Source organism: Mycobacterium sp. IDUB_37 (genome assembly GCF_055419245.1).
Window position 1 is genome coordinate 169,329 of record NZ_JBVAXG010000004.1, and the last position, 115,343, is coordinate 284,671.

Sequence of the window (115,343 nt, forward strand, 5' to 3'; positions counted from 1 at the left end):
AGTCACCGCAATGATCGACCAGGTCTGCGCGGTGGTGGGGCAGCGCCCGGCCGCGCTCGCCGTGCATCACGTCGTCAACCCCGACGGTGCGCGGGAGGTGGCGGCCGCCTTGGCCGAGCGGCTACCGGACTGTGAACCGGCGATCATCACGCCGTTGGGTCCGGTGCTGGCGTTGCACGTGGGTGCCGGAGCACTGGCGGTCTGCCTGCAGGTGGCGCCGTGATGCGTCAGACCTGATAGTCGAAGATCGTCGTGCCCACCGCGTCGTTGTTCCAGATGTAGATCGGTAGCTGGGCAAACGGGTAGTACCCGGTATTGAAGACGTAGATGTTGTTCGGTGTCGCGGACCCCACAACCAGCGGGGTGTCGGCCACGGTGACTGTCTGCGTGTAGAGCGGCACGCCGTTGATCGTGAACACGCTGATGACGGTTCCCGCAGGCAGATGATTCCCGACCGAAAGGCCCGGCACCAGTGATTGTGGGATGGCGCCGCCTGCCCCGCCGGAATCGATGAAAGCGCCTACGGTCTGGGGCAATTCGTTGTTGATCTGTACTTGCACGACGGTTCTCGGAGCTCCGTCCAGCTGGACGAGGGGCGGCAGTGGATTGGGCCCGAACTCCATCATGCCGCGCGGGAAATTGATCAGCACACCCTCATTCATGGTGCCCGGCAGCGCGGCGGTCACTGGGGTGCTGAACGGAAACCCGTCGTTGGGGCCGACACCGAGATAGGCCGGCAGCAGTGAGACATTGACCGGGTTGCTCGGCGAGTTCAGATAGGCCGAGGTGGCGACGCCGATCGTGGTTGGCGCGGTGGTTATTCCATTCCCGAAATTCAAGGGTGTCTGATACGTCTGATAACTGACGAAAAGGGCGCCGCCGTAACTGACGCTGCCCGACCCGGTCGGCGGACCGAAGGCCGCGAGGTCGACGTACTGCGGCGGGACGACCAGTCCGGTGGCGCCGGAGTCGACGATGACGGGCATGGTCGGCCCGCCGCCGACGGACACATTCAGGGTCGGGTTGCCGAACTGATCGGGGTAGATCAGCGTCTGGTTCGCCGCGAGTTGCGTACTGATCCCCGCGGTGCCGGGCAGTCCCAGCAGGCCACCGCGACCGCCCGCGCCGCCGATGCCGCCGGGTCCGCTGGCCCCGCCGGTACCGCCGATGCCGATCAGGCCCGCAGAGCCACCGGCGCCACCCGGCATGCCACCGTAAAGGCTGCCGCCACCGGTGCCGCCGTTGCCCAGCAGCAAACCGCCGGCGCCGCCCTGGCCGCCGGCTACCCCGAACCGGGTGCTGACGCCGCCGGTGCCGCCGTCGCCAAACAACCAGCCGCCGGCACCGCCGGGTGTGCCCACCCCTTGGGCGTTGGTGTAGCCCGAAGCACCGTCACCGAACAGGGGCCGTCCGGTAACCCGCACCAAGGGGTCATTGACGAGGTGGGAGGCGTCCGAGACGAGTTGCCGGCCGATCGCGATTTCGGCGGCGACATACGAACGCCCAGCTTCTCCCAACCTGAGCAGAAATTGTTCGTAGGACGTGGCGAACTGCTTGGCAGCTGCCTGATACTGCTGGCCGTGCTCGGCAAAAAGCGTCGCCACCGAAGTCGAGATCTCGTCGGCGCTGGCGGGAATCAAACTCCCGGTGGGCACCAGGGCAAGGTTGTTCCGCGAGTAGAGCGTCGCGCCGATCTGCTCCAAATCCGTTGTTGCCGAGAAGAACACCTCAGTTGACACGGTCACGAACGGCACGGGAGTTCCCTCCTTCGTCGAACGCAGCCGCCAACACGGATGTGGCAGTGCAGCCGAAGCCTACCGCCGAAGGGCCGTTCGGCGATATGGCGCTAGAGGCTCACGCCGTCGCTTGCGACCCCACCGGTCGCTTGGCATTGTCCCCGCGCGGATGCACGACTTGCGGCCACCAGAACCACCGTCCCAGCAGCGTCGCGATTGACGGCATCAACAACGTACGCACGATCAAGGTGTCGAGCAGCAGACCGATACACACGGTGGATCCGAACTGGCCCAGCACCGTCAGATCACTGCCCAGCATGGACGCCATGGTGAAGGCGAACACCAAGCCCGCGGACGTCACCACGCCGCCGGTGCCGGCCATCGATCGAATGATCCCCGTCTTGCGGCCGGCGTGGATTTCTTCCTTGAACCGCGAGACCAGCAACAGGTTGTAGTCCGAACCCACGGCCAACAGGATGATGACCGACAGCGCCATCACGATCCAGTGGATCCTGATGCCGAACAGGTCCTGCCAGATCAGCACGGACAACCCGAACGATGCGGCGATCGAGCTGGCCGCGGTCCCCACGATGACCAGTGCCGCGACCGCACTTCGGGTGAGCAGCAACATGATCATGAAGATCAGCGTCAGCGCCGATACCACCGCGATCATCAGGTCGTACTTGGCGCCGTCGTGCATGTCCTTGAAGGTTGCGGCGGTGCCACCGAGATACACCTTCGCGTCCGACAGCGACGACATCTTGAGGCCCTCCTGCGCGGCCGTCCGTTCCGACTCGACGCGCGAGATACCCTCCGGCGTCATCGGATCGCCCTGATGGGTGATGAAGAAGCGCGCCGACTTGCCGTCGGGAGACAGGAACATTCGCAGTCCGGTCTTGAAGTCCGGGTTGTCGAACGCTTCCGGTGGCAGGTAGAACATGTCGTCGTTCTTGGACTGATCGAAGCTCTGCCCCATCACGATGGCGGTGTTGCTCATCGCCTCCATCTGATTGATCATCGTCGAGAACGTCGAATACATCGTCAGCGTGAGGCCGTGCGTGATCTTGAGCGTGCTGATCATCTGCGGAAGCAACACCAGCATCTCGTGCGTAGCTGAAGCCGTGCGGGCGATGTCATCGCTGAGGATGTGGAACTGCCCGGCGAGCTGGTCGAACCCGTCCAGCGAGTCGAAAAGGGACCGTAGCGTCCAGCAGACCGGAACGTCGAAACAGTGCTTGTCCCAATAGAAGTAGGACCTGATCGGCCTGAAGAAATCGTCGAAGTCCGCGATGTGGTTTCGCAGCGAATCGGTGATGTCGCGGGTGTCGGCCGTGGTCTTAGCACTGTCGTCGGCAGCACTCGAAAGATGTTGGGTCACCTGGTACATGCGTTCGGTGGTTTCGATCATGAACTGCATGGCGTCGGCCATCTTGAGCATGTCGGCCATCCGGTCCTTCAGAAAGCTCATGTTCTGCATGGTCGTCTGACTCTGCACGCTGTTCTGAAATGGTATGGAGCTGTGCTGAATTGGAATACCCAGCGGCCTGGTGATGTCCTGCACCATCGCGATGCCCACTGTTCGCATCACGTTCTTGGCCACCCGGTCCAGCACCAGCATGTCGGCCGGATTTCGCATGTCGTGGTCGGCCTCGACCATCAACATGTCCGGGTTCATGCGTGCCTGCGAGAAATGCCGGTCCGCGGCCGCCTGACCGATGTTGGACGGCGCGGAGGTCGGCAGGTAGTAGCGGTCGTTGTAGCTCGTCTTGAAGCTCGGCAGCGCGACCATACCGACCAGGACGACGGCGCCACTGACGGCCAGAACCGGTGCGGGCCAACGCACCACCGCTGTGCCGACACGTCGCCACAGCCGGCCTTGCTTGCGTGCCCGCTTGGATTCGAAGAGGTGCATCTTGCTGCCCAGGAAGACCACCGCGGGTCCCAGGGTGAGCCCGGCCAACACCACGACCACCATGCCGATCGCGACCGGCGCGCCCATGGTGTTGAACCAGGGCAAGCGGGTGAAACTCAGGCAGTAGGTGGCGCCGGCGATCGTGAGACCGGATCCCAAGACGACCGGGGCCACCCCCCGAAATGTCGTGTAGTAAGCGGTTTCTCGATCCTCACCCGCCCGTAGCGCCTCTTGATATCGGCCGACCAGGAAGATTCCGTAGTCGGTTCCCGCGGCGATGGCCAGCATGGTGAGAATGTTGGCGGCGAATGTGGTGAGGCCGAATGCATTGTTATAGCCGAGAACCGCGACGATTCCGCGTGCTGATGCCAACGCGACGAAGGTCATGAACAGCTGCACCAACGTCGTGACGATGGAGCGGTAGACCAGTAGCAACATGATGGCGATCGCCCCGAGGGTGAACAAGGTGATCGTCGCCAAACTGGCGTTGCCGATGAGGTGCATGTCGTCGCTGAGCGCCGCGGGCCCGGTCACGTACGCCTTGACGCCCTGCGGCGCCTGGGTGTGATCGATCACCTTGCGGACGGCATCGACCGAATCGTTCGCCAGCGTCGTGCCCTGGTTGCCGGCCACGTTGAGCATCACGTAAGCGCCCTTGCCGTCGGCGCTCTGGGCTCCCGCCGCGGTCAGTCGGTCGCCCCAGAAGTTCTGGATGTGCTGGATGTGCTTGTGATCCTGCTCCAGTTGGCGGATCAGGCTGTCGTAGTACCGGTGGGCATCTTCGCCGAGGGGTTGCTGACCCTCCAGCACGATCATGACCGTGCTGTTGGAGTCGAACTCCCGGAAGTTGTGGCCCAGGCGCATCATCGCTTCCATCGACGGCGCGTCCAGCGGGGTCATCGGCGCGGAGTGCGCCTCGCCCACGACTTCGAGTGTGGGAACCAGGACGTTCACCAGGACGGTCAGGACCACCCAGGCCAGAATGATCGGCACCGCGAGGATGCGGATGGCGTGCGGGATGAACGGCCGGTGCGGGCGCGCGGTGGTCTCGCCACGGTCCACCTGGATTGGCGCCGTGTCATCGGCGTTTACGCGAGTGGTGTCGAGATCGCTCATGCGGACTTCACCAGGCAGAAGGTCTGGGGGTTGACGCCGTCAGATTTCTGTTCCTCGCGTACGACACCGTCGACGCTGATGCGGCAGCGGATGTTGCTGCCGTCGCTCTGCGCCACGATGTTGGCGCTCACCGAAGGCAATGTCGTCGAGATCGTGAATGACCAGGGCAGCGGGGCCGCGTTGACTTGGTGGGTGTTGGCATCGGCATCCCAGTAGTTGATGTTGGCGGTGTCCCCGGACGACCCGAAGATCTCATAGAGCACCACCTTCGGGTTGAACTGCACGATCTCGATTCCCTGACCGGCGTTGGCGTTGAGGTCCTCGGAGCCGAACACCTTGTGCAGGCGCCATACGACGAGTGCCGATACGCCCAGCACCACCACGAGCACCAGGGGGATCCACCCCATTTTGAGGGCGCGAGTAGCGCGACCCACGGTCGGACTAGACCCCATCGCCACCGCCTTCTACGAGTGTTCAGCTCCTGAACCCTGAGGGTTGTAACGCCACGATGCAGAGCTTGCTTCCCTCGGCGTCAAAATTAGCCGAAAAGAATCTTTGCTCGGCTAAGTACATTAGCGCTTAGTGCACGCGAGCGTTCCTCGGGGTGGCGGGCATGTGCGCAACGACACACAGCTACCGCGCCACCTTGCCGGTGACCGGCGGTAGGTCGGCCAGCGTCGCGATGCCGGGCCTGGCGGCTACCACCGCGGGGACCGCATTAGTGACCGGCAGGGCGGTGTAGATCATGCCTAGGCCCATGAATCCGGGCTCCTTCCAGTCCTTGGGCGGCAGACAGTGCAGCACGGTGCGCATGTTGGGCAGCCCGAACACCTGGATGACATGCCCATGCTCGAGCGGCTTCGGCGGCTTCACGTGATCGCCCATGGTCCAGTTGAAACCGACGCTGACGATATTGCGGTCGCCCTCCCAGCCGCGGTGATAGCCGTGCACGCCGCCGACCGTGCCGGCCGGGATCTGCATGAAGCCCAGGTCGGTGTCGCCGGTGGCGGCGGTGAACGTGACATCGAAGGTCATCCGGTCCAGCTTCGCGCCGATGGCGTCCGCCATCATGGCGGCTGATTCGGCGAACACCTCGCTCTCCCGTCGGACGTTCTCCGCCAGGCCCGGGGTGTCGGGGTCCTGCGAGAACCCCATCGCCGTCTGCGTTTCTGCCGACTCGTAGGTCGAGCAGTCGACGGATTCGGTGATCCGGATCTCGTCGACGCGCTCGCAGGAGCCACTGAGCACCATGGCGACCATGTTCGTCATCCCGGGGTGCGCGCCACTACCGAAGATGGTTGAGTTGCCGCGTTCGCAGGCCGCGATGATGCGCTCGCGGTCCTGCGGGGTCTGCTTGCCGCCGGTGATCCAGGCCGCACTGGAACACACGTTGACTCCCGATTCCAGCAGCCGGACCAGCTCATCGATGTTGGGCCACAACGGGTTATAGCAACATGCGTCCGCGCCGAGCGCGATCAGCGCGTCGATGTCGTTGGTGGCTTGCACGCCGGTCGGCACCGGCCAACCCGACAGGTCGGCGGCGTCGATACCGATCTTGTCGGCTCCGTGCGCGTACACGCCGACGAGTTCCATGTCGGGTCTGCCGATGATCGCGTGCAGGGAACGCCGCCCGATGTTTCCGGTGGTCCACTGGATCACGCGAAGGGGACGTGCTGTGCTCATCGGGTGCTCCTTCTTCGGTACGACTCGCTTCAGTCGCTGATGTGAAAACCGGCGATGACTTTGGTCGGCGACACCCGCACCACCACTTCGCCAGGAACAGCGTTGCGGCGGGCGAACTCGTCGGCGCGATCGGCGCCCATGTACCGCCCACCGGTGCGGGTGGCTATATCGAGCACGTCCTGAGGGTCATCGGAGACGGCCGCCAACCCCTGCACCTGTACGAAGGAGTAGGGCGGGTGCGGGTCGTCGACGCAGATGGCAACCCGAGGATCCCGTTGCACGGCACGGCCTTTCGGGGTGTGCAGTTCGGTGTTGAACGCGAGCTCGCCGCCGTCCACGACGAACCACACCGGCGTCACCAGGGGACGGCCGTCGGAGGCGACGAACGCCAGCATGCCCGTCCTGGTGCCCTCCGACAGGAAGGCGACTACCTTGTCCGACAGCTCGGCCACGCGATCAGATCTTGATCAGGTCGTAGTCGCCGATGTGGTCGATGAGAACCCGCAGCTGATCCTGAGCGGAACCCAGCGTGTGATCGATGGCGGTGAGCCGGGCGCTGTAGTGGCCGACCGGATATTCGGCCGTCATGCCGATGCCGCCGTGCAACTGGATCGCTTCCTGACTGATATGCCGGCCCGACCGTCCGATCTGCAGTTTCGTGCGGGCGGCGATCACCGGATCGAAATTGCCGTCGGCGATCGAGATCGCGGCGTAGAGGTTCATGCTGCGCGCCAATTCCAGCGACACATACATGTCGGCCGCACGCTGGGTGAGCGTCTGGAATTTATTGAGCGTGACACCGAACTGCTTGCGCGCCTTGAGATAATCGGTGGTCAGCCGCAGCGCTTCTTCCATGGCGCCGAGAGCCTCGGCGGCCAGCGACGATTGGATCCGCGTGATGGCGTTGCGGATGGCGTCCGAGGCGTCAGCGGCATCGCCCAGCGGTTCGGCGGCCGCGTCGTCGAGGTCGATCTGAGCGCCGCGCTGTCCGTCGAAGGTCGCGAAAGATTTGCGGCTGACGGCATCCGCATCGACCAGGAACAGTCCGGTGCCGCCGTCCGGTAAGGCGGCACTGACGATCAGCTTCTCGGCGCAGTCTCCGGCCAGCACCGGGTTCTTGCGTCCGCTGATGGTCCACGAATCACCTTGCTGCACAGCGCGAGTGGTGACGTCAGCGGTGGGGGTGCGGTGTCCCGGCTCGAGGTGGGCGAAGGCCAGCAGCAGCTGACCCGCGGCGACCTCGTCCAGCAATTCCTTCTGCGCGTCGGTGCCCAGTTCGGCGATCAGGGCGCCGGGTGCCAACGCGGCGTGCAGGATCGGCTCGGGCGCCAGCCGACGGCCGACTTCGGTGAGTACCACCATGATCTCGAGCTGCCCGGCTTCTTCCGGGTCGAACCCGAGGCCGAGAATCCCGATGTCGGCCAACTGGCTCCAGACGTCGCGACTCCAACCGAGCTCGGTGGCGATCACCTTGTTGCGGCTCTCGGTGTCGTAGGTGCGAGACAGCAGCTCGCGGGTGGTGTCGCGCAGCAGCGCCTGCTCTTCGCTCAACTGAAAGTCCATGACTGCCTCACAATCCCAGAATGGTGGACGAGATGATGTTGCGCTGAACTTCGTTGCTACCGCCGTAGATTGAGGTCTTGCGGTAATTGAGGTAATGCGGAGCGCTGCCCTGCGCCCACGACGGCGACGAAATGTCATCACCGTTGACCGGCAGCGCGTCGGGGCCGGCAACCTCGACGAGCAACTCGGTGGCGATCTGTTGCAGTTGGCTGCCACGCAGTTTGAGGACCGAGGAAGCCGGGTTGGGCTTGCCGCCCACCGAGCCCGAGACGACCCGGGCCTGCGTGAGCTCCAATGCCAGCACTTCGGTTTCGGCTTCGGCCAGCCGCGCGGCGAACAGCGGGTCTTCGAGTAATCCTGTCTCGGCGGCGTGCCGCTTCACTTCGGCGAGACGAACCTTGGTCCGGCCGACCTGGGCGATTCCGGTGCGCTCGTTGCCGAGTAGGAACTTTGCGTAGCTCCAGCCTTGATTCTCTTCTCCGACAAGCTGATTGGCGGGCACCCGGACATCGTCGAAGAACACTTCGTTGACTTCGACGCCACCGTCGATCAATTTGATCGGCCGCCAGGTGACGCCCGGGGTGTCCATTTCGAAAAGCAGGAACGAGATGCCGGCCTGACGCTTGGGCGCCTGCGGGTCGGTGCGCACCAGGCAAAAGATCCAGTCCGCATACTGGCCCAGCGTCGTCCACGTCTTCTGCCCGTTGACCACGTAGCTCTCGCCGTCGCGGACCGCGGTGGTGCGCAGCGAGGCAAGGTCTGAGCCGGCTTCGGGCTCAGAGAAGCCCTGGCACCACCAGATGTCCATGTTCGCCGTCGGGGGCAGGAAACGCTGCTTGATCTCTTGCGACCCGAACTCGGCGATCACCGGGCCCACCATCTTGGTGTTGAAGTTCAACGGCTCGGGAACACTGGCCAACTGCATCTCGTCGGTCCAGATTTGGAATTGAGTAGGCGTCCAATCCTTTCCGCCCCACTCGACCGGCCAGTTCGGCACCGCGAGTTCATGCTCGTGCAGCAGCTTGTGGTTGGCGACGACGTCGTCGCGGGTCAGGTGTTCGCCCTTCCGTACGCGGTCACGTATCTCGGCCGGGATCTTGGTGTTGTAAAACTCACGAAGCTCGTCGCGGAATGCGGCTTCGTCGGGTGTGAGCGCCAGCTTCATCGGCAGCCTCCTCTGTCCGGGGGGAACGCGGGGCTTGTTTGAAGACGAATTGTCCTGCCCTGATCGTTCCGCACTTCCATCTTTGCGCACGCGGTTGAGCGGCTGTGCACAGCCTCCGGTTAGTCCACAGGCGGTCGCTGCGCGCCCGTGTGTAGAGGTTCGCTTGGCGGTGGTCGCACCTACGGTCGGGCACATGCGCATAGAACTCCCTGCCGAGCGACTACACCGACGTCTCAATAGCGAGAGCCGCCTCGACAGCGAGGAAGGCGCCGACCTGTCCGCGAAAGTTGAACCCGCCACCGACGCCGATTCGGCCAAAGATCCCGACGAGGATCCGAATTCGCTGCTACCGCGCTGGGTGCCGGCCGATGCTGATGATCAAGGTTGGGTGGCGAAGCTGCGCGCCGACCCGGGGCGCGCCGGCGCCATCGCGTTGGCGGTGGTCGCCGCCCTTGCGGTCCTGATCACGGTATTCACGTTGGTACGCGACCGGCCTGCACCGGTTACCTCGGCCAAACTGCCTCCGGTAGAACGGGTTTCGTCGGCCAATCCGCGCTCGTCGGCCAGTGCCGGGCCGGCCGCCGGTGCAGACCGGCCGGTGGTCGTCAGCGTGGTTGGGCTGGTGCCCAAGCCCGGGTTGTTCACGTTGGCGCCGGGGGCACGGATTGCCGACGCACTGCAAGCAGCCGGCGGTCCGCTGGCAGGCGCGGACACCATGGGGCTCAACATGGCCCGCCCGGTGGGTGACGGTGAGCAGATTGTCGTCGGTTTAGCCCCTGCAGCGGGCAAGCCCACAGTGCTCGGCAGTTCCGTTGGCACGGGCGGTCCCGCGGCGCCGCCCGCCACTCCGACCACCTCGGTCAAGGCGAAGACCGCGCCACAACAGGGGCAGGTTCTCGACCTCAACACCGCGACCGTGGAGCAATTGGACGGCCTGCCTGGGGTGGGGCCGGTGACCGCCGCCGCGATCGTGGCTTGGCGCCAAGCCAACGGACGGTTCACCAATGTGGATCAGCTCGCCGATGTCGACGGCATTGGTCCGGCGCGGCTGGACAAGCTGCGTGCCCTGGTCCGTGTCTGACACCCATGGGCGGCGGCTCGAGCCGGGCTGTCGGTGGCCCGATGACGCCGATGGACGTGCGACTGGTGCCGGCCGCAATCACCAGCTGGATCGTGACGGCAGCCGGCGCAGTGTGGCAGGTCGGCGGCCTGCTGGCGGGATGCTCGCTGGTAATCGCCGTCGCCTCGGGCGCGCGGTTTTGGTGGGCGACCCGACGGCCCGGACCGACCGCGTTGGCCGGTATCAGCGCGGGACTGGTGGCGGTCGGTGTGGTGGGCGCGGGGTATGGGGTGGCGATCGCACTGCGCGCCAATGCGGTCGCTCACCACCCGATTACCGCGGCGTTCGGCACCGCTGTGCCGGTGACGGTGGTACCCAGCGAAAGCGCATTGGGCCTGGGCCGCGGCAGGTTGATGTTCCGGGCGACCCTACTGCGACTGGGTGACGACGAAATGTCCGGTCGCGTAGTGGTTTTCGCGCGGGAAGACGCGGAGGTCGAGCCGACAGTGGGACAGCCGGTGCAATTCACCGCGCGGATCAGCCGGCCGACCCGCCACGATCTGACCGTCGCGGTGCTCAACGTGTCCGGTCGGCCTGACGAGGGCCGTGCCGGCCCGCTGCAGCGGGCGGCGCACACCGTGCGGAGCCGATTCGCCACGACGGTGCGCACGGTGTTGCCCGCCGATCAGGCGGCGATGCTGCCGGCACTGGTGCTCGGGGACACCTCCTTGGTTGCCGCGGGCACCAGCGGGGAATTTCGCAGTGCGGGGATGACGCATCTGACTGCGGTCTCGGGGGCCAACGTCACGATCGTGTGCGCGGCCATGCTGCTGTCGGCACAGCTGATCGGCAGGCGAGCCGCAGTGGTGTCGGCCGGTGTGGCGCTGGTGGCGTTCGTCATCGTCGTGCAGCCGACGGCCAGCGTCTTGCGGGCGGCCGTGATGGGCGCGATCACGTTGTTGGCGATGTTGTCGTCGCGGCGTCGGCAAGCGATTCCGGCTCTGTCGACGACGGTATTGGTGTTGTTGGCCGCGGCACCGCACCTGGCCGTCGACCTGGGCTTCGCGCTGTCGGTGGTCGCGACAGCCGCGTTGGTGGTCATCGCGCCGGCGTGGTCCGGTCGCCTGGTCGGCCGAGGCTGGCCGAAACCTCTGGCGGACGCGGTCGCGATTGCCGGGGCCGCCCAACTGGTCACCGCGCCGTTGGTCGCTGCGATCTCTGGACGGTTCAGCCCGGTTTCCGTCGTCGCCAACCTGGTGGTTGCGCCCGTGATCGCGCCGATCACCGTACTGGGCAGCGCGGCTGCGGTCGTGGCGGTTTGCTGGCCGGCCGGCGCTGGGTTGCTGATCCGGTTCTGCGGGCCCGAGGTGTGGTGGGTGCTGCGCGTCGCACACTGGGCTGCCGGTGTGCCGGGAGCCAGCGTGTCAGTGCCGTCTGGGGTGCCGGGCCTGATCGTGGTCGGTTGCGCCACGTTGATGGGCGTCGCGCTGTGTCGATGGCGATCGTTTCGGGCGGTGCTGGCCTGGGCCGCCGCGGTCGCTGTTGTCTGCTTGCTCGCCTGGACCGTGTCCGGAGCGGTCGCAAGCGTCGTCGGAGCTTCGTGACACCATCTTGGGGTGAACGAGGTTTCGCCGTTGCACCTGGTGCTGGGGGAAGAAGATCTACTGATCGAGCGTGCCGTCCAGCAGGTGCTGCGGTCGGCCCGGCAGCAGGCGGGTGCGGGCCGATCCGCCGGAAACTCCGGCTCGGCAATAGCCGATGTGCCGGTGAATCGGTTGCGGGCGGGCGACGTCAGCACCTACGAACTCGCCGAACTGCTGAGCCCATCCCTATTCGCCGAGCAGCGGATCGTGGTGCTGGAGGCTGCCGGTGAGGCGGGCAAGGATGCGGCCGCGTTGGTCGCCTCGTCCGCCGCGGACTTGCCGTCGGGAACCATGCTGGTGGTCGTGCATTCCGGCGGGGGACGGGCCAAGGCACTGGCCGGCGAGTTGAAGTCTCTGGGTGCACAGGTGCATCCCTGCGCCCGGATCACCAAACCCGGTGAACGGGCCGATTTCGTCCGCGCCGAGTTTCGCTCACTGAAGGTCAAGGTGGGCGCGGACACGGTGACGGCCCTGCTCGACGCGGTGGGCTCCGACATCCGTGAGCTCGCGTCGGCCTGTTCCCAACTGGTCGCCGACACCGGCGGTGCCGTCGACGCCGACGCGGTCCGGCGCTATCACAGTGGCAAGGCAGATGTGAAGGGCTTCGACATCGCCGACAAGGCCGTGGCCGGCGACGTGGCGGGGGCAGCGGAAGCCCTGCGGTGGGCGATGATGCGCGGCGAGCCGCTGGTCGTGCTCGCCGATGCGCTGGCCGAAGCCATCCACGCGATCGGTCTGGTGATGTCGCAGTCCGGCGACCCGTACCGGCTGGCCGGGCAACTGAAGATGCAGCCGTGGCGGGTGCAGAAGGCGCAGAAACAGTCCCGGCGCTGGTCGCGCGACAGCTTGGCCACCGCAATGCGGTTGGTCGCCACGCTCAATGCGAATGTGAAAGGGGCCGCAGCGGACGCCGACTACGCGTTGGAATCCGCGGTGCGGCAGGTTGCAGAGTTGGCCGCAGACTGAGGGCGGACTGCAATCAGCGAAGGCGCTGAATCAGCCGAGCTTGTTGAGTGCGTGCGCCAAGGCCGACTTCTTGTTGGCGGCCTGGTTCTTGTGGATCACGCCCTTGCTGGCTGCCTTGTCCAGCTTGCGGTTGGTCGACGCCAGCAACTCGGTCGCCTTGTCCTTCTCGCCGGCGTGAGTGGCCTCGCGGAATGCGCGAATGGCCGTACGGAGCGAAGACTTCACCGACTTATTGCGCAGCCGGGCGCGCTCGTTGGTGAGGATGCGCTTCTGCTGCGACTTGATGTTGGCCACGCGTCAGTTCCTTATTTTCAGTAGTCGATGGGCTTTGCTCGGGCGTCCCTGCAACCCGTTAGCGAATCCTCAGGTTATCAGTGAGTTACGTTTTCGCCCAAAAGAGGAACTCTAGGTCTGCCAGTAACCGGGATTGGGGCAGCATGACACAGGTGAGTCTTCCGAACCAGATCGCAGCAACCAGGCACAGGCCGCGCAGATCCGAACGCATCTTCGAGGGCTACAACACGACCAACGACTATGGGTTGGCGTTCGACGAGATGTTCGATGCGCAGGGCAACGTGCGGGGCCCCTACAAGGGCATTTACGCCGAATTGGCCCCTGCGGACGCCTCAGATCTCAAGGCTCGCGCCGACGCGCTGGGGCGCGCATTCATCGACCAGGGCATCACGTTCTCCTTGTCTGGCCAGGAGCGTCCGTTCCCGTTGGACCTGGTGCCGCGAGTGATCTCGGCGGCCGAGTGGACCCGCTTGGAGCGGGGCATCATTCAGCGCGTCAAGGCCCTCGAGATGTACCTCGACGACATCTACGGCGACCAGGAGATTCTGCGCGACGGTGTCATCCCGCGCCGGCTGATCACCTCGTGTGAGCATTTTCACCGCGAGGCTGTCGGGATCGTGCCGCCGAATGGCGTCCGAATCCACGTCGCCGGCATCGACGTCATCCGCGACGAGCGCGGCGACTTCAGGGTGCTCGAGGATAACCTTCGCTCCCCTTCGGGTGTGTCCTACGTCGTGGAGAACCGGCGCACGATGGCGCGCGTCTTTCCGAACCTGTTCGCCACCCACCGGGTGCGTACGGTCGACGACTACTCCTCGCACCTGCTGCGGGCGCTACGCAACTCGGCGGCCACCAACGAAGCCGATCCCACCGTCGTGGTGCTGACACCCGGTGTCTACAACTCGGCCTACTTCGAACATTCGCTGCTCGCCCGGCAGATGGGTGTCGAGCTGGTCGAGGGCCGCGACCTGTTCTGCCGCGACAACCAGGTCTACATGCGCACCACTGAGGGGGAGCGCCAGGTCGACGTCATCTACCGGCGTATCGACGACACTTTCCTGGACCCATTGCAGTTCCGGGCCGACTCGGTGCTCGGGGTCGCCGGGCTGGTGAACGCGGCCCGCGCCGGCAACGTCGTCATCTCCAGCTCGATCGGCAACGGGGTCGGTGACGACAAGCTGGTGTACACCTACGTACCCACCATCATCGAGTACTACCTGCGGGAGAAGCCGCTGCTGGCCAACGTCGATACCTATCGGTGCTGGCTGGACGACGAACGGGAAGAGGTGCTGGACCGCGTTCGCGAGCTGGTGATCAAGCCGGTCGAGGGATCCGGCGGTTACGGCATCGTGTTCGGCCCGGAAGCGTCCGAGGAGGAGCTGGCGACTATCTGCAAGAAGATCCGCGACGATCCGCGTAGCTGGATTGCCCAGCCAATGATGGAGCTGTCGACCGTGCCGACCCGGATCGCCGGCAACTTGGCCCCGCGGTACGTCGACCTGCGACCTTTCGCAGTCAACGACGGCAACGACGTGTGGGTGCTGCCCGGTGGGCTGACCCGTACGGCGTTGGTCGAGGGATCCCGGGTGGTCAATTCCAGTCAGGGCGGCGGATCCAAGGACACCTGGGTGCTTGCGCCGCGCACTTCGACTGTCGACCGGGAGTTGGGTCGCGCCGAAGTAGTGCGGTCGCTGCCGCAGTCGGTGCCCGAGCAGAACTCCGACGATGCACCGCCGGCACCCGCGCAGCCGCCGCAACAGGTCCGCCCGTCCAAGAACGGCGAACAGAATCACCAGCAGGAGCAAGAACAGCAGCAACAGCAGCAGCGGGTGATCGACTGATGCTCGCCCGCAACGCTGAAGCGCTGTACTGGATCGGTCGCTACGTAGAGCGGGCCGATGACACGGCACGCATTCTGGACGTCGCCGTGCACCAGTTGCTGGAGGATTCCAGCGTCGACCCGGACCAGGCGTCGCGGGTTTTGCTACGGGTGTTGGGCATCGAGCCCCCGGAGCACCGACTCGACGTCTGGTCGTTGACCGACCTGGTCGCCTTCAACCCCGACACCGAAGGTGGCTGTTCGATCGTTGATTCGATCTCGGCGGCACGGGAAAACGCAAGGTCGGCAAGGGAAGTCACGTCCAGTGAGACCTGGGAGTGCATCAACACGACCTATCATGCGCTTCCCGAGCGTGAGCGGGCCGCGAAACGTCTTGGGCCGCATGAGTTCCTATCGTTCATCGAAGGTCGCGCGGCGATGTTCGCCGGTCTGGCCGACTCCACCCTGTCTCGTGATGACGGGTACCGCTTCATGGTGCTGGGTCGCGCGATCGAGCGGGTGGATATGACTGTGCGCCTGCTGCTTTCGCGGGTGGGGGACAGCGCATCATCGCCGGCGTGGGTCACGCTGCTGCGGTCGGCGGGCGCGCACGACACCTACCTGCGGACTTACCGGGGCGTGCTGGACGCGGCCCGGGTGGTCGAGTTCATGATGCTCGACCGGTTATTCCCACGGTCGGTCTACTACTCGCTGAGACTGGCCGAACATAATCTCGAAGAGTTGCTGCACAATCCGCACAGTCGCGTCGGTGCGACAACCGAAGCGCAGCGGCTACTCGGTCAGGCCCGCAGTGAACTCGAGTTCCTACAGCCTGGCGTTTTGCTCGAGTCGCTGGAGAGTCGACTCGCCGGCTTGCAGGCAACGTGCCGAGATGTAGGAGATGCGTTGTCGCTGCAGTACTTTCACGCAACACCGTGGGTGGCGTGGACGGATGCCCGGCAGCGCGAAATTCTGGCGGACAGTTTGGAAACTGTTGACAGTCAAGGAGAATCCTGATGTGGCGGATGCGGGTGGTGCACACCACCGGATATGCCTACCAGTCGCCGGTGACTGCGTCGTACAACGAAGCCCGGCTGACGCCGCGCTCCAACACCCGGCAGAACGTCGTGCTCAATCGCGTCGAGACCATCCCGGCAACCCGGTCTTACCGCTACATCGATTACTGGGGGACAGCGGTCACAGCATTCGACTTGCATGCCCCGCACGCCGAATTGACCGTCACGTCGTCGTCGGTGGTCGAGACCGAACTACCGGAGTCGCCCGCCACGAAAGCCAGTTGGAAAGAGCTGGAGTCGATGGCCGTGATCGATCGATTCGACGAGGTGTTGCGTCCCACCGGTTACACGCCGACCAGCGAACGTGTTGCCGCAGTGGGTAAGCGGATTATGAAGAACCACGACCCCACGGAGGCCGTCGTCGCGGCGGCCCGATGGGCGCGCAGCGAATTGGATTACCTGCCCGGCACCACCGGCGTGCAGTCGTCGGGGCTCGACGCGCTGGAACAAGGCAAAGGCGTGTGTCAGGATTTCGCGCACCTGACGTTGATTGTGTTGCGCAGCATGGGGATTCCAGGACGCTACGTTTCCGGCTATCTGTACCCCAAGCGCGACGGCAAGATCGGCAAAGCTGTCGAAGGCCGCAGTCACGCCTGGATTCAGGCCTGGACCGGCGGCTGGTTGAACTACGACCCGACCAATGACACCGACATCACCGAGCAGTACATCAGTGTGGGAGTCGGCCGGGACTACGCCGATGTGTCGCCGTTGAAGGGCATCTACTCCGGGTTGGGAGCGACCGACCTCGACGTGGACGTCGAAATCACAAGGCTGGCTTAGCCGTCCTTTCCGGGGCTGCCGGGCGGCGCCCAGTGCGCCTCCGGCGCCTCCGGCGCCGCCGTGGCCATCCGTGCCGGAACCAAAGCCGGTGCCGCCGGCCCCGCCGTCACCGCCGTTGCTGATGAAGCGGGCGTCGCCGCCTGCGCCGCCGGGACCGCCCGCTTTGCTTTCGATGTTGCCGACGCCGCTGGCCCCGCCGCTCCCGCCGCTCCCGATGATGAAGGCGCCGTCGCCGCCTTGGCCGCCGAAGCCGCCGCCGGACCCGCCGGCGCCGCCGCCGCCGCCGCCGCCGAAAAGATTGTGGCCGACGGCGTCGCCGCCGGCACCGCCAGCGCCGCCGTTGCCGTAGAGCCAGCCGCCCGCTCCGCCGGTACCGCCGGCTCCGGCCGCGGTGCCGAGTACGCCGCCGCCGTTGCCGCCCGCCCCGCCGCTACCCAGCAGACCGGCGGCTCCGCCGCTGCCGCCTGCGGCGCCGGCCAGTGTGCTGTCGCCGCCGCGCCGGAAGTGTTTGCGGAAGCGTCAACACGTGCCGGCTGCTAGTCGGGGCCGCGCGACACGGATGCGCTTCAGACGTCGAAATCGAGTGCCGCAGCTACTCCCGTTGCCGGTGGCAGCACTTAACGGAGGCATCAAATTGCCGAGAGGCCGTCGAGTCCTCGACTGCCAGCCTTGCCGAGGATGCCGCCCGCTGATCCACCTGGGCCGCCCACGCCGGCGCTAGCGCCGTCCGAACCCGTCGACGGTGCCGCCGCTGGCGCCGTCACCGATGAGTAAGCGGCCCAGCAGTCGGCGCGTGGGCGCTTTAATCACGTTGAGCGCATATTGAAGCGGTGCGGCCGCTGATGGTCGGCCTACCCAGCGATTGCGAGAGATGCTGGAGTGGATACGACCGGGATCTGGTGCCCTAAAAAGGACCTAAAATTGCAGTTATTCCATCGGGAATGTGGACGGACTAACCGTCAGGAGCCGTGACCCAGCAGGCCGCGCACCGGCGCATTGACCCCGGCCTGCAGAGCGGACGTGGCAGCCGACTCAGCGTTGGAGTACGCCGCTCCACCACCGAAGAGTGCCTGCACAAACTTGTCGTGGAACGATTCCATCTGGCTGCTGATGTCCAGGTAGCCCTGCGCGTGCTGGCCCCAGAAGGTTGCGACTGCTGCCGACACCTGGTCGGCCGCGGCGGCCGGCACGCTGGCGGTGTGTTCCGCCGCGCGGGAGTTGGACTCATTGATCGTGGAGCCGATGCCGGACAGGTTGTTCGCGGCAGCGGCAATCGCCTCTGGCCCTGCGACAAACCACGACATCCGGCACCTTCTTAGGAAGAACGGCAGGCACGAATCGTACCGCTAGTTCACTCTAGGTTACCCGGTTTCCGTCAGGTTGGTCGCATCTGTTTGTCGGCGCGTGCGGAGTCGTGCTTCTGACGTGCAGTTATTCGACACGTGGAGCATAACGGCCGCTACCCGCGTGGGTGGACCTCGACCCGGTGCAGGTCGTCGCCGAGTTCGATCTGGCCGCTGAACTCGGAGGCCGCCAAGGCCCGCCACTGCTCCTCTTGGCCGGGCACGAGGGCCGGAACATAGTGCGTGAGGATCAGCGTGGCGATGCCGGCGCGGGCAGCGGTCGCCGCCGCCTCCTGCACCGACGAGTGGTAGTCGCAGACGTCTCGAAAGCGCTGCAGCGGGGCATTTTCGATGATGTCCTTGCGGATCACCGTGTGAACCAATGCGTCTGCGCCGGAAGATAATTCGTCCAGGCTTAGGCAGGGCACCGTGTCACCGGCCAGCACCACCGCCGCGCCCTCGAACTCGACCCGGAACCCGATGGTCGGCGCGACCGGGCGGTGGTCGGTGGGGGCAACCCGGATCGTCACGCCGTCGCGGTCCCATACCGGGCCCTCGGTGTACTCGTGGACCTCGATCGGTGGCGGCGCGTTCAGGTCGTCGTGGTGAGCGATGCGGTAGCTGATGTCACGGCCGAAGGCCTTGAGCATCGCTTCGACCACCTCGGCGGTCCCCGGTGGCCCGATAATCTGCAGCGGTGGGGGATCGGGCGTGAATTTCGTTATCCAGCTAGTGATGATCACGTCGCCGAGTTCGGCGATGTGATCACTGTGCAGGTGAGTGAGCAGTAGGGCGGACAAGCCTGCCGCACCAACACCTACGGCCGCGGAGCGCTGCAGCACCCCACGCCCGCAGTCCACCAGGAACACCTGCCCACCCGCCCGTATCAGCGTGGCGGGGCCGGCGCGGTTCGGGTCGGGGACCGGACTTCCAGTTCCGAGCAGGGTGACCTCGATCATGGCCACATCCTTGCAAGTCGATTCGGTCGGTCGCGGCTTAACGGCGAAAGTCCATCGCCGAATCTTGCCCACGTGACGAACCTGTCGCGCTCCAGTGACGGTTCGGCCGCCACCTGACACGGGGTTCGGGGGGTGGCTTTCCTGCTCAGCGACTTGGCCGTAGCCTGGGTGTGAATCGGATCACAACCGGGCGGAGGGCTTGATGCGGATCGCGGACGTCTTGCGAAACAAGGGTGCGGCGGTGACGACGATCAACCCCGACGCGACGGTCCGGGAACTGCTCGCCGGCCTGGCTGAGCAGAACATCGGCGCCATGGTCGTGGTGGGTGATGAAGGTGTGGTCGGCATCGTTTCGGAGCGCGACGTCGTTCGTGAGCTGCACGTGCACGGGGCCAGCGTGCTGTCTCGCCCGATTTCCAAGATCATGACGAAAGCCGTCGCCACCTGCACGAAGACCGACACTGTCGACAGCATCAGCGTGTTGATGACCAAGAACCGAGTCCGTCACGTGCCGGTTCTCGACGGCAAGAAATTGATCGGCATCGTCAGCATCGGCGATGTGGTGAAGACGCGCATGGGCGAGCTCGAGGCCGAACAGGCGCAGCTGCAGTCCTACATCACGCAGGGTTGAATCGGGCTCGCAGACGAAAAGTTCTAACGCCAGGCGAAGTCTGAGCGCAGGCGGGCAGCCACCACTTCGAAGGTCTCGCGTTCCAGAATCGCGCCTTCGCGCCGGATGCCCTCTTCGGGTATGTCGAGCACACGATCCAGCCGCACCCAGCTTGGCCGGCCCTCGTAATCCCAATCGCCCGAACCGATTCCAACCCAATCCCGGTCGCCGGAGTGGCGCTCCTGGCTGGACAGCATGAGCCCCAGAAGGCCATTGCGTTCCCGTCCCACGACGAGCACGGGTCGGTCTTTGCCTTGCGACGGATTGTCCTCGTAGACCACCCACGTCCACACGATCTCGCCAGGGTCGGCCCGGCCATCGAGATCCGGTGCGTAAACCACTTTGCGGGCCCGCTGAGCGGTGGGGAAGCTCGTCTTCGTCACGGGCCGGCCGGTCTCGAGCTCGACCGGCGGTGCCGGTAGGCCCATCGCCACGACGTGCGCGGTGACCTTCACTGCCTGCTGGATGGTCCGCAGCGTCTCCTGCGTGTTCTGCAGACCCCGAACAACCTTCGGGGCCTCGTTGAACACGAGGTTGCCCGCGATGCGCTGAAACGTCTTCCACTGTGACGTGCCGGGCGACGTGTTGTCCGGTGCCATGTTCGCAGCATAGACGCGCGTCTGGCCGCGCATCGAACTCAGCAATTGTGTTCCGGCCGTTCTGCCCAGATACCCTGGGCATACTCGTTGACCGCCCAACCAGGAGATTCCCATCAGCAGTTTCGCCGACAAAACTTTCACGCCGCCGGCGCAGATTCGGAACTTCTGCATCATTGCCCACATCGACCACGGCAAGTCGACGCTGGCAGACCGCATGCTGCAGCTGACCGGGGTGGTCGCAGACCGCGACATGCGGGCCCAGTACCTGGACCGCATGGACATCGAGCGGGAGCGCGGAATCACCATCAAGGCGCAGAACGTGCGGCTGCCCTGGAAGTTGTCCAGCGGGGTGGACGCCGGAAAAGAATTTGTCCTGCACCTGATCGACACTCCGGGCCACGTCGACTTCACCTACGAGGTGTCACGCGCGCTGGAGGCCTGTGAGGGTGCCGTGCTGCTCGTTGACGCTGCACAGGGGATCGAGGCCCAGACACTGGCGAACCTGTACCTGGCACTCGACCGCGACCTGCACATCATCCCGGTCCTCAACAAGATCGATCTACCTGCCGCCGACCCGGACCGCTACGCGGGTGAGATCGCACACATCATCGGCTGCGAGCCCAGCGACGTGCTGCGGGTGTCCGGCAAGACCGGCGAAGGGGTGGGCGACCTCCTCGACCACGTGGTGCGGGAAGTGCCTGCGCCGCAGGGCGATGCCGACGGCCCCACGCGCGCAATGATCTTTGACTCCGTGTACGACATCTATCGCGGTGTGGTGACGTATATCCGAGTGATCGACGGCAAGATCACCCCGCGCGAGCGGATCGCGATGATGTCGACCGGCGCCACGCACGAGTTGCTCGAAGTCGGCATCGTCTCGCCCGACCCGAAGCCCAGCGTGGGCCTCGGCGTCGGCGAGGTGGGCTACCTGATCACCGGGGTGAAGGACGTCCGTCAGTCCAAGGTCGGTGACACCGTGACAACGGCCCGCCATGGCGCCAAAGAGGCGCTGACGGGCTATCGCGAACCCAGGCCGATGGTCTACTCAGGGCTTTATCCCGTCGACGGCTCCGACTACCCGAACCTGCGCGATGCGCTGGACAAGCTACAGCTCAACGATGCGGCCCTGACGTATGAGCCGGAGACGTCGGTGGCGCTGGGCTTCGGGTTCCGCTGCGGCTTCCTCGGCCTGCTGCACATGGAGATCACCCGTGAGCGGCTGGAGCGCGAGTTCGACCTGGACCTGATCTCCACCTCGCCCAACGTGGTCTACCGGGTCGAGAAGGTGGATAACACCGAGATCGTGGTGACCAACCCGTCGGACTGGCCGGAAGGCAAGGTCAACGCCGTCTTCGAGCCCATCGTCAAGACCACCATCATCACGCCGAGCGAATTCATCGGCACCATCATGGAACTGTGTCAGTCGCGGCGCGGCGAGTTGGGCGGCATGGATTACCTGTCGCCCGAGCGGGTGGAGATGCGCTACACAATGCCGTTGGGGGAGATCATCTTTGACTTCTTCGACTCGTTGAAATCGCGAACCCGCGGCTACGCCAGCCTCGACTACGAGGAGTCGGGCGAGCAGGAAGCCGAACTGGTCAAGGTCGACATTCTGTTGCAAGGCGAGGCCGTCGACGCGTTCAGCGCGATCGTGCACAAAGACGGGGCCGCGGCATACGGCAACAAGATGACCACCAAGCTCAAGGAACTGATCCCGCGCCAGCAGTTCGAAGTGCCGGTGCAGGCCGCGATCGGATCGAAAATCATTGCCCGCGAGAACATTCGAGCTATCCGCAAGGACGTGCTGTCCAAGTGCTACGGCGGTGACATCACCCGCAAGCGCAAGCTGCTGGAAAAGCAGAAGGAGGGCAAGAAGCGGATGAAGACCATCGGGCGGGTCGAGGTCCCGCAAGAAGCCTTTGTGGCGGCGTTGTCCTCCGATGCGGCGGGCGAAAAGGGCAAGAAGTAGGACAGCAACTAGCAATGGTTTGCCCGGGTCTGGCGCGCGCTGTCGCTGTGCTGGGCGTCGGGCTGTTGCTGAGTGGGTGCGTCGGCACCGTGGACGGTGCCGCCAGACCCGCATCGCCGAGCCTTGCCGCAACGACGACGTCTCTAGCGCTGGTCATGCCGAGCGATGAAGACATCCGCGCTGCGGTCGGCAACCAACTCGATCAGATTCCGCCGCCGCGGTTGGGCGGTATCGAACTGCTGCCGGACGGGATCCGTACCAACCGTGAGGCCGCACCGATCGATTGCCTCGGCGCCACCACGTCGCGGATGCACGTTGTGTACGAGCAGGAGCCAGTTCGCTCCGCAGCCGTGCAGGATTACTGGAACTACGGCCTCGATGTGGTGGCATCCAGCGCCGCGGTGGCGGCGATACGAGTGGCGTCGGCCGACGATGCGCAAAGTCTGTACAACTCATTCGTCCAGCAATGGCAGAGTTGCTCAGGCAAGACGGTCACCTTCTCCAACCTGGATTCCAGCAAGAACCTGTTGTATTCGCAGGTCACCGACGTCGGGGTGCATGGACCGATACTGGCGGCCACGGTAGTGCGCTGGGACAACCAGAACACTCCGCAGTTTCCGGTGGAACGAGCGGTAGGTGTGGAAGCCGATGTCGTCGCCGACGTCGAGGTCGCGATCCGGCCGCACGCGCAAACCGGCAGCAGGGCAATCGATCTCGTCAAGGCGATGCTGCGCAAAGTGGCGAGCACCAGCTGATTCGTCAATCGCTGAGCTCGGTGAAGACCGCAATCGCTACCGCGGCGCGGCGCGAACTCACACCGGCGCGTTGGCGGGCTGGAACGTCCCGGAACCGTCGGCTTCCTCCTCGGCCCTGATGACGTGGACCACCGCGTTGATCAGTGCCAGGTGGGTGAACGCCTGCGGGAAGTTGCCCAGGTGCCGCCCGGTCCGTGGCTCGATCTCCTCTGCGTAGAGGAGTAGTGGGCTGGCGTAGGCCAGCAGTCGCTCACACAGCCGCTTGGCCCGAGCCACCTCGCCGATCTCGACCAGACACGACACAAGCCAGAACGAGCAGATGGTGAAGGTGCCTTCCTCGCCGGACAGTCCGTCGTCGGTCTCTTCGACCCGGTACCGCAGCACCAGGCCTTCCTCGGTGAGTTCGTCGGCGATGGCCAGTACCGTCGCCCGCACCCGCGGGTCGCTGGGCGGCAGGAACCGGGTCAGCACAGCCAGCAGCAGCGAAGCGTCCAGCGCGTCGTCGCCGTAGCGCTGGGTGAACACGCCGCGTTTGTCCACGCCGTGCTCGAGGATGTCTGCCTTGATCTCCTCGGCGATCTTGCGCCACTGCTGGGCGTAGCTCGTCTCACCCTGCCGCTCGGCCAACTTGGCTCCGCGGTCCAGGGCCACCCAGCACATCACCTTCGACGAGGTGAAGTGCTGCGGCTCGCCACGCACCTCCCAGATTCCCCGGTCGGGGTCGCGCCAGTGCTTGACCGCCTCTTCCACCTGCTTCTTCAGCACCGGCCACAAGGTCTCGGGCACTTGTTCCCGGGACTTGGCGTGGAGATAGAAGGAGTCCAGGACCGAGCCCCAGATGTCGTGTTGAACCTGGTCGTAGGCCCCGTTGCCGATTCGCACCGGCCGCGCGTGGTCGTAGCCGGACAGATGGTTGAGCTCCTCTTCGACCAGGCTGCGCTCGCCGCCCACCCCGTACATCACCTGCAGGGGATGGCGTTCGTTGTTATTCGCGCCGGACACATCGGCGATGAACGCGAAGAAGTCGTCGGCTTCGCGATCCAGCCCGATGGTGTAGAGGCCCCACAACGCGAAGGTCGAGTCGCGGATCCAGGAGTAGCGGTAGTCCCAGTTGCGTTCACCCTGCGGCGTCTCCGGCAGCGACGTGGTGCTGGCCGCCAGCAGTGCGCCGGTGGGCGAATAGGTCAAGCCCTTCAGCGTGAGTGCGCTGCGCTGCAGGTGCGCCCGCCACGGGTGGTCCGGGAAATTGCCGATATTGATCCACTGCCGCCAACATTCGGTGGTCTGCCACATCTTGTCGGCGGCTTCTTCGTAGGTCTGCGGCGCCGGGTGCTTGGTCCAGCTCAGCGCGACGAATACGTCGTCGCCCTCTTTCATCCGGGTGCGGGCGCGCGCTTCGCGGCCCTCCAAGCCGATGTTGAGGTTGGTGGTCAGCCGCAGCGTGGGGTGCGCGTCCGGGTTCTTGTTGGCACGAGCGATCGCCTCGCCATATGCGTTGGCGGAGTATTCCCAGGTCGCGCCGGTGCGGTGGTAGTCGAAGGCAGGCTCGACGCTCATCATCAGCTCGACGGTGCCGCTGACACAGCGGACTGTCCGAAGCAAAATATGTTCAGCGTCCCAGTCCATCGGGGTACGACGGTGTGTCCGCGATCGGCGCTCGATGTCGTGCCACTTGCCCATCACCAGCGCATCGCGCACGATCAGCCATCCGGTGTGGGTCTGCCAAGTGGTCTCCATGATCAGACTGCCGGGCAGGTACCGCCGCGCCGAGGGCACCGACACGCCATAGGGGCCCAGCCGGAAGTGGCCGGCGCTGCGGTCCAGGATCGCGCCGAACACGCTCGGGGAGTCCGGACGCGGGACGCACAGCCACTCCACCGAACCGGCCGGCGAGATCAGGCACGTCGTCTCCCAGTCGGAGAGGAAGGCGTAATCGGCGATCGGCGGAAACGGATTTCGCGACGGCGAACTGGACACGTAGGGCGTCGCCGCCTCGAGTTCGACGGGTATCGCCACGGCGCCCTCGCGCGATTGAATCTCCTTGGTCTTGGGGACCTCGAGAGCCTCATCGTTCAGCGGGGTTAGTTGGTCGTTAGCTGAATCTGCGGAGTCGGCGTGCAGGACCATCCCGACATCATTGACTGTCGACCCGTTCTGCGTCTACCACCGAAACCGACGTGTTATGCCCAATCTGTTAACGCCCGCTTTACCTGCTGACGGCCCCGCGAATCCGGGCGCATTGGGTTCAGATGCCGGCGGCTAATAGGGTGGGCGAGGTGAACGGGTTCCTGAGTTGGTGGGACGGCGTGGAGCTATGGCTCTCCGGGCTGCCCTTCGTACTTCAGGCGCTGGCGGTGATTCCCATCGTGCTGGCTCTTGCCTACTTGGTGGCGACGTTGCTGGACAGGGGGCTCGGCCAGGGAATCGAGTTACTTCGCCGGGCTCGTCACTCCGACGAGGCGTCCGGCTAGCCGTAAATGCCACGTTCACACGTCACGCTGATCCTGGTCGCACTGGTTGCGCTGGTGATCGTTGCGTGGCTCGTGGCGCACTAGTTGCGATCGCAAGCGCGGCGACAGCCGGGCGCAGCGGGTCGCGACCATTCGGACTGACGGCGCTGGTGGCGGACTGATTTGCCCGCCAAATTGCTAGCTGTGAGAACTCTGTTAGGCTTCGCCACATGCACGCCGCAGCCGGATATTTCGAGCGCCTTGTTCTGGCGTTCGGCTGCGCTGAGTCCGCCGTGGTGGTTTGCGCCGCGGCCGACGTGCGCTGTTGTCGCTGACTCCTAACCCCATGCGCGGTCTGGTATGTGGAGTTCGTGAATTCTCTCGAACCTGAAGTTATCGCCCTTCCGCAGCTACGGGATTACTGCCCATAACTCCCGCACTGGAAGGCCATCAATGTCGCAGATGTACTCCTACATCAGGAGTGCGCCGCGCTGGCGATATCGTCTCGCGCTCGCACGCCGCATCGGGACTGTCGGCATCGGGCTTTTCAGCATTGTCGGCTTGACCGCCGCGTGCGCTGGCGGTCCCAGCGACGTGGTCGGCGGCGGCGGACTGGGCAACGCGAAATCGAGTATCACGTTGGTGGCGTATTCGGTCGCCGAACCCGGCTGGAGCAAGGTGATCCCCGCCTTCAACGCCTCCGAAGAAGGCAAGAGCGTTCAGGTCATCACCTCCTATGGCGCATCGGGCGACCAGTCGCGCGGTGTGGGCGAAGGCAAGCCGGCCGATGTGGTGAATTTCTCCGTCGAGCCGGACATTACTCGGTTGATCAAGAGCGGCAAGGTTTCCAAAGACTGGAATACCGATGCCACCAAGGGCATTCCGTTCGGTTCGCTGGTGACATTCGTTGTGCGCAAAGGGAATCCGAAGAACATCCACGACTGGGACGACCTGCTGCGATCCGGCGTGGAGGTGATTACCCCCAGCCCGCTGAGTTCAGGCTCGGCTAAGTGGAATCTGCTGGCTCCCTACGCAGTCAAGAGCGAAGGCGGCCGGAACGGCCAGGCGGGGATCGAGTATGTCAACCGATTGGTAAGGGAACACGTGAAATTGCGTCCAGGATCGGGGCGGGAAGCAACGGATGTCTTTGTCCAGGGCAGTGGCGATGTTCTGATCAGTTACGAGAACGAGGCGATCGCCGCCGAGCGGGCCGGCAAGCCGGTCGAGCATGTGACTCCGCCGCAGACGTTCAAGATCGAGAATCCGTTAGCGGTGATCACCACCAGCACGCACCTGCCTTCGGCGGTCGCGTTCAAGAACTTTCAGTACACCGCCCAGGGCCAGCGACTGTGGGCGCAGGCCGGCTACCGACCGGTCGATCCGTCCGTCGCGGCGGCGTTCCGGGATCAGTTTCCGGTGCCCTCGAAACTGTGGACCATTGCCGATCTAGGCGGCTGGGCCACGATTGATCCGCAACTGTTCGACAAGAACTCGGGCAGCATCACCAAGATCTACACGCAGGCGACCGGATGACCGTGACTGTAACCCCAGACCCCGAAGCGATCCGGCCGGAACTCGACGAAACCGACGGCGCGGCTTCCGATACCGCCCGTCCCGCCGGTCGGAGACGCACCACATCGCTGCGTCTCGGTGTAGCGACGTTGTGGCTCTCGGTGATCGTGCTCCTGCCGCTCGCCGCGATCGCCTGGCAGGCGGTCGGTGGCGGGTGGTCTTCCTTCTGGTTGGCCGTGACCTCCCACGCGGCGGTGGAATCGCTGCGCGTGACGCTCACCATCTCGGTCGGAGTGACACTGCTGAACACTGTGTTCGGCCTGCTCATTGCGTGGGTGCTGGTGCGCGACAACTTCTTCGGCAAGCGTCTCGTCGACGCGGTCATCGACCTGCCGTTCGCGTTGCCGACGATTGTCGCCAGCTTGGTGATGCTGGCGCTCTACGGCAACCACAGCCCGGTAGGTCTGCATTTGCAGCACACCGAATGGGGTGTCGGCGTGGCACTGGCTTTCGTCACACTGCCGTTCGTGGTGCGCGCCGTGCAACCGGTGCTACTCGAGATCGATCGGGAGACCGAAGAAGCGGCAGCATCATTGGGGGCCAGTGGGCCAAAGATATTCACTTCCGTTGTGCTGCCTGCGTTGCTGCCGTCCTTATTGTCCGGTGCCGGCTTGGCATTCTCGCGGGCTATCGGTGAATTCGGTTCGGTGGTGTTGATCGGTGGTGCGGTGCCCGGCAAGACCGAAGTGTCCTCGCAATGGATACGGACGTTGATCGAGAATGACGACCGTACCGGCGCGGCAGCGATATCCATTGTGCTGCTCTCGATCTCGTTCTTCTTGTTACTGATACTGCGTGTCATCGGCGGACGCGCGGCCAAGCGTCAGGAGTTGTCCCAGTGACTACGACGACTTCATCGCGGACGGTTCGCTACCTGCTTCGATACAGCGCGCTGGCGTATGTCGCTGTCCTGCTGATCATTCCGGTGATCCTGATTCTCTGGCGCACGTTCGAGCCCGGGTTGGGACAGTTCTGGGACTGGATCAGCACTCCCGCGGCGGTGTCCGCGCTGAACCTGTCGCTTCTGGTGGTGGCGATAGTGGTGCCGTTGAACGTGGTGTTCGGCATTCCGACGGCATTAGTGCTCGCCCGCAACCGGTTTCGCGGTAAGGGCGTCCTGCAGGCGGTGATCGATCTGCCGTTTGCGGTTTCGCCGGTGATCGTGGGCGTTTCGTTGATCTTGCTCTGGGGGGCCAGTGGCGCGCTGGGATTCGTCGAGCGCGACCTTGGGTTGAAGATCATCTTCGGCCTGCCGGGCATCGTGCTGGCCAGCATCTTCGTCACGCTGCCTTTCGTGGTGCGCGAAGTTGAACCGGTGCTGCACGAGATCGGGACCGACCAGGAGCAGGCCGCCGCCACCCTGGGTTCTGGCTGGTGGCAGACGTTTTGGCGGATCACCCTGCCGTCCATCCGCTGGGGCCTGACCTACGGCATCGTGCTGACGATTGCGCGCACACTCGGTGAGTACGGCGCAGTCATCATGGTGTCGTCGAACTTGCCGGGGGAGTCGCAGACACTGACTCTGCTGGTGTCGGACCGCTACAACCGTGGCGCAGAGTACGGCGCCTACGCGCTGTCGACATTGCTGATGGCGGTTGCCGTGATTGTGCTGATCGTTCAGGTGGTACTAGATGCCCGTCGGGCACGAGCAAGTAGATAGTACGGAGCAAGGAGACCCAAGATGACCGACGCCGGGACCAAGCAGGCCGACCACGCAATCGTCGTGAAGGACGCCTACAAGCATTACGGTGACTTTGTCGCCCTCGACCACGTGGACTTCGTGGTGCCCAACGGTTCGCTGACAGCACTGCTGGGCCCCAGTGGCTCGGGCAAGTCGACGCTGTTGCGCACCATCGCCGGCCTCGACCAACCCGACTCGGGGACGGTCATCATCAACGGCAAGGACGTCACCGGGGTGCCACCGCAGCGGCGCGGGATCGGGTTCGTCTTCCAGCACTATGCGGCTTTCAAGCATCTGACCGTGCGCAACAACGTGGCCTACGGGTTGAAGATCCGCAAGCGGCCCAAGGCGGAGATCGCCGAGAAGGTCGACCATCTGCTGGAGGTGGTGGGTCTGAACGGCTTTCAGAACCGCTATCCCAACCAGCTTTCCGGTGGTCAGCGTCAACGTATGGCGCTCGCTCGGGCACTCGCGGTCGACCCGGAAGTATTGCTGCTCGACGAGCCGTTCGGTGCTCTGGACGCCAAGGTGCGTGAGGACCTGCGCTCCTGGTTGCGCCGCCTGCACGACGAGGTCCATGTCACCACGGTGTTGGTGACCCACGACCAGGCCGAGGCGCTCGACGTGGCGGACCGGATCGCTGTGCTCAACAAGGGTCGCATCGAACAGGTCGGTTCCCCCACGGATGTGTACGACGCTCCTGAGAACGCATTCGTGATGTCCTTCCTGGGCGCGGTTTCCGCGCTCAACGGTGCCCTCGTCCGCCCGCACGACATCCGGGTTGGTCGCAACCCCGAAATGGCGATCGCCGGCGGTGACGGTTCGGCGGCCTCGATCGGCGTGGTGCGTGCGACGGTCGACCGGGTGGTGACGCTCGGCTTCGAGGTCCGAGTGGAATTGACCAGTTCGGCTAACGGGGCACCGTTCACGGCCCAGATCACCCGCGGCGACGCGGAAGCACTGGCGCTAAAGGATGGCGACACGGTGTACGTGCGAGCCACCCGGGTACCGCCGATTGCCAACGCCGTCGAGGACGAGGCGCTCACCTCGGCTTAAGCGAGGCTGCGCTTCGCCGCGACGCGCACGCGGGGGCCGATGGCGGCGACCCGCTGCGCCCGGCTTACGCCGCGCTTGCGATCGCCGGAGCCGATGGCGGCGACCCGCTGCGCCCGGCTTACGCCGCGCTTGCGATCGCCGGGGCCGATGGCGGCGACCCGCTGCGCCCGGCTTACGCCGCGCTTGCGATCGCGGGGGCCGATGGCGGCGACCCGCTGCGCCCGGCTTACGCCGCGCTTGCGATCGCCGCGGCGTGATCGAAGCGGTCCAGCACCGTCTCAGCAACGAGTCGGTGCGAACCCAGCGGGGCCGCCATTTCGATGCCCGCGCTCCGCGCGAATCGTTCGACCCGGTCAGGTATGCGGCCAGGTGCCAGAAACCATGGCGCGATGACGACCCGGCGTGCGCCCTTGCGGCGTAACCGGTCGACGGCTTCGTCCATCGGCAACTCCGGACGTGTCGCGAAAGCCGTTGCTACAGCAGCCCATCGGGTGCCGGCGGCGAGTTTGGGCGCCACTTCGGCGGTGCGCGCGTTCGCCGCCGGGTTCGACGAGCCGATCGCGACGACGAGGACGCCGAGGCGGTCGTCGAGCCGGGAAGTTCCCGACTCCGCAACCCGCTGACGCAGCACCGACACCAGTCGGTCGTCCTCGCCGAGTACCTCTGCTTGCAGCACGCGGTCAGCGGCACCGCAGCCGGCGATCTGATGGGGAATGTCGATACGCGCGTGGTAGGCGTCAGCCAACAGCAGGGGAGTCACGATTGTCTCGCCGGCGCAGCTGTTCAACACATCGACCAGGCTCGGGGAGTTGTGCTCGCAGAACGCAACTCGCACGTCGAGCCGGGGGCGCAGGCGCGCGATATGGCGCGCGACGGCCCGGGTGTTGTCCGCCGACCGGGTATCCGCACTGCCGTGCGCGGTCAGCACGAGAGAGCTCACGACGCGTGCAGGCCGCATTCGGTCTTGGCCCGGCCCTGCCAGCGCCCGCTGCGCGGGTCGGCACCCTCTTCCGGCTTAGCGGTGCACGGGAAGCAGCCGATCGACGGATAGCCTTCGTGGACAAGAGGATTGACCAGCACGTCGTGCTTGTCGATGTAGTTCTGCATGTCTTCGTCCGACCAGGCGGCCAACGGATTGATCTTCACCAGTTTGAAGGCCTCGTCGAAGCTCACCAGTGCGGCGTTGGCGCGGGTCGGCGCCTCGACTCTGCGAATACCGGTCACCCAGGCTGAATAGCCGCGCAGCGACTTGCCCAGCGGCACGACCTTGCGCAGCCGGCAGCACTCGCCGGGATCGCGGGCGAACAGATCCTTGCCCTGCAACTCGTCCTGCTCGGCGACGGTGTGCTCGGCAGTGACGTTGAGAACCCGGATGTCATAGACGGATTCGACCGCGTCGCGGGTGCCGATGGTCTCCACGAAGTGGTAACCGGTGTCCAGAAAGAGCACCGGGACTCCTGGGCGCACCCGGGCGGCAAGGTCCACCAGAACGGCGTCCTGCATGTTGGAGGCCACGACGTAGTTGCATGTCGCCCAGCCCCGCGGCCCGTTGATGTTGCCGAAGTTGTCCTCGGTCCACTGCAACAATTCGGTCGCGTTGGCGCCCTCGAGTTCGGCCGCGCCGCGCGCCGCCAACTCTCGCAGTTCGTCTTCGGTCAGCTTGGTCGCCTGGCTCATCGCAAGTCGTCCTCCTCTGCTCGAACGGCCCACTGCGCGAAGCGTTCCCCATCGGTGCGGTGCTTGAGGAAGTTGCGGGTCACCCGGTCGATGTAATCGCCCATCTCGTCACTGGTGACCTTGTGCTGACGCAGTTTCCGCCCGAACCCACTGTCCAAACCGAGGCCGCCTCCTAGGTGAACCTGAAAACCCTCGACCGAATTCCCATCGCCGTCGTCGACCATCTGGCCCTTGAACCCGATGTCGGCGATCTGGATTCGGGCACACGAGTTGGGGCAACCGTTGATGTTGATGGTGATGGGTACGTTCAGCTGGGAGTTGATGTCCTCGAGGCGGCTCTCCAGCTCGGGCGTCAGAGACTGCGCACGAACCCGGGTTTCGGCGAAGGACAACTTGCAGTACTCAATACCGGTGCAGGCCATCAGGTTTCGGCGCCAGTGGGATGGGCGGGTTTGCAGACCGAGCGCGTCTAGCCCGGCAATCAGCTCCTCGAGCTTGTCGTCGGGAATATCGAGGATGACCAGTTTCTGGTAGGGCGTGAACCGGATTCGGTCCGAACCGGCCTGCTCAGCCAGGTCGGCAACCGCCTTGAGGATGGTGCCTGACACCCGCCCCGCGATGGCCGACGCACCGACGGCGTTGAGGCCGTTCTTGAGTCGCTGCACGCCGACGTGGTCAATCGCATGCGGGACCTGCTCGGGCGCCGGGCCGTCGATCAGCGGACGCTTGAGGTACTCGGTTTCGAGGACATTCCTGAACTTCTCAACGCCCCAGTCCTTGACCAGGAACTTCAGCCGTGCCTTGGCCCGCAGTCGCCGATAGCCGTAATCGCGGAAGACCGATGTCACGGCTTCCCAGACCTCGGGTACCTCGTTCAGTGGGACCCAGACGCCGAGTCGCTGGGCCAGCATCGGGTTCGTCGACAACCCGCCACCGACCCACAAGTCCAGGCCAGGACCGTGCTCGGGGTGGTTGACTCCGATGAAGGCGATGTCATTGACCTCGTGCACGACGTCTTGCAGCCCTGAGATCGCGGTCTTGTACTTTCGCGGCAGGTCGGCGTACTCAGGCTTACCGATGTAGAGGCGGACGATCTCATCGATGGCCCAGGTCGGGTCGAGCACCTCGTCGAGCGACTCACCGGCCAGCGGTGAACCCAGCACAACACGCGGGCAGTCACCGCACGCCTCGGTGGTCTTGAGTCCGACCTCGTCGAGTCGCCGCCAGATTTCCGGAACATCCTCAACCCTGATCCAGTGGTACTGGATGTTCTGCCGGTCGGAAATGTCGGCGGTGTCGCGGGCGAACTCGATCGAAATCTGGCCCAGCGTGCGCAACGCGTTCGTCGAGAGGGCACCGCCGTCGCAACGCACCCGCATCATGAAGTACTTGGCCTCGAGCATGTCCATGTTGTCGTCGCCGGTGAACGAGCCGTCGTAACCCTGCTCGCGCTGGGTGTAGAGGCCCCACCAGCGGAAACGCCCACGCAGGTCGCCAATGTCGATGCTGTCGAAACCCTCTTTGGAGTAGATGTTCTCGATGCGTTCCCGCACGTCGAGCGGCGCGCCGGCCTTCTTCATCTCCTCGTTGGGATTGAGCGCCTCGCGATTACCCAGCGCCCACTGGCCCTCATTACGGGGAGCCTTGGCGGGACGTGCTGTGGTCATCAGGGATCTCCTTCGCGAACAACCTGGGCTGAATCCGCGCAGCTCACCGTGAGGTCCGGCGGCGCAGATCCGGCAGCCAGTGACGTACTAGATGGGCTGGGTCTACGACATCAAGGCAGACAGCAACAGCTGCAAACGCGCTTGAGGTCGATATGCCGCCGCGCCACCAGCGCTACACGCAGGTTCGAATTGGCGACGGTCACGCTGACATTCTGCCATGAATAGACACATGCCGTGTCACCAGGTCAAATTTCTTCTCATGGTGATTAAAACTGCCACGGAAATCTGGGTGATCGGGTAAACAAAACCGGGAAAGAGCTGGGAAAACTGTCCGATCGGGTCAGCCGTGCCAAGATTTGGCATGGCTTTACGTGAGGCGCCGGTGGATCTACCGGCCGTGCAGGCGACCCCGGGACACCCGTTCGGCCTGTATATCCACGTCCCGTTCTGCATAACGCGGTGTGGTTATTGCGATTTCAACACCTACACCCCAGCGGAGTTGGGCGGCGTCAACCCCGACGCCTGGCTGGAGGCGTTGCGGATTGAGCTCGAGTTGGCCGCCGCCCGCCTGGGCGGGCCAACGGTGGACACCGTGTTCGTCGGTGGCGGCACACCGTCCCTGTTGGGCGGCGCGCGCCTGACTGCCCTGCTCGGCATGGTGCGCGACAACTTCGTGCTGGCGGCGGACGCCGAGATCACCACCGAGGCCAACCCGGAGTCGAGCTGGCCGGAGTTCTTCGAGGCGATCCTGGAGGCGGGTTACACGCGGGTGTCGCTGGGCATGCAGTCGGTGATCCCTCATGTGTTGCGGGTGCTGGAGCGGGTGCACACGCCGAACCAGGCGGCACTCGCGGCCCGGCAGGCCTTGGAACAGGGCTTCGAGCACGTCAGCCTGGACCTCATTTACGGAACCCCTGGCGAATCCGACGACGACCTGTTGCGTTCGGTGGACGCGGCGATCGAGACCGGCGTCGATCATGTTTCCGCGTACGCACTGGTTGTCGAGGACGGCACCGCGATGGCCAGGCGGGTCCGTAGTGGCGAGCTGGCGGCTCCCGACGCCGATGTGCAGGCCCGCCGCTACGAGTTGATCGACGAACGCCTTTCGGCGGCCGGGTTGGATTGGTACGAGGTGTCCAACTGGTCCCGTGCCGGTGGGGAATGCCGGCACAACCTCGGCTACTGGGGCGGCGGCGAGTGGTGGGGTGCGGGACCCGGCGCACACGGCTTCGTGAACGCGACGCGGTGGTGGAATGTCAAGCATCCCAACGCTTATGCGGAGAGGTTAGATGGCGCGGCGCTACCAGTAGCCGGCTACGAGCAGCTCGGAGCGGAAGCCCTGCACACCGAGGAGGTGATGCTGGCGATCCGGTTGCGTCAGGGGCTGGCGGTGGATCGTCTGGACTCCGGGGAGCGGGAGCGCGCCGACACGGCGCTGGCCGACGGATTGCTGGTGTCCGAAGGCGACCGGTTGGTGCTCACCAATCGCGGCCGGCTACTCGCCGATGCGGTGGTGCGAAACCTGTTGGCGTGATTGCCAGAATCGGTGGTGCGCTTCGGTGAAGTCAGACCCCGAACAAATGCTCGAAGACGCGAGAGATCTCGATGTAGAGCGGAATTCCGATGGTCACGTTGTAGGAGAACGTCAGCGCCAGTGAGGCGGCCAGGGGCAACGTCGGACTCGCTTCGGGAATCGCCAGTCGTTGTACCGCGGGTACGGCGATGTAGGACGCCGCGCCGCACAAGACCGCGAACAGCACATAGGTTCCCGGCTTGAAGTCGCTGTTGGTCAGTGCTGCGTAGCTGCACGCGGCGATAATCCCCATCGTCGCAAAGATATTCGGCACCACCAGGCCGAAGACGATGAAACCGATGCCGGCCTGCCGCAAGTCTTTGAGCTTGCGTGCCGCCGTCATGCCCATTTCAAGCAGGAACAGGCAGAGCACGCCCTGGAAGGCCATAACAAAGAACTTGTCGTCGTCTGCAACGACTTTCTGGCCTTGCAGACCACTGATGAGACCGATGACGATGCCGCCGATCAGCAGCACGAGGCCGGGGTTGAGGAAGACCTCCTGAAAAAGCTCGCGAGAAAAAATCGGCATCCGCTTGGCTGGCGCCCGGGGTGGCAATTGGTCAGGCTCCCAGTTCGGATGCTCCAGTTTCTCCACGCCCTCCTGGTCGATCACGAGTTCGTGTTCGAGGTCGAGGGTCTTTCCTGGCGCGGGCTTTGCGGCGGCGCCGGGGCCAATGGCTGCTTTGACCGGCGCGGTGTATCCAGCCTCGTCGGGCATGTATCCCGCCGCATCCAGACCTCTATGCCGCAGTCGGGCAACGAGATACAGCGCGACCAGGCAGCCCGGGATCTCCATGACGGCGAGCATGACCGGCATGTACGCGTTGAACGCGATGTTGGCCGCGGCCAGGACTGCCAAACAGGTAGCGAAGGTCCCGGCCGAATCCGACCCGTAATAGCCTGCGACCGTTGCCATATCGACTCGTCGCATGGATTTGATTCGGCTGAGCAGTAGGTAGGCCAAACCTCCGATGGCGAAATTCAGCACGAAGCCGAGCACCATGAAGCCGATTATGACGCCGATTCCACTGTCGATCTTGGCGAGTTCTTCGCCGCCGTGCCAGCCGATGGCCAGCAGCAGGTACATGGTGAGGCCCTGATAGATCACGTAGGGAAACTCGAAGCGCACCTTCAGGATTGGGATCAGAAAGCCGAAGTAGAAGAACAACAGCAGTGGCTTGAACAAGTTGTGCGTGAAGTTGTCCCAGAACTCAGCCAGCATTGAGTACCTCCCGAGCGTCCTGTGGCAATTCGAAGGAAGTACTGACCGTCAAGGCTTTTCAAGGCGACCACGAACATCCCACGCAACGCAGCGAACTTAGCGCGGGCGGTTAGCGCTCGCCACTCACAATCGACGCCAAACAGCGTGGTGCCGCGGAGTTTTCCTGGCGGTATGACCACCGAAACATATACGTAACGACCGATATCGACATCGGTGCTGGCAGAGGGCTTTTCGGCACTGCCGGTATGGATCGGATACCAGTTACCTGTCAGTTTGCTGGGAGATTACGTGTCGGGTCAGGGCGCGCCCGGCTGGACCATTGCGGCGATCCGCGGCGCCCCGACTGCGCTCGCGGTGCGTCGCCGATCGCCACGGGAGGCGGGTGGTGGGTCGGCGGTCCTTGCGTCTGGTGATGCGTGGTTGCGGTCGGCCAGTGGTCAGCGGACAACCCCCGATCGCGGCGGGGATGGTGTGCTGATGCCCGGGGGCGATCCAGGTGGCTAAGTCGTCACGCCAGGAGCGCGGCGGTAGGTCGGTGCCGCGGGAGGGGGGCGCGCAGGGAAACGGCCGGGAACAATTTGGCGCCCGGTGTCCGCCGATACGCCGTCGGTTGCGGGCGCGCCGGACCCCGATTTGTCGGGAAAAGGCCTGGTAGGTGTCCTGACGCCGATGCGGCCGCCGTCGGTCTGTGATCGCCGTCAGCGCAGCTGCGGGTTTAGTTCGTTGTGAGATTTACCTGGATTGCCTGAGTGGTGGCGCAGCGAACGGGCAGGGGGGCAGCGTTCGGAGAAAGGTTAGGCTACATTTACCTATTGTGATGGAGGCCAGCGTCGAGACGAGTTCTGCCAGCAGTGCGTCGCTGTCGATCCCGTTACCTGGAAGCATCGACCCCGCCGACCTGACGGCCCAACTGGCTGCCGAGCTCATCGAGCCCCTCGGTGAGGAATACCTGCTCTACGAGCTCGATGGGCAGTGGGTGCTGGCTGCGGGCGTGCTCGCGATGGTGGAGTTGGACAGCGACGAACTACGGGTCATCCGTGACGGCGTGACGCGCAGGGAACAGTGGTCCGGTCGCCCGGGGGCTGTGCTGGGCGAAGCCGTGGATCGTTTGTTGCTGGAAACTGACCAGGCATTCGGCTGGGTTGCGTTCGAGTTCGGCGTGTACCGCTACGGGCTGCAACAGCGGCTGGCGCCGCACACGCCGCTGGCCAGGGTTTTCTGGGCACGTACCCGCATCATCGTCTCGGACGGGGAGGTCCGTCTGTTCGGTGGCGGGGCCACCTACCGCGAGGCCGTGCAGCGGTTGCTCAGCGATGGCTTGCCTGACGTGCAACGTCCGAGGAGCGTCGATGAGTCCGTCGACCCGTCGGACTACCGCGCCCGCGTGGCGGTGGCAGTTCAGGAAATCGTCGAGGGCAACTACGACAAGGTGATCTTGTCCCGTTGTCTCGCAGTGCCTTTCGCGCTTGACTTCCCGTCGACCTATCGGATGGGACGGCGCAACAACACGCCGGTGCGGTCATTCCTGTTGCATCTCGGTGGTATTCGCGCACTTGGATTCAGCCCGGAACTCGTCACGGCCGTCCAACCGGACGGCACGGTGGTCACCGAGCCGCTGGCCGGCACCCGTGCGCTCGGGCGGGGTCCCGCGCATGACCGTCAGGCGCGCGAGGATCTGGAGTCGGACTCCAAAGAGATTGTCGAACATGCTATTTCGGTACGGACGTCGCTGCAGGAGATGAGCGAGATCGCTGAGCCCGGTACCGCTGTCGTCAGCGATTTCATGACGGTTCGCGAGCGCGGCAGTGTGCAGCACCTCGGTTCGACGATCACCGGGCGGCTTGATCCATCCAGCGACCGGATGGACGCCCTGGAGGCACTCTTCCCAGCGGTTACCGCGTCGGGAATTCCGAAAGCGGGCGGCGTCGAAGCGATCCTGCGTCTCGACGAAGGGCCGCGCGGGCTGTATTCCGGTGCGGTAGTGATGTTTTCCGCGGACGGCGGGCTCGACGCGGCGCTGACGCTTCGGGCGGCTTACGAGCGTGACGGACATACCTGGCTTCGCGCCGGTGCGGGCATCATCGAAGCCTCCAACCCGGAACGCGAATTCGAGGAGACCTGCGAGAAGCTCTCCACGCTGACGCCGTATCTGGTGGAACGGCGTTAATTTTCCACGTATCTGGTCGACGAAGTAGCGTATTGCCATGCGCGTTCTGCTCGTCGGGGACGAGCCGCGGTTGTCGGCGACTCTGTCTAGGGGACTGACCGCGGAAGGCTTCGTCGTTGTAGCTGTCGACAATGGTGTCGACGGCTTGCACGAGGCCATCGAAAACGACTTCGACGTCGTTGTTCTCGACATCATGCTCCCCGGTCACAGCGGATATGAGGTGCTGCGCCGAATGCGGGCGCAGAGCGTGTGGACACCGGTGCTGATGTTGACCGCCAAGGACGGCGAGTACGACCAGACCGATGCGTTCGATCTTGGAGCTGATGACTATCTGACGAAGCCGTTTTCGTTTCGGGTGCTTGTTGCGCGCCTTCGCGCGCTGGTGCGTCGCGGGGCACCGGAGCGACCGGTAGTTCTGACCGCAGGATCACTGTCACTGGATCCCGCTCGGCATACGGTCCAACGTGATTCGACCCCGATATCGCTCACTCCGCGTGAGTACGGGCTGCTGGAATTCTTGATGCGCAGCAGGGACACCGTGGTGACGAAAGCCGATATTCTGCGTAACGTGTGGGATGCGCACTACGAGGGTCCCGACAATGTTGTCGAGGTATACGTGGGATACCTTCGGCGCAAGATCGATGCTCCCTTTGGTACCAACACCATTGAGACGATCCGAGGTGTGGGTTACCGGTTGGTGTGCTGAGGCGTGTTTTGCGGCAGGGTCAGGATCATCGTGGTTCCGCCGCCCGGTCGGTCGTCGATGGTGACATTGCCGCCATGGGCCGCGACGACCTCTGCGACGATCGCCAATCCCAGGCCGGCTCCGCCGCTACTGCGGGCGCGATCCGCATCGAGGCGAACGAACCGTTCGAACACCCGTCCCCGATCGTCTGGGTTGATGCCGGGTCCGTCGTCGCTGACGGTGACGACGGCTGTGCCGCCGGCGTTTGCGACTTCGATGCTGATGCTCGAGTTGGCATGGCGGACAGCGTTATCCACAAGGTTGCGGATCAGCCGGGATATCGCCGATGGGTCACCGGTCAGCTGCGTTGGTGCGATGTCGGTGTGGATGGTGTATTCGCTTGCGCGCCGTGCACGGGCGGCTTCTACCTCGGCAAGATGATCGAGAGACACCTCGACCCTGCGCCGCAACAGGCTTTGCTCGTCGGCACGCGCAAGGAGCAGCAAATCGTCGATCAGTGTGCGCATGCGTTGCGCCTCGGGAAGCAGGGTGTTGAAGGCCAAGTCCGCATCGAGCAATTCGGGGTGAGCCTCGGCGACTTCCAGTCCAGAGATGATGGTGGCCAGCGGGCTGCGCAGTTCATGAGAAGCGTCGCCGACAAATTGTTGTTGTGCCCGGTGGCCGGCTTCGATGCGTGCCAGCATCTCGTTCATGGTGACCGCCAGGGCGGCGATCTCGTCCCTGCTGATTGGCACGGGCACCCGTTCGGCCAAGTCGGACGTGGAGATTTCAGCGACCCGGATTCGTATCGCATCCACGGATTTCAACGAGCGACTGACGAGCCGGTACGTCGCCGCCGCGGCCACGGCGACGATGATCGGGGCGCCGCCGACCAACAACAGCGCGACGGTCCGCGCAGTCGCTTCGACCGCTTCGCTGCCCCCTCCGACGATGACCGTGTACTCATCGGCGGCAGTCTTGACTCGTTGACCGCTGACCCGCATATCGTCATCGGCCACCGCGTCGTCGGACATGCCGCGCCGCAAATTGAGGTCAAACTCGGTGATGGGCACCAGTGGCGTTTTGGGTGCCGCCCCAAATCGCTCGACCACCTTGCTATTTCGGTCGATCACCTGGATCGCCACCACGTGCTGGTCGGTGGCGAATAAGGCGTCGTCGACGTCGTTGAGTGAATTCGATTGCAGGGCAGTGACAATGTGGCTGACTCGGCCGGCGGTGGCGTCATCGACACCCGCCAACAACGTCCGGTAGAGGATGACGTCCAATGCGGCGCCTGCCGCAGCGAAGGCAAAGAAAACGACGACCGCCGATGCTGCGGCTGAGCGAGCCGAGATGCCCAAATTGCTGGGCCACACCGCGCGCATCAGCCACTTTCGCCCAAATGGCCCAACGGCAGACATCCGCACAGTCTGATTCTGCCGGGCTGAAGATTCGCTGAGAACACCGCCGTACAGATCGGCTTATCGCGGTGAACGTAAAGCTCAGCGTGCTTCTCAGCGGCTTCTCAGCGCCACCCTCCTACGCTGCGTTCCTATGTTGCGAAATCGCTGCTGAAGCACCGAATCCCGTTGCGAACTAGGAGGAATGATGAACCACCAAACAGATTCGGACTTCCAGCCCGAGTCCCACAGACCGGTCGCAGTCGTCGACGAAGTCACCCCATCACTGGCCCACGGCGGGGTCGATCCGCTGAGCAGACCACGGTTGCGCGGTTGGATCCACCTCTATTGCGCCATCGCGGCTGTCTTCGGCGGCACAGCACTGGTGGTGATGTCGTGGTCGGTGGTTTCCAAGCGGGCTGGGCATGCGACGCTGGCCTACGCCTTGGCGATCGTCGCGATGTTCGCTGTCAGCGCGATCTATCACCGAGTCAACTGGGAGTCGGCGGCCGCCAGGCAATGGATGCGACGACTCGACCATTCGATGATTTTTGTGTTCATCGCCGGCACCTACACACCTTTCGCGAGACTGGACATGCCGCACCCGACCGGGCAGATGGTGCTGGCCATCGTGTGGGGTGGCGCGCTGGCCGGAATCGGGCTGACGCTGTTGTGGCCGTCGGCACCGCGCTGGGTGGGCGTGCTGCTCTATCTGCTGCTGGGCTGGGTGGCGGTCTGGTACGTCGGATTGATCGTGCACAACGCCGGAGTGGCCGCGATGGCGCTGCTGGCAGCCGGCGGTGTCCTGTACAGCATCGGCGGGGTGGCCTACGGTTTGCGCCGGCCCGACCCCTGGCCGACGACGTTCGGCTACCACGAGTTCTTCCACGCCTGCACGGCCATCGCGGCGGTCTGCCAGTACATCGCCATCTGGTACGCGGTTTTCTGAGACTAGCCGCTTAACACGCGGAATCGCTTAAGGGATAAGCCGATAGCCCCGATCCGGGGGAGGGGAACTGGGATCATGCAAGGTGCATACGGCGCTTTCTTGGGCGTATTCCTGATCGGCCTGCGTGAAGGCTTAGAGGTGACGCTCATCGTGAGCATTGCCGCGGCGTTCCTCAAGCGCAACGGTCAATCGACGCGTGCGATGTTTGCCGCCGTCGCGGTGGCCGTGCTCATCTGCCTTAGTGTCGGCGTCGGCCTGAATTTGCTGTCGGCCAGCCTGCCACAGGCGCAGCAGGAGATGATGGAAACGGTCATCGGCGTTATGGCGGTGGTGTTTGTGACCTCCATGATCATTTGGATGAACGTCAATGCTGGCCGGATGCAAGGCGAATTGGAGCACGAAGCGGAACAGGCCGTCAGCAAGGGCGGTTCGATGGCGCTGGTCGTCATGGCCTTTCTCGCCGTTCTCAAAGAAGGTTTTGAATTGTCGGTCTTCCTGCTGGCGGCCGCGCAAACGTCGCACGGCAGCCGTTGGCCGGCGGTTGTCGGCGGCATATCGGGCATCGCGCTGGCGATCGCCGTGGGAGTCGGGTTGTACTACGGCGGTTTGAAACTCAACCTGGGCCGCTTCTTCCGCGTCAGCGCCTTCTTCCTGGTGCTGATTGCCGCAGGGTTGGTGCTGAAGGTGCTGCGCACCGCGCACGAGGCGGGTTGGGTGAACTTCGGCCAGCAAGTGCTCGTTGACTTGTCGTCGTTGATCCCTGAAGACTCGGTGCAGGGTGCGTTGATCGGCGGCCTGTTCGGCATACCTACCGATCCTCGGCTCATCGAGGTCGTCGGCTGGGTGGTTTACGTGGTCGCGGTACTGGGAGCCTTTCTCTGGCAAAGTAGGAAACCGGCGAATGATGAGATCTGTCAACCGGTTTGATGACTGAGCTCTTGCTGATAAGGGTGCCGCATGCGAATATTTCTGTGCTGGTGCGGTTTTGACTCAAGAGACAGGCCCGCTCGGCGCGGGCGCACGCTGGTCGATCATGGTCATCTCGTTGGGAGTGACGGCGAGTTCCTTTCTCTTCATCAACGGCGTTGCGTTCTTGATCCCGTCGTTGGAAACCGCGCGAGGGATCTCCCTGACCCAGGCCAGTCTGTTGGCGTCGATGCCCAGTTGGGGCATGGTCGTCACGCTGGTCATGTGGGGTTATGTCATCGATCGGGTCGGCGAGCGCATTGTGCTCACCGTCGGTTCGGCCCTCACCGCAGCGGCGACTTACGCTGCGGTTGCGGTCCATTCGCTGCTCATGATCGGTGTCTTTCTGTTCCTCGGCGGGATGGCCGCCGCCAGCTGTAATGCGGCCGGCGGTCGACTGGCTTCGGCATGGTTTCCGCCGCACCAACGGGGACTGGCAATGGGAATCCGCCAGACCGCCCAACCACTGGGAATAGCTTTGGGTGCGTTGGTGATGCCCGAACTGGCCGAACGTGACCCCATCTCGGCGCTGATGTTTCCCGCGGTGTGGTGCACGATCGCGGCGGTGGCCAGCGGGATCGGCATCATCAACCCGCCGCGGAAACCGCGCCGCGCGGCCAGTCAGGCGGAACTGTCCAGTCCGTATCGCGGGTCGTTCACGCTGTGGCGAATCCACATCTCGTCGGCACTGCTGATGTTGCCGCAGACGGTGACGGCGACGTTCATGCTGGTCTGGCTGACGGATCGACAAGGCTGGTCGGCCGCCGCAGCCGGCACCTTGATCACTGTCTCGCAGTTGCTGGGCGCGGTGGGTCGCATCGCGGTCGGCCGCTGGTCCGACCGCGTGGGCTCAAGAATGCGACCGGTTCGCACCATCGCCATCGCCGCCGCGTTGACCCTCGTCCTGCTCGCCCTCGCTGATCACACGGACTCGCGGTACGCCGTGCTGTGCATGGTCGTCATTTCCGTGTTGGCCCAACTCGGCAATGGCTTGGCGGCTACCGCGATCACTGAGTTCGCCGGACCGTTCTGGAGTGGACGCTCGCTGGGCGTCCAGAACACGACACAGCGACTGGTGGCAGCTGTCGGATCACCGATGCTCGGCGCAGCGATCACCGCCTTCGCTTATCCGCCTGCCTGGGCGCTGTGCGGGTTGTTCCCGTTGCTCGCAATTCCGCTGGTACCAACGGCTTTGGTGCCACCCGGGATGGACATGAGGGGCCGGTCCACTGCCCGCCCCGAGGCTGAAAGTTAGGATTGCGCCGATGGCCAAAATTGGCAAGTCAACTCTGAGTCCGAGTCCGCCCGGACGTCGGTTGCCCATACACGCGGCATTCACGTCGGGTGGTGGGTCGCGGTTCATTGTTGACTGCCACCAGCGCTACGGCGACGTTTTCGCCTTGCGAGTCGTTTCGAGGGGCGACGTGGTGTACCTGGCTGACCCTGCCGACATCAAGACAGTGTTCGCCGGCGATCCCGGTGTTTTTCATGCCGGCGAGGCGAACGAGATGTTGCGGGGGCTGCTCGGGAACAGTTCCTTGCTTGTGGTCGATGACGAGATGCATCGAGATCGGCGCCGTCTGATGATGCCGCCGTTTCATCGGGTGGCCGTTGCGCAGCAGGCTGAGGTGATGGCTGAGATCGCAGCGGCCAACGTGGCCGGATGGCCGCTGGACACACCGTTTGCATTGGCGCCCAAGATGTCTGAGATCACACTCGAGGTGATCCTGCGGTTGGTCATCGGGGCCACCGAGCCCAGCCGCCTGGCTGCGCTACGCGAGGTGATGCCGCGACTGCTCAATGTCGGGGCCTGGGAGACACTGGCAATCGTCAATCCGGCGTTGATGCGCCGTCGCCCTTGGCGAGGGCTGCAGCGGCGGATCGAAGAAGCCGACGCCCTCCTGTACGCCGAGATCGCCGACCGCCGCGCAGACCCCAACCTGTCCGAGCGAACCGACACCCTGGCGATGCTGGTGCGGGCCGCCGACCAGGATGGGCGCACCATGACCGACCGGGAACTGCGTGACCAGCTGATGACCTTGCTGGTGGCCGGTCACGACACCACTGCTACCGCGCTCTCCTGGGCGCTAGAGCGCCTGACCCGCCATCCAGCCGCTCTCGTCAAGGCGGTGCAGGCGGCCCAGGCCAGTGCCGCTGGTGATGCCGCAGGCGACGAGTATCTCGATGCGGTGGCCAAGGAGACACTGCGGATACGTCCGGTGGTATCCGGCGTGGGCCGCATGTTGACCGAGTCGACGGACGTGGCCGGCTACCGGCTTGACGCCGGAACGATGGTGGTCGCCGCGATAGGCCTGGTTCACGCGAACTCAGCGCTCTATCCGGATCCGGATCGGTTCGATCCAGATCGCATGCTTGGCGCCAACTTGAGCCCCACCACCTGGCTGCCGTTCGGCGGCGGCAACCGCCGCTGCCTCGGTGCCAGCTTCGCCATGGTCGAAATCCGGGTGGTGCTGCGAGAGATCCTGCGTCGGGTCGATTTGAGCACGACCACGCAAGCCGACGAGCCGATAAAGCTGAAGCATGTCATCCAAGTGCCGGGCCGCGGCGCCCTCGTCACAGCACTGGCGGTCAGGGATGTGCCCGCAGCCACGCCGACGCAGGCTTGTCCTGCCGCGCAAAGTGGCGAGTTGCACTAGTCGCGGCAAATTTTCGGCGTACTGAATTCAACCCCATGGCGGGCAGGCTGAGCTCCCCGTCGCTTCACCTCTGGCCGGGTCGGACAGCCTTCGTGCCGAGGCGCGCTTGTGCCGACTCCATCGAGCGATGGGCCGCGGGCCACCGGCAATCTGCCGAATCCGGTAGGCGGTGCAGGCAGAGATACCCAATAGCAAACTCCGGTACGGGTATGCGTGGCACTCGCGTGAATCAGGACGCGCCGAGCGCCGCCGTAGCCGCGAACCTGTGAACTTAGGTGACCCTTGGTGGATACGAGCAGCGCGGAGAACCGTGAGCTTCGCTAACAATAAACATTTCTGTTCACCTCTTATTCATTCTTCGCAGTCGAACATACGCACGTTAGCAATATGTGATTAAATTCCGACTCTTTCTTCTCATGTAGGATGCGCCGCCGATCGGGTCGTGGACTGTTTGACGGTCTCTTGCGCCCCGGCCCTTCGCCTAGAATTCAGGGTTTAGAAACTCGCTGCCCGGCTCCAGGCTGGGCCACTTCGGCATGGTTGGCGGGGCGCCAGGTAGTCGTGAGCAGCCCATTCTGCGCCCAAAACAACCAGTTCAGCCGGTATTTGTAACGGTTGTAGATACGCCTCGCGCGGACGGCCTGGGCGCGGATTTTGCCGGCGCGGAAAGTGTTCTGACGCGACTCAGTCGCAGGTCGCGGCTCCCGACGGCCGGTTCGGCTCGTCGAGATCTCATTGAGAAGTCATAGATCCTGGACGGTCTTGGCGGGTTTTTCCAAGAGTTTTATATGAGTCCGAGATTAAAAATCGGCGTGATTTTTATTGAAATGCGGTGATCAGATGCCATCCACCGTGCGCACCGTTCGCCTATCCAATTGTTATCCGTCCACTATGGACCTGACAGGGAACCCATAGGGATCTCATAGGTCTCCAGTAGTAAACACACCGCCGTGTTGTGCTACTCACTCGATTGTCGGAGGAATTCATGTCGTTCGTGCGTACGTACCCAGAGCACTTGGCGGCCGCCGCCAGCAACCTTGCGTCCATCGGAGCGGCTCTGACTGCCGGCAACTCTGCTGCCGCCTTCCCTACCTCCGGCGTCGTACCCGCGGCTGCCGACGAGGTGTCGATTCTGACGGCACTGCAGTTCGCTTCCCACGGGGCGCGGTTCCAGGAAATGCATGCACGCGCAGCCCAGATTCAGGCGGCTTTGACCGCGACATTGGCAACCAGCGCGGCGTCATATGCCGCGACCGAAGCGGCAAACGCCGTCGCGGCTCACTGAGCGGCTTGAGGGAATCAAGGACTAGAGATGGTCGACTACGGATTGTTGCCGCCCGAAATCAACTCGGCGCGGATCTACGCTGGCCCGGGACCTGAGACGTTGATCGCCGCCGCCGCGGCGTGGACGGGACTGGCCGCCGAGTTGCAGGACGCGGTGGCCGGTTCCCGGTCGGTGATCACCGCGCTGACCAGCGGACCTTGGACCGGGCCCGCGGCGGCTTCCGCGGCTGCATCGATCAGCCCGTTCATCACCTGGCTGGACATCAGTGGCGAGGAAGCCGCCGAGGCCGCAAGTAAGGCCAGTTCGGCGGTGTCGGCGTACGAGACGGCGTTCGCAGCGACGGTTCCGCCGCCATTGATCGCGGCCAACCGTGCGCTGTTGGCGGAGTTGACCGCCACCAACATCTTCGGCCAGAACACGCCGTCCATCGGGCAACTCGAGGCCCAGTACTCCGAGTTCTGGGCGCAGGACTCCGGAGCGATGTACACCTACGCGGGTAGCTCGGCCGCGGCGACCCAGCTGACGCCGTTGCCGGCGGCGCCCGAGGTGGTGGACCCGGGCGGCCTGGCCGACCAGACCATCGCGGTCTTCAAGGCGCAATATCAGGGACTGCAAACCAACATCAACGGTGTGGTGAACCAGATTCACCCCAGGGTTTCCGAGGTCATCAAGACGCTGTCGTCGCCGATCAACGGCCCCGCGATCGACGCATGGCTCATCGCCAACACGCCGCTGGATGACATCGTTCCGCTCTACTCCAAGTACATGTCGCCCTACATCAACTCGCTGGCGGCGATGATTCAGTCGACGCAGACCGTCGGCCAGAACAGCAGTGGTATCTCGGGTATTGCCAACCTCCTGAAGCCGGCTGCCCCGGCGGCCGCCAAGGCTGTCGAAGGTGCGGCTCAGGGTGCCGCCTCGGCGGCGAGCGGCGCGGGTCAGGCCGCGAGCGGTGCTGCGGCCGGCCTGGGTGGTATCGCTGGTGGACTGGGCAAAGCATTGCCGATCGGCGGGTTGTCGGTGCCCGCAAGCTGGACCCCGTGGAGCGCCACCACCAACCCTGGCGTCGCCTCGCTGGCCAGCGCCACCGTTCCTGCGGCCGCTGAAGGCGCCAACAGTTTCCCGATGGCTCCGCCGTTCGGGCAGTTCGTCAACGGCGGATACGGCAAGAATCTCCCGAGCTACGGGTTCAAGCCATTGATCATGGCCAAGCCGCCGGCCGCTGGATAGCGGCCGAAGGCATAGGGGACCAAACAATGTTCGACTATGGCTTGTTGCCGCCCGAAATCAATTCGGGGCGTTTGTATTCCGGCCCGGGACCGGGTCCGTTGCTGGCAGCCGCTGGGGCATGGGCTGCGCTGACTGATGACCTGCAAGCCGCGGCAGCGGGTCATCGCTCGGTGATTACCGCGCTGACCAGCGGTCCGTGGACCGGTCCGGCCTCGGCGGCGGCGCTTTCGGCCGCGCTTCCCTTCATCACCTGGCTGGACACCAGCGCCGAACAGGCTGCCGAGGCCGGCAGTCAGGCGGGCGCGGCGGCGACCGCCTACGAGGCGGCGTTCGCCGCGACGGTGCCACCGCCCGTGATCGCGGCCAACCGCGCATTGTTGGCGGCTTTGGTCGCGACCAACTTTCTCGGGCAGAACACACCGGCGATCGCGGCGACCGAAGCCGTGTACGCCGAATTCTGGGCCCAGGATGCCGGCGCGATGTACAACTACGCGGGTAGTTCGGCCGCGGCGTCCGAACTCGCCGAACTGCCTCCGCCTGCCGAAGTGGTCGACCCCGGCGGGTTGGCTGACCAGGCCATTGCGACCCTCAAGGCCGAGAATCAAGTCCTGCAGAACAGCATCATCAACGTGGCGTCGCAGATCGACCGGCGCGTCACTCAGGTGTTGCGGACGCTCTCGTCGCCCATCAACGGTCCAGCGATCGACCAGTGGTTGGTTGCCAACACCCCGCTCGACGACCTGGTCCCGCTCTACACCAAATACATCTCGCCGTATCTCAACTCGATTGCAATGGGTCTGCAGTCGACCCTATGGTTCGGTGACGACTCCGCCGGATTCGCCAAAATCGGCACTGTCTCAAAGGATTTCGCTTCTGCTTTCGCGGCGATCGAAGCTGCGGAGCAGGCGGCGGCCGGCGCCAGCGCCCACCTCAGCAGCGTGAGTGGCGTGGCGGCGGGACTCGGCAAAGCGATTCCGCTCGGCGGATTGTCGGTGCCCGCTAGCTGGACCTCAGCCACCGGCGTTACCGCCCCCGGGGCGATATCGCTCACCAAGGCCACTGTTCTTCCGGCTGCCTTCGAGTCGGCGGGCGTCGGCAACAACATGCCGGTGGCCCCGCCGTTCGGCCAGTTCGTCAACAGCGGAAGCGGACGTCGCACTCCTGCGTACGGGCACAGGCTGACGTTCATGACGAGGCCACCGGCGGCGGGCTAGCCATGGTCATCCGAACAGCGGTTGTGCAATCACCCGGGACGGCGCGATCCCAGCGTCCCGGGCCCGTAGGCCAGGCGTCGGGGCGGCAACGAGGGCAGCTTCCTATTCCGATACGGAGAACGCAGCGCGAGCGGTCGGAGTCGACGGTCGCCAGGATCGTCTCGGTGGCCCGAGACCTGTTTGCCCGCGACGGATACGCCGCCACTACTCTCGACGAGATCTCGGTGGTGGCTCAGGTGACCAAAGGCGCTCTCTACCACCACTTCAAGGGAAAAGCTGCGCTGTTCTGCGAGGTCTACAAGGCTGAACAAACCACGATCATGCAGGCAGTCGTCACCGCCCACCAGCGGGCACCCGACGTGTGGTCGGGGTTCCGCGCCGGCGTTCAGGCCCTGCTTGCCATCTCGTGTCGGTTCGACGTCCAACGCATCACCCTGGTGGACGCGCCCGCAGTCATCGCGTGGGAAGCCAGACGCGAGATCGAGGACCGGTACCTGCTGCGGCTACTTGAATACGGCCTGCAACTTGCCGTCAATGACGGTTGGATCGAGCCGCGTCCCATCCCGCCGCTGGCCAGCTTCGTTTTCGGAGGCCTGCGTGAAATCGCCACGGCGGTGGCATATTCGAACCAACCAGCGCAGGACCGAGCCGCGGCGGCGGCCGAACTCGACCGCATCATCGACTCCCTCGCTGGGCGCGCGCCTACTGAGCTGGCTGACGCCCGGATCCGGCCGAGTTCTCCAGGTATTCCGACAGTAGCCGGCTGACCAGCGACTCGATGTTCGTCTCGATCGATGACGCGAGTGTGGCGGTGACGGTCGCCACCGCCTGAGTCCGGAACCGGACCAGCATGGTGATCAGCTCCGCGACTTCGGCGTCGGCTGGCAGCGCTTCGCCGGGCTTGAGCTTGGTCGCGACGTGCTCGAAGCCGGCGCGCACCAGCATGTCGCTGATCTCATCGATCTTCGGGACGATCTGCTCGTGCAGGTCGATGAGCTTGTCCGCGCTGATGCCGTAGCCGCGGACCTCGTTGAACGCCTCGATGAGTTTGGGTCGGGTGATGGTGGCACGGTCTTCGTCTATCCGGATGATGTGCAGCGCCACCATGCGGTCGAAAGCGCCTGCGTCGTCGACAAATTCGCGCGCCTCGGCCAGTGACATGGTTTGGGGTTTCTCGGTGGTCCAGGTGCCCACGATGGCCGTTTCCAGGCCGAGAACGTCGCCGAGGTTCTTGCCTTCCTCCCACGCGCTGAGCATCTCCCGAACGTGAGCGATGTTGTAGCCGCGGTCGAGCATCGAGGTGATCAGGCGCAGCCGGGTCAGGTGGGTGTCGTTGAACAGCGCTATCCGCCCGACCCGCAAGGGCGGCGGCAACAGGTCGCGGTCGCGGTACACCCGGATGTTGCGGGTGGTGGTCCCGGCCAATTGGGCCAGCTCCTCGATCCGGTACTCGCCGGAGGAGGGGTTGCCGTGCGGATGGCGCACGGCGGCATCGAAGAGTTGCGTCACGGCAGTTTCAACGAACTCACGCGACTGGCGCCGAACCCGGTGCGGTGTTCGCCGCACGTTGTACAACACACTGGCGATCGTGCCGGGTTCGGGCCGTGCCGGTCGGTCGGGCGGTCTTTCAGATCCCAACTCGCCAGACCCCTTTATGCCGGGGCGCTGACGCGGTCGCGTGCAACCTGGGCGACCGCATCGTAGTGCTCATATTTGAAGTTGTGCATCTGGCGAAGATACTGTGTGGCGGTCCCGGGATACATCGACCCGTTGAAACCGTCCTTGGTGAGGTACCAGCTGCGGCACCCCGACATCCAGGTCGTCTTGGTCAGCCGGCGTTGGATGTGCTGGTTGTGGCGGCGTTGGATGTCTTGGCGCACATCGAGATAGCGCAGGTCATTGTTCAAAATGGTGGTGATGCCGCGCACCGCGTAGTCGAGTTGGCCTTCGATGTAGACCAGCAGTGAATTGTGACCCGGTCCCGAATTGGGTCCCGTCATGAAGAACAGGTTGGGGTACCCGTGTGCATTGATGCTCTTGTAGGCCTGTGCGCCACCGGCCCATTCGTCGGCCAGCGATCGGCCCCCGAGTCCAGTGACCTTGAACGGTGGTCCGGTGAGGTGAACGTCGTAGCCGGTGGCGAACACGATGCAGTCCAGGTGGTGTTCGATGCCGTCGCTGGTGCGGATTCCGACCGGACTCACCGTCGCGATGGGCCAATCGATCAGTTTGCAGTTGTCGCGCTGCAGCGCGGGGTAGTAGTCGCTGGAGACCAGCATCCGCTTGCAGCCGGGCGCGAAGTCGGGCGTCAGCTGGCGCCGCATCCAGGGGTCTTTGACCTGGGCGCGGATGTGGGCCTGACCCAGCCGGGCCACCAGCGAGGTCAGCGGTGTGTTCCATACCATCGCCGTCGCAGTGGCCTCGTGGCCCCAGAACAACACTTGACGCGCGAGTTGTTGAGTGGCAGGGACTTTCGCGAACACCGCCTGAACCGCCGGCGGTGTTGCGACATCCAGGCGCGGCAGCACCCAGCCGGGGGTGCGCTGGAACACCTTGACAAAACCGGCCTGCTTCACCAGTTCGGGGATGATCTGAATCGCGCTGGCGCCGGTGCCGATGACGGCGACCCGCTTACCGGTGAAGTCGTACTCGGAATCCCAACGGGCGCTGTGGATCTTGTGACCTTGGAAGCTGTCCAGTCCGCGCATGTCCGGAAAACTGGCGTCCGACAGCGGGCCGGAGGCCAGCACGACGGTGCGTGCCCGAAAGCGCTTGCGATTCTTGGTCGTTGCGGTCCACACACCGGCGTCCGCGTCGAAGCTCAAGCCGCTGACTTCGTGCCCGAACCGGATGTGGCGACGGATGTCGAACTTGGTTGCCATCTCCTCGATGTGCCGGTAGATCTCCGGGGCGGGGGAGTAGGTTCGCGACCACTTCGGGTTCTTGACGAACGAGTAGGAATACAGCAGCGACGGAACGTCACAACTGGCGCCGGGATACTGGGTGTCGCGCCAGGTTCCGCCGACCCGGTCGGAACGTTCCAGGATCACGACATCGTCGACACCCGCTTCAGCCAGGCGGATCGCCGCCCCGAGTCCGGTGAATCCGGCTCCAATGATGAGCGTCTGATGGACGCGGTCGTTGGCCATGATCAGGCTGCCGGTTCGTGAGTGAGTTCCCGCGACCAGCTCGGCATCGGCCGAAGCAGCGGCTTGGGATAGAAATCGGACAGCCACACCATCGAGTTGGCCAGCAACTGATAGGGGTGCCGCGGGTTTACCACCCAGCCGCCATGTCGTTTCAGCAGTTTGTATGCGGGCACCCGCGGTGTCCGTTCGCCGCGTTCGCCGAGTTGCTTGAATCGCTTGACCGCGTTGAAGAGCCGCTCGGCGTCCATGCCCATGCCGGCCATTTCGTTGCGGATGCGATTAAGCAGCGGCACGTACATCAGAGCCCCCAGGATCAGCCCCGGAGTGGCGACGGTGCCGACGAACTCGATGACGAGTCGCCGCGCGGTAGCGTGGCCGATCAACTCCAGCACCGCGAAATCGACTGCGATGTGCCGTGATTCGTCATTATTGATCTTTTCGAACACCTGGTGGCAGACCGGGTCTTCCACGGTGTCCAGCAGGAACTTGAGCAGCGCACCATCCAGCGCCACCTCCAGCATCGGGATCACGGTGCCCAGCACCGACAACGGCATGTCATCGGAGTAGGCATCCAGCCACTCGATCGCCAGTCGGATGTTGACGTTCGGGGTGGGGACCTCGCCATCCTCGAGCATGCCCCAGCGCTGCATCAGCGCCAGTTCGGCGTTGGCATGGCGTTGTTCCTCGGCATGGAAGTACCGGTAGATCTCGGCGATTGTCGGGTCGGGCGCCTTCTTGGCCAGCGCCGCGAAGCCGCGAGCGCCGATGTTCTCGATCCAGCACAAGTCGGTCATGAACGCCTTGAGCTTAGGCCGGAACTCGGGGCTGATGGTCTCCGCACCCGGAGCGTCCCAGTCGATGTCGGCAAGTGCCCACTGACGATCCTTGATCTTGGCGAGCATGGTTTCCATATCTATGGCCACCAGACCCCTCCTTTCAGGTGGGCGGGTGTTTAGTGACTGGCCACCCGCGATACCAGACCAACCGTGCGCGTGTATGCGCCCGGCGCGAATCGTTTGATACTCCAACCGATCTTGGCGTCGAATTGAGGCATGCAGTACAGGTCGCCGCGGTCATTGGCGTCCAGGCACACCCGGGCCACCTTCTCCGCCGAAAACCCGATCCAATCCGTCAATTTGTCGGCGAGCTCACTGGAACCCGCGCTGATGCGTCCGGATTCGCGCCCCGCGTCGACAATGCCGGTCTTGACGAACGTCGGGCACAGCACGGTGACTTTGACTCCGGTACCGGATAGTTCGGCTGCCAGTGTCTCGGACAGCGACAGCACGCCGGCCTTGCTGACGTTGTAGGCGGCCATGCCCGGTGCGGCGCCGAACGCGGCCGCCGAGGCGACATTGATGATTCCGCGCGGCGCGGGCGAAGAACCCGCATCGCGCAGGATTGGGGTGAACACCTGACAGCCATGGATCGGACCCCACAGATTGACGCCGAGGGTCAATCTCCAATCTTGCATGGGGATTTCGCCGATGGCTGCACCGCCGGCGCCGACGCCGGCGTTGTTGATCACCAGGGTCGGTGCGGCCCCGAACCAGGCCTGTGCCTGGTCGGCCAGCGCGGCCACATCCTCTAATACCGACACGTCGCAGCGCACCGCAACCGCCTTGCCGCCTTGCGCGGTGATCGCATCGACCGTCGATTGGGCGGCGGATTCGTTGATATCGCTGCACACCACCGCACCGCCACGGCGACTGAGTTCCGTGGCGAGGGCGGCTCCGATTCCGCTGCCGGCACCGGTCACCACTGCGGCGGCGTCTCGGCTCGTCGCCGACTTCTTGAAGATTTTGTTCAAGGGTCCCAACATTTTTCAGCCTGCCTTTGCGGTGACGTTGCGGGTCAACGCGGCGGAGATGAAACGCGCGACGTGCGCCATCGCTCTGGCGGCATCCGGTGTCATCCGCGGCAGCGCCTGGAACACATGCATCTGGTGGGGCCAGATCTGCAATTCACAACTGCCGCCGGCGGCCACGATGTCGGCCGCGAGATGGCGAGCGTCCTCTTGCAGCATCTCGGCCCCGCCCGCCTGGATCAGTGTCGGTGGTAGCAACGGACCCTCGGCCACGTTCAGCCGGAGCCGCGGATGGGCCGGGTCGACGCCCGTGTGATAGAGGCTGACCAGCCGGATGGCATTGGCGGCACTGGCGGCTGGGTCAGGACTTATCAGCTCGCGTTCGAGGCAGAGCCCGAAGGTGACGTCGTACAGCGGTGAAAGCAGCACCGCCGCGGCTGGCGGGACGGCGGCAACATCGGCCTGCAGCAGCATGTCGACGATGAGATGGCCGCCGGCCGAATCACCCGCAACAACAATCTGATCCGCTGGTACACCGCAGATCTTGCCGAGCCAGTCCCAGCCGGCCCGCACATCGTCAGCGGCGGTGGGAAATCGGTAGCGCGGAGCCAACCGGTAATCGATGCTGAACACCGGCAAGCCCGTTAGGGAGGAAAGCCAGGATGCCAGCCGCCGGTGCGTCTTCGGCGAGCACACGACAAAACCGCTGCCGTGCACGTAGTAGATGGCCCCATCTGATCGTGCTCCGGGCGACGAGCGAGGCCCATGCACCCATTCGCCTTTTACCCGCCGACCGTCGGGGAGCCGGGTATCGACCTGTTCAACGCGAGTGCCTTTGAGCGACGGGCCGAAAGTGTTCATGGTGTGGGCTATCAACTGGCGGGAGAACCAGACCCCCCAGGCACGTTCGGGAGGCACCAGTCCGCCGATCCGTCTCATGGTGCGGGCACTGACTGTTGCCGCAGTGCGAGACCGCAGCGAACCGCGGGAAGGGACATCGTCGTCCGTCATGCAACGCAGTCAATACCAAATGGTGACATTAGTCAATGGCAGAGTCGACGGGCGTGGCCGTCAACTAGTTGGGTTTCAAGTCAGAGTCCATATGCGAAGCAGATCGTGCGAACAGGTGGCGGCGATCGATGCGTCGGCGCTGAGAGCTACTGAGTCCACCGGACCGGTGTGCTCGTCGAATATCCTGAGACATACGCCGGATTCGAGGTCCCAGATCCTGGCCGTCGTGTCGTCACTGCCGGTGAGTGCGATGCGCGAATCTGCGCTCACCGCAATCGAAGTGACCTTTCGGCTGTGGCCGGCGAGGGTCTGCAGCACCTCCCCGCGGGCCACATCCCATACCGTCGCCGTCCCGAAGATGTCGCCGGCAACTGCGATGTCACCGCGAGCGGCGAGTGTGCTTGCTTGCCAGCAGTCGGTGCGGACCGGAAGGCTCTGTCTCCGTTGCCCATTGCGACTTCCCACAGTCGGGTCGTCTCGTCCGCGAAAGCCTGGGCGGTGCGTCCGTCGTCGTCGAGTTGCACGACCCACGCGATTCCGCCCAAGTCTGCGACCGTGTGCAGTCGATGCCCGGTACTGGCGTTCCAGGTGCTGGCCGAGCCTCTGTTCCCGCATAGGGCCACGGTGCCGTCGCGGTTGACAGCGACGGAGAAGACAGGTCCGTTGCGCGCGCGCAGTGTTTGGAGTCGCCGTCCAGTCGCCACATCCCAGGTCCGCACCCGACCGTCATCGGAACCTGTTGCGGCCGTAAGCCCGTCGGCACTGAGATCGACACAGCTGACGCTTCGCCAATGACCCCGCAACTCGCGGATCAGCCGACCGGAAGTGCAGTCCCACAGCCGCGCATTGCGATTCTGGCCGCTCGTGAGCAACGTGTTGCCGTCTGCGGAGAATGCCCAATTGACGGTATCGGCAGTGAACTTCGCAATGGTCAGCAGACAGCGGCCGGTGTTGATATCCCACAGCCGCGCCGGGTCGCCGTCGGCGATCAGGAAACGGCCGCTGGGGTCCATTCCCATGCCCAGAGACTGGCTATGTGGGAGCACGTGCGATGCTGCGACCGCACGCAGCGACGGATGCGCGCCGCGTCGCGCGTCATCCCGCCACATCGATTCAGCTTAAGTGTCCCAACAGTCGCAATCGCGAGTCGCCGGCAGATTGATGACACCGCCTTGCGGCACCGGTAGCGTCGGTCGGGTGAGCCTCGCGGGTGGACCACCACGCTGCGCAGTGTGCGGTCGGCTCCTCACCCTCAGCGGCCAGCTGCACACAGTCCAATTCGCCGACTACGACTCGAACTCCATTGGCGGGCAGACCCTTAAGGGTGTCGGCATGTTTTGCGCCATCGACCTCGACCCTGCCTTGCAATTGCGCGAACTCACCTTATCCGAGGCTGTCAACCGGCTGAAGGAGGAAGTCGACCTCGGCGGCGACGCTTCCTGTCGAGTCGGGGTGCAGTTGGGTCCGTATCGACTGTTGCGGTTGCTCGGTCGCGGGAGACTCAGCCGAGTGTACGAAGCCGAGCACACAGTCAAGGGTGCCAAGGTCGCACTGAAGGTCTTCTCGCCACCGCATTCGCAGGATCAGTCGTTTCGCGTCCGTACGCAGCGGAAGCCTTACCCCGTCGATACCGTCGAAGCCGTCATCGGCGGTCACATCATGCAACCAGTCCCACGACCCAGCCAGTTTTATCCCGGTATTCCGGCCAGCATCGACCACGTCATCGCTCGCGGTATGGCGAAAGACCCAAACACCGTTACGAGAGCGCCGGTGCTTTGGCCTCGGCTGCGCGGCAGGCGATGGCCACCTTCGGTAGTGCGTAACAGCTGCTTTCTTCGGCCCCGACGTCGGTAAAGATTTGCGCACATTTGGGTTGTATTCGCGCAACAGCGCGGGCGTCGTCGGGGTTCTTGCCTTGTCTTAGCTGAGGATTCGGAGCGTGACGTATGCGCGGGATGCCGGCCCGCTGCGCCCGGCTGCCCGTGAGATCTCGCGGAAGGCGTTTCTGCGGGGTGCCGCAGGCGCGTTGGCGGCCGGTGCGGTATTCGCTACGGGTCGAGCGGCCGCGGACCCGAGTCCCACTGGCGTGGACGGCCTCTCCGCGGCATTGGGCGGGCGGGTGCTGAAGCCCGGCGATGGCCAATTCGACTCGGCCAAGCAAGTTTTCAACACCAACTACAACGGCTCCACCCCGGCGGTGATCGTTACACCGACTTCACCAGCGGACGTGCAGAAGGCTGTGGCGTTCGCCGCCGCCAACCATCTCAAGATCGCGCCGCGAAGCGGTGGCCATTCCTATATCGGGGGCTCGACGGCCAACGGCGCCATGGTGATCGACCTGCGCCAGTTGCCCGGGGACATCAGATATGACGTCTCCTCTGGGCAGGTCACAGTGACGCCCGCGACCAGCCTGTATGCGATCCATGAGGCGTTGGCCGCGGCGGGCAGGGGCATCCCGACGGGTACCTGCCCGTCGGTCGGGGCCGGCGGGCACGCGCTCGGTGGCGGGCTAGGAGCCCAGTCCCGGCATGCGGGCATGTTGTGTGACCAGTTGACGTCCGCATCGGTGGTGCTTCCCGGCGGCCAGGCGGTGACGGCCTCGGCCTCCAGCAACCCCGATCTGTTCTGGGCGTTGCGCGGTGGTGGTGGCGGCAATTTCGGGGTCACCACCTCGCTGACCTTCAACACCTTCGCCACCAAAGACGTTGACGCCGTTAATCTCAGCTTCCCGCCGCAGGCTTTCGCGCAGGTCCTGGTCGGCTGGCAGAACTGGCTGCGCAGTGCCGACACAAACAGTTGGGCCTTGGCCGACGCCACCGTCGACGCGGGCGGCACCCACTGTCGAATCCTTGCGACCTGCCCGGTGGGATCGGGCAACAGCGCAGCGACCGCCATCACGTCCGCCGTCGGAGTGCAACCGACCGGGATCGAGAATCACACGTTCAACTACATGGACCTGGTGCGGTATCTGGCCGTCAACAACCTCAATCCGGCACCGCTCGGCTATGTCGGTGGTTCCGATGTCTTTCCGACCGTCAACGCGGCCGTCGCGCAGGGGATCGCGTCGGCGGTCGAGGCCTTTCCGCGCAACGCCGGTCGCATGTTGGCGATCATGCATGCGCTCGACGGTGCCATGGCCACGGTGGCACCCGCCGCCACCGCCTTTCCCTGGCGCAAGCAGACCGCGTTGGTGCAGTGGTACGTCGAAACGTCCGGTTCCCCTTCGGCAGCGACCGACTGGCTCAACACAGCACACCAAGCGGTGCGCGCCAATTCCGTTGGCGGCTATGTGAATTACATCGAGGCGGGTCAATCGCCCGCGCGCTATTTCGGCTCGAACCTGTCCAAGCTGAGCGCGGTACGACAGAAGTACGATCCCGGCCGGGTGATGTTCTCCGGCCTGAACATCTAGCCGGCGCGCGCGGTTATCCGCGCCGGCAGCGGACGCGCGCGCACGAACGTCGGCCACCAGAACCACGGCCCCAGAATCCGGATGATGCACGGCACCACGAAGGAACGCACGATCAGCGTGTCGAGCAGCAGACCGATACACACGGTCGATCCCATCTGACCGATCGTGCGGAGGTCGCTGGTGAGCATCGCCAGCATGGTGAAGGCGAACACCAAACCCGCGGACGTCACCACACCACCGGTGCTTCCGAGCGCGCGGATGAGGCCGGTGTTGATCCCGGCGTGCACTTCCTCTTTGACCCGGGCGATCAGCAGCAGGTTGTAGTCCGAACCCACCGCGACCAAAATGATGAATGTCAGCGGCAAGATCAGCCAATGCAGGTGCAGTCCGATGAGATGCTGCCAAACCAGCACTGAAAGCCCGAATGCGCCGGCATAGGAGAATGCCACCGTTGCGGGAATGACCAAGGCGGCGAACAGACTTCGCGTGATCACCAGCATGATCAGGAAGATCAGCACGAACGCCGCGATCGCGGCGATGAGTAGGTCGGACATCGCGTATTCCTTGATGTCCTTGTCGTTGGACCCCGAGCCGCCGATGTAAACCCGGGCTCCGGTCAACGAGGTTTCTTTCAGAATGGTGGTTATCGCGCCGGGGAATTGGTCGACGTGTTGGACGCCTTCGGGCCCCATGGCGTTGCCCTCGTGGGTGACGATGAACCGGGCAGCCTTGCCGTCCGGTGACATCAGGAGTTGGATGCCGGTCTTGACGTCTTCGTTGTCGAAACCTTCGCGGGGGATGTAGAAGAAGTCGTCGCTGCGGGCCGCGTCGAAATCGAGTCCCACGTTGACCATGTCGTCGAATGTCTGGTCTGTCTGCACCGATTGCAGATCCGCGGAACCATAGGACTTGACCAGTAGAGCCGATAGCGCCTCAGTGTCATCAGCCGTCAGCTTCAACTGGACGATGATCTGCGGCACGATTTTGTCCAGCGCATCGATGGACGTTCTGGCGTCGTTGATGTCTGCGGCCAGCTTGTCGATGTTGTCGAGCGTGTCGAATACCGACCGGAACGCCCAACACAGCGGGACGTCGTAACAGTGGCGTTCCCAATAGAAGTAACTCTTGATCGGCCGGAAGAAGTCGTCGAGGTTCGAAATCTGCGAATTCATCTGCTCGGTGATTCGTTGCAGATCTTCGACGGTCAGTGCCGTCGCGTGGATCTGATCGGCCATGTCCTGAAAAAAGCCGATTTCTTTCCGCAGGACCTCGACGGAGTGCGTCTGAATCTCTGCCTGTTCATTGGTATTGGCGTTCTGCTGCCTGTTGAACGGCAGTTGCTGCCCATTCCCGCTGCCCTGTGTGGTGAACAGGTAGGGAATCTTGGCGCGCTCCAGCGGCCGGCCCATCGGCCGGGTGATGCTCTGCACCATCGCGACGCCGGGCAGCCGAATGAGACTGCGGGCCACCCGGTCCAGCGAAATGAAATCGGCGGAGTTCCGCATGTCGTGGTCCGTCTCGACCATCAGCATCTCGGAGAACAGCTTGCTCTTCGGGAAGTGTCGATCCGCCGCCTCAAACCCCAGGTTGGCGGGCGCTTTGGCCGGCTGGTACTGACGGTCGTCGTAGTTCTGCTGGTAGGTCGGCACGAAGATCGCCCCGATCATGACCACGGCCGAACTGGCCGCAAGGATCGGTACCGGCCACCGCACCACGCTCGCCCCGATCCGGCGATAGAGGTGGGCCTTGGCCTTCGATTTCGGTTCGAACAACCCAAACAGGCTGCCTACGGTCAAGATTGCCGGACCCAGCGTCATGGCTGCTGCGATGGTGAACAGCATGCTGATGGCGACGGCCGGTCCCATGGTGTGGAAGTAGTTGAGCCGCGCGAAAGTCAGGCAGTAGCAGGCCCCTGCGATCGTCAGGCCCGAGCCGATGATGATCGGGGTGACACCCTTGTAGGCGGTGTAGTAGGCGTCTTCTCGGCTTTCGCCGGCTTGTCGCGCCTCGTGATAGCGCCCGAGTAGGAAGATGCCGTAGTCGGTCCCGGCTCCCAGGGTCAGCGCGATGACGATGTTGACCGCGAACGACGAGAGTTCGATGTAGCCGAGATGTCCGAGGGTGGACACAATCCCCTTGGCGACCAGCATCTCGATCAGGACTCCGGCCAGCGGCACCAGCAGGGTGGAGAAGCGGCGGTAGACCAGTAGCAGCATCGCCAGGATCAGGAAAATCGTCACGATCGTGACGTTGTTCAGGCTTGCGTTCGCGATACTCAACGTGTCCGAGGCGAGCGGAGCCGCGCCGCTGACGTACACCTTGAGCCCCGGCGGCGGTGTGTCCTTCTTAATGATGTCCCGCACGGCGTTGACGGACTCGTTCGCCTGAATTTGGCCGATGTCGCCCGCAAGTCGCAACAACACGTAGGTGCACTTGCCGTCGACGCTTTGCGCTCCGGACGCGGTGAACGGCTTGCCCCACAGATCCATCACGTATTGCACGTGCTTGGTGTCGCGCTTCAACCGAAGCATCAAATCGTCGTAGTAGTGGTGATCTTGAGCGCCCAACAGTCGGTCGGCCTCAAAGACGACCATGGTCAAGTTGGTCGAGTCGGACTCGTGGAACTTCTCCCCGATGTGCAGCAAGGCCCGCTGCGACGGCGCGTAGTGCGGGACCATCGGCCCGGCCAATTCTTCTGCGACCTTCTCCACCTGAGGCATGAAGGTATTCGTCGTCACCGCGATGAGTGCCCAGAAGACGATGATCGGGATGGACAGGACACGGACCATTCTCGGCACGAACGGTCGCCTCACTCTGGGCGCGTCCTCGGGCTCGTTCGCGGGCGCGCGCAACGGCTCGGTGGTGGGTTCGCTCATGCGGATTTCACAATGCAGAAGACGTGCGCATCCTGATGGTCATCGGACTGTTCGTTGCGGACGATGCCGTCCACCCGAATCCGGCAGCCGACCTGACCACCGTGAACCTGCGCCGAGATGCTCCCGGAAACCACAGTGAGCGTGGTCGTTTCGGTGTGCGACCACGGCAACGTCGTGACATCAACCCGGTGTGGATGGCCGTCGACATCCACGTAGACGAGCATCCCGCCGTCCCCGGCAGAGCCGAACAACTCATACGTGAGCTGTTTGGGGTTGAAGTCCGGCGGTGCCTGCGGACCGTTGACGGTGGGGACAGGCGAGGGTTCGGAACCCTGGTGCACCTTCCACATACCCACCAGGCCGACGCCGATGACAACGACGCCGACCAGTGGGATCCACGTCCGCTCCAGCACAGTCCTGCCGGTTGAATGACCGCTCATGCGAGCGCGCCGCTGGGAGTTGGGTTGCCGGAAACGGCGTCGCTGGGAGTCACTTTTTTGAGGCGCCTTTTCAATCTCGCGCTGCTGAGCATCCGGAGCGCAAGGTTCGTGGAGGTGAACATCGGGATCACCCCGAGGAATGTTCGTTCGGACGGTGTTGCGCCATGCAGATGTTCAAGACTGCCGAACACATAGAAGCACCCCAGCATGAAGATCATGCCGGGGATGGCGAGCCCCATCAGTGATCCGCGATCTTCAACGACTTGCCTCGCATAGTTGAGTTCCTCGGACGTCATGGGCTCGCCTTTGCGCAGTTTGCGAACGACCGCGGTGGCGCCGCCCACTTCTTCGCTGATCGGAGTTGACTCCCGGTGGCGAAGGCGGCGCACATAAAAAGATGCAACGACAGCCAGAATCAGCACCATGGCGAGGAAGACCACGGTCAACAGGCCAAACAGACCGGTAAGCATGTCCGGCACCCCCGTTCCGCCGACGAACTTAGTGAACACTACCGTCTGCTATAGAAGACTCATAGAATTTACCCCAAGCGACCGACGATCTGCATGTTGGGAGTGCTGCGGGCAGCGTTGAGCCACGGTTTTCGCGCGGCGCGCGGTGGCGGTTTTACCGTGCGGCGAGCTGCGCGATGATCGCTTTCTTGTCAATCTTGCCGATCGGTGTGGTGGGCATCGACGGCAGCGCGACCAGCTGGTCGAGCCGGGCATGCGTGGAAGCGCCACGCTCGTTGAGATGGGCGTTGAGTTCGGCAAGAGTGGCCGGGGGACCGGCGAAAACCACCGCGGCGCAGATTCTTTCGCCTAGATCGGGATCGGGCAGCGGTACCGCGGCGGCTGACCAGATACCCGGGTGGGTCAGCAGGCGTTCTTCGATGTCGGCAGCGCCGATGGTTTCACCGCATCGGCAGATGACGTCCTTGACCCGTCCGGTGACCACCAGGTAGCCGTCGTCCCTGCGGCGGACCAGGTCGCCGCTGCGGTAGAAACCGTCGGAGTCGAAGCTGCGTTCGTTGTCGCGTTCGGCGCGGAAATACCCGTTGAGCGTGTAGGGGCCGCGCACCAGCAGTTCGCCCTCTTCGCCGGCGCGCACCGGTTCACCGGCGGCATCGACGACCCGCACTTCATCGTCCGCGCTCAACGGGCGGCCCTGAGTGTGATCGAGCAGTTCTTGCGGGTCGTCCAGGCGGGTGAAGTTCAGCAGTCCTTCCGCCATCCCGAACACCTGCTGCAGTCCAGGTGTCAGCGCCTCGCGCACCCGGCGGGCATCTTCGGGCTCCAGCTTCGATCCACCAACTTGCAACAACCGCAACGTCTTTGGCGTGACCGGTTCCCAATCGCAGGCTTGGGCCCAAAGTTTGGCCAATGCCGGAACCAGTGCGGTGACGGTCACACCGTGCCGGTCGATGGTGGCGAAGGCGGCCTCGGGGCTCGGGTCGTCGCCGAAAACCACTGTGGCGCCGACGGATATCGCACCGATAATGCCGGGGCAGGCCAGCGGGAAGTTGTGTGCTGCGGGTAGCGCGACGAGGTACGCGTCGGCTTCGGTCAGCCCGCACAGTCGCGCGCTGGCGGTGGCGTTGTAGACGTAGTCGTTGTGCGTGCGGGGAATCAGTTTCGGTAGTCCGGTGGTACCGCCCGATACCAGTAGCAGCGCGGGGGTAGCGGGGTCGATCGCCGGCTCGGGCACGGCCCCGTCGGCCAGGTCCGCCCAGGACCGGAAGCGGCCGGGTTCTCCGTCGACGACGACGTGGCGCAGCGTGGGGTGCTCGGCGATGAGTTGTTCAGCCATCGGGCGGTGGTCGAATCCGCCTGCGGTGTCGGCGATGACCAGTCCGACCGCGCCGCTGACGCCCGCGAAGTGAGTGAGTTCGGCCAACCGGTGCCCGGGCAGGCACATCACCGGGATGGCGCCGGCGCGCAGCAACCCGAACAGTGCAATGGCGAACCGGCACGAGTTGGGCAACTGCAGCAGTACGCGGTCGCCGGGTGCGACGGGCAGGGCGGCAAACCCGGCGGCGGCCCGGTCGGCGAGCCTGTCGAGTTCGGCGAAAGTATGGCTGCCGGTGGCGTCGACGACAGCCACGCGATCGGGCCAGGTCGTGGCCGCTTGCCGCAACACGGAATCCAGGCGCTGGCCGGTCCAGTAGCCGGCCGCGCGGTAGGTCGCCGCCCGCTCCGGCGAAAAAGGAATGAATCCGTTCAAGGCTGTTTGGGTCCCCGGCTGCTCAGTGGTGACAGGCACTCGATAGCTCCCTCGGGGCGTGCGCTTACCGCCCCACGACAGTAGGGTAGCGTACTTAAAAGTTAGGACAGCCTGAGCTAAGCAGATGGGGGTGGGACTGTGGGCGGCGCATCTTTCGCCAGCACGCTGGCGATCGGGGGATGCCACCCTTACCCCTTTCGCGTTCTACGGCAGGCCGGTCGGAGATGACGGGGACGCTCGCGATCCTGGGGGCCGGCGCGAAAGCCGTTGCGGTGGCAGCGAAAGCTGCGGTGCTGCGCGAGATGGGCGTTTCCGTGCCCGAAGTCATTGCGGTCGAAAGCAAAGATGTGGCGGCCAACTGGCAGGCCGGCGGAGGCTGGACCGACGGCCGGCAGCGGTTGGGTACCAGTCCCGAGAAGGATGTCGGCTTCCCGTATCGGTCGACGTTGGTGCCGGGCCGCGACTCCGAGGTCGACGAGCGGATGATGCGCTTCAGTTGGCACTCGTATCTGGTTGCCACCGGCGCTCTCGTCGGCTGGATCGACCGCGGTAGGCCGGCGCCCGCGCACGACACCTGGGGGCAGTACCTGCGTTGGGTTGCCGAAGTGGCCGACCTGAAAGTCGTTCGCGGCGAGGTGGTTCAGATCTCGGTCGAGGATTCGCAGTGGGTGTTGCACACCCGCGAGTCCAATCTCGCCGCGGAACGTCTGATGATCACCGGCCCGGGTCAGCCGGAGCGATCGATGCTTTCGGGCGACCCGCACGTGTTGTCGATCGCGCAGTTCTGGGAGCGTGCCTCCGGCCACGATCGCATCGTTGCCGAGAACGTCGCCGTCATCGGTGGTGGTGAGACAGCCGCGTCGATGCTCAATGAGTTGTTCCACCACCGGGTTTCGGCGATCACGGCGATCTCGCCGCAAGCGACGCTGTTCACCCGCGGCGAGGGGTTCTTCGAGAACTCACTGTTCTCCGATCCCACCGGCTGGGGCAGCCTCAGCCTGGCCGAGCGGCGCAACTGTATCGCGCGCACCGACCGCGGCGTCTTCTCCGCGCGGGTGCAGGAGTCGCTGCTGGCCGACGAGCGGATCCAGCACTTGCGTGGTCGGGTCGCCCGCGCAGGCGCCCGTGACGACAAGATCTGGATCACGCTCTCTACCGACCGACGCGGCGAGCCGCTGGAGACCCTGCACGCCTTCGACCTCGTCATTGACGGCTCCGGCGCCGACCCGCTGTGGTTTCTGCCGTTGCTCGATTCGGGCGCCGTGGAGCTACTGGAGCGGGCTTTGGACGGACCATTGACCGGCCAGCGGCTCGAGGAAGCCATCGATCGTGATCTGGCGATCGCCGGGATCACACCAAAGCTGGTGCTGCCCAATCTATCTGGCATCAATGCGGGACCGGGATTTCCGAATCTGAGCTGCCTGGGCCTGCTGTCCGATCGGGTGCTCGGTGCTGAGCTCGGCGTCTCTGAAGCTTCGTCCGACATAGGGACTGACACGCGGGGGAGAAGCGGTGAGTACCAATCCGTTTGACGATGACGGCAGCGCCTTCTACGTCCTGACGAACGACGAGGGCCAGCACAGCCTGTGGCCCGCGTTCGCCGCGGTGCCGGCCGGTTGGAGCGTTGCGTTCGGGGAGGACAGCCGCGCGAATTGCCTTGGCTACGTTGAGCAGAACTGGACCGACATGCGGCCCAGGAGCTTGCGTGAGGCGATGGCTGCCGACGCCGCTGAGTAGTCGGCCGTTGCGGCGTCGCTCCTCTCACTAGCCGCCAGCGCCGGGTTGGCCGCCGCCACCGCCGGCGCCGCCGGAGCCGCCGAGAGGGCCTTGCGGCGAAAAGCCTGGGGCGCCCGAGCCGCCCCCGCCCCCGGGAGAGCCCATATCGCCCTTGAACGGGTTCGGTCCGCCATGCCCGCCGGTACCGCCTTGGCCGCCTTGGCCACCCTTTTCGCCACCACCGCCGTGCGCGCCATCGCCGCCCTGGCCGCCCTCGCCGCCTTGTCCGCCTCCGCCGCCGGAGCCACCAGTACTGAATGGGACGGCCAAACCGCCGATTCCGCCTTCTCCGCCGGCGCCGCCGATACCGCCCTTTCCGCCGTCTCCGCCGTCCGAACCTGACCCGCCCGCACCTCCGGTGCCGCCGCGGCCACCGCCGCCCCCGGACGGACCAGCAGGGGCAGTGGGGTCAAACGGGTCGTATCCGCCGTTACCGCCCTTGCCACCAGCTCCGGCCGTGCCGCCGACGCCGCCGTTACCGCCGTTGAGATGCGTACCGGGCATGCCTGTGCCGCCGGTGCCGCCAGCGCCACCAGCGCCGCCGACACCGCCCTGTCCACCGGCGTTGTCAGTGGGAATGGTGATATTCCCGTCTCCGCCGGAACCGCCATTTCCGCCGATGCCGCCGTTGCCAGCGTTACCACCCTTGCCGCCGATTCCGGCGCCCCCTCCGTTGCCGCCACCGCCGCCGCTTCCGCCGTTGCCGCCGGCGCCTCCGGGCCCGGTGGCAACGCCGCCATCGCTACCGGTGCCGCCGTCGCCGCCGTTGCCGGCGGTGGCACCGAGGCCGTCGACGCCCTGCTTGCCTACGTTTCCTCCGTTGGAGGGTCCGGCGTTGCCGCCCGCGCCGGCGTTGCCGGAGTTGCCGCCGTTGCCGCCGTTGCCGCCGTTGTTGCCGGTTTCGCCGGCGGCCACCGAGAGGCCGTCGCTGCCCTTGCCACCGTCAGCGCCGTTGCCGGCGTTGCCGCCGTTGCCGCCGTTGCCACTGACGCCGACCGTGCCGCCGTTGGCGTTGCCGGCGGCACCACCGGTGCCACCCGCACCGCCGTTACCGCCGGTGCCGCCATCTCCGCCGCCGATGATGCCGGTGCCGCCGTCGCCGCCGTTGCCGCCATTGCCGGCGTTGCCGCCGTTGCCGGCAGCGCCTGCTGAGCCTTTGGTCGATCCGTTGCCGCCGGCCCCGGCGGTGCCACCGCCGCCGCCGAGGCCGCCGCCGCCGCCATTGCCGCCGTTGAAGCCGCCGCCGCTACCGGAGAGGCCGTCGCCGCCGTCGCCGCCGCCGCCGCCGTTGCCGCCGTTGCCGCCGTTGCCACCGATGCCCTGCTGACCCACGATTCCGCCGTTGGCGTTGCCGGCGGCGCCGCCGGCGCCGCCAGCGCCGCCGTCACCCCCGCGGGAGCCGTCGCCACCCTGACCGCCACTAACGATGACGACGGTGTTGTCCGCACCATTTCCGCCGTTGGCGCCGGCGCCGCCGGCGCCGCCGTTGCCTGCGGTGCCCGACGTGCCCAGGGTGGAACCAATGCCGCCGAGGCCGGCGTTGCCGCCGGTGCCGCCGGTGCCGCCTTGACCGCCGGCTTGACCGGCATTCCCGGAGCTGGCGCCGTTGTTACCGGCTCCGCCTTGACCGCCGTTGCCACCGGTTCCGCCGGTTCCGCCGGTTCCGCCAGCGCCCTGGATGCCCCCGACGCCACCGGCGGCGCCGCCGGTGCCACCGAGGCCGCCGTCTCCGCCAGTGCCACCGGTTCCGCCAATGATTCCTGCGGCGACGGTGTCGGTGTTGTTTGCGCCGGTTCCGCCGGTGCCGCCGGTGCCGCCATTGCCGCCATTGCCGGCGTTGCCGTTTGCGCCGAGGGTTGATCCGTCGCCGCCGATGCCGCCGGCGCCGCCTTGTCCGCCGGAGCCGCCGGTACCGCCGACATTGCCGGTGCCTGCGTTGCCGGTGCCGGCGGTGCCAGTCCCGCCTTGGCCACCTTGTCCACCGTTGCCGCCAATGCCGCCCGCGCCACCCGCGCCGCGGTTGCCGGCGGTGCCGCCGTGGGGGTCACCGGAGGTGCCGCCGTGCCCGCCGTAGCCGCCTTCCCCGCCGGAGCCGCCGGTGCCGCCGGTGCCGCCGGCTGCCACGGAATTGGTGTAATCGCCACCTTGGCCGCCGGTGCCGCCGACGCCGCCGGTACCGCCATCTCCGGCTCTGCCAGCCGCGCCGGTGGTGAACCCGGAGCCGCCGAGGCCGGCGTCGCCTCCATGTCCGCCGTTGCCGCCTTGTCCGCCGTATCCGCCGGGGAAACCGATGCCGAGGCTGTTGTCGGAATTGCCGGCGCCGCCTTTACCGCCGGTGCCGCCGGCCCCGCCGGTCCCGCCGATTCCGCCGTTTCCTTGTTGGCCGGTTCCGCCGCCGTTGGAGTTACCGGCCGCGCCACCGCTGCCGCCTTGTCCGCCGTTCCCGCCAGTGCCGCCTTGGTAGCCGCTGAGGCTGGTGGGGGCGATGTCGGTATTTGCGGCGCCGTTTCCGCCGTTGCCGCCGATGCCGCCGGTGCCGCCATTGCCGGCTGTCCCGACCGCGCCGGCATTCAGGCCGCTGCCGCCAAGACCTGCGGCGCCACCTTGTCCGCCAGTACCTCCTTGGCCACCCGCCTGCCCGGCAGCACCGCTGCCTGATCCGACGTTGCCGGTGCCGCCCTGCCCACCTTGGCCGCCGTTGCCGCCGAGGCCGCCCGCGCCGCCGTCGCCTTGTTGGCCGGACCCACCGCCATTGGGGTTACCCGCCGCTCCGCCGCTGCCGCCAAGACCACCCGCTCCGCCGGTCCCGCCGGTGCCGCCGGTGGTGCCGGCGGCCACGATGTCGGTGTTGATGGCGCCGGTGCCGCCGGTGCCGCCGGTCCCGCCGTTTCCGCCGTTTCCGGCTTTGCCAGCACTACCGTCGGTAATTCCGGAGCCGCCCAGGCCGGCGCCGCCGCCGGTGCCGCCCGCGCCACCTTGCGCGCCGCTGGTACCGGCGGCGCTACTGCCGGCCTGAGTGGTACCGGTTCCGCCCTGACCGCCGGTACCTCCGTTGCCGCCGGTCCCGCCGTTGCCGCCGACACCTTGCTGGCCGGCGGTCCCGCCGTTGGCGTTGCCCGCCGCACCGCCGGCGCCGCCGGTGCCGCCGCTGCCACCGCCGCCGCCGGTAGCGCCGATCTGTCCCGCCGCGGCGGCGGTGTTGTTGGCGGCGCCGTCGCCGCCGGTGCCGCCGGTGCCGCCGGTGCCTCCGTTTCCGGCGGTACCGGCTTTGCCGGTGGTGGAGCCTGCGCCGCCTTGACCGGCGCTGCCGCCCTGACCACCGAGACCGCCGGTGGCGCCGACTTGTCCAGATTCACCGCTGGTGCCGATGCCGTCGGCGCCGTCGCCACCGGTGCCGCCCGCGCCGCCGTTGCCGCCGAGGCCACCGGTGCCTCCCGCACCCTGTTGGCCGCCGGTGCCGCCGGTACCGGCCAGACCGCCGGTGCCACCTTGGCCGCCGGCCCCACCGATGCCGCCAGTCCCGCCGGTAGCCCCGGTGCCGGCGATAACGGTGTTGGCCGCCCCTTTGCCGCCGGTGCCCCCAACGCCGCCAACACCACCATTGCCTGCGGTACCCGTCGCGCCCGCGGTGAGTCCGGTGCCACCGGCCCCGGCGTTGCCGCCCTGGCCACCAGCACCGCCCTGGGCACCGGACTTGCCTGCTCCTGCGCTGCCGGTGCCGTCATCCCCGATACCGCCCTGGCCGCCCTGACCGCCCTGGCCGCCGGTTCCGCCGTTGCCGCCGGCACCCTGCTTGCCCACTCCGCCGCCGTTGGCGTTGCCGGCCGCGCCGCCGACGCCGCCTTGGCCGCCGTTGCCGCCTGTTCCGCCGGTGCCCCCAACGGTGTTGGCTGCCGCGATGTCGGTGTTGGCCGAGCCGGAACCGCCGGTCCCGCCTTTGCCGCCCGTGCCACCGTTGCCGGCTGTGCCAGCCGCGCCGGTTGTGAGTCCCGTGCCGCCTGCGCCGGCATCGCCACCCTGGCCACCGGCCCCGCCTTGGGCGCCGGCTTTGCCTGCCCCGGCGTTGCCGGTGCCGTCATCACCGATCCCGCCTTGGCCGCCCTGTCCACCGACGCCGCCGATTCCGCCGGTGCCACCGGCGCCCTGCTTGCCCAGGCCGCCGCCATTGGCGTTGCCCGCCGCGCCGCCGGTGCCGCCGACCCCGCCCGCGCCACCGGTCCCGCCAGCGCCGCCGGTCGTGTTGGTCGCCGCGATGTCGGTGTTGGCGCTGCCTGCCCCGCCGGTGCCGCCGATGCCGCCGATACCACCGGTGCCAGCGGTGCCGTTAGCCCCGGAAGTCGATCCGCTACCGCCTGCGCCGGCGTCGCCGCCCTGTCCGCCGGTGCCGCCCTGTCCGCCGATTTGTCCGGCCCCGGCGCTACCGGTGCCGGCCACACCGAGGCCACCCTGACCGCCCTGGCCGCCGTCGCCGCCGAGGCCGCCGGTCCCGCCGGCACCCTGCTTGCCGGTGGTGCCGCCGTTGGCATTACCGGCCAATCCGCCGGTCCCGCCCGTGCCGCCGGCACCACCTGTGCCGCCGGTGCCACCGGTCGCGCCGATGGCCGCAATATCGGTGTTGCCGGTGCCCTTTCCGCCGGTGCCGCCCGTGCCGCCTGCCCCGCCGTTGCCCGCGGTGCCCGCTGAACCGGTGGTAGATCCCTTCCCGCCGACGCCCGCGTTACCGCCTTGGCCGCCGGAACCACCCTGGCCGCCGGCATCGCCGGCGGCGGCGTTGCCGATGCCGTTGTTCCCGACGCCGCCGTTGCCGCCGACGCCGCCGGTGCCGCCGGTTCCGCCGACGCCGCCGACGCCCTGTTGGCCTGCGGTGCCGCCGTTGGCGTTGCCCGCCGCGCCGCCGGTGCCCCCACCGCCGCCGTTGCCGCCGTTACCACCGCTTGCGCCCGCCTGCCCGAGGGCGGCGGTGGTCAGGTTGTCGGCGCCGGCACCGCCGTTGCCGCCGAGGCCGCCGGTGCCGCCGTTGCCCGCCGTGCCTGCGGCACCCTTGGCGGATCCAGTGCCGCCGCTGCCTGCGGCGCCCCCGGAGCCGCCGACGCCGCCTTCGCCGCCCGACTGAGCCGTCATGCCGACGTTCGTGCTGGCCGCGCCCGCGCCGCCTTCGCCGCCGTGGCCGCCGGTGCCGCCGGTTCCACCTTGGCCGCCGACGCCTTGCTTGCCGGTGGTGCCGCCGTTGGCGTTGCCGGCCGCACCACCGGTGCCACCGCTGCCGCCCGCACCGCCGTTGCCGCCGGTCGCGCCGTCTTGGCCGGTCGAAGCCGTGGTGTTGTTGTCAGCGCCGTTGCCCCCGGTGCCGCCGGTGCCACCCGCGCCACCGTTGCCGGCGGTGCCGGCCTTGCCGCTAGCCGAACCAGTGCCCGCCACGCCGGCGTCGCCGCCCTGGCCGCCGGCACCGCCGGTGCCGCCGGAGTCTCCGGCTCCGGTGTTGCCGGTGCCGTTGTTCCCGACGCCGCCCTGGCCGCCTTGGGCGCCGGCACCGCCGTTGCCGCCGTTGCCTCCGGCACCCTGGGTCCCCGCGGTGCCGCCGTTGTCGTTGCCGGCCAACCCGCCCGTGCCGCCCTGGCCGCCGGCCCCGCCATTGCCGCCCAAGCCGCCGGTAGCGCCAGCGGCGGCGAGCGTGGTGTTGGCGGCACCGCTGCCGCCGGTGCCGCCGGTGCCGCCGTTGCCGCCGTCACCTGCGGTGCCGGCCTTGCCGCTGCTGAATCCGGTGCCGCCGAGTCCGGCAGCACCTCCCTTGCCGCCGGACCCGCCTTGGCCGCCGGCTTGCCCGACGGCGCCGCTCCCGCTGCCGTTGCTGCCCAGGCCGCCTTGTCCGCCGTCGCCGCCGGTTCCGCCGATACCGCCGTGGCCGCCGACACCCTGTTTGCCCGCGGTGCCACCGTTGGCGTTGCCGGCCAGACCACCCGTCCCGCCTTGCCCGCCGGACCCACCCGCGCCGCCCGTTCCGCCGGTCGCGCCTGCCGCCGCAGCGTCGGTGTTGGCGGCGCCGTCTCCGCCTGTCCCACCAATGCCGCCCGCGCCGCCGTCGCCTGCGCTACCGGCCGCACCCGTGGTGAGCCCGGTACCACCCAGACCGGCGTCACCACCCTTGCCGCCGGACCCGCCCTGGCCGCCGGCTATGCCTGCCGCGCCGCTGCCGCTGCCGTTGGCGCCCAGGCCGCCTTGCCCGCCGTCACCGCCGGACCCGCCGATACCGCCCTGGCCACCGACACCCTGTTTGCCTGCGGTGCCGCCGTTGGCGCTGCCGGCCAGGCCGCCGGAACCGCCCTGCCCGCCGGAGCCGCCGCTGCCGCCGGTTGCGCCGGTCGCGCCGGCCGCCGCGGTGCTGGTGTTGTCGGTGCCTTGGCCGCCGGTCCCACCGATGCCGCCGGCGCCGCCGTTACCCGCGGTGCCGGCCTTTCCAGTGGTGAGCCCAGTGCCGCCCAGTCCGGCGTCGCCGCCTTTTCCGCCGGCCCCGCCCTGACCGCCAATCTGCCCGGCCGCGCCGCTGCCTGAACCGCTGTTTCCGGTGCCTCCTTGGCCACCGCCCCCGCCCACACCACCGGCGCCGCCGACGCCTCCGTCACCCTCGTTGCCGGCGGTGCCGCCATTGGCGTTGCCTGCCGCACCGCCGAGACCGCCCTGGCCGCCGGCCCCACCGGCGCCGCCCGTACCGCCGGTCGCCCCCGCCGCGGCCAAGGTGGTGTTGTCCGCTCCATTGCCGCCGGTGCCGCCTGTCCCACCGGCTCCGCCGTTACCTGCGGTGCCGGCCTTGCCGGTGCTGGAGCCCAAGCCGCCCGCCCCGGCGTCACCGCCTTGCCCGCCCGATCCTCCCTGGCCGCCGACCTGCCCGGTGGCGCCGCTGCCGACGCCGCTGTCGCCGGTGACACCGGCTCCGCCGGCAGCGCCGTTGCCTCCGTTACCGCCCTGCCCGCCGACACCCCGGGCGCCCGCAGTACCGCCGCCGCCCTTACCGGCCGCACCGCCGATACCCCCGTTGCCGCCGGCGCCACCGTTGCCGCCAGCGCCGCCTACCGCGCCCGCCACCGCGGTGCTGGTGTTGTCGGTCCCGTCGCCGCCGGTGCCACCCGCCCCGCCGGCACCGCCGTTACCCGCAGTTCCCGCGACACCTGTGGTGAATCCTTGGCCGGCTGCCCCGGCATTGCCGCCCGCGCCGCCTGCCCCACCCTTGCCGCCGACTTGCCCCGCCGCCCCGCTGCCGACGCCGTCGTCGCCGGTGACACCGGTGCCGCCGGCCGCACCATTGCCGCCGTTACCACCTGCTCCGCCCGCACCCTGGACGCCCGCAGTGCCGCCACCACCGTTACCGGCCGCGCCACCCGCGCCGCCGTCACCCCCGGCCCCGCCGTTGCCGCCGGCGCCGCCGGCCGCACCCGCAGCCGCGGTATTGGTGTTGTCCTTCCCGTCACCGCCGTCGCCGCCGTTGCCGCCGACGCCGCCATTGCCGGCTGTCCCTGAGGCACCGTTGGTGGACCCGGCGCCGCCTGCCCCGGCGTCCCCGCCCTGACCGCCGGCCCCACCCGTGCCACCGGCCTTGCCGGCCGCACCGCTGCCTAAGCCGTCCTTGCCGTCCAGCGCATTGCCGCCGGCCGACCCGTTGCCACCGTCACCGCCCGCGCCGCCGATCCCCTGAGCGCCCGCGGTGGCGTTGCTGCCGGTGCCGGCCGCGCCACCGGCGCCGCCATCACCGCCGGCCCCACCGTTACCGCCCGCGCTGCCGGCCGCGCCGGCCGCCGCGGTGCTGGTGTTGTCGGTGCCGTCGCCGCCGGTACCGCCGGTGCCACCCTGACCCCCGGTGCCAGCGCGTCCGAGCGCACCTTTGGTGGAACCAGCACCGCCGATGCCGGCGTTGCCGCCGTGGCCTCCGGCGCCACCCGTGCCGCCGCCCTGGCCGGCGTTGCCGCTGCCCGTGGCGTCCACACCATTGCCACCCGTCCCGCCGGTGCCGCCGGTGCCGCCGGTACCGCCCGCCCCGCCCGCTCCTTGGGCGGCGCCGGTGCCGCCGCCGGTGCCGCCGTTACCGCCGAGACCACCGGCAAAGCCGGTGCCGCCGGTCAAACCCGCACCCGTAGCGTCCGTACCGGCCAGGCCGGCCCCGCCGGACCCACCCTGACCGCCCGCCCCGCCGAGACCCGCAGCGCCGGCCGCGCCGTCACCGAAGCTGAAGAACTGCCGCGACCCGCCGGCGCCACCCAAACCCGGGGTGCCGCCATTACCACCATTGCCGCCCGTACCACCCACACCCGCGATCACTGCATCGCCGCCGTTACCGCCGGCACCACCCACGCCGCCGTTGCCCCCGAGTCCGCCGTGCCCGCCGCCACCGAAGATCAGTGCGCTCTGGCCGCCGACGCCACCGTTACCGCCCATGCCGCCGGTACTTCCGTTACCGGCTAAGGCTCCGCCGGAGGCCCCGGCCAAACCGAATCCGCCGGGTCCGCCGTTGCCGCCGGCACCGCCGGGGGAGAACAACCCGCCCGCCCCGCCGTTACCGCCGTCGCCGCCAGTGCCGGCCGGCCCACTGTTGATACCGACGGTGCCCAGGCCACCCGAACCGCCGGCACCGCCGGCGCCGAGCACGAACCCGGCCCGTCCGCCGGCACCACCGATGCCGCCGCCGAAACCACCGCTACCACCGGTGCCGCCCAGCCCGTACAACCAACCACCCGCACCGCCTGCGCCGCCGGTAGCGCCGCCGAAACCGCCTGTCCCGCCGGCACCGCCGTTGCCCAACAAACCCGCCGAACCACCCGCGCCGCCCGCCTGACCGACCGCGCCCGCACCACCCGCACCGCCATTGCCGAACAACAACCCCCCGTCACCGCCGGCACCGCCGGGCGTCGTCGCGCTCGTCCCGTCCCCGAGCAGCGGACGCCCCAACAGCGCGTTGGTCGGCGCATTGATGATGTCCAGCAGTGGCTGCAGGGGATTGGCAGCGGCGGCCTCGGCGGATGCGTATGCGCCTCCGCCGGCAGCTAAAGCCGCAACAAATCGATCATGGAAGGCGGTCGCTTGGGCGCTGATCGCCTGATATTCCTGGGCGTGCACGCCGAACAACGCCGCAATACGGGTGGATACCTCGTCAGCGGCGGCTGCCGCCACCTCCGTCACAGCTGGACCCGCCGCGCCGTTGACCGCGCTGATCCGCGACTGGATCATGGCCAAGTTCTCGGCCGCATTGGACAACAATTCAGGTGAAACGACGACGTAGCTCATGCGGCAGCTCCCCAGCACCTCAGCACAACGTTGTGCGCCCCCGAAGGCGCAGGCCAGGGCCGAATGGTACCGAGAATTTACCTGGATGTCAGTCCCCAGAAGGTTGCACAATCCGGGTTGCTATCGCGCGTCGTCAATTGCTCGACAACTGCTGCTACTGTGTCGATTTATTGGGCATTCAGGCAGTGCTACTCAGGCCTGCTGTGGCATCGTCAGGAGCCCAGCTTGGCCAGCACGTCGGCTATCGACGCACCGCCGAGCAGATCCACCACCTCGAGATCGTGATCGAACTCGAGTTTGACTCGCCGGCGTAACTCAAGCGCCTGCAAGGAGTCCAACCCGATGGCAACCAAGGGGATCGTGGTGTCGATTTGGTCGGTGTCGTCGATACCGATGACGTTCGCCAGCAGGCTCAGCAAACGGCTTCCTGTGCCGGTATCAGCTGGGCGTGTATCGGTAGTCGGTGTTGCGCGCGGTGAACCGATGGCCTCTCGGGGTGCGGCAGAGCTGAGTTCTGATAGCAACGATCCACGTCCGCAGGTTTCCAGCATCGACCGCGCCCGGTCCAGGTCGAATGTTGCGACGATGGCATTGCTGCTAAACGGCGTCGTCATTCCAACCTCAAGCGCATCGGCCGGATCCATGGCGATGACTCCGGTCCCGGCGAGCTTCGCTATGGCGGACCCGTCGAGGTCGGGGTGGACGTTCCAGTGTCCCCACTGCACCGCGGCGCAGTCCATGCCCTCGGCCCGCAGCCGGTGTGCCATTGCATCGAGCATGCGGTTCGCCGCGGCGTAGACGATCACGCCGCGACCACCCACTGACGCCGAGATCGACGAGCAGAGCAAGACCCGGCAGGCGTCCGTGCGGGGGAACGTGTTCAGCACCCGCCAGATTCCGACGACCTTTGCCCGTAGGGCGTCGTCGACCATATCGACGGTGATGTCTTCCAGTTCGATACCCGAATACTGAACGGCGGCATGAACAATCAGGTCTGCAGGCGTGTCCAGGTTTTGCTTGGCTAACCGCGCGACGGCCGCTTCGTCACCGACGTCGCATGATGCGACATGGATCTGCGCTGCGGTGGCGGATCGCACCGGCGCCAATCGATCTGTGATTGAACGGGTTTCACCGGACCTACTCACCAGCGTGATTCGCTTCGCGCCGCGCCGGGCGAAATGGCCGCAGAATTCCAGTCCGAGGGTCCCCGTCCCCCCGATGATCAGCACGTGCTCGGGCGCGGTGCTGCCGGCATCGGTCAGGACGTCATGCCCCTCGACTATCCGCTTTGCGTAGAGGGCGCCCTCGCGCAGCGCAACTTCCGATTCGTCCCGTGTGTGCAGTGCCGCAAGGACTTTCGGTGCGGTGTCCACACCGGAGCCGGTGGGCAGGTCGAGGTGTCGGAACCTGATTCCCAAATATTTGGCTCCGACACTGCGGAAGCCCGCACCAGCCGCGGCGTGCACCAGATCTGGTGGCGCGTCGTCGGCGAGCACGGCTTCACCGCCCACCGTCACTAGCCAGCAGTCTGAAATGGAGTCGCTGACGCCAGGCCACCAACGGCGCTCGCCGAAGAACTTCGCCACTTCCCTGGAAGCGGCCGCGTCGTCAAGCTTCGGGGACTGCGGAATCAAGATGACCAAGGTGTCGAGATCGCCTCGAGCGGTGTCGCTTTCGCCAGAGATCACCCGGGCCTTCGCGCCGACATCGCCGGCCGCGGCGCACAACGCGTCAGCGAGGGCAGCACCAGATCCGGCGTAATCAACAATGCCAATTGCGCGCGGCGGGAGCAGCGAACGTCGCGAGAGCCGGATCCACTGCTCAGTGAGAAGCCGTGCCGCCGCGGCCGGCGTAGGTTGGCTCGTCGGGGCTGCCGGCTGCTCGGTGGGCTTCGGACGTAAACCGTTGGGCCGCTGGTCGTTGTATTGCAGCCACAGTCGAGTCTCTTTCATCAAGGTATTGGGGAAGTTCAGCAGCGGCAGGGCAGCGGGTCCGTCGAAATCACTACCCAGGTAGTCAAACGGGTAATCGATGTCGTGGATCGCGAGAGACACCAGATTGCGGGTCAATTCGTCGACACTGGTGGCGGCTCGGTTCGACGTGCCTATCACCATGTTCGCGCGATCGTCACCATGCTTCAGGACGCTGAGATTCTCCTGGATCGCCAACTGCAGGGTTGGATGTTCAGCCAGTTCAATGAAGGTATCGATACCCGCGGAAGCTGCGGCCGCGATTGCCTTGTCGAATCGCACCGTGTTGCGCAGGTTCCAGAACCAGTACTGGTCGGCAGGGACCTCCTGCGTGATGGGACCACCGAGAGCGGCGCCGATGCAGGCGATGTCGGTGTCCAGAAATTTTGGATTCTGCAATTCGTTTCTGGTCGCCGCAAGCACCTTGTCGCTGAGTCCATTGATCAAACTGGTGTGTGCTGGAAATTGGACACGGATGATCCTGGCGAAAATGTCCCGCTCGGTGAAGGTGTCCACGATGGCTTGGACCGTCTCTCGCTCGCCGGAAACGCCAACCATGCTCGGCGAATTGACCACCGACAGTTGCGCCCATCCTGAACAACGGGCCAGCACATCCTCACAGGTGTCGCGGCCGGTAGCGACGACCGCCATTGCGTAGTCCCCAGAAGGGAATTGGTCGGCCGCACGGGCGCGAATCACAACCGTCCGCACCGCGTCTGCCAGACTGATAGCGCCGGAGACGTAGGCGGCCGCGATTTCTCCTTGGCTGTGCCCGATGGTGATATCCGGTGCGACGCCGAGTGACCGCCACATGGCCGCCAGTCCGGCCATCTGGGTGAACAATGCCGGCTGGACGGTCATCGCGTCGTCGGCAGCCGGAAAGTGTTCGTCAAGAAGGTAATTCAGTGGTGATTCCTCCACGTGGGCCGCAAAGGCGTCGGCGCAGCGGTCGACCTCGCTCCGGAATGCCGGGATCGATTCGTAAAACAGCCGGCCCATTCCGGGACGTTGACTTCCCTGCCCGGGAAAGACATATCCGACTCGCCGCGCGGTGGCGGGTTGGTCGCTGCCGAAGACCGCGGAGTGGGGGGTGCCGCCGAGGACTGCCTGTAGCCCTTCGAGCAACTCCTCGCGGGTGGTCGCCATCACCAGCAAGCGATGTTTGCGGGCAATCCGAGTACGAAACAACATGCGGGAGATCGCTTGCACGTCGACCTCGGGATGACTTGTGGCATACGTCAACAGCGAAGCCGCTTCGGCCGTGAGTAATTCGGGGTGATCCGACGTGACCAGGACGGGCACCGCGCCGTTCGGAAGTTGATAACTACGGATTGTCACTTCTCACCCTCGGTGCTTTCGGGCATTGCGATGATCGCGTGGGCGTTGGCACCGCCGGCGCCGAATGACGAGACGGCACCGTAGCGGATTCCGTCTTTCGGATCCCACGGGTGCATTTTGGTGGCAAGACGTATGCCGGTCATGTCCCAGGGCAGTTTGGTCGTCGGGTTGTCCGCGAAGAGGGTGGGCGGAATGTGACCGTGTTGACCCGCGAGCAGCAGCTTGATCAATCCGAGGATTCCGGCTGCGGATTGCGCGTGGCCTGCGTTGGATTTGATTGAGCCCAAACGTGCTTCGCATCCAGCTGCGCCGTAGGTCTGGAAGAGCGCGAGCAATTCCACCGGGTCGCCGGCGAGCGTGGCGGTGCCGTGTCCTTCGATCATTGCGACATCGGCCGGATCAATTCCCGCGGCGTCGATCGTCTTCTGCACCACCTGTGCTTGCGCGCGAACGCGGGGGACCAGGATCGGTTTCCCTTTGCCGTTGTGGTTGGTTCGGATGGCCAACACGCGGCCGTAGATCCGGTGTCCCAGTTGCCGCGCCCGCGATTCCCGCTCTACCAGAACCATTCCCACGCCCTCGGCCCAGACGGTTCCGGTGGCGTCCTCGGAGTAGGCGCGGCAATGCCCGTCGGTGGAAAGGGCATTGAGCTTTGCGAACTCGTAGAAGCCCGTGGGCTCGCCCAATACACATGCCGCACCGGCCAGCGCCCATTCACACTCGTCCATCGCGACGGCGTTCGCGGCGAGTTGCACTGCGGTCAGCGACGATGCGCAGGCGGTGTCGATGCTGATGGACGGACCGGTGAGACCGAGCGAGTGCGAGATTCGGGCGGCGCCGCCCAGTTGACCCATCGCGACTGTCCGAAGACCGGTGTAAGCGTCGATCGTCGTGGTGCGTGGACCGTACTCGGTCATCGACATTCCGACGTAGCACCCGCCGAATTCGCCTGCCACCGAACCGGGGTTGATCCCGGAGTTCTCCAACGCTTTCCACGCCACCCGCATCGCGACCCGCTGTTGGGGGTGCGTCACTGCGGCCTCGCGATGGGTGATGCCGAATAAGGGCGGATCGAATGTCGTTGCAGCGTCCAGGAATCCACCGGAGTCGCTAACCCGCCCAAAGCCGTCCCGCTCGTGTAGCGACAGAAGCTCGTCGATACTCCAGCCGCGATCGCGGGGGAAGGGACCGAGCAGCTCGCGCTCCTCGGCGAGTGCCGTCCACAAGGCGGCGGGGGTGTCGATCCCTCCGGGCAACTCCACCGCAATTCCGGCGATGACGACGGGATCGTCCGTCATCGCACGGGACGAGCCGTTGTTGCTCACGCCTTCTGCTCGCGCTGGGCCGTCTCGCGTTTTGCACTGGTTGAGAGCAGGTCCGCAATGTCGTCGATGTGGTCGTTGAGGAAGAAATGTCCCCCGTCGAACATGGTCACCTCGACGGAGTCGGTGTGCTTGCCCCACCCGTACAAATCGCCCAGCGTGACGATCGGATCCTGATCGCCGCCGATAGCTTGAATGGGTGCGTTAACTTTGCAGTCCTCGGTGCGCGAGTACACGTCGCATGCGTGGTAGTCGGCTTTGATGACGGGCAGCGCCAGGCGCATCAAATCGCGGTTGCCGAACACGTCCGAGCTGGTGCCCTCCAGCGCTCCGAGATGGTTGAGGATGTCCTCGTCGTCGGTGGGGTGCGGCGGCTTGTTGATCGCGTTGCAGGGGGCGACGGCCGCGGAGACGGTGAGTTGCCCGATATCGATTCCGTTGGACTCGGCGACCCGGACGAATTCGAACGCAACCCAGCCGCCCATGCTGTGGCCAAAAGTGACGAACGGCATCCCCCGGTTGTGGTCCGACGTCGCGAATTCTCCGAACGCGCCCGCGGCAATCTCGGGGAGCGAACCCAATGGCGCTTCAGCTGCCCGGTCCTGACGTCCGGGGTATTGCACGACCGCCACGCTGAATCTGGTGCTGAGTGCTTTAGAGAAGGTGCGGTAAGCGGACGCGCCGGCCCCGGCATGCGGGAAGATCAGCAAAAAGGGGCTGTCGGATGACTCGGGCTTGTGGAACTGCCTGATCCATCCCAGGTTGCGCGGCATGCACTACTACCTTCCGTACTTCACTCAGATCGGCCTGCTCCGAATGGGCTTGTGCGGTCCAGCCTGAGCCGTCGGATAAGCCGAGCGAGCCCTACCTAGCCGCGCCGCCACCGCAGGCGCAGGAGCCTGTAACTTAGCCAAGGCTAACATAATGCCGATTGCTGTATTGACCTGCTGTGCGGCACAAACGCGGGGATGAAATCTGGGCCACGATTGCTTGCAAATTCCCCTCACTCGATGGGCGCCGCGTGACGGACCTTCGGCGGGTGAGGCGCTGCTGCGCGAGGCCAACGACCTGTGCGCGCTGCCCGTTGCGGTGTTTCGCTGCGACCTGCTGCTGGCTGACATTAGCTACGCCGGCCAGTTGAACCTCTCGGACATGGTCACCCGGATGATCCTGAGCGTGGTCGCCACCGGTTTGGCGCCCAAATCGTTCTATCCGCTCGACGCCGGGGGCAACCGCCAGCGGGCTCATTTCGACGGCCTGCCCGTCGAATTCGCCGCCGAGGCAATCGCCACGTTGGGGTCCCAGGTGGCGTGTTCATCCTTGGGTGGGTTCAGACCTATCACGTGATGAACCCGCACGACGACGGCATTGCACTCGACGAGTACACAGAGTGGTTGATCGAGGCCGGATACCGGATTGAGCGCGTTGATGACTTCGGTGAATGGCTGTCCCGGTTCGAGGCGGGCCTGCGCGGGCTGCCCGATCGGCAGCGGCAGAACTCGGTGCTGCAGATGTTGCTGCTCATGTTGCTGCACCCCGACCTGCTGCAGCCATTGGCGCCGGCCCACGGTTCGTTCGCCCCTGCCGACGGGCTCCGCTCCGCCGTTCAGGAGGCCAAAATCGGCCACGACAACGACATCCCACACGTCTCCCCGGCGGTCATCGTCAAATACGTCACCGACCTGCAACTGCTCGGACTGCTCTGACAGGATTCGAGCCCGTCACGGGCTCGGATTGATACGTTGCAAGTGCCCGGGGAGCGGTGCCCACGTGCGGGTGCGGAACGGCCGCACGAGCCGTCCAAGTTAGCGAAGGCTAACATAATCTGCTGGGTCCTCTTTGGACGCGGGCGGAGCGGGGGGCGCCGGCGTCCACGGGTGGTAAACGAGAAAGGTTCGCGGATGCGCGTCGTGATGTTCGGGTTCCAGACGTGGGGGCACAACACCCTGCAGGCTCTGATCGGGCTGGACCACGAGGTGGTGCTCGCTGTCACCCACCCGGCCAGCGAACAGTCCTATAAAGCCATCTGGTCGGCCTCCGTCGAGAATCTGGCCGCCGAGCACGGCATCCCGGTGCACGTCACCGAGAAAGTCGACGCCGAAACGATTGACCTGGTCAAACGGGCCGAACCCGACGTCATCGTCGTCAACAGCTGGTACAGCTGGATGCCGCCGGAGCTGTACAACCTGCCCCCGCACGGGACACTGAACCTGCATGATTCGCTGCTGCCGAAGTTCACCGGCTTCTCCCCGGTCCTGTGGTCGCTGATCAGCGGCGAATCCGAGTTCGGATTGACAGTGCACCGGATGGATGAGGGCCTGGATACCGGCGACATTCTCATTCAGCACTCGTTGCCGATCGGCCCCACCGATACGGGCACCGAACTGGTGTTGCGCGGCATGGAACTGATCCCGGGTGCACTGCGGGATGCGCTGCACGCGCTGGAGTCAGGGACCGCGGTCTGGAAGCCGCAGAACAAAGCGGAGCGGACGTACTTCCACAAACGCGCCGACCGCGACAGCCAGATCGACTGGAACTGGCCGGCCGAGGATCTCGAGCGATTTGTGCGGGCGCTGTCCGACCCGTACCCGCGAGCCTTCGCCTTCTACCGCGGCGAACGTATCGAAGTGCTCGAGGCGACGGTGTCGGAGGCCCGCTACGGCGGCACGCCGGGGCGGGTGATCGTGCAAGAGGGGGGTGGCGCGGTGGTGTCCGGGCCCAATGCGTACCGCGGCGAGAACCACGCGCTGCTGATCACCCGTGTTCGCACCGTGACGGGATTCGAGCATCGCGGCGATGAGTTCTTTTTGCGCGGCGGCTATCTGACCAGCCAGTGACGGCAAATAGGCGAGTTCGAACCTAGGAGTGAGATAAGCCATGGCAGACGATGCCAAGACTTTGCAGGAACGCCGTCGCGAACTGCTGCGCCGGCGCTTGGCCGAAAGTGGCTTGACGACAACCCAATCGGCAGAACAGCCGCGTGTGCACGCGGGCCAGCGCTATCCGTTGTCGCCCGGCCAGCGCCGAATGTGGTTCCTGCAGACGATGGACGCGAACGACTCCACGTTGAACATCTGTGTTTCCTACCGGCTGACGGGTCCGCTGGACTCCGAACGCCTGCGTGCGGCCCTGCGCTCCGTCGTTGCGCGGCACGCGATCCTGCGCACCACCTACGGCATCGATTCCGAGGGTGAGCCGTATCAGGTATTCCAGGACGATTTTGAGATCGGTTGGCAGGTAACCGATCTGACCGGAGTTCCGGAAAACGAGCGTAGCGCCCGAGTCGAAGCGGCAGCTCGCGACGAGTTCGGCAAGACCTTCCACCTCGCCAGCGAATTGCCGCTGCGGGTAACGCTTCTCCAGACCGGCACGCAGGAGTGGGTGCTGCTGCTGGTCGTGCATCACATCTGCTGGGATGACGATTCCTGGAGTGTGTTCTTCAACGAGCTCAGTGCGGCCTACAACGCGGTAGCCAGTGGCGACCAGTTGTCAGGCGAAGCAACACAATTCGTCGCCGTCGAGGTGCTCGCCGGTGCGCAGGAACCTTCGATCGCCGACGTCGGCTACTGGGCGGACATGTTGCGGCCGTCGCCGGAACCGCTGGAGCTGCCCGGTGTGGCCGCGGCCAGCCCCACCCGCCACGCCGAGCGCCGAACCCGGGCGCTGCCTGCCGAGGTGTTCGCACGGGTCGAGGAGTTCGCCCGGCAACGTTCCGCCTCGCCTTTCATGGTGCTGCTGGCGGCCTATGGCGCGCTGGCGCGTCGCTACACCGGGGCAACGGATTTCCTGATCTCGGTGCCGGTCACCGACCGCCGGGCCGCTGCTGAAACCGCCATCGGGTACTTCGGCAACACGCTGTTGCTGCGCATGACAGCGCGGTCGAATGACACATTCACCACGTTTGTCGACACGGTGCGCGAAGTCTGCCTTGACGGTTTTGCTCATCAATCCGTCGGGATCGACCGGGTGGTCCGTGAAGTCAACCCGGAGCGAATGGGCCATGACGGCATGGACCAGCTCGTGCGGCTGGGTTTCAGCATGCGCAAGAGCGTGACCGGGTTTGCGCTGGACGGCGTGACCGTGCAACAGCTCGAATTAGGCGCAGTGACAGCCCATTTGCCGCTTTCTCTTGCCGTGGTGCTCGACCCGCAAGGTGCGCTGGCCGAGTTCGAATTCCAGACCGATGTGCTCAGTGGTGCGCTGGTCGACCAGATGTTGGCGCACTACGTGCATTTGCTGGACAACGCGCTGGCCGAGCCCGAGCACCGGTTGGCAGGCCTGGACATGCTCGGTGCCGGCGAGCGGGAAAGTGTGCTGGCGCAGTCACACGGCGAACTCGTCGAGGCGCCGGCCACCACGATGGTCGCGGTGCTGGAAGCGGCCGCATCGTCCAACCCTGACGCGGTCGCGCTCGTCTCCGACGACGCCACGCTGACCTACGGCGAGTTGCATCGTCGGGCAAATCGGTTGGGGCGCTGGTTCGCTGCGCAGGGTTTCGGCTCCGACGACGTCGTCGGCCTGCGAATGACCACCTCGATCGACTTTCTGGTCGGCATGCTCGCCGTACTCAAGTCGGGTGCGGCTTATCTGCCGATCGATCCCGCCTATCCGGATGAGCGCATCGAATACCTCGTCACCGACGCCAGGCCCAAAACCGTTCTCACGCAGACGGAAATGAACTCCGCAGAGGACGAAGCTTCGCAGCTGTCCGACGCCGCGATCACCGACGTCGACCGCCTGCGTCCGCTGCGACCCGAGCACCTGGCCTACGTCATCTACACCTCTGGCTCCACCGGCAAGCCGAAGGGGGTGGCGGTTTCGCACCGCGCGATCGCCGAGCACGTGGAAAGCTTCGTCGCCGAATGGAGCATGACCGCCGAAGACCGGTTGTTGCAGTCGTCCTCGGTGAGCTTCGATGCGTCGTTGCTGGACATCTTCGTCACGATGGCCGTCGGTGCGCAGCTCATCGTGCCCAAACCCGATGCATTCAGCGACATTCCGTACGTTGCGGATCTGATCAGCCGCCACAGCGCGACGGTGCTGCACATGGTGCCGTCCATGTTGAGCACGCTGTTGCTGCTTCCGCAGGTCAAGGAGTGGCGGCAGTTGCGTCATGTGCCGGTGGGCGGCGAGGCACTACGAGGTGAGGTCGCCGACAAGTTCGCCGACTACTTCGATGCGCAGCTTCGCAATCACTACGGCCCCACCGAGGCCGTTGTCTGCTCGACGCACATGCGGGTGCAGGGATCCCACGGCGCGCGGGTGGTGCCCATCGGCGTGCCGAACCGCAACGTGTACACCTACGTCCTCGACGAGGACCTGCAACCGGTGCCCGCCGAGGTAATCGGTGAGCTGTATCTGGGTGGCGTTCAATTGGCGCGGGGTTACCTCGGGCGTCCCGCGTTGACCGCGGAACGCTTTGTCGCCGACCCGTTCAATGCCGGTATGCGACTGTACCGGACCGGAGATCTGGTGCGCCGCAATATTTCCGGTGAGCTGGAATTCGTCGGGCGAGCCGACGAACAGGTCAAGGTGCGGGGTTACCGCATCGAACTCGGCGAGGTCGAGTCGGTGATCGCGACGCACCCCGCGGTCAGGCACTGCCTGGTCGTCGCGGAGGACGCCGGGGCCGGCCCCATGCTGGCGGCCTACCTGGTGCCGAGGTTCGGCGACGACGAGAATGCCGCGGGCGACATCGATCTCGACGAAATTCGTGTGCACACCGCAGCGGAACTCCCGGACTACATGGTGCCCAGCGCCTTTGCCGTGATTCCTGAGATCCCGCTGACGGTAAGCGGCAAATTGGACAAGCGGGCGCTGCCCGCCCCGACCCCGGTGGCGATCCGCGGCTATCGGGAGCCGGCGACGTCCAACGAGCGCCGCATGTGCGCGATCTTTGCACGGTTGTTCGGTTGGGAACGTGTCGGTGCTGACGACTCATTCTTCGGGCTGGGCGGCCATTCGCTACTGGCGGCCCGGCTGATTGCGCAGATTCGGTCTGAGTTCGGCGTGGCACTGAATGTTCGCGCGGTGTTCGACTCCCCAACCCCGGCCGGATTGGCGGCGCGACTGGAACCACAGGTTGGCGCCGAGTTCAGTGTCGAAATCGACGCACGGGATGCCGCGCGGTCAAGCGCGTACCCGCAGCCTGACTCGGACCGTCCGGAACTCGTCGCCGCGGTGCGACCGGAACGGCCGCCGCTGTCCTACTCTCAGTTTGCGATGTGGTTCCAGTACCGGATGCGGGGTGCCAACGACGTCTTCAACATGGCGCTCGCGCTCCGTTTCAACGGACCACTCGACGTCGCCGCACTCACCGATGCGCTCAACGACGTCATCGTGCGGCATGAAGCGCTACGCACGAATTTTGTTGAACACCAGAATGTTCCGTACCAATTCGTGCACCCGAAGCGTGAGGTGGAACTCGCCGTCACCGAGATCGCGCCGCACGAGCTGGACGAGACGGTCGCCGAACTGCGTCGGCATGTGTTCACTCTGGAATCCGAGCTGCTGTTCCGGCCCACCCTGTTGGTGCTCGACACCAACACACGGGTACTGCTGTTGCTCGTCCATCACATCGTCACCGATCACACGTCGCTCGGCATTCTGTTCGAGGATCTGCTGGTTGCCTACCGGGCCCGGTTGCAGGCGAGTGTGCCACGGTGGGCCGAATCCCCGTTGCAGTTCGCGGATTACGCGCTGTGGCAACAGAATGCGTTCGATGCCGCCAACGAATGGGGCGAGGCCGAGCTGGCACACTGGCATGACGCCCTGGTCGGTATGCCCTACGAGATCTCGGCAGCCGCCGACCATGTCCGACCGCCAGTCCTGGGCAGGCGTGGCGAAGTTGTGAATTTCATGGTCTCGGCCAATCGGCGTGCTGCACTCACCAGGCTTGCCGAACAACTCGGCGCGACCGAATTCATGGTTTATCAAGCCGCCCTCGCGGCTTTGTTGCACAAACTCGGCGGCGGCACCGACATCGCGATTGGCAGCCCGGTCGCGTCTCGGGTGGATCTGGCCACCCTGAATACCAACGGCCCATGTGCCAACGTGGTTGTGTTGCGCAACAACGTCTCCGATGACCCCAGTTTGCGTGACCTCGTCGGCGTGAGCCGCGACGCGGTGCTCGACGCGCTGGCGCACCAGGAGCTACCCATTGAGCGCGTTGTCGAGTCGCTCAACCCGCCCCGGTCGCCGTCCAGGAACCACCCACTGTTCCAGCACAGCATCCACTTCCGCGGGGAGGATTGGGCTCTGATGCCACGAGACCTCACCGGGTCGGGGGAGACCACTGTCGTTCCGCTGCCGATGGATTTCGAAATCTCGCTGCTGGATCTGAATGTGGCGCTCAACGTCACCCCGGACGCGGATCTCGACGTGCGGGTCGTCGCCAACGCTGATCTCTACGAGCCCCAGACGGTTGCGCTGATTGCCCAGGCGTTCGATGCCGCGCTCGATGCGTTCGCATCGACACCCGAAGTCACGTTGTCGGCGTTGGAGTTACTGAGTCCGGCGGACATGGAGAGCCTGCTCGCGCCGGCGACGGCGGCTCACGTGCAGCGGTCGCAACCGATCATCACCGGTGGTTCGGTCGCAACGCAGCAGGCGCTCATCGGCTTGCTCGAAGAGTTGCTGGAGATCACCGATATCGAACTGGAGGACAACTTCTTCGCGCTCGGCGGCGACAGCATCATCTCGGTGCAATGGGCCGCCCGTGCCACCGCGCAGGGACTGACCATGACCCCCGCCATGGTGTTCGAGTACCTGACCATCGCCGAGTTGGCTGCCGCGGTCGACGCGGCCGCGGGTCAGGCAGCGGCAGAACAGGATTCAGCACCGGAGCAGGAGTCCGCGCCGATGAGCGCGTCCGGTCTGGACGCCGACGCGTTGGCGGCGCTGAGCGCGTCCTGGCAGAACAACTCGTGAGGCATCGGTAACCATCCATGACCCAAGCACCGCCGCAGATCGAAGACGTTCTAGCTCTTACTCCGCTTCAGGAGGGCCTGTTTGCGCTGTACCGCCTGGCGCAGGACGGCCTGGACATCTACACCATGCAGTTCGTCGCCGATATCGACGGACCGCTCGATGCGCAGCTGTTGCGTCGTAGCGCCCAGGCCATGCTGGACCGGCACCCCAACCTGCGCGCCGCGTTCTGGGATCGCGATGTGCCGAAGCCGGTTCAGATCGTGCCGTCGCACGTGGAGCTACCGTGGTCGGAACGCGTTACTACCGAGAGCGAATTCGGCGCGATTGCCCGCTCGGAGCGGCGCCGAACGTTCGATTTGAGCCGCGGCCCGGCACTGCGCGTCGTGCTGCTCTCGGTGCCTGGCGAGGGCAGACGCCGACTGATCTTCACCGCGCACCACATTCTGGTGGACGGTTGGGGACTTGGCGTCTTCTTCACCGAGATGCTCGCGGTGTATCAGGCGGGGGGTTCGGCCGACGGATTGCCGGCCCCGCGACCTTACCGGGACTACATCGCCTGGCTGGCCAGGCAGGACAGGGCGGGCGCGCTTGCCAAGTGGACTGGCTATCTGCGCGGCGTTTCCGCGCCGCTGATGGTGGCCGATGGCGTCGGCGCGGCCGATTATGACGTGCCCGAGTCGTCGAAAATCTTGTTGTCCGAGGCCGACACGGCGAGGCTGCGCCGTTGGGCAGGTCGCAACGGGCTGACCCCCAACACGGCAGTGCTCTTTGCCTGGGTGGTGGTGCTCAGCCGGCTCACCGACCGTCGTGACGTGGTGTTCGGCACCGTCATCTCCGGCCGCCCCGAGCATCTGCCGGGTGTGGAGACCATGGTCGGGATGTTCATCAACACCGTGCCGGTGGTGCACCAGGTGAGCAGTACGGCTTCGGTGGTCGAGCAATGTGTGCGGTTGCAACGCGAATCGTCGGCGATGCGTGACGTCGGCTACCTCAGCCTCTCGGAGCTGCAGCGGGCGCATGGCCACGGTGCTCTCTTCGACACGCTGTTCCTTTTCGAGAACGCGCCGCTAGAGGACGCCATCCGGCCGATCGCCACCGCCGACGGGACCCGTTTCTCCCCGGTCGAGGGAGAGAGCCTGACGCACTACCCACTGACGGTGGTCTCGCACCTGACAGAGGACGGGCTGATCGTGGTGATCGAGGCGATTCGTGAAGCTCTGCCGCATCTTCCGGCCGCGGAGCTCTGCCAGCGATTGGTCGCTGTCCTGCGCCAACTGCCCGATGTCGGCGACGGTACGCCCGATGTGCTGGATATCCTGACCCCCACGGAGCGCTTCGAATTCCGCGAATTCGCGACGCAATCGGCGCCCGCGTCCGACGCCACCGTGTGGGACACGTTCGAGCGGCAGGCTCAGTCCACACCGCAGGCCATCGCGCTGACCGGTGACGGTGCGCGGCATACCTACTCCGAGTTGCACATGCAGGCAAGCCAATTGGCAGTGGAGCTGGCGGGCCATGGCGTTGGACCGGAAACGGTTGTGGCACTGGTACTGCCACGATCGACACGGTCCATCGTGGCCATCTTGGGTGTGCTGGCCGCCGGTGGCGCCTATCTTCCAGTCGACGTCACGCTCCCCGACGTGCGCATCGAATCCATTGTGAGCCAAGCTAGTCCGATACTGGCCCTTACCGTGTCCGACTATGCGGACCTGGTCGGTGACCGGGTGCCCGCGCTGATTGTCGACGACAGCGTTGTGGCCGAGCGTATTTCACAGCTGCCGGCCGTCGCCCCTGCGGTGCGCCGTCATCCCGAACACAGCGCGTACGTCATCTTCACGTCGGGCTCGACCGGTGAACCCAAGGGCGTCATCGGCACCAACGCCGCCCTGCTGGGTTATTTCGCCGACCACCGCGAGCGCGTTTACCGACCCGCCGCGGCACGTCTGGGCCGGCCACTGCGTATCGCTCACGCCTGGTCGTTGAGTTTCGACGCCTCCTGGCAGCCCATGATCGGCCTACTCGACGGTCATGCTGTGCACCTGTTCGACGCGGAGCAGATGCGTGACGCGGACCGCCTGGTTCAGGGTCTCGCCGATCATCGGATCGACATGATCGACACCACCCCGTCGATGTTCGTCCAACTGCGTGCCGCCGGTCTCGCGGAGCGCAATCTCTGCGTGCTGGCACTGGGCGGCGAGGCGATCAACAGCACGCTGTGGCAACAACTGCGCGCCCTGGCTCCGACTGCCGTCCACAACTGTTACGGGCCCACTGAGACAACGGTCGAGGCCGTGGTGGCTGCGGTCGGGGAGTACCCGGCGCCGACCATCGGCACCGCCAACGCCGGAACCTTCGGCTATGTTCTGGATTCCGCGCTACGCGTGGTGCCCCGCGGCGTAGTGGGGGAGCTGTACCTGTCCGGCGCACAGCTGACCCGCGGTTACGTCGGCAAGTATGCGATGACGGCTGCACGTTTCGTCGCGGACCCGTTCCGCCCCGGCCGGCGGATGTACCGCACCGGCGACCTGGTGCGCCGGCTGCCGCACGGCGGTTATGCCTACCTGGGGCGTAGCGACACCCAGGTGAAGATCCGCGGCTATCGCGTCGAGATCGGGGAAATCGAGGCCGTCCTACGGAACCAGCCTGAAGTGCACGACGCCGCCGTCGCGGTGCTGCGCCGCGACACCGGGCCAGTCCTGGTGGGTTTCGTTGTCTGGCACAAGGGCATGGAGTGCGACCCGGTCCAGCTGCGCGCCACACTGATCGAGCACCTGCCGTCGTACATGGTTCCGGCTCGGGTGGTGGCGCTCGCTGCGCTGCCGGTGAACGCCAACGGCAAACTGGATGGCGCCGCGCTGGACCGGCTGGCCGACAACGCGCTGACCCGGGTAACCGAAAACGGCGCGGCGTCGGCGTCGACCGAAACCGAACGGGTGCTGTGCGAATTGTTCGCCGAGCAGTTCAGCGGCGTGGTCCCGCATGTCGACGACGACTTCTTCTCCCTCGGGCTGGACAGCATCATGGCGATCTCCGTGGTGCACAAGGCTCAGCGACGCGACCTCCCGGTCAACCCGCGAATGGTGTTGAGCTGTCCGACGATTCGCCAGCTTGCGGCGGCGATTGATGCGGCCGGCGATTCGGACGGCTTGCCGGCGGTTGCCGAATACGGTGAGGTGCTACCACTGCCGATGGTGACCTGGGTGAACGAGCACGGAAATTTCCGGCGCTTCACCCAGACCGTCCTGATGCGGCTACCCGCCGGCATCGATCGGTCGACCATCGAACGCGTGCTGCAATTGCTGCTCGATGGGCACGAGGTACTGCGGTCCATTCTGACGGAGACGCCCGACGGAGCACGCCTGGTCACCCGCGAGCCGGGTGTGGTCAACGCTGCCGATCTGCTGTCCCAAGCGCAGGCTCCGGCCTCGACCGAAGCCGGATTCGGCGCAGCCGTCGCGGATGTGGCGCGAAATGTGATGGATGAGATCGATCCGCATGCCGGCGAAATGGTACGAGCGGTGTGGATCGCCGGTGCAGACGGCCGGCAGCTGTTGCTGCTCACGATGCACCACCTGGTGCTGGACATGGTGTCCTGGCACATCCTGGTCAGCGACATCAAGGAATCTTGGCGCTCGGTGCAGGCCGGGGTTACGCCGAAAGCGCTGCCCGAGTTCACCTCCTATCGCCGCTGGTGCCAGTTGATGTGGGAGAGAGCCGCCACGCCGAAGGTTTTGGCGCAGCGGGAGTACTGGGGTTTGAAGGTTCGTGATGCCGATCCCGCGCTGGGCAGCCGCCACGTGGATCCGACTCGCGACACCTGGTCTCAATTGCAAGTCACGCCGGTATACACGCCGGTCGAGGTCACCGAGCGCCTCCAGGCCGCGCTCACCCGAGAAGACCGGATGCGCGAGATCCTGTTGTGTGCCGCGACGATCGCGATTGCGAGTTGGCGCCGTGTCCGCAACCAGGATCCGACTTCGGGCGTGCTCATCGCGCTGGATAACCACGGACGCGCTGATGCCATCATGGGTACCGATACCGCGAACACCGTTGGCTGGTTCACCAATACCTTCCCCGTGCGGCTCGGATCCGCGGCTGAGTCCGATACTTGGGATCTCGAGCGGCTCGAGGCAGATCCTGCATCGGTGCGGGCGCTACTCGACTCGGTGATCCACTACATCGACGAAATCCCCTACGAGGGTTTGGATTACGGTCTGCTTCGCTATGTCCAGCGCTGCCCTGAGCTGCAAGATGCCGCGGAACCGCAAATCCTGTTCAACTACGTGGGCCGCTGGGACCTCACAGGCACCACGCAAGAACCATGGTCACTGCTCAGCGGAGCCGAAATAGCAACGTTGCCAGTCGATCCCGAGCCAGATTTACCACTCCGCTCGGCATTGAATATGAGTGTGCTGCTAGGTGCCACTCAGGCGGGGCCGGTGCTGATCAACAACTGGCTGTGGAGTGACGCCCTGTTCACCACACCTGATATTGACTCCCTGACCGATCTTTGGCAGCGCGCCATCGCCGTACTTGCGACCGGTCTGAACAGCGACTCGACCGAGTAGCAGGCCTAGAAAGGATCTTCAATGGTGCCGCTCGGTGGAGAGTGGATCAGCAGAGACGAGATCAGAGATACGATTTCGGCCCAGCTCGGTTGCGCGGCAGCAGATATCGCCGACGACGACGATCTCATCCAGTTGGGTCTGAACTCGATTCGCATGATGGCGATGGCAGGTGGCTGGCGTAAACGTGGAGCCGACATCACCTTTGCCCAGCTCGCAGCGACCCCAACGGTCGATTCCTGGTACGGGTTACTGAGTGCCAACGATGCGGCCAGTGCGCCGCAGATTGCCGTCGTCGACGAAACGGCTGAACCGGACGAAGACCCGTTCCCGCTGGCCCCGATGCAGCACGCCTACTGGATAGGCCGCGATGACGAGCAGGAGCTCGGCAGCGTCGCCGCGCACCTGTACGTCGAATTCGACGGGGGCGCTATCGATCCCGAACGCCTGGAGCGGGCGGTGACCGACCTCGTCGCGGCGCATCCGATGCTTCGTACCCGGTTCCTGCCGGATGGAACCCAACAGACCATGTCCACGCCGGGTCGTCCGGTGTTCAACCTCGTGGACTTACGCGGACAGAAGTCCGAGACGGTCGAATCCACCCTGGCGCAGCTGCGCAATCGGAAAACCCACCAGCGGTTGGCAATTGACGTCGGACAGGTCATCGACATCACCCTGACCCGCTGCGATGAGAATCGCAGCAGGCTACATCTGGACGTCGATATGCTGGCAGGTGACGCGATGAGCTACCGCGTGCTGGTCTCGGAGCTGGCGCAGGCGTACCGTGGGTCGACGCTGTCGGAGCCCGGGTACAGCTACCGGAGTTACCGCACGCAGCGCCGGCCTGACCAGGCCCGCGACGTCGCCCGGGAGCGTGACCGGCAGTGGTGGCACCAGCGCTTCGCTGACATGCCCGGCGCGCCTGAGCTTCCCACCGTCGCGGTGGGCGACCGTAAGGCGCCGCATCGCACCGTCCGCTACGACCACTGGTTGGGGCCGGAAGCCAAGGAAGTGCTGGTGTCCGGTGCCCACGCGCGCGGCGTGACGCCGGCCATGGCGCTGGCGGCAGTGTTTGCCGACACCATCGGCGGTTGGTCGGCGCAAGATCGGTTCCTGCTGAATGTGCCCATGTTCCAACGTGAACCGGTGCATCCCGACATCGACCGCGTCATCGGGGACTTCACCTCGTCGATCATGCTGGACGTGGACGTGACCGAGAACATGTCAGTGGCGCAGCGTGCTCAAGCGATTCAGCGCGGCATGTACGAAAGCGGTTCGCATGCAGACTATTCCGGTCTGGAGGTGTTGCGCGATCTAGGCCGGTACCGGGGCGAGCCGGTGTTGGCGCCGATCGTGTTCACCAGCGCCCTCGATCTCGGCGAGTTGTTCACCGACGAGGTCGTCGAAACCTTCGGTGAACCGGTGTGGATCATCTCGCAGGGACCGCAGGTGCTGTTGGATGCCCAGATCACCGAACTGCGGGGTGGATTGCTGATCAACTGGGATGTGCGTGAGTCGGCCTTCCCGGCGGGCCTGGTCGACTCCATGTTCGGCAGCTTCATCGAGGCAGTCAAACGCCTCGGTGAGGGCGAAGTCGGCTGGGATGCAGAGGCCGCGGTGCAGTTGCCGTGCGCCCAGGCGAAGGTGCGCGCAGCGACCAACGCCACCGACGGTCCGGTCAGTGGAAGGTGTTTGCATCAGGGCTTTTTCGAACACGCGACAGCGAATCCTGATGCTCCCGCGTTGCTGTGGGGTGTCGGCGATGCAGGTGGGACATGGAGTTATCGGGAGCTTGCCGCGCGATCGCTTGCCGTTGCAGGCGCGTTGCGTGCCCGCGGTGTGAAGTCCGGCGACGCCGTCGCCGTCCAATTGCCCAAGGGCCGCAACCAGATCGTTGCCGTGCTCGGGGTGCTCGCAGTCGGGGCGACTTACGTGCCGATCAGCTTCGACCAACCGGATGCGCGTCGCGCCAGGATTCTTCAGACGGCGGACGTCGTCGCGGCGGTGGCCGAGACCGGCACCGAGTTCGGCTCGAGTAACGCAATCCCGTGTCTGTCCATCGCAGAGGCAGCCGAGTACCCCGAGCCGTTAGGCGAACCGGTGATCCCCGCTACCGGTCAAATCGCCTACGTGCTCTTCACGTCGGGTTCTACCGGCCTGCCCAAAGGAGTGGACGTACCGCACAGCGCCGCGATGAACACCATCGATGCGGTCAACGAGTGGTTCGAAGTCGGCAACGGGGATCGCTCGCTCGGGCTGTCCGCGCTCGAGTTCGATATGTCGGTCTACGACATTTTCGGACTGCTCTCGGCGGGTGGCGCGGTTGTCGTGGTTGACAACGAACAGACCACGGCGCAGGTGTGGGCGGAATTGGTTCGTCAGCAACACGTTTCGATCATCAACTGCGTGCCGGGCATTCTCGACATGATTCTGGAGATGGGCGGAGACCGACTCCGCGATTCGTTGCGCGCAGTGATTCTCGGGGGTGACTGGGTGGGCGTCGGGTTGGCTCGCCGGCTCGCCGAGCAGGTTCCCGGCTGCCGGTTCGCCGGCCTGGGCGGTGCGACGGAGACCGCGATCCACAGCACCGTCTGTGAAGTTGTCGGCGAACCTCCGGCGGACTGGGCGGCGGTGCCTTTCGGCGTGCCACTGCGCAACGTCCGCTGCCGGGTGGTTTCGCCGTCGGGCCGCGATTGTTTGGACTGGGTGCCCGGGGAACTCTGGGTGGGCGGTGCGAATGTCGCAGCGGGATACCGCAATGACCCGGAACGAACCGCGCAGCGCTTCGTCTTCCATGACGGCATTCGGTGGTACCGGACCGGTGACCTGGCCAGATACTGGCCCGACGGCACCGTCGAGTTCCTGGGCCGCGCCGACCATCAGGTACAGATCCGCGGGTATCGGGTCGAACTCGGCGAAGTGGAGAGTGCGCTGCGCACCGTTGCCGGCGTGCGTCACGCCGTCGCCGCCGTGGTGGGTACCAACGCTCCGAAGCTGGTTGCCGCCGTCGCAGGAGACTCGGTGCAAGCCCGAGATGTCACCGCTGCCGTCGCGAACCTGTTGCCCAGCTACATGGTCCCCACGCGCGTCGTCTATCTCGAGCGAATCCCGTTGACGTCCAACGGCAAACTGGACCGCCGCGCGGTAGTCGCGCTGCTGGAACCGGAAGCCGGGTCGGGGAGCCAAGACAGCGCCCCCCGCAACGATCTGGAAGCTGCGCTGGCCGAGATCGTCGCCGAGGTGCTGGGCCTGGCCGGCCGAGAATCCATTGGTGTGCATGACGATTTCTTCGCACGTGGTGGGGATTCGGTGCTGGCGACCACAGTGATTGCACGGGTCCGGGACTGGTTGGAGGTCGATCATGCGGTCGTCGCGGATATCTTCGCCACGCGTACGGTGGCCGGTTTTGCCGGACGACTGAACAACCGTGAGGCCACGCGTGGCAATCCGGACCGATTAGCCGTGATCGCGCGCCACTATCTCGACATCGCCGCGCTGACCGACGAAGAGGTGCTCGCCGAGGGTTAGCGGAGTTGAGTACCGCGGTACTCAGTCCATGCCACTGCCGCGACGGCATGCTGTCCAGGTGGCCGATCATTTCAGCGAGCGTGAGCGTGCGTTGCGGAAATTGCCGTTGCCGTATTCGTTGGCACTGCGATTACGCGACGCCGGCGTGGCCCGCGAGTTGATCTGCGACTACGTCGGCGTCGAGGACGCTGCCCTCGATGTGCTGTTTCGAATAGCGGAAGCGAAACTCATTGCACTACAGCCGTGAGCTGAGTCTTAAGCTGTCGACGTGCGTCTGACGTGGCCGCTGATCGGCCGGGCACAGGAGATGGCGGTCATTACAGCCGCCATTGCCGGGGCGGCGACGCCCGGGATCATCGTTTCCGGCGCTGCCGGCGTCGGGAAGAGTCGGGTGGCGCGCGAGGCGCTGGCGGCGACGTCGTCGCAGGGGCGCGAAAGTCGTTGGACGGTGGGCAGTGCTTCGGCGCGGGCGCTGCCGCTCGGGGCGTTTGCGGCCTGGGTGCGGACGCCGGAATCCGACGAGACCCAGTTGGTGCACCTGGTCCGGGACGTGATCGAGTCGCTGACCGCCGCACCGGCAGACAGTCATGTGGTCGTTGCCATTGACGATGCCCATCTGCTCGACGACTTATCGGCGTTCGTTCTGCAGCAGATCGTCGCGCGTCGTGCGGCAAAAGTCGTGTTGACGATTCGCAGCGGGGAACCGGTTCCCGCTGCGGTGCAAGATCTGTGGCGCGGAGCCCGCTTCGAGCGCCTCGAATTGCAGCCGCTGTCCGCCGATGAAACCGCGACGCTGCTGGCGGCGACCCTGGGCGGCTCGCTGGATCCTGGTGCCACCCAACGTCTGTGGAAGCTGACGCGGGGGAACGTGCTGTACCTGCGCAATATCGTCGATGAGGAAGTGTCCGTCGGTCGGCTCGCGCAGCGGCACGGCTACTGGACGTGGAGTGGCGATCCGACCATGCCGCCCAGCCTGACCGAGCTGATCGAGTCGCGGATGGGAACGCTGCCGGGTCCGGTCGGCGATGTGGTGGACGCGCTCGCGGTGGGAGAGCCGATCGATCTGGCGTCGCTGTCGCGGATTGCGGATCCGGCCGCGATCGAGGAGGCCGACATGCGTGGCTTGATCACGCTCGGCGCCGACGGCGACGACCTCGATGGAGGTGTGGACGTCAGACTCGCTCATCCGCTCTACGGCGAAGTGCGGCGAAAGCGGGCTCCCGCCACCAGGCTGCGCAGGCTGCGGGGGCGTGTCGCCGCTGAGTTGGCCGCAGCCGAAGACCGCGACGAGGTGCGAACGGTGGTGCGTCGCGCCGTCCTGAGTGTCGACTCCGATCTGGCGCCGGACGCGGACCTGCTGCTGCGGGCGGCCGAAGGAGCTATGTTTCTGGCCGACGCACCGCTGGCTGACCGCCTTGCCGCTGCGGCCATTCGTGCGGGTGCCGGACTGCCGGCGTACAACATTCGTTCCTTTGCACTGGCGTGGCAAGGCCGTGGTGAAGAGGCCGACGCGGCGGTGGCTGCGACGCCTACCGAGGGTCTCACCGATGCCGACCGGGTGTATCTGCTCGGCCATCGAGGGTTCAACAGGTTGTGGGGCCTCGCCGATCCGGACGGGGCGAAGGAACTCTTCGACGAGGCCGCGCGAATTGCGACCACTGACACGCGAAGCTGGTGCGATGCCTACCTGACCGTCTACTGGGCATCCATCGCCCAACCGGAGAAGGCCAGGAAAATCGGGATGACCATCGACCTCGAGCGGTTACCCGGGATCATCAGTTCCGCGGCGGGGTGGGCGCTGGTGGTGGCCCACGGCGATACCGGGCACCCTGCCGACGCCGACCGGACGGCCGGAATCTGCAACGCCTACCTGCAGCGCACGGCGACCGCGGCCCACATGAGGCTTCTTCTCATCGACCGGTATGCCGGTGCCCTCATCCAGTGCGGTCGATTGGGTGAGGCAACTGCATTGGCGGAGCAGGCGCGTCAGCAGACGGTCGACATTCCCGGTGTCGCCCAGTTACTCAGCACCGCGATCGTGGGCCGGACCGCCTTCTGCTCCGGTCGCCTGGACGAAGCACGATCACACTTGGCGACCGTTGTCGAGCTCTTCACCGGTGACTCCAACGGCTTTCGGTATCGATACCTGATCCCACTGACCACCGCGCTGGCGATGTGTGGCTCAACCACTGAAGCCACTGCCGCGGCGAATATCCTTGCAGCCGAACATCATCGGAGCTGGGGTTTCATCGAATACGAGTGTGATCTGGCACGGGCCTGGGTTGCTGCCTGCCAGGGAGCGGTCAGTAACGCAATCGAGATCGCAGTCGATGCTGCCGAAAAAGCTTGTGTGAATGGTCAATTGGCCGCAGAGGTGATGTGTTTGCAGACTGCGGCGCAGTTCGGCGATGGTTCCACGGCAGGCAGGCTGGGGGAGCTCGTGGCGATTGTGGAGGGTCCTCGAGTCGGCGTAGCCGCGCGCTTTGCTGCCGCGTTGGCGGCCGGCGACGGAGCCCAGTTGGCTTCGGTATCCGAAGAATTCGAGGAGATGGGCGATCTCGTCTCGGCGGTCGATGCGGCCGCGCACGCGGCGGTGGCCTATCGCCGAAAGGACCTGCGGGGCTCGTCGCTGGGGTGCTCAACGCGGGCAGACGCGCTGGCCGAGCAGTGCGGTGGGGCGTCCACGCCCGCCCTTCGGCAAGCGACCACGCGCGTTCCCCTGACGTCGCGAGAACGCGAGATCGTGATGCTGCTGAGCGAGGGGCTGTCGAGTCGTGCGGTGGCCGATCGGCTGACGCTGTCGGTGCGAACCGTCGAGGGCCACATCTACCGTGCGATGGCCAAGACCGGCGTTGCCAACCGCGATGAGCTCGCAGCACTGCTGACGCCGCGAGGTCGCCAACCGCAGAGCTGAGGTATCCATTCACAGCTGCCGCACAGCCGTGCCATAGCCTCCGCATTCCTGGTCGTAGCACCGTTGCTGTACCGCAACATAGCTATCAGGAGAAACACAGGTCACACGATGCACAATTGCACCCAGGGCAACATCTAGGGCAACATCCCGCGATCCAGGTGCATCCGTGCCGACCGCGAACCAGTAGGGGAGAACACAGTGCGAACCATCAAGACTTTGGCTTTCGGTGCTGCGGCGGTGGCTGCGATCGGTGCCGCGGCGGGAGGCGTGACAGCTATCACCAGCCCGGTTGGCCATCAAGTGCAGCCGGTCGTCTTCGGGGCGCCGCTGCCGCAGGATCCGGCACCGGCCACCGGCGTTCCAACGGCTGCCCAGCTGACCGGCATCCTCACCAACCTCGCCGATCCGAATGTTTCCTTCACCAGCAAGGGCGATCTGGTCGAGGGTGGCATCGGTGGCACCGAAGCGCACATCGCCGACCATCAGTTGAAGAAGGCCGCCAAGAACGGCGACCTGCCGTTGGCGTTCAACATCACCAACATCCAGCCGGCCGCGGGCAACTCGGCCACCGCCGATGTCCTGGTGTCCGGTCCCAAGTTATCGCCGCCGGTCACGCAGAACGTCACATTCGTCAACCAGGGCAGCTGGGTGTTGTCACGCAGCTCCGCGATGGCGCTGCTGAAAGCCGCTTCGGGCTAAGTCGGGTTCTTCGCTAGAGCTGTCAACTTTTCACGAGGGTGAATTGCGCGATGTCGGTGTATCCGTCGCGGAACAAGCCGGCGCAGCCCGTAAGGTATTTCATGTACCGGTCGTAGACCTCCTCCGACTGAATCGCGATGGCTTCGTCTTTGCGCGACGCCAGCGCGGCCGCCCAGATATCGAGGGTGCGCGCATAGTGCATCCGGAGCGGCTGCACCAGCTTCACGTCGAAGCCGGCCTGCCGCGCATGCTCCTCCACGCGTGCTGCAGGGGGTAAGTCTCCGCCCGGGAAGATTTCTTCCATGATGAATTTCATGAACCGGAGCTTGGTTATGGTGATGGGCAGTCCGCGCTCGGCGAACTCCGCATTGCCGGGCTGGATGATTGTGTGCAGCAGCATCGCGCCGTCTGCGGGCAACGCGTGGTGGGCCATTTTGAAGAAGTCGGGGTAGCGGTCACGCCCGAAATGCTCGAACGCCCCGATCGACACAATCCGGTCGACCTTCTCGTCAAACTGCTCCCAACCGCGCAATAGAACGCGCTTACTTCGTGAGCTGGGATTCTGCGCCAGTAGCTTTTCTACGTGTGCCTGCTGATTACGGCTCAGAGTCAAGCCGATGACGTTGACGTCGTATCGCTCGAGGGCTCGGCAGATCGTGGCGCCCCAGCCGCAACCGATGTCGAGCAGGGTCATGCCGGGTTGCAGTCCAAGCTTGCCCAACGACAGGTCGATCTTTGCGATTTGTGCCTCTTGCAAAGTCAAATCGTCGTGTTCGAAGTACGCGCAGCTATACGTCTGGGTCGAATCCAGAAATAGTCTGAAGAAGTCATCTGACAGGTCGTAGTGCGCTTGTATGTCCGCAAAGTGCGGTTCAAGGCTTCCGTTGTTATCTTCACCAGCGGGCAAGGCAGATCCTTTGATTGATCGGTTTACCACCACGCGATCTACGCTGAGCGGCGGGCTGAGCATGGAACTGAACTTCTGGACGGTCTCGGGGCGCCACGGACAGGGAGTGCCGGGCCGCGATTCGGCGTCGAGGCCATGCAATATCCAAGTGAAATCGTCTAATGGATAACGAGTTTAACTGCTCGAACGCCGACACTATGGTCGCTCGTAGGCTGGCGGGATGATCTGGGGCATGAGAAATGCCGCTGCCACGGCTGCTCCATCCTGATTCGTCCACGGCAAGGTGCCGTCGGGGTCGCAGACCCGCAACATTCGGACTACTGCGCGGCTCGGAACAATCCCCAGGTACGTGCCGGGACGGTCGAGTAAGAAGTTTAGTCGCTGAAGTGCGGGAAACCCCGTACTGCCGATGAACTCAAGGCCGCGAAGATCGAAAATCCGCGATTTGCAATGCCTTACGCAACGTAAACTGAAATCGACGAATTGGTCAGTATTGAGCACGTCGAGTTCACCGACCGCGGTGACCAGTCCTGCGTGATGTCCCCACGTCGCGGTGAACTCGGCGGTACGGCATTTTTTGCCAAGCTTCGGTAGACGCCATAGCTGAGTTGATGGGCGCGAAAGCTTTCGCTGCGGTACCGCACGCTTCTCGCGAACGGTCGCTGAGATGGGCATCGCATCGGGTGCCGACGCGATTCAGGACATTGAGCGGCTGTGGAGTCAACCGGTGCGCTAGACCGTACCCGCCGACGCCGGGAGTGACAAATATCCGCACGCCCCTGAGTTGGGGGTCGCGCCCTCGACTAGCAAGCGAGCCCGTTCAGATCGAGTCGCGCGAGGCGGTCCCCGTCGGCCAGCACATCGATCGCGGCGATCCGTCCGTCACGGACCAGGAATCCCATGACGGCGGTCACTCGCCCGGCGACGAAGATGACTGCACCAGCCGTGCCATTCACCGTCGCGGCGCGCACCTGCCGTTCCGGTCCCGCGTAGTTGGCGGCCAGTCGGGCCACCGCCGACGCGCCCTCGGCGCGGACCGGCGCGGTGCCGCCACCAAAGTCGCCGCGTAACAACACGTCCGGGTGCAGCACCGCGACCAGTCGGTCGAAGTCGCCGCTGCGACCGGCAGCGAAGAAGGCCGCGACAGCCTCGCGCTGAGCAGCGTTGTCGCCGTCGGGAAAGGGATCCGCCTGCTGGATCCGCCGCCGCGCCCGGCTGGCCAGCTTGCGGGTCGCTTCCGGCGATTTCTCGACGATCGATGCGATCTGGCCGAACGGAACAGCGAACGCATCGTGCAGGACGAAGGCGAGTCGTTCGTCTGGCGGCAAGGTGTCGAGCACCACCAATAACGCCAGGCCCACGGCGTCGGACAGCAGTGCGCGGCGCTCAGGGTCAGAATCCTCGGTCAGATCCACGATCGGATCCGGAAGGTGCGCGACCAGCAGCTCTGCACCGGCCCGGGTGCGGCGGGCACGCAGCATGTTGAGGCAGATTCGCGCGACGACCGTCGTCAGCCATGCGTCGAGGTTGGCTATCTGCTCGGCGTCCTTGCCGGCCGCGGCGATCCCGTTCAGCCGCAGCCACGCTTCCTGAACAGCGTCCTGGGCATCCTCGATCGACCCGAGCATCCGGTAGGCGATCGCGGCCAACTGCGGCCTGGCGGCCTCGAAACGCTCGGTCAGCTGGGTAGCGCGCACACCATGCCCTCCGATAGTCCCGACGAACCGATGTCGAGCGCCACGTTGAACCGGGCACGAAGATTTCCCAGCGTGATGATGTGGGTCAGCCCGACGAGTTGTGCGGTGTCGAAGTGCGCGCGCAGCGCGTCGAACAGCTCGTCACTCACCTCGACGGGTGTGCGCGTGATCGCAGTCGAGTAGTCCAGGATCAGCTTGTCGACCTCGGAAAAGCACGATGCGTTCCGGTAGTCGGAGAGCGCCAACAGCTCGTCGTCACGCAAGCCCATTCCGCGCGCGATCTGCGAGCCGAGGTCGATACAGAATTCGCAACGCGCCACCGTCGCCGACTTCAGTTCAGCCAGTGCGCGTTGCCGCGGGCTCAGAATGTCCAGCTTCATCTCGGCCTGCTCGAGCCGCCCGATAGCCCGCAGCAGCGTTGGGATGTGCGCATACATCCGTAATGGCTCGAGCATGGTGGCGGTTTCACGCCCGGTCATCCGCTTGAAATGGCGCTTGGTGAAGAAAAAAGCGACCCTGGCGCCGAATCCGGCTTCTCGATCCGAAATGCCGACGAGTCGTGGCATGACATACCTCCCTGCACATGTCGGACCAGCCAATGCCGGCCCCTCACCAGATCGACACGTGGGTGCGGGAGAACGTGACCGACTACGCCGCTAGGTCGCGCTACGCGCGCTGGGCCAGGGCCCGCCCGTCGCCATGTCCATGTCGTACACCCGCGCATGCAGGACCACACGATTTCGCAATGCCGCACGGACCGCCCGATGCAGACCGTCCTCGAGGTAGATGATGCCGCGCCATCTCACTGCATGTGGAAAAAGATCGCCGTAGAAAGTCGAGTCCTCCGACAACAGGCGGTCCAGTTCGAGCACTCGGGTGGTGGTGACCAATTCGTCGAGCCGAATTTGTTGTGGCGGAATTCGGGACCAGTCCTTGTAGGACAGCCCATGTTCGGGGTACGGCTTGCCCTCTCGCACGCCTTTGAAGATCATGCCCCTACAACTTTCGGTAGCTTTCGCCTGACTGGTTTCGGCCCGAAGCGGCCCTCGACGGAACCAGGTGGAAAGGCTAATCGTCGCACGGGTTTGATGAGCCCTTGAGCGCCGATCGTCAGGTTGGCAGGTCAGATCCTGCCGAGACCGTAAAATAGATCCGGCCAGGGGGAGTACAGGGAGGTGAGAGTCAATGGGAAGTGCGGACGAGCGTCGTTTTCAGGTGCTGCACGCCATCGTCGCCGACTTCGTCTCCACCCATGAACCCATCGGTTCGAAGTCCCTGGTAGACCGGCATAACCTGGGCGTATCCAGCGCCACCATCCGTAACGACATGGCGGTGCTGGAAGCGGAGGGTTACATCGCCCAGCCGCACACCAGTTCCGGGCGGGTGCCGACGGAGAAGGGCTACCGCGAGTTCGTGGACCGCCTCGACGACGTCAAGCCGCTGTCCTCGGCGGAACGCCGCGCGATCCAGGGCTTCCTGGAGTCGGGTGTCGACCTCGACGACGTATTGCGCCGTGCGGTCCGACTGCTCGCCCAGCTGACCCGTCAGGTCGCGGTGGTGCAGTACCCGACGTTGTCGACGTCGACCGTGCGTCACTTGGAGGTGATCGCGCTGACCCCAGCCCGGTTGCTGATGGTCGTCATCACCGACTCCGGCCGGGTGGATCAGCGCATTGTCGAACTCGGCGACGTCATTGAGGATCATCAGCTGTCCCAACTGCGGGAGATGCTCTGCCAGGCGCTGGTTGGCAAACGGCTTTCGGCGGCTTCGATTGCGGTGGCCGATCTCGCCGGCCGGCTCCGCGAGAAGGATGGTCTGGGTGACGCCGTCGGTCGGTCCGCGACGGTCTTGCTGGAATCGTTGGTGGAACACACCGAGGAACGCCTGCTGCTGGGCGGCACCGCCAACCTGACCCGCAACTCCGCCGATTTCGGTGGCTCGCTGCGCTCGATCCTGGAAGCCCTCGAGGAGCAGGTGGTGGTGCTACGGCTGCTGGCAGCTCAGCAGGAAGCCGGCAAGGTGACGGTCCGGATCGGTCACGAGACGGAAGCGGAGCAGATGGCGGGTACATCGATGGTGTCCACCGTTTACGGCACCAGTGACATCGTTTACGGCGGCATGGGTGTGTTAGGTCCGACGCGTATGGACTATCCGGGAACTATGGCCAGTGTCGCCGCGGTTGCCATGTATATCGGCGAAGTATTGGGTTCGCGATGATCGCGTACCCACAGCAGAGTTTGAGGACAGCCGCCGGCAGGGCGGCGTAGGTCCCCTCATAAGAGAGGCAAATCGTGCCACGGGATTATTACGGGCTGCTTGGTGTCGGCAAGGGCGCCAACGAGACGGAGATCAAACGCGCCTATCGCAAGCTGGCGCGCGAACTGCATCCTGACGTCAACCCCGACGAGGCCGCGCAAGCGCGGTTCAAGGAGATCAGCGTCGCCTACGAGGTTCTGAGCGACCCGGAGAAGCGACGGATTGTCGACCTGGGTGGAGATCCGCTGGAGAACGCCGCCGCGGGCGGTGGCTTCGGTGGCTTCGGCGGGTTGGGCGACGTCTTCGAGGCATTCTTCGGAGGCAGCGGCTTCGGTGCGGGCGGTTCCCGCGGTCCCATCGGCCGGGTTCGGCCGGGCTCGGACTCGCTGCTGCGGATGCGCCTCGATCTCGAGGAGTGCGCGACCGGGGTCACCAAGCAGGTCGCGGTCGACACCGCGGTGTTGTGCGACCGATGCCAGGGCAAGGGCACCAACGGCAATTCCGCTCCCGTCCCCTGCGACACCTGTGCCGGTCGCGGCGAAGTGCAAACCGTGCAGCGTTCGCTGCTGGGTCAGATGTTGACGTCGCGGCCGTGTCCCACTTGCCGCGGAGTCGGTGTGGTCATTCCCGACCCCTGCTATCAGTGCATGGGTGACGGTCGAGTGCGCGCCCGCCGGGACATCACGGTCAAGATTCCGGCAGGAGTCGGCGACGGCATGCGAGTCCGCCTTGCCGCCCAGGGCGAAGTGGGACCCGGCGGAGGGCCGGCCGGCGACTTGTACGTCGAGGTCCACGAGCAGGCCCACGACATCTTCGCCCGGGAGGGCGACGACCTGCACTGCACGGTCTCGGTGCCGATGGTCGACGCGGCGCTGGGCGTCACGGTCAGCTTGGAAGCCATTCTGGACGGCACCAGCGAGATCGTTGTGCCCGCCGGTACTCAACCGGGCGCGGTCATCACGCTGCGAGGCCGCGGGATGCCGCATCTGCGGTCCAACACTCGCGGAGATCTGCACGTCCACGTCGATGTGGTGGTCCCCACCCGGCTGGACAATCACGACACCGATCTGCTGCGCGAACTTAAGACCCGCCGCACCCGCGACGTCGCCGAGGTCCGCTCGTCGCATGCCGGCGGCGGCGGGCTGTTCAGTCGCCTACGCGAGACGTTCACCGGCCGCTAGTTAAGGCCCGAAGATGGTGGGCACGTTGTTCTACGTCGAGGCGCTGCCCGACGTTGGCTCAATTGCTTTGGTGGACGGCGACGAGGGGTTTCACGCCGCCACCGTGCGGCGGATCCGTCCCGGTGAGGAACTCGTCCTCGGCGACGGCGCCGGTGAGTTGGCCCGATGCGTGGTCGAGCACGCCGGGCGCGACGGCATCGGTGCCCGCGTGCAGGAGCGCTGGACCGTCACCGCCGGGCAGCCGCGGGTGACCGTGGTGCAGGCGCTACCCAAGTCCGAACGATCCGAACTCGCCGTCGAACTGGCCACCGAGGCCGGCGCCGACGCCTTCCTGGCCTGGCAGGCGGCACGCTGCGTGGCCAGCTGGGAAGGTGCGCGCGTCGACAAAGGCTTGCGCAGATGGCGTGCGGTGGCGCGCTCGGCGGCGCGGCAATCGCGTAGGGCGCACATCCCGCCCGTCGACGGGGTGCTGACCACGAAGGCGCTGATCGCGCGGGTGCGCGACGAAGTTGCGGCTGGTGCGGTGGTCTTGGCGTTGCACGAATCTGCCACCGACCGGCTCGCGGATTTAGCTGTGGCGCAGGCGGATTCGCTGCTACTCGTGGTCGGCCCGGAAGGCGGCGTCGCACCGGACGAGATCGCCGCCCTGACCGAAGCGGGCGCAGTCGCGGTGCGGCTTGGCCCGACGGTGCTGCGCACGTCGACGGCGGCCGCGGTGGCGTTGGGCGCTTTGGGCGTGCTCACCCCACGCTGGGACGTTGCGTCGAGCGTTTGAAATGGCGCAGCCAGCGCTCCCGGGGAAGCGCTGGCTGCGACCGATCGATCTCCGGCTACGGCAACAGGCCGTTCTGGCCGTTGACGCCTATCAGGATGCCGCCGTTGCCTCCGGTGCCCACGGTCCCGTTCCCCATGGCGCTGGTTCCGGCGTTCCCGCCGTTACCGCCCTGGCCCGAGAGGAAGGCATTACCGCCGTTGCCGCCGTTGCCTCCTGCGCTGACGAACCCGTCGCCGCCGGCGCCGCCGGAGCCGCCGTCGCCGAACAGTCCGGATTTGCCGCCGTTGCCGCCGTTGCCGCCAGGGTTTTGCAAGCCCGACCCGCCGGCGCCACCGGCTCCGCCGGTGCCGTAGAAGATGCCGGCGTTGCCACCGACACCGCCGACACCGCCACCGCCGCCCCCGCTGCCGCCGGCGCCGCCGGCGCCGCCGTTGCCGAAGAACGCGCCGACACCGCCGCCACCGCCGTTGCCGCCGTTTGCGAACGCGGGGCTGCCATACCCGCCGGCGCCGCCTGCCCCGCCGGAGCCGAGCAAGAAGCCTGCGTTGCCACCCTGACCGCCGGCTCCGGCGTTCCCGGCCGCGCCGGTGGCGTCGCCGCCCGCACCACCAGTGCCGCCAGAGCCGGCGATCAGGCCTGCACCGCTGCCGTTGCCGCCGGCACCGCCTTTGCCGACGCCGCTGCCGCCGTCTCCGCCGTCGGCGCCTTGGCCGAACAGACCACTACCACCGGCGTCGCCACCACGACCGCCTACGCCGGCAGCGGCTGTGGCGGAGCCACCCTCGCCGCCGGCACCGCCGTGGGCGCCGAACAGCCCGCTGGCTCCGCCGGACCCGCCGGCCCCACCGGCGGTAGCACCGCTACCGCCACTGCCGCCTGCAGCGCCGTTGCCGAACAACCCGCCGGACCCACCCGCGCCACCATTGCCGCCGGAGCCAAGCTGGGAGAACCCGCCCAAGCCGCCCGAGCCGCCGGCGGTGAACAGTCCGCCCGCGCCACCGGCACCGCCGGCGCCGCCGGCCTTGCCCGCGGCATTCGTGTAGCCGCCGAGGCCACCGTTGCCGGCGGCGCCAAACAGGGTGCCGCCGGCGCCGCCGGCGCCGCCGGCGCCGCCGTTGTTAGTGGTGGAGAACGCGCCGGCGCCGCCCTGTCCGCCGTTACCGAACAGGCCGGCCGCGCCACCGGCACCGCCGGCTTGGCCGGAACCACCCAGACCGGACCCGCCGTTACCGCCGCTGCCGAACAAGATTCCACCGGCGCCGCCATTCGCCCCGCTACCCGGCTTGGCGTTGGCGCCATTACCGATCAGCGGGCGTCCGAACGCGGCCAGGAAGGGGGCATTGATCACATCGAGTAACGGCCCGAGCGGCGAGACTGCCGCCGCCTCTGCGCCGGTGTACGCCGCGCCCGCCCCTGTCAAGGTCTGGACGAATTCCGTGTGGAAAGCAGACACGCGCGCGCTGAGGGCCTGAAAGTCCTCACCGTGCGAACCGAACAGCGAAGCAAGGGCAGCTGACACTTCGTCGGCGCCTGCGGCCAAAACCGAGACGGTGGGGGCTGACGCGGCGGCACTGGCCGCGCTCACCGTCGAACCGACGTTTGCCAAGTCCGTTGCTGCCGCCGTTAAGAACTCCGGCGCCGCAATGACAAATGACATGGGACCTCCAAATAATTCGCGGCTAATAAGTCACGCCTATCCAGGGTCGCCAGCTCACCCTCGAGATCAGCAGCAGGAGCGTACTGCGCTGCCGCCAACGAGTAGGCCGAATTCAAATATTTTCTTGGTGTCATTTCAGACGACTCTTTCCGAATTTTTAATTACCACACTCGTCAATAACTAAAAGGGGGGTTTCCCTTCAGTTCCGCATCGCCAACGAGCGTGATGTGGCTCGATCCCGATCCTGCGCGCCGCGAATGCGCGTGGGAGTGCGTGTTTGCGGCTAAAAGTGGTGGCTTGGGACGCAATTGTGTGCTATCCGCCCAGGAATGTGCTTGCCGTCGCCCAGTCGTAGCAGGGGCTCGACGGGAATTGCCGGCCAACACGTCGCTACAACGCCGGCACCCGAATCCGTAGCTCGTCGATACCGGCGCCGCTGAGCTGACCCAGTGCCCAAGGGCGACCCGCGAGCACCGACGCCAGTTGCGCGGCGCCACCGGTCACCGTCCGCGTACCCGCGCCGTGCCCCCAATCCGCATCCGTGGCAGAAAGATTCAGTCCACGTGCCGTGGCGGCTGCCGGGACGAACGGATTCGGGACGCGCACTTGGGTATTCAGTACGGCGGCCAACGCGCTAGGCTCGATCTGGGAATCTCTGCCGAGCGCAAACGCGATATCGAGTTCGTGAATCACGTGATCGCCCAACAACAGTCGCCGCGGAAACACCCGGCCGATGCCGCGAGGCGCGGCGGTGAGCACGACGAATTCGTCTATCAACTCGGCCGGGCTGCGCTGCGCGGCCAGGTTCTTGGCGAGCGCGGTGTTGGCGCGGTCGAAGGACCCGCGATGGCTGACCATGCCGGCGGCCAACTCGGTCATCGATGCCCGATAGCCGATTACCAAGTGGGCCAACACTTCGTGGTTGTTCCACTCCGTGCACAAACTGGGGTGCGACCACTCGGCTTCGGTCAAGCTGCCGGCGAATTCGGCAAATCGCAAATCATTCGAATGCAGTAATTTGCGCAGTTCAGACATTCAGGTGCTCCAGCAGGAAGGCGGTCTGGTCGACAAGGAGATCGGCCAGCAACGGCGGGTGGTAGATCTGGAAATGGTCGCCGTCGTAATGGCGCGCGATGCCACGCGGCGCACGCCGGGCGAGATCTTCGGCGTGTCGAAGATCCATCAACGTCTCCCGGCGTGACACGCAAACAAGCACTGGTGCGGTGATCCGGTGTGCTTCTCGTTTAGCGCTGTTGAAGACAATTTGGGCGACGTTCGATGCGGCGATGCGATTGTCGAAGGACCCGCCGGGATCCACGGTGGAGTTCCAGCCCTCTTCGGCGCCGGCCACCGTGACGGCGGCCAGGCTGCCCGGTTTGCCGACGATCGGTACATATCGGCGCTGTCGTCCCAACGCGGCGCGTATCGCGTCCTCGGCGAGTGCCGGCCCCAATCGCAGCGCGGCTACCGGCCCGATCCGCCGCAACGTCGCCGGGCCGTCGACGATTGGACACTGGACAACAACGGCGGCGAGGTCGGACCGCCGCGCGGCGACGCGTAGGACGTGCATCGCGCCCAGGCTGGTACCCCATAGTGCGACGCGAGTCGCGTCGATCTCGGGCAAACCGCGGACGTATTCGAGCGCCGCGGTGATGTCCTGGCGATGCCGGCGCAGGCTGAGCACCTGCCGGGGTGTGCCGTCGGAGGCTCCGAGATTGCGGTAGTCGAACGCGAGGGTGGCGATGCCGGCCGCCGCGAAATGCCGTTCATACCGGGCGAGGGCCATGGTGTGGTTGGCGCCCAGCCCGTGGGCCAGGACGACTGCCGGATGTGGGCCAGGTCGGGGTGGTCTGGTCAGCCACGCGGCGCACCGGGTCCCGTGCGAGGTGAATTCAGTGGTGATCGTGCTGGCAATCATGTAATCCTCCGATACGTACGATGTACGTATTGGACAACACGTACGATGTACGTGTCAACAGAGAGGGGCGTCGGGTGCGGGCACGCTTCACGGTTTCCGAGATCTCCGCGGCTGCACTCGAGATCGTCGACCGAGATGGCCTGGGTGGGCTGAGCATGCGTTCGTTGGCGTCCGCGCTCGGCACCGGCCCGATGACGCTCTACAACTACGTCAAGGACCGCGGCGAACTCGAGGAACTGGTGGCAGAAGCCGTCATTGCCGACATCAAAGTTCCTGCCCCAGTCGATGATTGGTGCGCCGACGTGCGGGATATCGCGGTGGCGATGTGGGAAACAGTGCGTAGGCACCCCAACGCCGTGCCGCTGGTGCTGACCCGCCGCACCGTGTCGGCGTCGAGTTATCTGGCCGCCGACCGGTTGATCGGCGGGCTCAAGGGGGCCGGCCTGGCCGACGTGGACCTACTGGCCAGCTTCCGGGCGGTGCTCGGTCTCGTCATGGGCAGTGCCCAGGCAGAACTGGCCGGACCGCTGGCCGGACCGGCGCGGGATCGGGAGCAGACGGCCGTGGCGGCCCGTATAGGCGGGTTGGCCGGCGATCAACACCCGCATATCGCCGCGTTGGCGCATGTCAGCCGTCGATCGACGGCAGCTGCCGATTTCGAACGGGGGCTGGCCATCTTGCTGGCAGGTATCAAATCGTTGGGAAGCGGCGACCGACCGGCGGTAAACTGAAATTCATCGACTCACGTCGCGCGACACCATTGAAAATCCGGACCAGCTAGAAAGCAGGCGACAGAAACCACGTGACGCCCCGCGAGACCCGCGCTGTTGACGCCGGCGTAGCCCGCCCGACAAACCCTCCAGTTCGCAGCAGCATCGATGTTCCGCCCGATCTCGTCGTGGGCCTGCTCGGTTCGGCCGACGAGAACCTGCGCGCCCTGGAACAAACCCTCAACGCCAAGCTGCATGTGCGCGGCAACACCGTCACCCTCTCTGGTGAGCCGGCCGATGTGGCGCTCGCCGAGCGGGCCGTCTCGGAGTTGGTGGCGATCGTGTCCAGAGGCCAGACGCTGACGCCGGAGGTGGTCAGTCGCAGCGTCGCAATGCTGTTGGGCACCGGGAACGAATCACCGGCCGAAGTGCTCAGCCTCGACATCTTGTCCCGCCGCGGCAAGACGATCCGGCCCAAGACGCTCAACCAGAAGCGCTATGTCGACGCGATCGACGCCCACACGATCGTCTTCGGGATAGGGCCGGCCGGAACCGGTAAGACCTACCTGGCCATGGCGAAGGCCGTGCACGCGCTGCAGACCAAACAGGTGACCCGCATCATCTTGACCCGCCCCGCGGTGGAAGCCGGTGAGCGACTGGGGTTTTTGCCCGGGACGCTGAGCGAGAAGATCGACCCGTATCTGCGCCCGTTGTACGACGCGCTGTACGACATGATGGATCCCGAGCTCATTCCCAAGCTGATGTCCTCTGGGGTGATCGAAGTCGCCCCGCTGGCATATATGCGGGGTCGCTCGCTCAACTCCGCCTTCGTCGTCCTCGACGAGGCGCAGAACACCACCGCCGAGCAGATGAAGATGTTCCTCACCAGGCTGGGCTTCGGCTCCAAGATGGTCGTCACCGGGGACATCACCCAGATCGATCTGCCGGGCGACTCCAGGTCCGGCCTGCGGGCCGCGGTGGACATCCTCGAGGACATCGACGACATCCACATCGCGGAGCTGACCAGCCAGGACGTGGTTCGCCATCGGCTGGTTGCCGAGATCGTGGACGCCTACGCCAGGTACGAGGAGCCCGGTTCGGGGATGAACCGGGCGGCTCGGCGGGCGTCCGGCAGTCGCAATCGTCGATGATGTGTGCGTGAGCGTCTTATGACAATTGAGGTATCCAACGAGTCGGGCATCGACGTCTCCGAGGTCGAACTGGTCAGCGTCGCGCGCTTCGTGATCACCAGCATGGACGTCAACCCGGCCGCCGAGCTGTCCATGGTCCTGCTGGACACCGCGGCGATGGCCGATCTGCACATGCGCTGGATGGACCTGCCCGGGCCGACCGATGTGATGAGCTTTCCCATGGATGAGCTGGAGCCCGGCGGTCGCCCGGACGCTCCCGAACCGGGGCCGGCCATGCTGGGTGACATCGTGCTGTGCCCGGAATTCGCCGCCGAGCAAGCGGCCACGGCAGGCCACAGCCTCGGCCATGAACTGGCTTTGCTGACCATTCACGGCGTCCTTCACCTGCTCGGCTACGACCACGGCGAGCCGGACCAGGAACGGGAGATGTTCGCGCTGCAAGGGCGGTTGCTCGAGGAGTGGGTGGCCGAACAGGTCGAGGCCTACGAGAACGACCGTCAGAAGGAGCGGGACCGCCGACTGCTGGACAAATCAAGGTATTTCGACCTGCCGTGACGGGCATCTATCAGTTGCTCTGTGCGATCGTGCTGGTCGGCTTGGGCGGAGTATTCGCCGCTCTCGATGCCGCCGTGAGCACGGTTTCGCTGGCGCGGGTGCAGGAGTTGGTGCGCGACGAGCGGCCCGGCGCGAGGTCGCTGACCAAGGTGATGGCCGATCGGCCGCGTTACATCAACCTTGTTGTGCTACTGCGGATTGCCTGCGAGATCACCGCGACGGTCCTGCTGGTGGTGTTCCTCTACGACAACTTCGGTCTGGACTGGGGGTTGCTTGGTGGGGCGACCATCATGGTGGTCACCAGTTTCGTCGTGATCGGCGTCGGACCACGCACACTGGGCCGCCAGCACGCCTATTCCATCGCGCTGGCGACCGCCCTTCCGCTGCAGGTGATTTCGTGGCTGCTGATGCCGATCAGCCGGTTGCTGGTGTTGCTGGGCAATGCGGTCACCCCGGGCCGCGGCTTTCGCAACGGGCCGTTCGCCTCCGAGATCGAACTGCGCGAAGTCGTCGACCTGGCGCAGCAGCGCGGTGTGGTCGCCGCCGACGAGCGCCGCATGATCGAGTCGGTTTTCGAACTCGGTGACACCCCGGCGCGCGAGGTGATGGTGCCACGCACCGAGATGGTCTGGATCGAGGGTGACAAGACGCCAAGTCAGGCGATGACGCTCGCCGTGCGCAGCGGCCATTCCCGGATACCCGTGATCGGCGAGAATGTCGACGACATCGTCGGCGTCGTGTATCTGAAAGACCTTGTGCAACAAACGGTCAGCCTGACCGATACCGGTCGCAAGACGGTCGGGCAGGTGATGCGTCCGGCGGTGTTCGTGCCGGACTCCAAGCCGTTGGATGCCTTGCTGCGGGAGATGCAGCGCGACCGCAACCACATGGCCCTGCTGGTCGATGAGTACGGCGCCATCGCCGGCCTGGTCAGCATCGAGGATGTGCTCGAAGAAATCGTCGGCGAGATCGCCGATGAATACGACCAGGCCGAAACCGCGCCGGTGGAAGAGTTGGGCGATAACCGCTTCCGGGTCTCGGCGCGGCTGCCCATCGAGGATGTCGGCGAGCTCTACGGGGTCGAATTCGACGACGACCTCGACGTCGATACGGTTGGTGGCCTGCTGGCTCTCGAATTGGGCCGGGTTCCGCTGCCCGGCGCCGAAGTCATCACGCATGGTCTGCGCCTGCACGCCGAAGGGGGTCCCGACCATCGAGGCCGCGTTCGTGTGGGCACCGTGCTGCTGAGCGCGGTCGAGAATGAGGATGATGACGCAGGGAGTGAAAAGAGTGGCTGACCAGCTAGACGCCGAGGACGCCAAGCTGGTGGTGCTGGCCCGCGCGGCCATGGCGCGCGCCGAGGCGAGCAGTGCCGCCGCGGTGCGTGACGTCGACGGCCGCACCTATGTTGCCGCGCCGGTGCGGTTGGCGACCCTGGAGTTGACCGGTTTGCAGGCCGCGGTAGCCGCGGCGGCATCCAGCGGCGTTACCGGACTCGAAGCGGCTGTGCTGGTGGCCGGTTCCGACGATGACCCTGGCATTGCCTCGGTCCGCGAACTCGCGCCGGCGGCTGCGATCATCCATACCGATGCGACGGGTAGACCACTGTGACTGAAGGCGAGTTCCGTTCAGGCTTCGTGTGTTTGATCGGCCGGCCGAACACCGGCAAGTCGACGCTGACCAACGCGCTGGTCGGTGCGAAAGTGGCGATCACCTCGATGCGTCCGCAGACAACCCGGCACACCATTCGCGGCATCGTGCATCGCGAGAACTATCAGATCATTCTCGTCGACACCCCGGGCCTGCATCGTCCGCGCACCCTGCTGGGCCAGCGCCTCAACGACCTTGTCCGCGACACCTACTCCGAAGTCGACATCATTGGGCTGTGCATCCCGGCCGACGAGCCGATCGGCCCGGGTGACCGCTGGATCGTCGAGCAGGTCAGCGCGGTCTCGCCGAGAACTAAAGTGGTGGGCCTCGTCACCAAGATCGACAAGGTGCCTAGAGACCGGGTGGCCGCGCAGCTGGTCGCGGTGAGCGAACTCCTGCCGAATGCGGCCGAAATCGTGCCTGTTTCAGCGGTTTCCGGTGAACAGGTCGACGTGCTCAGCGAAGTGCTGGCGGCGGCACTGCCGCCCGGCCCCGCGTATTACCCCGACGGCGAGCTGACCGACGAACCCGAAGAAGTGTTGATGGCCGAGCTGATCCGCGAGGCCGCCCTCGAGGGAGTGCGCGACGAGTTGCCGCACTCGCTGGCCGTGGTGATCGACGAGATCAGCCCGCGGGCCGACCGTGACGACCTGATCGACGTGCACGCGCTGTTGTACGTCGAGCGGGACAGCCAGAAGGGCATCGTGATCGGCAAGGGTGGCGCCCGGCTACGTGAGGTGGGCACCGCCGCCCGCGTTCAGATCGAAAAGCTGCTTGGCACCAAAATCTATTTGGATCTGCGGGTCAAGGTCGCCAAGAATTGGCAGCGCGACCCCAAACAGCTTGGCCGACTGGGCTTTTAGCCACCGGCTTGGCGACGCCGACCGGTCACCGCCGACTTCGGCAGCTTGCCGGCGCGGGAATGCCCGGCCATGGCGTCGCCGTCGAACACGACGTCGAAGTTCAGGTTGAGCCGCATTGGCTTGCTCACCGACTGCCGCCAGGTCAGGCGTGTGCCTATGTCGCTGTCGGCACGCGAAATATCCTGCAGCGGAACGGTTTCGTCTTTGAATGTCGCGGTACCCTCGAGGCCGGTGGGCCCCTGAGTGAAGACATACCGCACCGCGAGGGTGCCGATCGGGGTCTTGATCGCGACGTCCCAATCGCCGTCTACGGCTACCGTATTCACCTATACCTCCATGGGTTCTCTGCCGGTATTGCTCCACACAATGCCCCGGCGCTCGTATGCGAAAAGCTCCTCGACGGCGTGCGCGACCCGTGGGCCGTACCACCGGTCCAGCAGATACAGCCCCAGGTCGAGCCCCGATGTCACCCCGCCCGCGGTGATCAGGTCCCCGTCGTCCACCACCCTGGCCGACACCGCGTGTACGCCTGCCGCGTCCAGCAGGTCCAAGCCCAGGTGGTGTGTCACCGCGTGGCGACCCTCGATCATGCCGGTCATCGCCATGATCACCGAGCCGCCGCAGACCGCGGTCACCGTAACGTCCGGATTTTCAAATGCCTTCTGCAGCAACGGCGTCAGTTCCGACTGCGCGGCTCGGGCCAGTAGGACGGGAATGGTCTCGACGCCGTCGTCGGGGTCGCCGGCGACGGGTCCGCTGGCGCCGGGCACCAGCACACAGCCACTCTTGGCCGGGTCGAGTGCGGCGGTGGCGGTCAGGGTCACCCCGAGCGTGCCGCTGGTCACGGTGCGTGCCCCCTCGGCCGAGACCAGCGATACCGCGAGTTCACCGCCGACAAACGCGCTGCCCGCGGCGAGCACTTCGAACGGAGCGATGACGTCCAGGGGGTCGAACCCGTCGAAAAGCACTATCTGTGCATGCATGCCAGTCATGGTGGTCGATCTCCCGCCGCCCGACTAGTGGCCGAATAGCCATCATGCGCCGGTATATTGCCAAGGCATGCACACGGTTGCCGTTCTGGCCGAACCCGACGTCATCGCGTTCGACCTGGCCATTCCGATCGAGGCATTCGGCCGGATCCTGCTGGCCACCGGCGAACCCGGCTACCGGGTCCGGGTGTGCGGCGTCGAACCCGTCGTCTCGGCGGGACCTATCGGGATCACCACCGACTTCGGGTT

87 protein-coding genes and 4 pseudogenes (2 of these 91 cut by a window edge) are annotated in these 115,343 nt (G+C 65.6%); 48 read left to right on the plus strand and 43 right to left on the minus strand.

Annotated elements, in window-relative coordinates:
• Positions 1-223, plus strand: the 3' portion of a protein-coding gene (locus tag ACZY1I_RS15190; RefSeq protein ID WP_463755278.1) for a DegV family protein. It extends 608 nt beyond the left edge of the window; the window shows 223 of its 831 coding nt (coding positions 609-831); the start codon falls outside the window, past its left edge; the stop codon is at positions 221-223.
• Positions 224-227: 4 nt separating this feature from the next.
• Here the strand turns inward: ACZY1I_RS15190 and ACZY1I_RS15195 are convergent, their stop codons facing one another.
• The 7 genes from ACZY1I_RS15195 to ACZY1I_RS15225 form a co-directional block, all read right to left on the minus strand.
• Positions 228-1,754, minus strand: coding sequence for a PecA family PE domain-processing aspartic protease (locus ACZY1I_RS15195; RefSeq protein ID WP_463755279.1), 1,527 nt, complete (start codon positions 1,752-1,754; stop codon positions 228-230).
• Positions 1,755-1,854: 100 nt separating this feature from the next.
• On the minus strand, positions 1,855-4,764 hold the full coding sequence (locus ACZY1I_RS15200; protein WP_463755280.1) for an MMPL/RND family transporter: 2,910 nt from the start codon (positions 4,762-4,764) through the stop codon (positions 1,855-1,857).
• Positions 4,761-5,216, minus strand: coding sequence for an MmpS family transport accessory protein (locus ACZY1I_RS15205; protein ID WP_463755281.1), 456 nt, complete (start codon positions 5,214-5,216; stop codon positions 4,761-4,763). The genes ACZY1I_RS15200 and ACZY1I_RS15205 overlap by 4 nt, the downstream gene beginning before the upstream one ends.
• Before the next feature lie 181 nt (positions 5,217-5,397).
• On the minus strand, positions 5,398-6,447 hold the full coding sequence (locus ACZY1I_RS15210) for an NAD(P)H-dependent amine dehydrogenase family protein (RefSeq protein WP_463755282.1): 1,050 nt from the start codon (positions 6,445-6,447) through the stop codon (positions 5,398-5,400).
• A 29-nt stretch (positions 6,448-6,476) separates the two neighbouring features.
• Entirely contained in the window at positions 6,477-6,899 is a 423-nt protein-coding gene (locus ACZY1I_RS15215; RefSeq protein ID WP_463755284.1) for a PPOX class F420-dependent oxidoreductase, read from the minus strand.
• A 4-nt stretch (positions 6,900-6,903) separates the two neighbouring features.
• Positions 6,904-8,010 (minus strand): acyl-CoA dehydrogenase family protein, encoded by a 1,107-nt coding sequence (locus tag ACZY1I_RS15220; protein WP_463755285.1) that lies wholly within the window; start codon positions 8,008-8,010, stop codon positions 6,904-6,906.
• Positions 8,011-8,017: 7 nt separating this feature from the next.
• Complete coding sequence (locus ACZY1I_RS15225) at positions 8,018-9,175, minus strand: acyl-CoA dehydrogenase family protein (RefSeq protein ID WP_463755286.1); 1,158 nt, start codon at positions 9,173-9,175, stop codon at positions 8,018-8,020.
• 193 nt (positions 9,176-9,368) lie between these two features.
• Between ACZY1I_RS15225 and ACZY1I_RS15230 the strand changes: the two genes are divergently transcribed.
• From ACZY1I_RS15230 to holA, 3 genes are read left to right on the plus strand one after another with little or no spacing between them, the layout of a single operon-like run.
• Positions 9,369-10,256 (plus strand): ComEA family DNA-binding protein, encoded by an 888-nt coding sequence (locus tag ACZY1I_RS15230; RefSeq protein ID WP_463755287.1) that lies wholly within the window; start codon positions 9,369-9,371, stop codon positions 10,254-10,256.
• Between the two features lie 5 nt (positions 10,257-10,261).
• Positions 10,262-11,839, plus strand: a complete 1,578-nt coding sequence (locus tag ACZY1I_RS15235; protein ID WP_463755288.1) for a ComEC/Rec2 family competence protein — start codon at positions 10,262-10,264, stop codon at positions 11,837-11,839.
• 30 nt (positions 11,840-11,869) lie between these two features.
• The gene (gene holA / locus ACZY1I_RS15240; RefSeq protein ID WP_463755727.1) at positions 11,870-12,844 is read left to right on the plus strand and encodes a DNA polymerase III subunit delta; all 975 of its coding nucleotides are present in this window, start codon (positions 11,870-11,872) and stop codon (positions 12,842-12,844) included.
• A 30-nt stretch (positions 12,845-12,874) separates the two neighbouring features.
• Here holA and rpsT read toward each other — a convergent pair whose 3' ends face one another.
• Complete coding sequence (gene rpsT, locus ACZY1I_RS15245) at positions 12,875-13,138, minus strand: 30S ribosomal protein S20 (protein ID WP_463755289.1); 264 nt, start codon at positions 13,136-13,138, stop codon at positions 12,875-12,877.
• A 143-nt stretch (positions 13,139-13,281) separates the two neighbouring features.
• On the opposite strand from rpsT, the gene ACZY1I_RS15250 reads away from it, so the two are divergent.
• The 3 genes from ACZY1I_RS15250 to ACZY1I_RS15260 are packed head-to-tail and all read left to right on the plus strand — an operon-like array spanning position 13,282 to position 16,813.
• Positions 13,282-14,979 carry a circularly permuted type 2 ATP-grasp protein gene (locus ACZY1I_RS15250; protein ID WP_463755290.1) on the plus strand — a complete coding sequence of 566 codons (1,698 nt, stop codon included), beginning with the start codon at positions 13,282-13,284 and terminating at the stop codon, positions 14,977-14,979.
• Positions 14,979-15,974: an alpha-E domain-containing protein gene (locus ACZY1I_RS15255; RefSeq protein WP_463755291.1), complete on the plus strand. Its 996-nt coding sequence runs from the start codon at positions 14,979-14,981 to the stop codon at positions 15,972-15,974. Before ACZY1I_RS15250 ends, ACZY1I_RS15255 begins: the two co-directional genes overlap by 1 nt.
• Positions 15,974-16,813: a transglutaminase family protein gene (locus ACZY1I_RS15260; RefSeq protein ID WP_463755292.1), complete on the plus strand. Its 840-nt coding sequence runs from the start codon at positions 15,974-15,976 to the stop codon at positions 16,811-16,813. Before ACZY1I_RS15255 ends, ACZY1I_RS15260 begins: the two co-directional genes overlap by 1 nt.
• Before the next feature lie 27 nt (positions 16,814-16,840).
• On the opposite strand, the pseudogene ACZY1I_RS15265 reads toward ACZY1I_RS15260, so the two are convergent.
• The 3 genes and pseudogenes from ACZY1I_RS15265 to ACZY1I_RS15275 all read right to left on the minus strand — a co-directional run.
• Positions 16,841-17,305 (minus strand): annotated as a pseudogene (locus tag ACZY1I_RS15265) (PE family protein); the annotation flags it as partial.
• Between the two features lie 467 nt (positions 17,306-17,772).
• On the minus strand, positions 17,773-18,117 hold the full coding sequence (locus ACZY1I_RS15270; protein ID WP_463755293.1) for a PE family protein: 345 nt from the start codon (positions 18,115-18,117) through the stop codon (positions 17,773-17,775).
• A gap of 155 nt (positions 18,118-18,272) precedes the next feature.
• A complete protein-coding gene (locus ACZY1I_RS15275) occupies positions 18,273-19,115 on the minus strand; it encodes a ribonuclease Z (RefSeq protein ID WP_463755294.1) in 843 nt (280 codons plus the stop codon).
• A gap of 202 nt (positions 19,116-19,317) precedes the next feature.
• On the opposite strand from ACZY1I_RS15275, the gene ACZY1I_RS15280 reads away from it, so the two are divergent.
• The gene (locus ACZY1I_RS15280; protein ID WP_463755295.1) at positions 19,318-19,746 is read left to right on the plus strand and encodes a CBS domain-containing protein; all 429 of its coding nucleotides are present in this window, start codon (positions 19,318-19,320) and stop codon (positions 19,744-19,746) included.
• A gap of 23 nt (positions 19,747-19,769) precedes the next feature.
• Here ACZY1I_RS15280 and ACZY1I_RS15285 read toward each other — a convergent pair whose 3' ends face one another.
• A complete protein-coding gene (locus ACZY1I_RS15285; protein ID WP_463755296.1) occupies positions 19,770-20,384 on the minus strand; it encodes a type II toxin-antitoxin system PemK/MazF family toxin in 615 nt (204 codons plus the stop codon).
• 44 nt (positions 20,385-20,428) lie between these two features.
• On the opposite strand from ACZY1I_RS15285, the pseudogene lepA reads away from it, so the two are divergent.
• Both lepA and ACZY1I_RS15295 read left to right on the plus strand, forming a co-directional pair.
• A pseudogene (lepA, locus tag ACZY1I_RS15290) lies at positions 20,429-22,353 on the plus strand (translation elongation factor 4).
• A 14-nt stretch (positions 22,354-22,367) separates the two neighbouring features.
• Positions 22,368-23,108, plus strand: coding sequence for a sensor domain-containing protein (locus ACZY1I_RS15295; RefSeq protein WP_463755297.1), 741 nt, complete (start codon positions 22,368-22,370; stop codon positions 23,106-23,108).
• A gap of 57 nt (positions 23,109-23,165) precedes the next feature.
• Here the strand turns inward: ACZY1I_RS15295 and ACZY1I_RS15300 are convergent, their stop codons facing one another.
• A complete protein-coding gene (locus ACZY1I_RS15300; RefSeq protein WP_463755298.1) occupies positions 23,166-25,235 on the minus strand; it encodes a glycoside hydrolase family 15 protein in 2,070 nt (689 codons plus the stop codon).
• A gap of 140 nt (positions 25,236-25,375) precedes the next feature.
• On the opposite strand from ACZY1I_RS15300, the gene ACZY1I_RS15305 reads away from it, so the two are divergent.
• The 5 genes from ACZY1I_RS15305 to ACZY1I_RS15325 all read left to right on the plus strand — a co-directional run bounded on the left by ACZY1I_RS15305 (position 25,376) and on the right by ACZY1I_RS15325 (position 29,867).
• Positions 25,376-25,579, plus strand: coding sequence for a hypothetical protein (locus tag ACZY1I_RS15305; protein ID WP_463755299.1), 204 nt, complete (start codon positions 25,376-25,378; stop codon positions 25,577-25,579).
• Between the two features lie 432 nt (positions 25,580-26,011).
• A complete protein-coding gene (locus ACZY1I_RS15310) occupies positions 26,012-27,091 on the plus strand; it encodes a sulfate ABC transporter substrate-binding protein (protein ID WP_463755300.1) in 1,080 nt (359 codons plus the stop codon).
• Positions 27,088-27,972, plus strand: coding sequence for a sulfate ABC transporter permease subunit CysT (gene cysT, locus ACZY1I_RS15315; RefSeq protein WP_463755301.1), 885 nt, complete (start codon positions 27,088-27,090; stop codon positions 27,970-27,972). Before ACZY1I_RS15310 ends, cysT begins: the two co-directional genes overlap by 4 nt.
• Positions 27,969-28,790 carry a sulfate ABC transporter permease subunit CysW gene (gene cysW, locus ACZY1I_RS15320; protein WP_463755302.1) on the plus strand — a complete coding sequence of 274 codons (822 nt, stop codon included), beginning with the start codon at positions 27,969-27,971 and terminating at the stop codon, positions 28,788-28,790. Before cysT ends, cysW begins: the two co-directional genes overlap by 4 nt.
• A 21-nt stretch (positions 28,791-28,811) precedes the next feature.
• Positions 28,812-29,867 carry a sulfate/molybdate ABC transporter ATP-binding protein gene (locus ACZY1I_RS15325; RefSeq protein ID WP_463755303.1) on the plus strand — a complete coding sequence of 352 codons (1,056 nt, stop codon included), beginning with the start codon at positions 28,812-28,814 and terminating at the stop codon, positions 29,865-29,867.
• A gap of 226 nt (positions 29,868-30,093) precedes the next feature.
• Here ACZY1I_RS15325 and ACZY1I_RS15330 read toward each other — a convergent pair whose 3' ends face one another.
• The 4 genes from ACZY1I_RS15330 to ACZY1I_RS15345 form a co-directional block, all read right to left on the minus strand.
• Positions 30,094-30,825, minus strand: a complete 732-nt coding sequence (locus ACZY1I_RS15330; protein WP_463755304.1) for a sirohydrochlorin chelatase — start codon at positions 30,823-30,825, stop codon at positions 30,094-30,096.
• The gene (locus ACZY1I_RS15335; protein WP_463755305.1) at positions 30,804-31,544 is read right to left on the minus strand and encodes a phosphoadenylyl-sulfate reductase; all 741 of its coding nucleotides are present in this window, start codon (positions 31,542-31,544) and stop codon (positions 30,804-30,806) included. The genes ACZY1I_RS15330 and ACZY1I_RS15335 overlap by 22 nt, the downstream gene beginning before the upstream one ends.
• Positions 31,541-33,211, minus strand: a complete 1,671-nt coding sequence (locus ACZY1I_RS15340; RefSeq protein ID WP_463755306.1) for a nitrite/sulfite reductase — start codon at positions 33,209-33,211, stop codon at positions 31,541-31,543. Before ACZY1I_RS15340 ends, ACZY1I_RS15335 begins: the two co-directional genes overlap by 4 nt.
• A 110-nt stretch (positions 33,212-33,321) precedes the next feature.
• A complete protein-coding gene (locus ACZY1I_RS15345) occupies positions 33,322-33,414 on the minus strand; it encodes an Ms4527A family Cys-rich leader peptide (protein ID WP_463755307.1) in 93 nt (30 codons plus the stop codon).
• A gap of 158 nt (positions 33,415-33,572) precedes the next feature.
• On the opposite strand from ACZY1I_RS15345, the gene hemW reads away from it, so the two are divergent.
• Positions 33,573-34,745: a radical SAM family heme chaperone HemW gene (hemW, locus tag ACZY1I_RS15350; RefSeq protein WP_463755308.1), complete on the plus strand. Its 1,173-nt coding sequence runs from the start codon at positions 33,573-33,575 to the stop codon at positions 34,743-34,745.
• Positions 34,746-34,776: 31 nt separating this feature from the next.
• Here hemW and ACZY1I_RS15355 read toward each other — a convergent pair whose 3' ends face one another.
• A complete protein-coding gene (locus ACZY1I_RS15355; RefSeq protein ID WP_463755309.1) occupies positions 34,777-36,006 on the minus strand; it encodes a sodium-dependent bicarbonate transport family permease in 1,230 nt (409 codons plus the stop codon).
• Between the two features lie 814 nt (positions 36,007-36,820).
• Between ACZY1I_RS15355 and ACZY1I_RS15360 the strand changes: the two genes are divergently transcribed.
• Positions 36,821-38,173, plus strand: coding sequence for a salicylate synthase (locus ACZY1I_RS15360; RefSeq protein ID WP_463755310.1), 1,353 nt, complete (start codon positions 36,821-36,823; stop codon positions 38,171-38,173).
• A 37-nt stretch (positions 38,174-38,210) separates the two neighbouring features.
• Positions 38,211-38,879 carry a response regulator transcription factor gene (locus ACZY1I_RS15365; protein WP_463755311.1) on the plus strand — a complete coding sequence of 223 codons (669 nt, stop codon included), beginning with the start codon at positions 38,211-38,213 and terminating at the stop codon, positions 38,877-38,879.
• Here ACZY1I_RS15365 and ACZY1I_RS15370 read toward each other — a convergent pair.
• Positions 38,861-40,279, minus strand: coding sequence for a sensor histidine kinase (locus tag ACZY1I_RS15370; protein WP_463755312.1), 1,419 nt, complete (start codon positions 40,277-40,279; stop codon positions 38,861-38,863). The genes ACZY1I_RS15365 and ACZY1I_RS15370 overlap by 19 nt on opposite strands.
• A 187-nt stretch (positions 40,280-40,466) precedes the next feature.
• On the opposite strand from ACZY1I_RS15370, the gene trhA reads away from it, so the two are divergent.
• The 8 genes and pseudogenes from trhA to ACZY1I_RS15410 all read left to right on the plus strand — a co-directional run bounded on the left by trhA (position 40,467) and on the right by ACZY1I_RS15410 (position 49,326).
• Positions 40,467-41,207 (plus strand): PAQR family membrane homeostasis protein TrhA, encoded by a 741-nt coding sequence (gene trhA / locus ACZY1I_RS15375; protein WP_463755313.1) that lies wholly within the window; start codon positions 40,467-40,469, stop codon positions 41,205-41,207.
• Between the two features lie 75 nt (positions 41,208-41,282).
• Positions 41,283-42,098 (plus strand): annotated as a pseudogene (efeU, locus tag ACZY1I_RS15380) (iron uptake transporter permease EfeU); the annotation flags it as partial.
• Positions 42,099-42,240: 142 nt separating this feature from the next.
• The gene (locus ACZY1I_RS15385) at positions 42,241-43,428 is read left to right on the plus strand and encodes an MFS transporter (protein ID WP_463755728.1); all 1,188 of its coding nucleotides are present in this window, start codon (positions 42,241-42,243) and stop codon (positions 43,426-43,428) included.
• A gap of 10 nt (positions 43,429-43,438) precedes the next feature.
• A complete protein-coding gene (locus ACZY1I_RS15390) occupies positions 43,439-44,830 on the plus strand; it encodes a cytochrome P450 (protein ID WP_463755314.1) in 1,392 nt (463 codons plus the stop codon).
• Between the two features lie 985 nt (positions 44,831-45,815).
• Positions 45,816-46,115, plus strand: coding sequence for a PE family protein (locus ACZY1I_RS15395; protein ID WP_463755315.1), 300 nt, complete (start codon positions 45,816-45,818; stop codon positions 46,113-46,115).
• 27 nt (positions 46,116-46,142) lie between these two features.
• Complete coding sequence (locus tag ACZY1I_RS15400) at positions 46,143-47,345, plus strand: PPE family protein (protein ID WP_463755316.1); 1,203 nt, start codon at positions 46,143-46,145, stop codon at positions 47,343-47,345.
• A gap of 26 nt (positions 47,346-47,371) precedes the next feature.
• Positions 47,372-48,559 carry a PPE family protein gene (locus ACZY1I_RS15405; RefSeq protein ID WP_463755317.1) on the plus strand — a complete coding sequence of 396 codons (1,188 nt, stop codon included), beginning with the start codon at positions 47,372-47,374 and terminating at the stop codon, positions 48,557-48,559.
• A 164-nt stretch (positions 48,560-48,723) separates the two neighbouring features.
• On the plus strand, positions 48,724-49,326 hold the full coding sequence (locus ACZY1I_RS15410; protein ID WP_463755318.1) for a TetR/AcrR family transcriptional regulator: 603 nt from the start codon (positions 48,724-48,726) through the stop codon (positions 49,324-49,326).
• Here the strand turns inward: ACZY1I_RS15410 and ACZY1I_RS15415 are convergent.
• The 7 genes from ACZY1I_RS15415 to ACZY1I_RS15445 all read right to left on the minus strand — a co-directional run bounded on the left by ACZY1I_RS15415 (position 49,262) and on the right by ACZY1I_RS15445 (position 55,635).
• A complete protein-coding gene (locus ACZY1I_RS15415) occupies positions 49,262-50,197 on the minus strand; it encodes a MerR family transcriptional regulator (RefSeq protein ID WP_463755319.1) in 936 nt (311 codons plus the stop codon). The two genes, ACZY1I_RS15410 and ACZY1I_RS15415, sit on opposite strands and share 65 nt — an antisense overlap.
• Positions 50,198-50,211: 14 nt before the next feature.
• Positions 50,212-51,714 (minus strand): flavin-containing monooxygenase, encoded by a 1,503-nt coding sequence (locus tag ACZY1I_RS15420; protein WP_463755729.1) that lies wholly within the window; start codon positions 51,712-51,714, stop codon positions 50,212-50,214.
• Positions 51,711-52,631, minus strand: coding sequence for a ferritin-like domain-containing protein (locus ACZY1I_RS15425; RefSeq protein ID WP_463755320.1), 921 nt, complete (start codon positions 52,629-52,631; stop codon positions 51,711-51,713). Before ACZY1I_RS15425 ends, ACZY1I_RS15420 begins: the two co-directional genes overlap by 4 nt.
• A gap of 29 nt (positions 52,632-52,660) precedes the next feature.
• On the minus strand, positions 52,661-53,530 hold the full coding sequence (locus tag ACZY1I_RS15430; RefSeq protein WP_463755321.1) for an SDR family NAD(P)-dependent oxidoreductase: 870 nt from the start codon (positions 53,528-53,530) through the stop codon (positions 52,661-52,663).
• A 3-nt stretch (positions 53,531-53,533) separates the two neighbouring features.
• Positions 53,534-54,526, minus strand: a complete 993-nt coding sequence (locus ACZY1I_RS15435; protein ID WP_463755322.1) for an alpha/beta hydrolase — start codon at positions 54,524-54,526, stop codon at positions 53,534-53,536.
• Between the two features lie 75 nt (positions 54,527-54,601).
• The gene (locus ACZY1I_RS15440; protein ID WP_463755323.1) at positions 54,602-54,859 is read right to left on the minus strand and encodes a WD40 repeat domain-containing protein; all 258 of its coding nucleotides are present in this window, start codon (positions 54,857-54,859) and stop codon (positions 54,602-54,604) included.
• Complete coding sequence (locus ACZY1I_RS15445; protein ID WP_463755324.1) at positions 54,793-55,635, minus strand: WD40 repeat domain-containing protein; 843 nt, start codon at positions 55,633-55,635, stop codon at positions 54,793-54,795. The genes ACZY1I_RS15440 and ACZY1I_RS15445 overlap by 67 nt, the downstream gene beginning before the upstream one ends.
• 88 nt (positions 55,636-55,723) lie before the next feature.
• Between ACZY1I_RS15445 and ACZY1I_RS15450 the strand changes: the two genes are divergently transcribed.
• Together ACZY1I_RS15450 and ACZY1I_RS15455 are read left to right on the plus strand one after the other, a co-directional pair.
• On the plus strand, positions 55,724-56,380 hold the full coding sequence (locus tag ACZY1I_RS15450; RefSeq protein ID WP_463755325.1) for a hypothetical protein: 657 nt from the start codon (positions 55,724-55,726) through the stop codon (positions 56,378-56,380).
• A gap of 112 nt (positions 56,381-56,492) precedes the next feature.
• Entirely contained in the window at positions 56,493-57,938 is a 1,446-nt protein-coding gene (locus ACZY1I_RS15455; protein ID WP_463755730.1) for an FAD-dependent oxidoreductase, read from the plus strand.
• On the opposite strand, the gene ACZY1I_RS15460 is transcribed toward ACZY1I_RS15455, so the two are convergent.
• The 4 genes from ACZY1I_RS15460 to ACZY1I_RS15475 all read right to left on the minus strand — a co-directional run bounded on the left by ACZY1I_RS15460 (position 57,935) and on the right by ACZY1I_RS15475 (position 63,513).
• Positions 57,935-60,727 (minus strand): MMPL/RND family transporter, encoded by a 2,793-nt coding sequence (locus ACZY1I_RS15460; RefSeq protein WP_463755731.1) that lies wholly within the window; start codon positions 60,725-60,727, stop codon positions 57,935-57,937. The two genes, ACZY1I_RS15455 and ACZY1I_RS15460, sit on opposite strands and share 4 nt — an antisense overlap.
• Before the next feature lie 83 nt (positions 60,728-60,810).
• Positions 60,811-61,254, minus strand: a complete 444-nt coding sequence (locus ACZY1I_RS15465) for an MmpS family transport accessory protein (RefSeq protein ID WP_463755326.1) — start codon at positions 61,252-61,254, stop codon at positions 60,811-60,813.
• Positions 61,251-61,724, minus strand: coding sequence for a hypothetical protein (locus ACZY1I_RS15470; RefSeq protein WP_463755732.1), 474 nt, complete (start codon positions 61,722-61,724; stop codon positions 61,251-61,253). Before ACZY1I_RS15470 ends, ACZY1I_RS15465 begins: the two co-directional genes overlap by 4 nt.
• Before the next feature lie 154 nt (positions 61,725-61,878).
• Positions 61,879-63,513: a (2,3-dihydroxybenzoyl)adenylate synthase gene (locus ACZY1I_RS15475; RefSeq protein WP_463755327.1), complete on the minus strand. Its 1,635-nt coding sequence runs from the start codon at positions 63,511-63,513 to the stop codon at positions 61,879-61,881.
• Positions 63,514-63,698: 185 nt separating this feature from the next.
• Between ACZY1I_RS15475 and mbtG the strand changes: the two genes are divergently transcribed.
• Both mbtG and ACZY1I_RS15485 read left to right on the plus strand, forming a co-directional pair.
• A complete protein-coding gene (gene mbtG, locus ACZY1I_RS15480) occupies positions 63,699-65,006 on the plus strand; it encodes an NADPH-dependent L-lysine N(6)-monooxygenase MbtG (protein ID WP_463755328.1) in 1,308 nt (435 codons plus the stop codon).
• Entirely contained in the window at positions 64,987-65,211 is a 225-nt protein-coding gene (locus ACZY1I_RS15485; RefSeq protein WP_463755329.1) for an MbtH family protein, read from the plus strand. The genes mbtG and ACZY1I_RS15485 overlap by 20 nt, the downstream gene beginning before the upstream one ends.
• Positions 65,212-65,238: 27 nt before the next feature.
• On the opposite strand, the gene ACZY1I_RS15490 is transcribed toward ACZY1I_RS15485, so the two are convergent.
• The 4 genes from ACZY1I_RS15490 to ACZY1I_RS15505 all read right to left on the minus strand — a co-directional run bounded on the left by ACZY1I_RS15490 (position 65,239) and on the right by ACZY1I_RS15505 (position 79,923).
• The gene (locus ACZY1I_RS15490) at positions 65,239-74,520 is read right to left on the minus strand and encodes a PE family protein (RefSeq protein WP_463755330.1); all 9,282 of its coding nucleotides are present in this window, start codon (positions 74,518-74,520) and stop codon (positions 65,239-65,241) included.
• Between the two features lie 212 nt (positions 74,521-74,732).
• The gene (gene nbtC / locus ACZY1I_RS15495; RefSeq protein WP_463755331.1) at positions 74,733-77,828 is read right to left on the minus strand and encodes a nocobactin polyketide synthase NbtC; all 3,096 of its coding nucleotides are present in this window, start codon (positions 77,826-77,828) and stop codon (positions 74,733-74,735) included.
• Positions 77,825-79,126, minus strand: a complete 1,302-nt coding sequence (locus tag ACZY1I_RS15500) for a beta-ketoacyl [acyl carrier protein] synthase domain-containing protein (RefSeq protein WP_463755733.1) — start codon at positions 79,124-79,126, stop codon at positions 77,825-77,827. Before ACZY1I_RS15500 ends, nbtC begins: the two co-directional genes overlap by 4 nt.
• 23 nt (positions 79,127-79,149) lie before the next feature.
• Entirely contained in the window at positions 79,150-79,923 is a 774-nt protein-coding gene (locus tag ACZY1I_RS15505) for a thioesterase II family protein (RefSeq protein WP_463755332.1), read from the minus strand.
• 262 nt (positions 79,924-80,185) lie between these two features.
• Between ACZY1I_RS15505 and ACZY1I_RS15510 the strand changes: the two are divergent.
• The 8 genes and pseudogenes from ACZY1I_RS15510 to ACZY1I_RS15545 all read left to right on the plus strand — a co-directional run.
• A pseudogene (locus tag ACZY1I_RS15510) lies at positions 80,186-80,856 on the plus strand (SDR family oxidoreductase); the annotation flags it as partial.
• A gap of 195 nt (positions 80,857-81,051) precedes the next feature.
• Positions 81,052-81,987: a methionyl-tRNA formyltransferase gene (locus ACZY1I_RS15515; protein ID WP_463755333.1), complete on the plus strand. Its 936-nt coding sequence runs from the start codon at positions 81,052-81,054 to the stop codon at positions 81,985-81,987.
• 40 nt (positions 81,988-82,027) lie between these two features.
• Positions 82,028-87,079 (plus strand): amino acid adenylation domain-containing protein, encoded by a 5,052-nt coding sequence (locus ACZY1I_RS15520; protein ID WP_463755334.1) that lies wholly within the window; start codon positions 82,028-82,030, stop codon positions 87,077-87,079.
• Positions 87,080-87,096: 17 nt separating this feature from the next.
• Entirely contained in the window at positions 87,097-91,647 is a 4,551-nt protein-coding gene (locus ACZY1I_RS15525; protein WP_463755335.1) for an amino acid adenylation domain-containing protein, read from the plus strand.
• Between the two features lie 21 nt (positions 91,648-91,668).
• Positions 91,669-95,172, plus strand: a complete 3,504-nt coding sequence (locus ACZY1I_RS15530; protein WP_463755336.1) for a non-ribosomal peptide synthetase — start codon at positions 91,669-91,671, stop codon at positions 95,170-95,172.
• 58 nt (positions 95,173-95,230) lie between these two features.
• On the plus strand, positions 95,231-95,419 hold the full coding sequence (locus ACZY1I_RS15535; RefSeq protein WP_463755337.1) for a hypothetical protein: 189 nt from the start codon (positions 95,231-95,233) through the stop codon (positions 95,417-95,419).
• Positions 95,420-95,440: 21 nt separating this feature from the next.
• Positions 95,441-98,086 (plus strand): helix-turn-helix transcriptional regulator, encoded by a 2,646-nt coding sequence (locus tag ACZY1I_RS15540; RefSeq protein ID WP_463755338.1) that lies wholly within the window; start codon positions 95,441-95,443, stop codon positions 98,084-98,086.
• A gap of 198 nt (positions 98,087-98,284) precedes the next feature.
• Positions 98,285-98,785: an MTB12 family secreted protein gene (locus tag ACZY1I_RS15545; RefSeq protein ID WP_463755339.1), complete on the plus strand. Its 501-nt coding sequence runs from the start codon at positions 98,285-98,287 to the stop codon at positions 98,783-98,785.
• Positions 98,786-98,807: 22 nt separating this feature from the next.
• Here ACZY1I_RS15545 and ACZY1I_RS15550 read toward each other — a convergent pair whose 3' ends face one another.
• From ACZY1I_RS15550 to ACZY1I_RS15565, 4 genes are all read right to left on the minus strand, one after another.
• Complete coding sequence (locus ACZY1I_RS15550) at positions 98,808-99,833, minus strand: cyclopropane mycolic acid synthase family methyltransferase (RefSeq protein WP_463755340.1); 1,026 nt, start codon at positions 99,831-99,833, stop codon at positions 98,808-98,810.
• Positions 99,834-100,495: 662 nt separating this feature from the next.
• A complete protein-coding gene (locus tag ACZY1I_RS15555) occupies positions 100,496-101,389 on the minus strand; it encodes a sigma-70 family RNA polymerase sigma factor (RefSeq protein WP_463755341.1) in 894 nt (297 codons plus the stop codon).
• Positions 101,371-101,955 carry a carboxymuconolactone decarboxylase family protein gene (locus tag ACZY1I_RS15560; protein WP_463755342.1) on the minus strand — a complete coding sequence of 195 codons (585 nt, stop codon included), beginning with the start codon at positions 101,953-101,955 and terminating at the stop codon, positions 101,371-101,373. Before ACZY1I_RS15560 ends, ACZY1I_RS15555 begins: the two co-directional genes overlap by 19 nt.
• 90 nt (positions 101,956-102,045) lie before the next feature.
• Complete coding sequence (locus tag ACZY1I_RS15565) at positions 102,046-102,381, minus strand: type II toxin-antitoxin system VapB family antitoxin (protein WP_463755343.1); 336 nt, start codon at positions 102,379-102,381, stop codon at positions 102,046-102,048.
• Positions 102,382-102,574: 193 nt separating this feature from the next.
• On the opposite strand from ACZY1I_RS15565, the gene hrcA reads away from it, so the two are divergent.
• The 3 genes from hrcA (at position 102,575) to ACZY1I_RS15580 (ending at position 105,601) form a co-directional block, all read left to right on the plus strand.
• Positions 102,575-103,606: a heat-inducible transcriptional repressor HrcA gene (gene hrcA / locus ACZY1I_RS15570; protein WP_463755344.1), complete on the plus strand. Its 1,032-nt coding sequence runs from the start codon at positions 102,575-102,577 to the stop codon at positions 103,604-103,606.
• A gap of 74 nt (positions 103,607-103,680) precedes the next feature.
• The gene (gene dnaJ / locus ACZY1I_RS15575; RefSeq protein ID WP_463755345.1) at positions 103,681-104,826 is read left to right on the plus strand and encodes a molecular chaperone DnaJ; all 1,146 of its coding nucleotides are present in this window, start codon (positions 103,681-103,683) and stop codon (positions 104,824-104,826) included.
• A gap of 13 nt (positions 104,827-104,839) precedes the next feature.
• On the plus strand, positions 104,840-105,601 hold the full coding sequence (locus ACZY1I_RS15580) for a 16S rRNA (uracil(1498)-N(3))-methyltransferase (protein WP_463755346.1): 762 nt from the start codon (positions 104,840-104,842) through the stop codon (positions 105,599-105,601).
• Positions 105,602-105,656: 55 nt separating this feature from the next.
• On the opposite strand, the gene ACZY1I_RS15585 is transcribed toward ACZY1I_RS15580, so the two are convergent.
• The 3 genes from ACZY1I_RS15585 to ACZY1I_RS15595 form a co-directional block, all read right to left on the minus strand.
• Positions 105,657-107,258, minus strand: a complete 1,602-nt coding sequence (locus tag ACZY1I_RS15585) for a PE family protein (protein ID WP_463755347.1) — start codon at positions 107,256-107,258, stop codon at positions 105,657-105,659.
• A 390-nt stretch (positions 107,259-107,648) separates the two neighbouring features.
• The gene (locus ACZY1I_RS15590; RefSeq protein ID WP_463755348.1) at positions 107,649-108,293 is read right to left on the minus strand and encodes a maleylpyruvate isomerase family mycothiol-dependent enzyme; all 645 of its coding nucleotides are present in this window, start codon (positions 108,291-108,293) and stop codon (positions 107,649-107,651) included.
• Positions 108,286-109,176: an alpha/beta hydrolase gene (locus ACZY1I_RS15595; RefSeq protein ID WP_463755349.1), complete on the minus strand. Its 891-nt coding sequence runs from the start codon at positions 109,174-109,176 to the stop codon at positions 108,286-108,288. The genes ACZY1I_RS15590 and ACZY1I_RS15595 overlap by 8 nt, the downstream gene beginning before the upstream one ends.
• Before the next feature lie 29 nt (positions 109,177-109,205).
• On the opposite strand from ACZY1I_RS15595, the gene ACZY1I_RS15600 reads away from it, so the two are divergent.
• The 6 genes from ACZY1I_RS15600 to era all read left to right on the plus strand — a co-directional run bounded on the left by ACZY1I_RS15600 (position 109,206) and on the right by era (position 114,105).
• A complete protein-coding gene (locus tag ACZY1I_RS15600) occupies positions 109,206-109,907 on the plus strand; it encodes a TetR/AcrR family transcriptional regulator C-terminal domain-containing protein (RefSeq protein WP_463755350.1) in 702 nt (233 codons plus the stop codon).
• A gap of 71 nt (positions 109,908-109,978) precedes the next feature.
• Complete coding sequence (locus ACZY1I_RS15605) at positions 109,979-111,037, plus strand: PhoH family protein (protein ID WP_463755351.1); 1,059 nt, start codon at positions 109,979-109,981, stop codon at positions 111,035-111,037.
• Between the two features lie 18 nt (positions 111,038-111,055).
• Positions 111,056-111,592, plus strand: coding sequence for an rRNA maturation RNase YbeY (ybeY, locus tag ACZY1I_RS15610; protein WP_463755352.1), 537 nt, complete (start codon positions 111,056-111,058; stop codon positions 111,590-111,592).
• Positions 111,589-112,890 carry a hemolysin family protein gene (locus tag ACZY1I_RS15615; RefSeq protein WP_463755353.1) on the plus strand — a complete coding sequence of 434 codons (1,302 nt, stop codon included), beginning with the start codon at positions 111,589-111,591 and terminating at the stop codon, positions 112,888-112,890. Before ybeY ends, ACZY1I_RS15615 begins: the two co-directional genes overlap by 4 nt.
• Entirely contained in the window at positions 112,862-113,203 is a 342-nt protein-coding gene (locus ACZY1I_RS15620; protein ID WP_463755354.1) for a cytidine deaminase, read from the plus strand. The genes ACZY1I_RS15615 and ACZY1I_RS15620 overlap by 29 nt, the downstream gene beginning before the upstream one ends.
• Positions 113,200-114,105: a GTPase Era gene (gene era, locus ACZY1I_RS15625; RefSeq protein WP_463755355.1), complete on the plus strand. Its 906-nt coding sequence runs from the start codon at positions 113,200-113,202 to the stop codon at positions 114,103-114,105. The genes ACZY1I_RS15620 and era overlap by 4 nt, the downstream gene beginning before the upstream one ends.
• Here era and ACZY1I_RS15630 read toward each other — a convergent pair.
• Both ACZY1I_RS15630 and ACZY1I_RS15635 read right to left on the minus strand, forming a co-directional pair.
• Positions 114,102-114,431, minus strand: a complete 330-nt coding sequence (locus ACZY1I_RS15630; protein ID WP_463755356.1) for a hypothetical protein — start codon at positions 114,429-114,431, stop codon at positions 114,102-114,104. The genes era and ACZY1I_RS15630 overlap by 4 nt on opposite strands.
• Positions 114,432-115,088 carry a DJ-1/PfpI family protein gene (locus ACZY1I_RS15635; RefSeq protein ID WP_463755357.1) on the minus strand — a complete coding sequence of 219 codons (657 nt, stop codon included), beginning with the start codon at positions 115,086-115,088 and terminating at the stop codon, positions 114,432-114,434. It abuts the gene before it with no gap.
• A gap of 76 nt (positions 115,089-115,164) precedes the next feature.
• On the opposite strand from ACZY1I_RS15635, the gene ACZY1I_RS15640 reads away from it, so the two are divergent.
• Positions 115,165-115,343 carry the 5' end (the start) of a GlxA family transcriptional regulator gene (locus tag ACZY1I_RS15640; RefSeq protein WP_463755358.1) on the plus strand. It continues 769 nt past the right edge of the window, so only the first 179 of its 948 coding nucleotides appear in the window; it begins with the start codon at positions 115,165-115,167; the stop codon falls past the right edge of the window.

Bases quoted from the DNA above. Each gene is read 5' to 3' on its own strand.
- ACZY1I_RS15635 (WP_463755357.1), bottom strand. From the start codon at position 115,088: ATGCATGCACAGATAGTGCTTTTCGACGGGTTCGACCCCCTGGACGTC.
- ACZY1I_RS15525 (WP_463755335.1), top strand. From the start codon at position 87,097: ATGACCCAAGCACCGCCGCAGATCGAAGACGTTCTAGCTCTTACTCCG.
- ACZY1I_RS15210 (WP_463755282.1), bottom strand. From the start codon at position 6,447: ATGAGCACAGCACGTCCCCTTCGCGTGATCCAGTGGACCACCGGAAAC.
- ACZY1I_RS15260 (WP_463755292.1), top strand. From the start codon at position 15,974: ATGTGGCGGATGCGGGTGGTGCACACCACCGGATATGCCTACCAGTCG.
- ACZY1I_RS15500 (WP_463755733.1), bottom strand. From the start codon at position 79,126: ATGACGGACGATCCCGTCGTCATCGCCGGAATTGCGGTGGAGTTGCCC.
- ACZY1I_RS15335 (WP_463755305.1), bottom strand. From the start codon at position 31,544: ATGAGCCAGGCGACCAAGCTGACCGAAGACGAACTGCGAGAGTTGGCG.
- ACZY1I_RS15585 (WP_463755347.1), bottom strand. From the start codon at position 107,258: ATGTCATTTGTCATTGCGGCGCCGGAGTTCTTAACGGCGGCAGCAACG.
- ACZY1I_RS15205 (WP_463755281.1), bottom strand. From the start codon at position 5,216: ATGGGGTCTAGTCCGACCGTGGGTCGCGCTACTCGCGCCCTCAAAATG.
- ACZY1I_RS15275 (WP_463755294.1), bottom strand. From the start codon at position 19,115: ATGATCGAGGTCACCCTGCTCGGAACTGGAAGTCCGGTCCCCGACCCG.
- ACZY1I_RS15580 (WP_463755346.1), top strand. From the start codon at position 104,840: ATGGTGGGCACGTTGTTCTACGTCGAGGCGCTGCCCGACGTTGGCTCA.
- cysT (WP_463755301.1), top strand. From the start codon at position 27,088: ATGACCGTGACTGTAACCCCAGACCCCGAAGCGATCCGGCCGGAACTC.
- ACZY1I_RS15230 (WP_463755287.1), top strand. From the start codon at position 9,369: ATGCGCATAGAACTCCCTGCCGAGCGACTACACCGACGTCTCAATAGC.
- ACZY1I_RS15465 (WP_463755326.1), bottom strand. From the start codon at position 61,254: ATGAGCGGTCATTCAACCGGCAGGACTGTGCTGGAGCGGACGTGGATC.
- ACZY1I_RS15295 (WP_463755297.1), top strand. From the start codon at position 22,368: ATGGTTTGCCCGGGTCTGGCGCGCGCTGTCGCTGTGCTGGGCGTCGGG.
- ACZY1I_RS15435 (WP_463755322.1), bottom strand. From the start codon at position 54,526: ATGACGGACGACGATGTCCCTTCCCGCGGTTCGCTGCGGTCTCGCACT.
- hrcA (WP_463755344.1), top strand. From the start codon at position 102,575: ATGGGAAGTGCGGACGAGCGTCGTTTTCAGGTGCTGCACGCCATCGTC.
- ACZY1I_RS15255 (WP_463755291.1), top strand. From the start codon at position 14,979: ATGCTCGCCCGCAACGCTGAAGCGCTGTACTGGATCGGTCGCTACGTA.
- ACZY1I_RS15325 (WP_463755303.1), top strand. From the start codon at position 28,812: ATGACCGACGCCGGGACCAAGCAGGCCGACCACGCAATCGTCGTGAAG.
- ACZY1I_RS15560 (WP_463755342.1), bottom strand. From the start codon at position 101,955: ATGCCACGACTCGTCGGCATTTCGGATCGAGAAGCCGGATTCGGCGCC.
- ACZY1I_RS15200 (WP_463755280.1), bottom strand. From the start codon at position 4,764: ATGAGCGATCTCGACACCACTCGCGTAAACGCCGATGACACGGCGCCA.
- ACZY1I_RS15515 (WP_463755333.1), top strand. From the start codon at position 81,052: ATGCGCGTCGTGATGTTCGGGTTCCAGACGTGGGGGCACAACACCCTG.
- ACZY1I_RS15400 (WP_463755316.1), top strand. From the start codon at position 46,143: ATGGTCGACTACGGATTGTTGCCGCCCGAAATCAACTCGGCGCGGATC.
- ACZY1I_RS15445 (WP_463755324.1), bottom strand. From the start codon at position 55,635: ATGTGGCGGGATGACGCGCGACGCGGCGCGCATCCGTCGCTGCGTGCG.
- ACZY1I_RS15235 (WP_463755288.1), top strand. From the start codon at position 10,262: ATGGGCGGCGGCTCGAGCCGGGCTGTCGGTGGCCCGATGACGCCGATG.
- ACZY1I_RS15330 (WP_463755304.1), bottom strand. From the start codon at position 30,825: ATGCGGCCTGCACGCGTCGTGAGCTCTCTCGTGCTGACCGCGCACGGC.
- ACZY1I_RS15280 (WP_463755295.1), top strand. From the start codon at position 19,318: ATGCGGATCGCGGACGTCTTGCGAAACAAGGGTGCGGCGGTGACGACG.
- ACZY1I_RS15370 (WP_463755312.1), bottom strand. From the start codon at position 40,279: ATGTCTGCCGTTGGGCCATTTGGGCGAAAGTGGCTGATGCGCGCGGTG.
- ACZY1I_RS15405 (WP_463755317.1), top strand. From the start codon at position 47,372: ATGTTCGACTATGGCTTGTTGCCGCCCGAAATCAATTCGGGGCGTTTG.
- ACZY1I_RS15365 (WP_463755311.1), top strand. From the start codon at position 38,211: ATGCGCGTTCTGCTCGTCGGGGACGAGCCGCGGTTGTCGGCGACTCTG.
- ACZY1I_RS15470 (WP_463755732.1), bottom strand. From the start codon at position 61,724: ATGCTTACCGGTCTGTTTGGCCTGTTGACCGTGGTCTTCCTCGCCATG.
- ACZY1I_RS15310 (WP_463755300.1), top strand. From the start codon at position 26,012: ATGTCGCAGATGTACTCCTACATCAGGAGTGCGCCGCGCTGGCGATAT.
- ACZY1I_RS15520 (WP_463755334.1), top strand. From the start codon at position 82,028: ATGGCAGACGATGCCAAGACTTTGCAGGAACGCCGTCGCGAACTGCTG.
- ACZY1I_RS15355 (WP_463755309.1), bottom strand. From the start codon at position 36,006: ATGCTGGCTGAGTTCTGGGACAACTTCACGCACAACTTGTTCAAGCCA.
- ACZY1I_RS15620 (WP_463755354.1), top strand. From the start codon at position 112,862: ATGACGCAGGGAGTGAAAAGAGTGGCTGACCAGCTAGACGCCGAGGAC.
- ACZY1I_RS15595 (WP_463755349.1), bottom strand. From the start codon at position 109,176: ATGATTGCCAGCACGATCACCACTGAATTCACCTCGCACGGGACCCGG.
- ybeY (WP_463755352.1), top strand. From the start codon at position 111,056: ATGACAATTGAGGTATCCAACGAGTCGGGCATCGACGTCTCCGAGGTC.
- ACZY1I_RS15530 (WP_463755336.1), top strand. From the start codon at position 91,669: ATGGTGCCGCTCGGTGGAGAGTGGATCAGCAGAGACGAGATCAGAGAT.
- hemW (WP_463755308.1), top strand. From the start codon at position 33,573: ATGGCTTTACGTGAGGCGCCGGTGGATCTACCGGCCGTGCAGGCGACC.
- ACZY1I_RS15505 (WP_463755332.1), bottom strand. From the start codon at position 79,923: ATGCCGCGCAACCTGGGATGGATCAGGCAGTTCCACAAGCCCGAGTCA.
- ACZY1I_RS15225 (WP_463755286.1), bottom strand. From the start codon at position 9,175: ATGAAGCTGGCGCTCACACCCGACGAAGCCGCATTCCGCGACGAGCTT.
- mbtG (WP_463755328.1), top strand. From the start codon at position 63,699: ATGACGGGGACGCTCGCGATCCTGGGGGCCGGCGCGAAAGCCGTTGCG.
- ACZY1I_RS15590 (WP_463755348.1), bottom strand. From the start codon at position 108,293: ATGTCTGAACTGCGCAAATTACTGCATTCGAATGATTTGCGATTTGCC.
- ACZY1I_RS15250 (WP_463755290.1), top strand. From the start codon at position 13,282: ATGACACAGGTGAGTCTTCCGAACCAGATCGCAGCAACCAGGCACAGG.
- ACZY1I_RS15285 (WP_463755296.1), bottom strand. From the start codon at position 20,384: ATGGCACCGGACAACACGTCGCCCGGCACGTCACAGTGGAAGACGTTT.
- ACZY1I_RS15220 (WP_463755285.1), bottom strand. From the start codon at position 8,010: ATGGACTTTCAGTTGAGCGAAGAGCAGGCGCTGCTGCGCGACACCACC.
- ACZY1I_RS15340 (WP_463755306.1), bottom strand. From the start codon at position 33,211: ATGACCACAGCACGTCCCGCCAAGGCTCCCCGTAATGAGGGCCAGTGG.
- ACZY1I_RS15430 (WP_463755321.1), bottom strand. From the start codon at position 53,530: ATGTTGGGACCCTTGAACAAAATCTTCAAGAAGTCGGCGACGAGCCGA.
- ACZY1I_RS15565 (WP_463755343.1), bottom strand. From the start codon at position 102,381: ATGATCTTCAAAGGCGTGCGAGAGGGCAAGCCGTACCCCGAACATGGG.
- ACZY1I_RS15390 (WP_463755314.1), top strand. From the start codon at position 43,439: ATGGCCAAAATTGGCAAGTCAACTCTGAGTCCGAGTCCGCCCGGACGT.
- trhA (WP_463755313.1), top strand. From the start codon at position 40,467: ATGAACCACCAAACAGATTCGGACTTCCAGCCCGAGTCCCACAGACCG.
- ACZY1I_RS15270 (WP_463755293.1), bottom strand. From the start codon at position 18,117: ATGTCGTGGTTTGTCGCAGGGCCAGAGGCGATTGCCGCTGCCGCGAAC.
- ACZY1I_RS15395 (WP_463755315.1), top strand. From the start codon at position 45,816: ATGTCGTTCGTGCGTACGTACCCAGAGCACTTGGCGGCCGCCGCCAGC.
- ACZY1I_RS15460 (WP_463755731.1), bottom strand. From the start codon at position 60,727: ATGGTCCGTGTCCTGTCCATCCCGATCATCGTCTTCTGGGCACTCATC.
- ACZY1I_RS15490 (WP_463755330.1), bottom strand. From the start codon at position 74,520: ATGAGCTACGTCGTCGTTTCACCTGAATTGTTGTCCAATGCGGCCGAG.
- ACZY1I_RS15385 (WP_463755728.1), top strand. From the start codon at position 42,241: ATGGTCATCTCGTTGGGAGTGACGGCGAGTTCCTTTCTCTTCATCAAC.
- ACZY1I_RS15300 (WP_463755298.1), bottom strand. From the start codon at position 25,235: ATGGTCCTGCACGCCGACTCCGCAGATTCAGCTAACGACCAACTAACC.